The organism is Paenibacillus sp. NPDC056579 (assembly GCF_042793215.1).
Lineage (GTDB): Bacteria > Bacillota > Bacilli > Paenibacillales > NBRC-103111 > Paenibacillus_S.
This window is the reverse complement of the sequence record NZ_JBHTVD010000013.1, coordinates 1-105,947: the sequence shown is the minus strand read 5'-3', so window position 1 is coordinate 105,947 and position 105,947 is coordinate 1. Positions and strand designations below refer to the sequence as shown.

Genomic DNA, 105,947 nt, shown 5'->3' with positions numbered 1-105,947 from the left:
CAGGACATGGCGGAGGCCAATGGCCGGGACACGGTGGAGGCCAATGGCCGGGACATGGAAGCGGACATACTACGGGAGGGCATCATACGTCGGGACACCGCAGCAATAAAAGCACTCGCAAAGTAAAATAACAGCAACAACCGAACTAAACGGTTTTTTAAGATATAAACCTTTTTTAGGAAAAAATGGTAGACGAATCACTCGTCTTATGGTAATCTTATAACAATAATCCGGAAGCACCGGTCGATCAGGTCCGCTAGAGGCATTGCCTCAGGCGGGCCTTTTTCGTTCATGGGAGCGGGTAGCGCGTTTTTTTTGGAAAATGTCGGAGATAGGTGGATTCATTAGTAACAAGAGCGGAAGCCGTTTCATATGTTGTCATGGAGTATGGATACGGTCGGCGAACTAATAACTGTTGTTCCCTATGGTTGGATGGCAGGAAGAGAGTTCGGCGGCTTGACAACATGATAACGGAGGATGATTAGAAATGAGCGATTTCAAAAAAAAATTGAAACAATTGAAGGTTTCCGATCTCAGATCGGGAGAAGTCAACTCCTGGCAAGCATCGGCTCAGGAAGATCCTAGAAGCTTGCAGTCTACTGGCATCAACTGCTTTAACTGCTTTAACTGTGTTTCGTGCTTCACTTGCTTTACCTGCTTTAACTGTGTGAGCTGCTTCCGTTGTTCCAACTGCTTCCGCTGCCATAACTGTTTCAACTGCCATAACTGCGCACGCTGCCAAAACTGTGCCCACTGTCACCGTAACGGTGAGCAATAATCCGTATATTAAACGGCATTCAAAGCACTTAAAACCCTTGTATCTTCAGATACAGGGTTTTTCTCATGAACGTCCTAATGGTCCGGGAGCAAGAACGTGACATGAGGGACAAAGAGCCATACATAAAATGAGGGGAGACGGGTCGAACCGAACGGTTAACGAAGGAGGAATTACGATGACAGCCTTACATCCTTCTGCACGTTTGAAAATGAAGAGAGATACGTTCTACGTTCCGGATGCTCACGGCAGTGTATATTTCCGCAACAATACAAGTTCTTTCCGGATGGAAGGAGAGTCTGTGGATCAATGGATCGAGCAGCTTCTCCCTTTGTTCAACGGAGAGCATACCATGGATTATTTGACGGATGAGCTCCCGGAGTCCCATGCGAACCGTATCTATGAAATTGCCGGGATGCTGCACAAGAACGGCTTCGCAAACGATGTCAGCGTTGATAGGCCTCATCAGCTGCCGGAGCAGGTACAGCGCCGATACGCCTCCCAGATCGAGTTTTTGGAGCAATTCGCGCCATCCGCGGCGTTCCGGTTCCAGACTTATCGCGAGTCACGGGTATTGGCTGTAGGCTGCGGGCCGTTATACGTTTCGCTGATCGCCTCCCTGCTCGAATCGGGGCTGCCCAAGCTCCATATGCTGATTACGGATGGAGAACCGACCGACCGGAGCCGGCTTACAGAGCTGGCGGCTTTTGCAAGGGAGCACGATCCCGAGGTCAGTCTGGAAGAACTAACCACCCGTCCTTCGTCTGAGCAGCCGTCGAGCCGGTTCTGGCAAGAGACCGTAGCACCGTTTGATGCGGTCATCTATGTGTCGAGAGGGGACGACGTGAGGGAGCTGCTGAGTGTTCATGCTGCATGCAAAGAGGAGAACAAGCGGTTTGCACCCGCAGTCTATTTGTCTCGGGCAGGATTAGCCGGACCGTTGATCCATCCCGGACAAGACACGCATTGGGAATCCGCATGGCGCCGTCTTCATAGTGCAGCTTTGAACGGCGGGCAGCCGCCGGAGGAGTATTCTTCTACGGCCGGAGCGATGCTGTCCCATATCGTCGTGTTCGAATTGTTGAAACATATTGCCGGGGTGAACGAGACCGCCGGCAAACGTCAGTTTTATTTGCTTGATCTGGAGACACTGGAAGGAAGCTGGCACCCGTTCGAGCCGCATCCGCTTGCCGAGGGGAGCTCGCTGCCGGCTGTAGTCGAGGAGGCAGAGCGGAGGCTCGAGCCGGCTAGGACGGATAACAGCGAGTGGCTGGCCCGCTTCGGCCGGCTGGTGTCGCCGGTATCGGGAGTTTTTCACGTGTGGGACGAAGGGGAGCTGAACCAGCTGCCGCTCTCCCAATGCCGCATACAGCCATCCGATCCATTGTCGGAGGGGCCGGCAAAACGTCTCGCGGAGATCGCGTGCGCGGACTTAACCCATGAGGGGGCCAGGCGCGAGGCGGCTCTGGCCGGGGTGGAGGCGTACGTGCGGAGATGGACGGACAGCTCGTCTTTCCGGCAGGAGTGGGAAGCGAGCGGCTTCACTCGGCAATGCTTGCTCGGCATCGGAGCGGGAGAAACGGCGGCAGAGGCTATGGCTCGCGCGCTGCAAAGCTGTCTGGGAGAGCGGCTGAGGAGGACGATAGCGGATCGGCCGCAAGTGGTAGCGCAGGCGCGAATCGTCTCCCTGGAGGATGTGCAGAGCCGTTATTACTTTCAGGCGTTATCGCGGATGAGAGGGACACCGGTGATCGCGCTCGGGCAGGCGGTTCACGGACTGCCGGTCGTCTGGGTCGGCACCGAGGGACAGTGGTTCGGCAGTCCCGGCTTGAATGTCACCTTGGCGCTGCGCGAGGCTTTACGGGAAGCGGTGCAGCAGGAACAAAACCGCTCCGCAGGGCGCTCCACAACTGCGAGAGGGCTTGTAACGAAGACGGCGACGTCCGTCTATTTGAACGAAGCGTCGTCTTTCCCTCTTGAAACGCCTTCGTGCGATAACGGGCATATGCCGGAGGCGGTGCGATCCGCTCTGCAAACGCTGAAATCGAGGATCGGACATCGTCTTGTAGTGCTGGATATGGCCTCGGAGCCTTTTTTAAGGGAAGAGATCGCAGCGGTGTTCGGTGTCGTAGTGCGTGAGGGGGTGTCCCGGTGAAGAAGCGCATCGTTATTGCCGGTGATGGCTCGTTAAGCGATTACGTTGGGGAGGAGCTGTCCCGCCAGGAGGTAGAAGGAATTCGGCTGCGTATGGATCAGCTTACGGACGGACTTCCTGATGAAGCCGGACTCGCGCTGCTGCTGCAGGAAGGCTGGCAGCCGCAAGCGGTGCAGCATGCCGAGGAGCGGTTCAGCGCTGCCCGCATCCCTTGGCTTCGGGGGGCGGTTGTGCTCGGCGAAGGTGTAATCGGGCCGTGGGTCATCCCGGGGGAGCCGGGCTGCCCGCAGTGCACGGACAGCCGCAGGCTGATGGCCGGCAGGGAACGCCGGGAAATGCAGTCGCTGCTGCAGGCATTAGCGGCCCAAGGCGGGACGCAGCGGGACGTATGGGCTGCGCCGATCGGACTCCTGCATATGGCGAAGCTGATTGCGGCGGAGGTGCGGGAGGCGCTGAACGGGTTGAGCGGCAAGCGAAAGGGGCGGCTGCTGCGCGTCAACCTGCTGACCTTGGAGACGTCCAGCCATACGGTGCTGCCGGATTCGCTATGCCCGGCATGCAGCAGGCCTGTGGACGATACGCCGGAGCAGGCGCGCATGGAGCTTAGGCCGAGTCCGAAGCTCAAGGCCGACAGCTTTCGTACCCGGTCCATGGATGAGCTGCAAGCCGTATTGGGACGGGATTATGTGGATCATCGGGCTGGTTTGCTGAACGGAAGCATGGTCGACTTGACGTCTCCGTTTGCCGACGCCAGCGTCAATCTGCCGCTGCTGTCGGAGGACGTAGGTGCGGCAGGACGCACGCACTCTTATGCAGTGAGCGGCTCCACGGCGATTCTGGAAGGGCTGGAGCGCTACTCCAGTCTGCAGCCGCGCAGCAAGCGAACGGTCGTATACGGCAGCTATCGCGAGCTGGCGGAGCAAGCGCTGAATCCGTTGACCGTAGGGGTACACTCGAAGGAGCAGTATGCGCTGCCGAACTATCCGTTCCGGCCGTTTGATCCTGAAGAAACGACGCCATGGGTATGGGGCTACTCGTTCCTGCAGGAGCGTCCGATTCTCGTGCCGGAATCGTTGGCGTACTACAGCATGGGCTGCGGCAGCCAATTCGTCTTTGAGTCGTCCAACGGATGCGCCCTGGGAGGAAGCCTGGAGGAGGCCATATTGTACGGAATACTGGAAGTGGCCGAGAGGGATTCGTTCCTTATGGCATGGTATGCGCAGCTGCCTCTGCCGAGGCTGGACCTGGATTCGGCCGCCGACCTCGAGCTGCAGCAGATGATCGACCGGCTGGAGACGGTCGCCGGGTTCGAGGTCATGTTCTTTAATTCGACGATGGAGTACGGCATCCCGAGCGTGTGGGGCATAGCCCGGAATAAGCGGGAGGAAGGGGCGCGTCTTATTTGCGCCGCAGGCGCTCATCCCGATCCGCTGCGTGCGGTGAAGGGCGCGCTTCATGAGCTGGGCGGCATGATGCCGAGCTTGGATATGAAGCTCCAAGCGAACCGTGAGGACGCTGTAAGGATGCTCCGCGACTCCTCGCAGGTGAAGTCGATGGAAGACCATTCTCTGCTGTACGGGCTGCCGGAGGCTGAGCAGCGGCTTGGATTCTTGCTGGATGGGGGGAGCAAGCCCCTGAAGTTCGAAGAAGCGTTTCCGCTAACCGGACGGCGGAATACAACGGATTTGACGGATGAGCTGGTTGGCGTACTGCAGCGGTTCAACAGGCTGAACCTCGATGTCGTAGCGATTGACGTAACGGCACCGGAGCTGGCGCGCAACAAGCTGCATTGTGTCAAAGTGCTGATCCCGGGCACGCTTCCCATGACGTTCGGCCATCATTACACCCGGCTGGCCGGGCTGGATCGGGTGTTCCGGGTGCCTATGGAGCTAGGATTTACGAAACAGCCGCTGACGTCCGGTCAGCTCAATCCGTTCCCGCATCCGTTCCCGTGAGAGGAGGAGGACCCGTGGAGCTGGAAACGTTCTTGCATGATTTGCATTACGATGTCGACAAAACGAAGCCTCCGGGCTGGGAGATCGATTGGAACGACAAGCCGCTGCCTTACAAGCTGTATCGCGGCGTACCTACAGTGACATTGGCTGCGGAAATTCCATTGGTGCTGCCGGCGAACAGGCCGTTAGCGGGCGCAGCCGCGCGTGAATATCCGGGTGCAGGCTCCGGAGCGAATACACTCCGGAAGCCGGGGCCGCCTGATCTGCGAACCATCGGACACTTTCTGTGGTATGCTTACGGCCTTGCTCAAGTGAGCGATTCGATACTAGCCACCATGGGTCCGGGGCAGGATGTGTTCCGGATGCAGCGAAGGTTCGCGCCTTCCGGCGGAGGCTTGTATCCGAATGAACTATATGTCTATTTGAACATCGGAGAGCTGCCTGAGGGTGTATATCATTACGATACGGCGCACCATCGGCTGGCGCTGCTGCGCGAAGGGAGATTTGACGGCTATATCGCCCGTGCGCTGGGCAACAGCTGCGATGTCGGCCGCTGCTTCGGCGTCGCCTTCGTTTCGTCGATGTTTTGGAAAAACTTCTTTAAATACAATCATTTCTCCTACCGTCTGCAAGCGTTGGACGCAGGCGCAATGATGGGGCAGCTGCTGGAATCGGCCAAACGGTTCGGATGGGAAGCGGGGGTCCATTACCGGTTTCTCGACCGCGCCGTTAATCGTCTGCTGGGGCTGTCTGGGCAGGAGGAGAGCGTATACGCCGTCATTCCGTTGTCGGCGGAATCGGCCGACGTCTGGTTTGCCGGCATGGCAAGGCAGCCGCCCGGAGCTATTACCGCTGAACGGCTGTGCAGCGAACTGCCCGCTATCCAGCATGACCAGTATGTACGATCGAAGAGAATCAAGCCCTACCCGCTGCTGAACCGGATGAATGAAGCTTCCATGCTGGAATCGCTAGAATCGTTAGGCCCTGTCGGGCTGCCTTGGATGGAAGCCGGTGGAAGCTCCGGCCGCAGAACGGCGGCGGGTGAGAGATATCGCCTGCCCGTCACAGAGAGGCTGGAGTACGATTTCGCCTCCGCATGCCGTCAACGGTATTCGCCGGATGCGGATTTCGTTTTGGGCTCTCTGGAGCCGGAGCGGCTGGCCGCACTGCTGCGTGAAGCGACAGAGTCCTTCGTGTACCGGAACGATCTGGATGGCTTCATGGAGCCGTCCGCCCCGAGAGCTCCGAGAGTCGGTTTGTACGGGATCCTGCATCAGGTGGAAGGAATCCCTGACGGGTCGTACCGCTACGACAGCGCGGAGTGCGCTTTGCTGCGGCTCCGGCCGGGAGATTTGCGGCTGTGGGTTCAGGAGGGAATGCCAGCGCACAACGTCAATGTGCTGCAGGTTCCCCTTGTTTTGCATGTAGCCGGGGATAGGCGGCATTACTTGCCGGCGCTCGGATACCGCGGGTACCGCATCCAGCAGATGGAAGCGGGTATGCTGACACAGCGCGTCCTGCTGTCCGCTGCGGCGCTGGGGTTAAACGGGCATCCGCTGCTTGGCTATGATGCCCGGCTGTGCGACGAGCTGTACCGGCTTCCGGAGCAGCGGCTGGCGAGCCTGATCCAAATTCCCGTCGGCTGGACCCGGCCCTCCCCCCGGCTGGCGGGGGCGCTGCATGGTTGACGGGTTACCCCGAAGCAAGCGGTATCCCGTGAAGCGGAGAGGTCATAGCATTACGATCATGGCATACCGTAATTGTTAACGGGCTGCATTGGCAGGAGGATAGTTATCCGGCTAATGGCAGCCTTTTTTACCACAAAAGATTTTATAAAGATTCCGATGTCAGCGGATGTAAAAGTTTATTTGGCGATAAAAACAACCTTGCTTACGTAGCGAGTTTTGCAAAAGCAAAACTTTAAGGTCGCTCCTCTGTGAAAGGACGTCGATAGACGTTTTTCTCACATCCTGGATGCACAGGAATAACCGCATATTATGTCGAACTTCTTGGTATGATGCGAATAGTAAACTTAACCATACTTAGAAATATCGCCATATTGATTTTATTTTTCGGCGCTCTTTTTTACCTGCGCTGGACCTGGATGGGGGTTTTTACTACACAGGATCAACCCCAAGCCGTCCAAGGCGTAATCGATTTGCGCGGTGTCGACCTGGAGCAATCTCCGCCGTTCTTTTTGAACGGGCAGTGGGAGCTGTACCCTCACCAATTTGTTTCGTATCAAAACGGACCGCAGGGAGCGAACGGAGGACTCCCTATCCAAGTGCCGGGTGATTGGGGCGGCGCGCTGAATCCAGATTCCGGCGCCTCCTACGGGTACGGGACGTACAGGCTGCGTATTCTTATCGATCCGCTGGTCCAGCCTGTCGCCTTCTGGTTTCAAGGCATTCAGGCGTCGTCGGAAATCGAAATCAACGGGATTACCTCCAGCAAGATCGGCAAAATTGCCGCAAACGCCGACGATTACGTACCCGGAAACGTCTCGTACACTGCCAACTATGCGGAGGAGGGTACCACAGAAATCGATTTGCTAATTCGCGCAGCTAATTTCGACCAGCCGTTGAAAGGCGGCTTGACGCGTTCCATTCGCTTCGGCTCGCTGGCCTCGATTGATTACGTGCGATGGTATTCCATCGGCTTCCAGCTCGTTACGTTTATCATCCTGCTGCTTCACGGCTTGTATGCAGGCATCATCTACTTGTTCAACCGCGGGGAGAAGGCTTTGCTCATTACCGGCTTATTAACCTTATCGGTCGGGATAGCGATCCTTATCGGCCATGATAACGTGCTCCAGCTCTGGCTGCCGATCAATTACGAATGGGCGATAAAGATCAGGCTGCTCAGCCTCCTGTGGCAAAACATTTTTATCCTGCTTCTGTTCCGAAAATTCTCGGCGGCACCTCCGAAGAGCCTATGGTTACGGGGTTACACAACGGCACTTGTTCTGTTCTCGGGATTTTTGGCGGCCGCACCCGCATCATGGGTCAATGCAGCGATCGATTTGCAGCTGTTCCATGCCTTCTATTTCACTTCCTTCGCCTGGTTTATTTATATCGTCTGCACCATGATCTTCATGAAGCAGGCTGACAAAGACGTCGTCTTCCTGCTGCTCACCGCGGCAGCTATCATAACCAACATGTTATGGAGCATCGTCGAGTCGATGAAGGACGTGACGACCGTGTATTATCCGATGGATCTTATTGCGGCGCTCACCGGATTTTCCAGCTATTGGTTTAAAAAATATATCCGCAACGCCAACAATAATGCGAAGCTGACGGAGCAGCTGACAAAAGCGGATAAGCTTAAGGACCAATTTCTGGCCAATACCTCACACGAGCTGAGAACGCCGCTGCACGGCATCATGAATATTGCGGAAACCGTAGTGACCAAGGAAAAAGAGAAGATGGACGAAAAAAGCGTGAAGGATATGGAGCTGCTTGTGACGATTAGCCGCCGGATGTCACATTTGCTCGGCGATCTGCTGGACGTCGCACGGCTCCGCGAGCATGGCATTGTGCTGCAGCGGGAGCCTTTGCAGGTGCAATCGGTCGTTCCGAGCGTCATCGCCATGCTGAAATTTATGGTAGAAGGCAGGCCGATCCGGCTGTCCACGGATATCCCGGAATCGATGCCCCCGGTCATGGCCGATGAGAAAAGGCTCGTGCAAATTTTGTACAACCTGCTGCACAACGCGATCAAATATACCGAGGAGGGAACCATCAGCGTTTCCGCCGGGACCAGGGACAGGCATGCCGTCATCCATGTCACCGATACCGGAGTCGGCATGGACGAAGAGACACAGGCGCGAGTGTTTCTCCCCTATGAGCAAGGATCTTACGGAATCAGCGACGGGAAGGGGATCGGGCTTGGCTTGAGCATATGCAAGCAGCTGGTCGAGCTGCACGGCGGCTCGTTGACGGTTCACTCCGCAGAAGGCAGAGGCTCGGAATTCCGCTTCGAGCTGCCGCTCGCGGATGCGTCGGAGGTACCGCTGCCGCCGCAGCTGTTGTCTATGCCGGCAGGAACGGAGACGGAACCGCCGCCCGGGTTCCTGGCCCGGGACACGGCCGTTGGCGAAGTGGCTGCCGCCGCAGCTATTCCGCCGCTACTGCACGATACGCGGGCGAATATTCTTGCGGTTGACGACGATCCGGTCAACCTGAATGTACTGGCCGGCATCCTGTCGACGGAGCCGTACAGCATTACCACGGTCCAGTCAGCCCGTGAAGTGCTGGAACTGCTCGGCACCCGGCAATGGGACCTGCTGATTGCCGACGTTATGATGCCGCAAATGTCGGGCTACGAGCTGACGCAGCGAGTAAGGGAGCATTACTCGGTATCGGAGCTTCCGGTGCTGCTCTTGACCGCGCGCAGCCAGCCCTCCGATATTTATACCGGCTTCTCGTCGGGAGCCAACGATTATGTTACAAAGCCGGTAGATGCCCTGGAGCTGAAATATCGGATCAGGGCGTTAGTAGCACTGAAGCAATCCATCCATGAGCGCTTACGTATGGAAGCGGCCTATTTGCAGGCGCAGATCCATCCTCATTTTCTGTTTAACACGCTGAATTCCCTGATGGCGCTAAGCGACATCGATACGGAGCGCATGCGGGATTTAGGCGATGCGTTCACGTCGTATTTACGGATCAGCTTCGATTTTCTTAATACGGGAGAGCTGGTCGAGCTTACTCATGAGCTGGAGCTGGCCAAAGCTTATTTGTACATTGAAAAAGAGCGGTTCGGGGACAAATTGGCGATCGTTTGGGAGGTCGAGCCCGATATTAATTTGCTTCTCCCGCCGCTGCTCATTCAGCCGCTGATTGAAAATGCGGTCAAGCACGGTATTTTTAGCCGGACCCAAGGCGGAACGGTACATATTCGGATTACCCGCCGGGAGGGCTTCATCCAAGTTGAAGTAAAGGACAACGGCAAAGGGATGGACCAGGAGAAGGTGATTCAGCTCCTCAGTCCGACGATGAAGGGGAAGTCCGGCATAGGGCTCCCGAATACGAACCGGCGGTTGATTCAAATGTATGGCCGCAGCTTATCCATCATCAGCACACCGAATGAAGGAACCGTCGTGTCGTTCGTTATCCCTTATAATTCTTTTAATGATATGAAATAATCTGACACCAAGATCACCCTCTCCGCGCCTGAGCTTGCGCCTCCCATTACTGTTATGTGTTAACCATTAGGGGGTGCAGGAAGCAGTCGCGCGGAGCCTGGTGATCTTTTGTCCGTTATAGCCGAAGCTAAAAGCTCGCGGCAAGCTTCGCTGTCTTCTGCAATCCTTCCTCCACAATCTGGCTGGCACGGTCTGGATACTGGTTATGCCCTTCGATAACGGCCACTTCCGGATCGTGAATCCCCCACATGCCGAGCATATTTCTCACATAGGCCAACGACATCTCCATTCCAGCCAGGAAGGAATTGGAGTAATCCCCTCCGCGTGCATTTAATAGAGCGACTTTTTTGCCTGCTGCGAGTCCGGTGATTCCTTCTTCGGTAAACTGGAACGTTTTGCCGCTCTGCGTCAAATACGAAATGTAAGTGATCAGCGGTGCCGGAACCGTATGGTTCCACAGTGGAAAGGCAAAGACCGCTTTGTCGGCCGCCAAAAACTGATCCATATACCGGTTGGCGATCCGGGCGGCTTTAAGCTCTTCGGGAAGGGGCTCCAAGCCCAGGCTCAGCTTATAAAGACCGCTGATGGTTTTGTTTCCGTAATACGGAAGCTCGGCATGGTAAAGATCAAGCTCGGTAATGTGATCCTGCGGATTGGCCTCCTTGTACGTTTGCAGGAACGTTTCATACATTTGTACGCTGACGGATTGCTCTGCCGGACGGTCATTGGCAATAATGAATAATACACGGGACATGTTCATCTTCCTCTCCTGAGATGTGATCTTTTACAAGGTCTAGTGTAAGGGAAGAACACTGACAACAGACTGTCAGAGATTGTTGATGGTTTCTATTGTTTTTTCTTTTATTTTTTGCGGTTTGTACGATACAATAGATGTGCATTTGGACCGTTTGAAGGAGCCGCGCGAGATGGAGAACCTACATAAGGAGCATGACCAAATTAGTCAAATCTGTTTGCTGGCCGGCAAAATTATGCTGCAAAGCGGAGGAGAAACCTACCGGGTGGAGGATACGATGATGCGCATCGCCGCCTCGCTAGGGTTCGACAATACCCATAGCTATGTAACCCCTACGGGAATCATCTTTACCATTGACGGGAAGGAGCCGGCAACCCGGCTGATCCGGATTATGGAGCGGTCGACGGATTTGCGCAAGGTGGCGCTGGTCAACGACGTCTCGCGCAAAATTAGCGCAGGTCAGCTATCCGTCCAGGATGCCTACGAGACGCTGAAGCAAATCGATGCGGACCGCCACGCCTATCCGGTAGGCACCCAGGTTATCGCCGCCGCATTGTCCAGCGGATGCTTCCTGATCATGTACCAGGGCGTCTGGCAGGATTTTATTCCGGCTATGCTTGCCGGCGGGTTCGGTTTTTGCATGCTCGTCTTCTTGCATCGGCTTATTTCCATCAAGTTTGTCGCGGAGTTCGCAGCTTCTCTCTTGATCGGCATGATCACGTTCGTCTTTGTCAAAAGCGGCTTCGGCCGGGAGCTCGACACCATTATTATCGGGTCCGTCATGCCGCTTGTACCGGGGCTGCTTATTACGAATGCGGTAAGGGATTTAATGGCGGGGCACCTTGTGTCGGGTATCTCGAAGGGTGCGGAGGCGCTGCTCACCTCGTTTGCCATCGGCTCGGGGATCGCGTTCGTGCTTTCTTTTTATTGAACCGTTTAGGAATCCGAACAGGAGAGTTCATATATATGATCCTAGAACAGCTCGTGACCAGCTTCATCGCCTCCGCCGGCTTCGGCATTTTATTTAACGCCCCCAGGAGAAACCTGCTGCAATGCGGCTTTGTAGGGATGCTTGGGTGGCTCTTGTATATCTCGTGTCTGAAATCGTGGGACGATCCTATCTTGTCGACGCTGACCGCTTCGTTTTTCGTCACCGTAGTAAGCCAGTTTCTCGCAAAAGTATACAAGACGCCGATCATCATTTTCAGCGTCTCCGGCATTATTCCGCTTGTACCGGGGGGATTGGCCTACGATGCCATGCGCAACGTCGTAGAAAATCAGTATGATTTGGCCGTGCAGATGGCAGCCAAGGCGTTCATGCTGTCCGGTGCCATTGCGATTGGCATTGTTTTCTCCGAGGTGATCAATCAGGTTATCCGGAAGTCGCGTTTATAGTAAGCTGTGGAGGGGAGAGCCGGGTATGAAAGTAGAAACGATCTCATTGCAAGGAACGGCGCAGTGGAACGAGGATGCGCTCGTTATTAACGAAAGCCTGCATTTGTACGGCGTTTTGGACGGGGCTACCTCCGTACATCCTTATCGCGGGCCCAACAACGAGACGGGAGGCTATCTGGCTTCGCAAACGATACGGCAATATATGCAGTCGCTGAAGACGGACGTCGGGCTGGAGACGGGGCTGAAGTCACTCGTCCTCGAAGCGAATTCGAGGCTCAGGGAAGCGATGCTCGAGGCCGGGATCGACGTCACCGACAAGCAATCGTTGTGGACGAGTGCGCTGGCGATTGTCCGGATTAGCGATAATTATATCGATTACGCCCAAGTAGGGGATTGCATGATTATCGCCGTTTACAAGGACGGATTGATCCGGCCGATCTCCAGGGATCAGGTGGCGCCCATCGATGCGCGGTTGAAAAGCGTCCTGCGGGAGCATATCCGGCAGGGTGTTGCGTCGAGAGATGAGCTGTGGGCACGCATCAGGCCGATGATTTTGCAAAACAAAACGACAATGAACACGATCGAGGGCTACTCGGTCATGAGCGGCGAGCCGGAGCTTGCCGATTTTATCGAATACGGCAGGTTCAACCGGATCGGGCTGCAGTCGATCTTGATCGTGACGGACGGCTTGTTCCTGCCTGGAGCGGACTCGGAGCGGGAAGCAGACGCTATAACAGCGATGGCCGGGCGCATTGCCGACATGACCTTGCCCGGTTATGCCGAATGGCTGCTCCGGCTGGAGCAGGACGATAGCGAATGCGTGCGGTATCCCCGATTCAAAATATCCGACGATAAAACAGGCGTATGGATCAAATGGTGAGCATGGAGCTGCAGGGAACATACAGGTTGCCTGCGGCTCCTTGGAATTGAGTTTGGCAAGGAGATGATTGGAATTGCAGGGAAACGATTCGGGGGTTTGCAAGTTCGTTCATTATGGATTAAAATGAAACCGGATTCAGATAATATAATAAGAATTGACCATTGGACAATTATGGGATCATAGCGAAGGCTGAGGGAGAGAAGTACAATGAAAGAAACGTTGCGTGTCGAAAAAGATTTCTTAGGTTCCAAGGAAGTGCCGATCGAAGCTTACTACGGTATTCAAACGTTAAGAGCCGTAGAAAACTTCCCGATCACGGGTTACCGGATTCACGAAGAGCTGATCAGAGCGATGGCGATCGTGAAAAAAGCGGCGGCTACAGCCAATATGGAAATTACGAGACTGCAGCCTGCATTGGCAGAAGCCATCGTTCGCGCCGCGGATGAAATCATTGCAGGCCAATGGCACGACCAATTCATTGTCGATCCGATTCAAGGCGGCGCAGGAACATCCATCAATATGAACGCCAACGAGGTTATTGCCAACCGCGCGATTGAGCTGCTGGGCGGAACGAAAGGCGATTACTTCACCGTTAGCCCCAACTCGCACGTCAACATGGCGCAATCGACGAACGATGCGTTCCCGACGGCGATTCACATTTCCGTGCTGTCTTCGATAGATAAGCTGTTGGTGACGATGAAGCAGCTGCATGAAGCTTTTGTCGCCAAGGCGAAAGAGTTCGACGGCGTGATCAAAATGGGCCGCACCCATCTGCAGGATGGAGTGCCGATTCGGCTTGGTCAGGAATTCGCCGCCTATGCCAAAGTGCTGGGACGGGACATGAAACGGATCGAGAACACCCGCGAGCATCTGTACGAGGTTAATATGGGAGCAACGGCGGTCGGAACGGGCTTGAACGCCGATCCGCGCTATATCAAGCGGGTTGTGGAGCTCTTGGCCGAATGGAGCGGCTTCCCGCTCGTTAACGCCGAGGATCTCGTCGACGCTACGCAAAATACAGATGCGTACACCGAGGTGTCCGCAGCATTGAAAGTATGCATGATGAATATGTCCAAGGTGGCGAACGACCTCCGCCTTATGGCGTCGGGGCCTCGCGCCGGATTAGGCGAAATCAGGCTGCCGGCCCGCCAGCCGGGATCTTCCATCATGCCGGGTAAAGTGAATCCGGTCATGTGCGAGGTCGTCAATCAGGTGGCGTTCCAGGTTATCGGCAACGACCATACGATTTGCCTTGCTTCCGAAGCGGGACAGCTTGAGCTGAACGTGATGGAGCCTGTTCTCGTCTTCAACCTGCTTCAGTCTTTGAGCATCATGAACAATGTGTTCCATGTGTTCAAGGTTCACTGCGTTGACGGAATTGAAGCCAACGAGCAGCAGTGCAAAGAATACGTCGACCGGAGCATCGGTATCATTACGGCGCTGAACCCGCATTTGGGCTACGAGGTAGCGGCCCGCATCGCGCGCGAAGCGACGTTAAGCGGCAAATCGGTACGCGAGCTGTGCTTGCTGTATAACGTGCTGACCGAAGAGGAGCTGGATCTCATCTTGGATCCGTACGAGATGACGCATCCCGGCATTGCAGGTGCGGCGCTTCTGGATATAAATTAATCGGCTCTGCCGGGTCTGGCAGACTCCTGACAATTCAACCGGCGGTCCGGAACTTTGGTTCCGGGCTTCCGGTTTTTTTGCCGCTGCGATTCTTAATGCTGCTTCATGCGTTAAATAGTTAACGGCATTGATTGATGTTCCTTGTCTTTGATGGCGGTATGTGCATGAAACTCCGGATATTCCCGTATGCTAAGGAAGTGCGCAAGACTTATGGATTTAAAGGAGGAGGATTTCCATGATTTTAAGTACTACACCGACGATACAGGGGAAAGAGATTGTGCAGTACGTTTCCATTGTCACTGGAGAAGCCATTATGGGGGCCAATATCGTACGCGATCTGTTCGCATCGATCACCGATATTGTAGGCGGCCGCTCCGGGGCCTACGAGAGCAAGCTGAAGGACGCCCGGGACATAGCATTCAACGAGATGGAATCGCAGGCGGCTCGGATGGGGGCCAACGCTGTCGTCGGAATCGATATTGATTATGAAGTGATTCGCGAAGGTATGCTGATGGTGGCGGTGAGCGGCACCGCGGTCAGAGTGGAGTAAAGCAACGCCTGAATCGGGCGAAACGGGCTGGGAAAGTACATACACCAGCGAAAGTAACTAAGAGGCGGCTTACCGGCGAGATGTTAGAGGTAAGCCGTCTATTCGTTTCTCATACTGGAGAGTTGAGGCGATCGACTCAGACGGGAACAACATCGATGTATTGCACTCTGCCGTCATCCCCGTCTATAACCAGCTGGATCTCTACGGCCGGGACGGAAGCAAGCGCCCGCAGCGTGGGCGAATGACGCAGCTCATCCGTTAGATGCCAGCCCGTCGGGCAAAGGATGTAGCGGCGGTCGCCGCGTGCCATGAACGTGTTCGCAATAAAGCTCCACAGCTCGTCCCAATGCTCAAGCTGAATCGTTTCCAAACGCTCCGCATACAAGGAATAGTATTGGAGGCGCTTGGCCGGCTCGTGGATGATGAGATCCGTTCTATACAAATCTGTAATCAATGGATAAACCTCTCCGCTTTGAAGCTTGTCTCGCAGCCATTGCTTGGATGAAGGCCGGATCCCGTTCAAAATGACCTCTTGGTCCTCGTTGGCAATAGACACCATCTTAGGTCTGCTGAAATGAGGGAGCAGCTGCTCGAACAGGACTGCTTGCGTTTCCAGACTGCCGATCGGGATTTGCATATGAACATCACCGGAGTAGAGAGCATGGGGCGCCAGCAGCCATTGGGCGAGCACCGACATTTCCCCGTCTGGAGAGGGTGATTCCAGACCTTGCGTATAAATGAAAAAATCGGCGGCATCGCTATCTCCGGCTGCCAGAATGCCGTTTCCTTGACATACAACGAGCTTCTCTTCCTTCAACCAATCCAAAGCCGGTCCACCTCCCATCGTTTTCACAACTCTAATCAATCCAATCCGCTCATGAAGTCGCAGGGGACATGATTTTATTGTAATCTGAGGGTATGCCGATGACAACTTTTCCATGGATGCCAATTGTTAGGCGGATGTCAGGAATTTTAATCTTTTAGTCTAAAAGTTACCTAAAGCTTGTTTGCCATAATACTATACAAAAGCAGTACAATGGCAGGGGGAATTCAAATGGCAAAAGTGATGGTAGTCGACGATGCGGCTTTTATGAGAATGATGCTGAAGACGATGCTTACGGAAGAAGGGCATGAGATCGTAGCCGAAGCGGCGAACGGTTTGGAAGCGGTGCAGGCATATATGTCGGCCAAGCCCGATCTGGTAACGATGGACATTACGATGCCCGAGCTTGACGGAGTAGGGGCCGTCAGGGAAATTCACAGGCTGGACCCGCGGGCCAAAATCATTATGTGCTCCGCCATGGGGCAAAAGGCAATGGTGATCGAGGCGATAACGGCGGGAGCGAAGGATTTTGTCGTAAAGCCGTTTCAAAAGGAACGCGTGATGGAATCTGTTAACAAAGTGTTAGGATTATAAGCGGACGGCCTCCTTGCCATGATGTGGCGACGGAGGTTTTTTACTTGTAAACAATACATATACTGTATATAGCGAAACTGAAGAGAGGGGAGGGTGATGAACTTTGCGGTGGAAAGCGATAGGCGGGGTCGTGCTGCTCATAGGCGTCGCAGCCGCAGCCGCCATTCAAATATACGGCAAGCCGTATCATCCCGATGCGTCTGCGCTTGAGGCAATGAGAGGGGGACACGGAATTACCGTAACGGACAGCAAACGGTGGATCGCCTTCGAGCCGCTGCAGGTCAAGCAGCCGGACGTTATATTGTATCCTGGCGCATGGATCAGTCCCGAGAGCTATGCCCCGCTCGCCTCCCTGCTGGCCGATCGGGGTTACCGCACCTGGATCGTCAAAATGCCGTTTGAGCTTGCGGTATTCGGCGTAGAACGGGCAGCGGATATTATGGAGATGAATCCGAAGCAGACGTACGTCATCGGAGGCCATTCGCTCGGAGGCGCGATGGCAGCCCGTTACGCGGCCAAACATCCCGACAGCGTGCACGGGATCTTTTTTCTGGCGGCATATGCAGATCAGAAGGGCAGTATCAGGGAGACGAAGCTGGCGGCGTTATCCATTACCGGCAAAGAGGACGGCGTTCTGAACAGGCAAGCCTACGAGGAAGGGAAAGCCTATTTGCCGGAGAGCACCGTCTATGAAGAGATCAAAGGCGGCAATCATGCCGGCTTCGGCAGCTACGGGATGCAGAAGGGAGACAGGCCATCCAGGCTGAAGCCCGATGAGCAGGAGGCCCTTACGGCGGACATGCTGAGCAAATGGATGAATACCATCGTGACGCGCTCCAGCAGCAAATAAGGGGAAGATTTCAGCAAAAAACCACCCGTTGGCTGGACGGATGGCTTCGGTTGTATCGGTCGAGTTCAGTTCAGTTCAGGTAATCCCCTGATATGGCGTTTTGCCGGAAGGGGCGTACGCCTGGCTCGGAGTAGCGAGCGGCTCTCCGTTCTTATAATAGACCTTCGGGTCAAGAATAACGAAGAAAATGTGGATGTTATCGTAGCCCTGCTCCTGGAGCAGCCGGTTCAGCATGGAGGCCGCGGCGTCATGAACCTCCTGCTTGCGGGGAAACATTAGAATTTCTACGCTAAGCGGGACCTGGGTAATAGCTTCCGTGACCAGCGATTCCATCTTTACTTTCTCGTTCGATATGTTGACGATATGGGCGAATTCCTCCACCACCCGGGGGGCTATCGTTCGTAAAACATCCGTGGGAAAACCTTTAAAACGCAAATAAGGCATGGTGTCCGTCTCCCTTATATTCCAATATAAAAAGCAGCAGCATATCGATGCTCCCGCCAGACCTGAAACGATCAGCTTGTCCTAACCAGCGAGCCTGCCACTGGGGCTGTCTATTGATTATATGTACATTTTTACATATAATAGGCTCGTGAACATCGTACTACGGTTCCATATTTCTGTCAACCGAACAACCGTTACACGGGAGGGACCATGAATACTCTTTCATACGGCTTGCTTGCCATGCTTGCTCAGGGGCCGTGCACAGGGTATGAGCTGATGCTGCAAATTCAGCCGGTCTGGCAGGCGAAGCACAGTCAGATTTATCCGCTGCTTGCGAAGCTCGAGCAAAACGGCTTCGTCAGGTTCGTCGAAGTGCCGCAGAAGGAGAAGCCGGATAAAAAAGTGTACTCTATCACGGAACGGGGCGTCGAGGCACTGAAGCTATGGCTTCCAAGCGAGACCTCCGAGCCGGTCAAGAGGGACGAGATGCTGCTCAAAACCTACTGCATTTGGCTTGTTGATCCTTCAAAGACGGAGCGTTTGTTTGAGGAACGGCTCGAGAGCTTTGGGAAAAAAATGAGTAAATATAAGTCGATGCTCTCCGAGCTGCATCGGGAGGACGATAACGCAGAGCGCTTGCCGGGCGCAGGTTCCGCCTCGTTCGGCCAATATATATTGCTAAAGAGGGCTATAGACAGCGCTCAAATGGAGATGGATTGGTGCCGCTGGGTGCTGCAGCTGCTGCAGGAGCAGAGGGAGAAGCGGGCCGCTGCAGAGGCAGCCAAGGATGCCGCGCAGTGACGCCCTAACCCGGGCGAATGCCTCGCCAGGCAGGCAGGTCATCCCTCTATCCAATGGAGCTTCACTTAATTTATAGGTCAGGTCGTCTTGTCGTTCATCGCTGTGAATACGATAGGCGGATTTATTTGTTTTTGCCCCCGTGCAAAATCCAGTGCAACATTCGTTGCTCCCATCGCCGGGCGTGCGTGCCTTTATCCCGTTTTTATGCTATGGTTAGATGTGAGAGAATTGGCAAGAGCTTGATGACTAATCGGGAGCTGAAGTGAGGGTAGATGGATGAACGATCGCAAGATGATTGTCTGTTTGGGCGAGCTTTTAATTGATTTTGTACCGGAAGAGAACGGACAGCCGCTGGATAAGGTGCCTGCGTTCCAGCGAGCGGCGGGGGGAGCTCCCGCCAACGTAGCCGCGGCCGTAGCGAAGCTGGGCGGATCGTCCCGGTTTATCGGGAAGATCGGCAGCGACGCGTTCGGCCGTTATTTGCGCGGCACGCTGATTGACGCGGGAGTGGAGCCGGCGCTCGTCGAGACGGATGCGGCGAGGACGGGCCTGGCCTTTGTATCGCTCCGCCGGGACGGGGAGCGGGATTTCTTGTTTTACCGCGAGCCCGCGGCGGATATGCTGCTTGAGGCATCGGAGCTGGAGGACGACTGGCTGGACGACGCAGCCGTATATCATTTCGGCTCCGTATCCCTGATCAGCGAGCCGAGCCGGACGGCAACACTGGAGGCGGCGCGCAAGGTCCGGGCGGCGGGCGGAGTCGTATCGTACGATCCGAACCTGCGTCCTGCCTTATGGCCGGACGAGCAGACGATGCGGCAGGAGGTGCTCGCGCATATCGCTTTGGCCGATATAGTGAAGGTCAGTGAAGAGGAAGCGTCGCTTCTGCTGGAGACGCACCCGGCGGAGGCGGTGCAGCAGCTGCTGGCTATGGGAGCCAAGGCTGTGGTCGTCACAAGAGGCGAGGAAGGCTGTTTCGTCGTTACGCGCAATGCGATGACGCTGGTACCGGGCGTGCGTGTTAAGGCGGTCGATACGACGGGAGCGGGGGACAGCTTCGTCGGAGCGATGCTGTACAAGCTGGCGGAATGCGGAATGACAGCCGAGCGGCTGGAAGGGCTGTTGTCCGATGAAGCGGCTGTGATGGACATTTTTACATTCGCCAATAAGGTAGGCGCAATCACTACGACGCGGCGAGGCGCGATTCCTGCGCTGCCGACGCTGGCAGAAGTCGAAGCGCTTTAATACAACAACAAAGAAGGGAATCTGCTTTGGAATCAAGCAGGTTCCCTTCTTCGTTTCTATGCCGCTAGAAGCTTAGCGGAACGGTGCGTTGTGCTGCGGGCAGCGGGCGAGAGTGTCGGTCGGCGCTTAATACACCCGCGCCTCGATGAGCTCGGCGCAGCGGCCGCCGTTCGTTGCTTCGACGACGAGCCGGATCCGGGACGTATGCACCGCTTGGCTCAAGCGGTGGGTACGCTTGCGCTTGCGGTTCGCGCGCTCCTCATTCAGGACGGTCCATTCACCGTCCACTAACGCCTCCAGCCGGTAATCGCGCACGAGCTCTGGAATGATCTCGAACGGGGTCCGGTGGTGATGCAGGTTGATCAAATCCTCGTTCACGTCATCGTTAAAGACGAGCTGCACCTCATTCACCTCGACCGGCTGCTCCCAGCTCAGCTCCAACGTCGCGGATTCTCCTTGGCGAAGCGGCTCGGAGCTCCACAGATGAGGCTGCCCGTAAGGACGGAGGTAGCCGTCCTTGACGTTGTCAGCGGTGAAGGCCGCCGTCTCCGGATGAAGCCGGAAGCAGAACGGACGGCGCACGAGCTTCTTCATGCTCCATTGAACTACCGGCTGATCCGGCTGATGATCCTCCAAATCGCGCGAGACGACCGGCTTCCGTCCTTTGTCGAACGCGAGCACGCCGGTGCGCGGCTCATCGGATACGTACAGCGCGACGCCGTCGCAGGCTTTCACGACGATGAACGCGTTCTGAGGCATATCCGGCTTCCAGGCGAGCGGCACCTGAATCCACTGCCGCTCGCCTGGAGCAACCGCTACCGTACCGCTTACTTCGAGCTTGTGCGGCACGTAGTTTTCCCCTCGGCCGGTGCTCCACACCTCGACCTCGAGCGTTGCCGGCGCCGCTGCATCGACCAGCAGGTCGAGCCGCTCCACCTCCGGCGCTACGGGTACGAGCAGGCCTGCGTCCCGGGCCAGCTCATGCCGCTCGGCGGCTTGCTCCACCGCGAGCCGCCTCAGCGTGCTCGACGCCGTGACGGCGGCACGGCGGGCAAGGTCCCGTTCATCGGCATTGTGCAGGCCGATGACGGAGGCATCCTGGCGCAGCAGCGTCTGCTGCAGCTGCGCCAGATGCTCGCGGTACACGCCGCGCGGCGTCGTGCCGAGCTGCACAGCCAGCGCCGCGCCGGTGCCCGCGGCCTCGCCGATGACCGCGCACGTGGCCATGACGCGCGTCGTCCCGAAGGCGACGTGGGAGGCGCTGATGTTGCGTCCCGCAAACATCAGGTTCGACACGTTCGCCGAGTAGAGCGAGCGGAACGGGATGTGGTATATCCCGTCGGCGTGCAAGTGCTTCGAGCCGCTCTCTGTCGAATACATCCCCTGCGGCGGATGAAGATCGATCGACCAGCCTCCGAAGGCGACCCGGTCCTCGAACTCCCGCTGGGCGAGAATGTCGTTCTGGTTCAGCACGTAATCGCCGACGAAGCGGCGGTATTCCCGTTTGCCCGGCAAGGAGCCGACCCATTCGAGCGTCATGTTGGCGGCGTCGAACTGGCCGGAATTTTTAATATAATCCCAAATGCCGTAAATAACCGACCACAGCTCGTCGCGAATGCGTTCATTCTGATGAACCGTGTCCAGCTCGCCGCCCCACTCGATCCACCAGTAATGGCAGCCCGAATCACCGCTGCGGATGACTCTTTTGATTGGGATCGACGTCTGGGTAATGTCTTTGGCAAAGCTTGGAGGGATATAGGCAACAGGGTGCCCGACATCCTTCGTATAAAATAACAGCGTGCTGCCGAGGGTAATCGAGTCCGCTTCCTCCGGCGCCCAATCCTCATTGTATTCGTGCCTCGCCTCACGGCCGATCCGGTATTTGGCTCCGGCCAAAAAGCCGACCAGACCGTCGCCGGTACAATCCAAAAACATAGCGCTTTCAAAACGGATTTTGCGCTCCGAGCCCATCATCCACCCGGTGACGGAGACAATGCGGCGGTCGTCCGCTTCCCCAACCGCTTCCACCTCGTGAACGTCCGTGTTCAGGAACAGCTGAATATTCGGCTCCGCCAGCACCGTTTCCAGCACGACCAAATCCCAGAAATACGGATTCCCGTCCGGGTTCCGGTATTGATTTTCCACGAACATCTCACCCATAATGCCGGTTTCCCGGGCATAACGGTTTGTTCCGTGCGCTGTGGCGCCGCATACCCATACCCGGACCTCGCTGCTGGAATTGCCGCCGAGGACGGGGCGGTTCTGGATCAAGGCTACCGTGCTGCCGAGACGGGCCGCGGCGACAGCGGCGCTGACTCCGGCCAAGCCGCCTCCGATGACGGTAATATCGGTTTGGATCAGTTCGTTTTTCATATCGGATCACCTCTGCTTCAAAATAATTGCTTATCTATAATTTCATTATATGAGGGGCTATTTACTTTTAACATGCACTGATTTAGCATTGAGTATATACAAAATTTCATCGATGTCAGTTCGTGAGCATCGACATGAATCCTTCAGAGAGGGGGCGCCGGGCATGGAGGCTCCGTTTACAGAATGGCTGCCCGTTGTCCTGCAATATACGTTTTGGAAGCGTAAAGCCGACTTTCAGCTTGCGGAGGATACGTATGAGGAATGGGTGCTGTTTGCGGTAGAGGAAGGCTCGTTCCGCTATGAAATTAGTGAGTCGTCGGGAACAGCCGCCTTCGGCGATATCATCGTCTGTCCTCCAAGGACACCGTTTCACCGGGAGGTGGTCGAGCCGGTCTCGTTTCATTTTTACACGTTCGGCTGGTCGCGACGCGATTCCGGAGAGGATTCCGCGCCTATTGGCGGTGATGAGGTCCCCGTTCGGCTGGCGCTGACGGACAGCACCCGGCTGTCCTCGACCTACCTGTACATGCGGCAGCTGGCCAGACTCGGCCCGCCTGCGCAGAGGCTCGGGCAATGGAACCATTTGCTGCAGGATTTATGGCAGCAATACGTGATGGAGCGCGAGCTGGCCGAGTCGGCCTCGTCCGTCGTTCAGCAGGAGCTGGATCCGGTCATGATCGAGGCGGGAAGCTGGCTGCAGCGCCATGCTTTCGGGCCTGTCCTGCTGAAGGAGCTTTGCAGCAAACTCGGCTTAAGCCCCGTCCAGTTCACGCGCAAGTTCCAAGCCGCCTATCGGATGACGCCGATGGATTATTTAACCTCATTAAGAATTCAAAAAGCGCAAACGCTGCTGCTGGAAACGCCGCTCACGCTGGAGCAAGTCGCCGAACGGTGCGGCTACGAGAACGGCTTCTACTTAAGCCGTGTCTTTTCCCGAAGGATGAACGTGAGTCCGTCGCAATTCCGCAGCATGCACCGTGTCTAGCACTGCAGCTCATTAGGCGCTCTTCAAGCGTTGAAGTGCGGGCTTCGTCCGGCCGGTGCGATGTCCTGCTTTCGTGCGATGTCGCAATGTTACATTCCGCTGTCGCCTATTTGGAATGGGATGCTTTTCCGAACCGTGGTACGATGTGGCTACAACCACTTAGGATGTGATTTTGGATTTCGGGAGGGCGAATTACGGATGGCGAGTAAAGTAAGAATCGGCATTATCGGAAGCGGCGGCATTGCGGGAGCGCATGTGAGAGCCTATAAACAAATGGAAGATGTGGACGTGGTTGCCGTAGCGGATATTATTCCGGGCAAAGCGGACGAATTTATCGCGAAGCACGAGCTGACAGGCGCCCGCGGCTTTGACGACCACCACAGACTGCTGGAGCTGGAGCTGGACGGTGTCAGCGTCTGCACGCCGAACGTATCGCACAGCTCTACCAGTGTCGATGCGCTGAGGGCAGGCAAGCACGTGCTGGTCGAGAAGCCGATGTCCGTCACGCTGGAGCAAGCGGTAGAGATGGTGCAGGCGGGGAAAAAGGCGCAGCGCATGCTGTCCATAGCCTTCCAGCCGCGCTATGACCCGAACATGCAGACGGTGCGGGATATTGTCCGCTCCGGTCAGCTCGGTGACGTCTATTATGTGCAAACCGGAGGCGGGCGCCGCCGTGGCATGCCCGGAGGTACGTTCATTTCCAAGGAATTGGCCGGGGCGGGTGCGCTAGCGGACATCGGCTGCTATTCTCTTGATATGGTGCTGAACGCTCTCGGCTATCCGAAGCCGTTGACCGTGTCGGCGATGACCAGCAACCATTTCGGCACCAATCCCAAGTACCATTCGCAGGCGAGCCGTTTCGAAGTGGAGGATTTCGGCATGGCGATGATCCGCTTCGAGGGCGACTTGACCGTCAACTTCAAAATCGGCTGGGCCATGCATATGGATACGCTCGGTCCGACGCTGTTTCTCGGCAAGGATGCGGGCTTGAAGGTCACTCCATCCGGCAGCGGGGCGTGGGACGGCGGTATCACTTCGATCGCCTTGTACCACGATATTCTCGGTCACCCGACCGAGAGCCCGATTCCGGTCAAGCAGCATAACGTCAATATTTTTTACGAAAAGGTGCGCGACTTCGTCACAGCCATTCAGGAAGGAAGGCCGGCTCCGATTCCGGGTGAGGATATTATCCGGAACCAGGCCATTATCGACGGCATACTGAGATCCGGGGAGAGCAAGCGGGAAGTCGATATTGTTATTCCCGAGCTGTAGCTCGAAGCCTTTATAGCTCTATAGCGCATGAAACATAAAAACCGCAGGATTCCAAGCGAGCATAGCCTTGTCCTTGAATGATAAGGCTTGCCCGGCTGGAGTCCGGCGGTTTTTGGTTATGTCCGGCGAGGAGTGCGCCTGTCAAATAACGAAGCCTTTATGGGGCATACTGCTCGGGAAGCGCGCGGATAATTTCCTCGTACTTCAGCGCAATCGCGATTTCCAGAATGTGAACCGGATTGCGGTGCGCATAAGCAAGCAGCAATTCTTTGTTAAATTCGTCTTCGTTCATTTTCAAGCTTTTGCGTACGAGGTCCATCATCGCCCTTTGGTTGCGATAGTTGAGCTGCTCGATTTTTTCAACAGCCAGATCGATTTCATTGTCCATAATTACGCCCCCGTATAAGCTTATTGGTTTACCATATTCATTCGTTGCTTGTTCGATTTTTTTGGCCTGCCAGCATGTTAGACATTTCACTACCGTAGAACGGTTCAGTTCGTCTCTCCGCTGTCTTACTTATCGGCTCTTCATCCGGTAATGGCGCTGGGCTTGTTCTGGACCTTTTTTACATTTCTCTTTCTTTGGATAATGTGTATAATGTACCATATTGTTCCAAATGATCCGATTTCTAATTGAGCAGGCTGGTCGGTAAAGGGACATCATATCCGTAAGGGGGAACGACCGTGACCGTTTCGAATTTTGCCTTTGTCAAAGCTGCTTTGCCGGAGCTTCACGCTTTGGCGTCCAAAGCTGAGCGAACGATGGACAGCGCCCCGCTTGTAACGCTGCAGTACCTTCAACTTATGGGGCAGTGGTTTGTCACAGCCATTTTGATGCATGAGGATCTTGCGCCGGGGTCAGCAGAGCCTATGGCACGACTGGAGACCTTGCTCCGCAACGAAATCGTCCCTGAACGGTGGAGCGCGGTATTGAAGAGGCTGGAATATATGGATACGAGAGAAAGCGAGCTTTTATTGGATCCGGCTATCGGTAAGCGGGAATTATTCGAGATGTACGATTTTACTTGCTGGTATTACAAAACCTATATCGACGACGAATACGAACCGTCCCCCGCCTATGTCTCTTCCCAAAGCTTGTGCATAAGCAGCATGGAATCGACGGAAGTCCGACGTGAGCACGCACAGTCCCAGATCGGAATCAACGGACAACACTTCGAAGCGCAGTGGGAACGCCATATCGGGAACGGACATCGCATCGAGACCGCAGAAGGCGAGAGCTATCAGGGCGATTGGCATAACGGAATGAAGCAGGGCACGGGCGTATACCGCTGGTCCGACGGAACGAAATATACGGGTCAATGGAGCAGGGATGTCGAGCATGGCTTTGGAGAGAAGCAGTACGCCAATGGAGATACGTACCGGGGGGAATGGCGGGAAGGGCTGTTTTACGGCAAAGGCACCTATCAATGGAACGATGGAGCCGAATATGTTGGCCAGTGGGAAGACAATATGGAGCATGGCTACGGGGTGAAAACGTTGCGAGACGGCGCGGTTCACCGCGGATTGTGGGTATACGGCGAACTGGTTGTTCGAGAGGACCAGCTTGCAGGCGGCCGGGATAAGATGACCGGTTCGGCAAACGGTTGAGCTGTCCTGCGTAAAAAAAATGGAATTCATCTCGGTTTAAGATGGAAATCGTGCAAATGAAGTATTATTCGACATCGTTGAATGTTGGTATACTCCAAATATGTGACCATTTCCTAATGAGGAGAGATGCCCCGTGTCTCAATTTGATGCCGTAGCCAACAAGTACATTGAGCATGCAGTGAAAAAAGGGGCGCAGTGGAAGCCCTACGCAGCGATCGTTGACGAGCTTGCCAAGGAGACAGCCATAGCGGGCAAAACGATCTGCGATATAGGATGCGGTCCGGGGATCTTAACCGGCAAGCTGCGTGAGCTGGGCGGTCAACTTACCGGTGTCGATTCCAGCGAAATCTTGCTAAACTACGCAAGCAGCCAGGATCAGAACGTGCATTGGATACACGACGATGCTATGACGCTGAGCCAGCTTCGGGAGGAGAGCTTCGATATCGTTGTATCGAGTTTGATGCTGATGGACGTACCGGATCATAGGGCGGTGTTCCGTCAAAGCCTGCGTATTCTTAAGCCTGGCGGGCTGATGATCTGGTTAATCATGCATCCGTGCTTCCAGTCTCCTTTTAGCGAGCCATTGGAAGGCGGAGGCCATAAAGTGGTTCAATATGCGCCGCAATATTGGAAGTCCGAGGGAGAGGATACATTCCGCTCCATAGCAGGCTCGCACCATCGCCCTATCAGCGATTATGTGAACGACTTTATGAATGCAGGCTTCGAGCTGCAGCGCTTGTTTGAGCCGGGAGCGGAGCAGGGGATTCCGGCGCATTTCGGGGCTGTAGGGAGAAAAAGCGCTTCCGATGGAATCGGAATTATAGGCGATTAAATGCAGGGCAGCTTTCCCGTGCGGAAAGACTGCTCTTTTTTGCATAGTTTGGAGAAGGATTCGGAAATCGATTTCAGACGATAACCCGATAAATAGCTGAATTATCGGAAATCGATTTCATAGGAATGGTGGGCTGTAGAAGGATAGCACTCTTACGGTAAGGCAAAGGGATAGTCGGCTAGCTTCAGTTTTTTACAATTGGTTATTGACTTCATATTGGAAAGATTATTATAATGGCTTATGAAATCGATTTCATTGAATAAACAAAATGTAAGCGTTCTATTCAATGAAGATCTGGGGGTAGATTAGTATGAAAAAACAAATCCATTTGCTGGCCGGCGCACTTCTTCTATCGGGTGCCGTATTGTCCGGATGTTCGGGCGCCAAATCGGAGCCTGCGGCAGGCGGCTCATCGGCTCCGGCTGCGATGAAGCCGGTAGAGCTGTATTTTTACCATAACGGCAACATTACCGAGGAACAGTTTAACACCATGTACGGAGATTACATAAAGCAAAAGCTGCCTAACGTCACCACGAAGTTCGTGCCCAAAGACAAGAACGTTTCGCTTGCCGAAATGATCAGCAGCGGTACGACGAAAATCGATATTTTCATTGATTCCATCGGGCAGATCGGCTTGAAGGGCTCGCTTCTGGACATCGGATTGAATCAGGACATGACCGAGCTTGTGAAAAAGCACAACGTCGATTTGAACCGTTTTGAACCGACGACGCTGGAGGCTGTGAAAGTGATGGGCGGGCTGTACGGGCTGCCGATCGGCAACAGTGCTTTGGTGCTTATGTACAACAAAGATATTTTCGATAAGTTCGGCGTTGCGTATCCGAAGGACGGCATGACCTGGGACGAGCTGGCGGACTTGTCGCGCAAGCTTACTCGTTCGGACGGCGGAGTCAACTATATAGGCTATACGACGTCCGTCAATCATTTTTTGCGGCTCAATCCTCTCTCGCTCGCGAATGTCGATCCGAAGGAAAAGACTGTGACGCTCGAGACGGATGCCTGGAAAAAGCTGCTGCAGGATACGCTGATGAAGCCGATGCAAGCGGAAGGCTACAGCCAGGTGCTGAACGATTTGAAGAAGCAGTGGTACAAAATCCCTTATATCGATGAGTTCTCCAAGACCCGCAACGTTGCGATGTTCAGCTTCATGTACGCCGATTACGCTTGGGCCAAGGAGATGAACTGGGATGTCGTCGCTCTGCCGACGTTTGCAGACAAGCCGAAGGTCGGAAGCCAGGCTTATCCGAGCTATATGTTTATCACCTCGATCAGCGAGCATAAGGATGAGGCGATGGAGGTGGTGAAGCTGTTCACCTCGGATGAGTATCAGACGCAATTTTCCAAAACGGGCGGTATTACGGTGTTGAAAAACGAGGCGATCAAGCAGGTGTTCGGCCAGGATACGCCCCTTAAGGACAAAAACATTAAAAATGCGGTGTTTTACAACAGCTCCGCTCCGGCTGCTCCAAAGACACGCTATGATGTATTTGTGGAGGACGGCATAAGAAACCAAGTCACGAGCTTGTTATTGGGGGAGAAGGATCTTAATACGGTATTGAGAACGGCGCAGGAAGAAGCGAATAAGAAAATACAGTCGGACACCAAGTAGGGGAACGGCATAAAAGCGGTCTATGATCCGGACGGACGGAGGCCGCTTTTTCTTTTTTTATCACCGGTTATCATCTTCGCGCTGTGCGAGCGGCGCCTCTCGTTCAAGACCTGAACCGGCCGTCCGTTCACGCCGTTAACGGATTTGCTCCTCAAAATTTAGATCCTTAATCTTTAATCCCGTATCATATTCGGCGGCCAGCATTCCGGCAAGCTCGGCAGGAGAGACGCTGACGGACACGTAGGCCCATAACCGGTTGTCACGAACTTCATATTTCAGTATGGACCCGTAACCGGGGCGATCCAGCCAAACAGCCGCATAGGATGCATCGTATAGCTTCACAACGTCCCCTTTATTGTCGATATGTAAGGTTAATATCATGGAATCGTCCGATGGTGTCATGCTGGCGCTAACTTGCTCTCGAACTGCCTCAAGCGGGTTCTCTAATGGAATTTCCGTTACGTCTTCGGGATTCAGTACGTGAATTTCCTGTTCCAAAACTCCTGTGCCGTACCCTTTGGTTAAAATGATCGTCAGCTCGTTCTTGTTATCGCCTGTAAGATCGGTCAAAGAAACGGCGGGAGCATACGTTTCATTGGATGAAGTGCTCCATGCAAAGGTTTGGTCACGGCTTGGCGTCCGGACGGTGATACCCTTATAGACCCCGTCTTCCGGAGGTTGAAAAGCGAGGATTTCCACATCGCCTGCTCGGGCAAGAACCGTCGGAGTCCGGGAGGGCAGCTGCTGCTCAGCCGCCGGTATGGAGCTTGCGTCTGGTACAGCATGTGTTTGAGGAGCAAGGCCGCTTGCGTAAACGAGAATTGCAAATGCTATTGCGCCTATGGGTATGTACGGGATTGGCATCATCTATCGCTCCTAGCTTCCAAATGATCGTTTCAAAAAATTAGACGCACGATAAGGGGACAAAAGTTTCAAAGCCGGGACACAAGCCCAGGAATAACCGTTTATTGACAAGCAAATTCCACTTTTGCTGTATTCCATTTGCCAGTGTTTTTGAATATTGTAACTTAGTCTATATGAAGGGAGTAAGAGTCATGACCAAAACTCGTCGGGTTGGTGGAACATCCAAACCTAAAGCTAAACGAAAAGTTCAAGGAACTCGCAAGCCGCAAGCAAGCCGCAAGCCTCGCTATGATAGCTCGGAAGGCTCGGCTGACAGAACGTCGGGGAGCTACGATGACTTTGCGCTAGGCACTTACGGTGATAGAACACAGGGGACCTACGTTGACAGAACGATGGGAGCTTATGGAGACAGACCGACAGGGGCTCAGGGCAACAGAACGACGGGGGTCTATGGAGGCCGCACGACTGGGGCATACGGGGACCGCACGACAGGGGCATACGGGGACCGCACGACAGGGGCTGCCGGAGGCAGAACGATGGGAGCATTCGGTGGCCGCACGACGGGAGCTGCCGGAGGCAGAACGATGGGAGCATACGGAGGTCTAACGACGGGAACTGCCGGAGGCAGAACGGTAGGAGCTCATGGAGGTAGAACGATGGGAGCTGCCGGAGGTCAAACGGTGGGAGCTCATGGAGGCCGCATGATGGGAGCTGCCGGGGGTAAAACGGTGGGAGCTCATGGAGGCCGCACAACGGGAGCTAACGTAGGCCGCCCGACGGGAGCCAACGCAGGCAGAACCGCAGGAGCTTATGGTCTTAGACCCCAAACGATTCAGGATTATGCAAATGCACTTCGTCAACGTCAACCTGAGAACAATGCAAATTTATACAATGGATTGTTGCTTCTCTAAGGTATTCACAAACGTGGGGACTCTACCGTTAAAATGGCCGGGCTCCCTGCGGATACATATTGCGGACAGTAACTCCGCCGGCCAATTACCTGAGAATTGTCCAACTTTGAATGAGTATCGTGTATTTATACAGGGCCTCGCTTGCTCTTATAATCATAATGTGGGGCGAGTTAGCCCTGCTTCGAGGTCTTCATTAGGTCTTCATTACGACTAACAGTCCGCGATACAGCTACATCTCGTTCAAAGAGGAGAGAATGTGAAAATGCAGCAGGAAATCGTTCTAAAATCAATGCAGAGTGCTGACTGGGAAGCGTTCCTGGGCAGGCACGATATGCTGTGGAGCCCGCACCCGTCGAGCTGGGAGAGCGGAGCTTTTATCGGCAACGGGCTATTGGGTGCGATGATTTATAGTCTATCCGATCAAGAGCTGCAGTGGGATATTGGAAGAAGTGACGTTACCGAGCGTCAGCCGACGAATACGCCGATTTACGGCAAGCATAGACTTCCAATCGGGAAGCTGCTGCTTAAGACGGTCGGACGCGTGGTGGATAGCGGGGTGCGCGTCCATCTATGGAATGCGGAGGCAGCAGGATTCACTCAGACTGAAGCCGGAAGGATCGAATGGCGGTCGTTCGCCCATGCGGACCAGCACGCTATTGTCGTGGAATGGAGCGCTACAGGCGGCGAGAGCAGCTGCCAATGGAGCTTTGTGCCGGAGAGACCGATCAATCCGAGACAGGTTCATCGTAAGGAGCCGATTACCGACATCAATCCGCCGCATATCACCGAATGCGTGGACGGCATCGAGATAGTGACGCAAAAGCTGCAAGCGGGCGGAGAATTCGCCACAGCTTGGAAGACAACGGCGACCGGAGCCGGCAGCAACGTGCTCTTGCTAAGCGTCGGGTCGTCTTATCCAGAGAACGGTGGACGCGAAGAAGCGCTGCAGGCGATAATCAAAGCGGACAAGACCGGGATCGCCGAATTGACGGCAAGCCATCGTGCCTGGTGGCATCATTACTATCCGGAGAGCTTTCTTTCTATTCCGGACACGCGCCTCGAGAGCTTATACTGGATTCAAATGTACAAGCTGGCTTCCGGAACGAGAGCCGACCGTCCGCTGCTCGATTTGATGGGGCCCTGGTTTTATATCGACACCCCATGGCCGGCGATTTGGTGGAATTTGAACGTACAGCTGACCTATTGGCCGGTGTACGCCTCCAACAGGCTTCATCTTGGCGAATCGCTGACCTGGTTTCTGGAGCATAACCTGGATAGCTTGATCGGTAACGTGCCGGAGGAATACCGCCACGACTCTGCGGCTATCGGGCGCTCCTCAAGCTATGACGGCGTACGTAACGCCGGGGAGGAGCTCGGCAATCTTCCGTGGATTTGCCATAATTATTGGCTCCACTACCGTCATTGCATGGATGAATCGATGCTGCGGGACCGCATTTATCCTCTATTGAGACGAAGCATCAATTTTTATCTGCATTTGCTGCAGCCCGGAGCTGACGAGAAGCTGCATCTGCCGCTCGCCATTTCCCCGGAATATCCGGATAAGGCGGAGGATACGAACTATGACTTGTCTTTGCTGCGGTGGGGATGTCAAACACTGCTGTACATATGCGACCGGTTGAACCTGGAGGATGCGTTGAAGCCGAGATGGGAAGAGGTGCTCGACCGTCTGGCGGACTATCCGGTAGACGATACGGGCTTTATGATCGGCAAGGACGTGCCGCTCAGCGTGTCGCACCGCCACTATTCCCATTTGTTTATGATTTATCCTCTGTACCTGATCAGCTGGGAGCAGCCTGAGCATAGAGATATCATCTGGAAGTCGCTGCAGCATTGGATTGGCTTTAAAGGAGCGCTGCAAGGCTATTCCTATACCGGCGCATCGTCCATCTACTCCAGCATGGGCAAAGCGGAGGAGGCGGTGCAATGCTTGAACGATTTTATGAAGCAATATTTGAAGCCGAACACGATGTATATGGAGTCCGGCCCCGTCATTGAAACCCCGCTGTCCGCTGCGGCGTCGATCCACGATTTGATGCTGCAGAGCTGGGGGGACAAAATCCGCATTTTCCCTGCCATCCCGGCGCATTGGCACGATGTAACGTTCCATGGTCTGCGGGCGGAGGGAGGCTTCCTCGTCAGCGCGGTCAAGCAAGAGGGAGAGACCCGATTCATCCTGATACACAGCGAAGCCGGCGAGCCCTGCCGCATTCAAACGGATATCGCCGGCCCGATAGCTTGCTCGGGAAGCCGCGCGTTCACTTTGACTAGCAACGAGGATGGAAGCATTCAGATTGACTTGAATAAGGGTGAGTTCGTTATAATATATCCAGAAGGAAGCGAGCCGGATCTCGCGTTCATGCCGGTGCCGGCAAACCCGGATAGGCTTAATTCGTTTGGCTCCCGCCAGTGACGGGCCCGGGGCTGTAAACAGGCTTTTCGCATTATCAAAATCAGTACTATTAGTAGAAGGGAGATTGCTGTGATGAGACGCTAACCTTACAAGTATCATGCTCGTGCACCTCCAGGCTGACCTGAAGTACCCTAAGGCATAGGCCCAAAAATAGAAAACGGAGGTATCCCATAACGATGAGAAGCGAGCAGCAAGTATTGGATCAAATGCTGGAGATGGCGGAGCGGGACGATAACATTCGAGCGGTCGTTCTTAACGGCTCCCGGGTCAACCCTAACGCCCCGAAAGATTTTATGCGGGACTACGACGTCGTGTTTTATATGGCCCGGTTGAAAGAAGCCTCTTATAACACAGACCGGAGCTGGATCGATTCGTTGGGAGAGCGGGTCGTCGTTCAATTCGAATATTTGGAGGACGGCTCCTACATTTACATGATGCAATTTAAGGACAGCGTCCGGATCGACCTTATTTTTCAAGATACCGCAGCTTTGGTTCGGGAAGTGACCAACGATTCCTTAAGCAGAGTGCTGCTGGATAAAGACAACCTGAATCTGGAGCTGCCGGAGCCGAACGACAGCAGCTACGTCGTGAAGAGGCCGACCGAAGACAAATGGAACTTATACGTCGTAGAGCTGTGGTGGCTGCAGGTTTATATCGCCAAGGAGCTGTGGCGGGATGAAATGCCGCGTGTTAGGCAGCTGTACGATTATTATTTCATGGAATCGCTGACCTTCCTGCTGGAGTGGCATGTCGGCGCCGCCAACGACTGGACCGTGAACGTCGGTTCTACAGGAAAATGGTTTAAGCGATTTCTGGAGCCGGAGCATTATGAAGAGCTGCTTTCCTTGTATTGCGGGGCTGATCCTGAGGAGCAATGGGAGAAGCTTTTCCAAGCGGGGCGGTTCATTCGCAAAATCGGCATTCCGCTGGCCGAGAAGCTGGGTTACTCGTATCCGATGGAGGAAGACCGCAACGTCACGGCTTACATTGAAAAAGTAAGGCGTTTGCCGGCCGACGCGCAATCTTGGGAAGGGTAGTCATATTTGAGACCGTCAGGCTGATTCAGCCTGCGGTCTTTTTTTCGCCGTATGAGAGGTCGGAGTTAATCGGGAAGCTTCCAATATTGGAACATAGGCCCGTTATCTCCATAGACGGGATCCTTCACCGGGAACGGCACGTTTCTTATCTCTTCGAGCACCTGAGGGCGCTCATCGCTTTTGCCTGTTTTCAAATTATAGCTCATTCCTTCCGGATAAGCTCCTGCGACGCGAAAGCCTGAGCCGGATGATAGGCGTTTGTGCCCTGTTCCTGCCGGCAGCACGATGACATCGCCTCTTTTTACCTCCAGGAGTTTGCCGTTTTCCCCGCCGATCTGCAGCTCCGCATAACCGCTTAGCACCCCCAGCACTTCATGAACGTTACTGTGGTAGTGATGGAAATCGAATACGCCGTTAATCCAGCTGTTCAACCAACGGTTCCGGTGAAATACGCTCAACACCTGGTCCGAATCCAAATCGGTGAACACACCGGAGTAGATCAGCACAGGGAAGCGGGGATGGTTAGGGATCACTCCGTCGTCTTGGAAATAATAAGGGATGGCTGCAGATAGGTTCATTCGGTTTCACTCCTTTTTCGTATGATTAGCTGTTTGTTAGTTCATCATATTGGATCGAACAGCCGACGAGGAATAGGTTTTCCTTCGGACGATCATAATTATTTTGTAAAATCGGATCATTCAGAGAGGAGTAATGAGGGATTGTGGCGAATCGTAATCAGTATTGGAGCGCTTTCATCCAAATACAATCATTTATGGGAGGTCCCGAAATGCGAAGTGTGAAGAAAATCGCAGTAACCGCCGCATTATCCACCATGGTGTTGTCAGCATCGATCGGAGTTGTATCCGCCGAAACCGTGAAATCGGACATGAAATTGTTGATCAACGACAAGGAAGCTTCCTTTGCAGCCCAAAGCGTACTGGTGGACAGCAGCTTGTATGCGCCTTATGATGCCGTCGCCAAGCAATTGGGTGTGGAAGCAAAATGGAATGAGGCATCTCAAACGCTGCTGCTTGCGAAGGATACCAACACTTTGGAACTTAGCGTCGGGGCTTCCACGTACAAGGTCAATGGACTGGCTTTAGCCACGACGACACCTTTGAAAGTATTGGACGGAAAAGTCTTAGCCCCTGTACGGATCGTATTTGAAGCGTTCTATCATCAGATCGGATATGAAAATAAAACTCGGACGGTCAGCATCCGTTCGCAGGCAGATACGAAACCGGCATTCAAGGTTCACGGGATCGAACCGGGCGGATACGTCACCGGCAGCGAGCTGAAAGTGTCTGTGTTTACATTTAACCATTTATTGAAGGATTTTGCACAAGCCAAGGAGCCGAAAGCGGGAGAAGGCCACATTCACCTATGGCTGGATAACGAAAAGCTGGACGCCGCTTCCGCGATCAAGCTGTTCAAGAATGAGCCGGTCGTCTTCCGCGATTTGAAGCCGGGCCAGCATACGCTGACCGTTCAGCTGGTGGGCAACGATCATAAACCGGTGCAGCCGGAAGTGAAGCAGGTCATTCCTTTTACGTCTACATCCTTGTCGATTTTGAAGGATCTTGACGAGACGAAGGCGACGGGACTGCGCATCGAGGGCGTCATTGCGGATGAGAAGCACAACGTATATACCGTGGAGATGGAATCCAAAAAGCTGTACCGCATTGCTGCAGACGGTAAAATGGACGTATTGACCGAGCTGCCTCGTTCGGCTACGGGCATGGCGTTCGATGCCGCAGGCAACCTGTACATAGCGAGCGGCGGCATGGAAGGCGTCATATTCAAAGTGAATGCGAAGGAGCTTGCGGGCGGACCTTTCGACACTTCATTAGTGGAAACCTACGCAAGCGGCGTCCAAGGGGCGAACGGGATTACGTTCGACGCCAAGGGCAGCCTGTATGTAAGCGGCGGAGCGAACGGCAACATTTATGTCGTCTCTCCCGACGGACAGCTGGCGACATACAAAAGCGGCATTGCTGCGGAGCGGACCAGCCAGCAAATTGTCGTTAACGGCGTAGCCTTCGGCCAGGACGGCAAGCTGTACGTTGCCAATACGAGCTCCGGAGAGGTGAACCGGTTTGCCATTAATGCAGACGGTTCTCTGGGACCGTGGGAGCTCGTGGCGAAGAGTCCGCTGCTGTACGGAGCGGACGGCTTGAACTTCGGGCCAGACGGCGCCGTCTACGTCGCGGCTAATGAACGTAACGCCATCGTACGCGTGAGCGTGGACGGCAAAGTCACCGAGGTTGCCCATAACGGCAACCAAGGGCCGCTTGAGTTCCCGGCGAGCCTTCATTTCGTAGGCAGCACGCTGTATATTAGCAATTTCGACCAGCCGCGCGGCGACAATATGCCGAACGATCCGGGCATCGGCTCCTCGATTGCGAAGATCGAGTTCGGCAGCGGCAAGTAAATTTTGCTGGAACCATGGTCATATAGATTACCATGCTTGAAACGAGCCACGGATACGGAGCGGTTGAAGACGGACTTGCGTGATTGCACATGCGACAAGCCCGCCGGTTCAATTGCCCGGACCGTGGCTTTTTTTGCCATGAAACGGGAAAGCGAGGGAAAAGAATGAATCCGTCCGTCGAAGTCGAAGGAATCGAATTGACTGCAGAGCTGCTGCCGCAAGCGAGCTTGCTGCTGGCGGGCTACATGTACCCGAACAGCGAGTGCGAGTGGTCTGCCGATCAGCTGGAACGATGCAGAGGCAATTTGGAAAGGCTGTTAACCTTTCGTCACGTTAACTTTTTCTTGGCCAAAAGAGGGGAGGAGTACATCGGCTTCATCGCGGTCCATTGGGGATTTTCCACGACAACGGGCAAGCTCATTCTGAGAATTCAGGATCTTTATGTCATGCCCGAGCAGCGCAAGCAAGGCGTTGCTGCACGGTTGATCCATACTGCGGCGGATTTGGCGAAGCGGCATGACGCGAATCGTCTGGAGCTTAACACGGGGACGGCAAATGTCAGTGCGCGTCGTCTTTATGAAGCGCTGGGCTTTCAACGACAGCCCGGCAAAGAGATTTATATGCATTTTATTCGTTAGCTTCCCGGCGACAACGGGTAGCGTTATGGGAATACCGGGATCGTACACGTCCGAGGACGGATTCGGATGCTCCTGCAGCCGTTGGATCGTCAGCCTCGCGCTTGCTATTGTCCGTTATGATTACTCCGAACCGCACTGCCCCTCAATAAGCTCCGCACACCCGCTATCTTTTCCTTTTGCATCCGGCGTCGCTTGTGTGTAAGATAAGACTGTTACTAACTATGAAAAAACAGGAGGGGGATTTGTGGTATTCGGAGCCCGCGTATGGAAGACAGGAATCGCGGTAACATTGGCATTATATATCAGTGCGTGGTTGAATTTTACCCCTCCGGTTATTGCCGCAGTAGCTGCCATCTTTGCGATGCAGCCCTCGATTTACCGATCTTGGCGTTATTTCCTTGAACAGCTGCAGACGAACATTGTGGGGGCGGCGTTAGCGTTGTTTGCCGGGATGTTCTTCTCCAACAACGTTATCGCCATCGGCATCATTTGTATTCTTGTCATCATTATTTGTTTAAGAATGGGTATGGAAGAAACGATAGGCCTCACCCTGGTCACGGTTGTCGCGGTGATGGAAGCTTCGGCCGAATGGCAGTTTGCCGTGAACCGGTTTTTGCTTAGCCTCATCGGGATCGGCTGCGCTTTTTTGATTAACGTCCTCTTTTTTCCCCCGAAGCCGAAGGCGCAGTTTGCCGCACAAATTCATACAGTGTTTAACAAAATGTCGCTGCTTCTGCGCACCGTCATTTCCGATGAAATGAAAGAAAACGTGTTCCGGACGGAGAAGGAAGGCTTGCTCAAAACCATACAGGCATTGGCAGATAAATATAAGCTGATGGAAGAAGAAGTCAAGAAGCTGAAGCGGGGCGGGGGCGTCTTCAGCCAGAAGCGCCAGCTGGTCATTTTCAAGCAAATGCTGCGAACGCTGTATAAAGGAGCCGAAGTGCTGGATGCGGTGGAGGAGCACTATTTTCAAGCGGCGCCGAGCGATAAGACCGATGCTTTTTTCGACGAGCAGCTGGAGAAGCTGATTAAGTTCCACGAGCATACTTTGCTGAAATTCGAGGATAAGCTGAAGGCCGACAGCTCGGAAGGGCTGGAGATGGAAGCGGAGAACGAGAGGTTTATGGTTACGCTGATCGAGAAATACAACGAACGGCCGCAAGGGATGCTGCGTCTTTCGGTGGTGGCCGCCGCCATGTACGATTACGGTCACCAGATCGCACGGCTCGACAAGCTTGTCGATCACTACCATCGCGGCGATGCGGACGATAAAGATAAAGAGCCGATAGAGGCTCTGTTAAAAAGCATCAGGCTGAAATAACCTCAGCCGAGAGCCATTACAAAAGAAAGATCGCCTTCCCAAGATAAGACTTCAAGGGAAGGCGATTTTTCATGTAAGCGAGACTTATGCTTACAGCTGTTTTTTCATCCGGACGTGCGGGATTCCGGCATCCAGGAACGTTTCCGGCGAGACGGTGGTGTAGCCGAGCTTGATGTAGAATGGCTCCGCTTGGCATTGCGCGTCCAGCAGCGTGTACGCATAACCGATGCGGCGCGCTTCCTCCTCCAGGGCGAGGACGATCGCTTTGCCGGCTCCGGTCCCGCGGGCCGGCTTCCGAACGGCGATACGCTGCAGCTTCATCGTATCTTCCTTATAAGGGCGCATGCGTCCGGTGGCAACCGGGAGCCCGTCCTCCTGCAGCAGCACATGGCTGCATGCCTGCGGGGAATCGTCGAATTCGTCGATCTCCAGACTTTCGTCGACCTGCTGTTCGTGGACGAATACTTCCTTACGGATATCGAGGCATTGATTCAATTGCTGTTGTGTCGTTACATGGATGATTTCTTTCATGGCAATGTCTCCTTTGAATTCGAAACTAAGTGAGCTTCGGAAAAATGCTGGTATAACATCCATACCGCAAAAAATGCTTCACGTCAAACGTTCTGCCAAAACTTGCTATATTTTTGCATCCTTGACCGCTGTTCGATTACAATGGAAGGATCAGAGAAAAAAGGAGTGGAGACCGTGACAGCAGGGTTTGTCTTGATGATTTTCATTGTAGTATTTGTTATCATCGTATTTAACCTTATGAACGGATCCGGGAGCCGTCACAGCCGTCGCAACAACCGGCACCGGCGTTCGGACGGAGGCTGGAATGCATCGAACGGCTTCTTCATGAACGATACCGTTGACTCTCATCGCCACCACCATCACCATCACGGCCATCATCACGGGCATCACGGGCATCATCACAGTGATGATCACGGCGGAGGCTCCTCCGACAGCGGCAGCTCGAGCGGGGGGGACAGCGGTGGAGGAGGAGACGGCGGAGGCGGCGGTGGCGGAGATTAACCGGTCCGGCTCTATCGGCTAGCAAGAGTATGACTAACATGGAGAGTGAGATTATGGACGATTTGCGGTTTCCTATCGGACGTTTTGAATGGACTGAAGATATTATAAGAGACCAGCGGCTGCGGTGGATCAAGGATATCGAATCGGCGCCGGCCCAGCTAAGAGCCGCTGTGGAAGGACTAACGGAGCAGCAGCTGAACGAGCCGTATCGGCCGGGCGGGTGGACCGTTCGTCAAGTGGTCCATCATTTGGCGGACAGCCACATGAACAGCCTGATCCGCTTCAAGCTCGCTTTGACGGAGGACCAGCCGACCATCAAGCCGTACGACGAGGCCGCATGGGCGGAGCTGACCGACAGCAAGGATGCGCCGATAGCTTTGTCGCTCACTCTGCTGGATCAGCTTCACACTCGATGGGGAGCGCTGCTTCGCTCCGTAAGCGACGAGCAGTGGCAGCGGAGCTTCGTCCATCCCGATTCTGGCGTCGTTCGGCTCGATGTCAACTTGGGGACGTACTCCTGGCACGGCCGTCATCATATCGCGCATATTACGCGCCTAAGAGACCGGATGGGCTGGTAAGCCGATCGGCCTCACTTCGTCGTTTCAAACCCAAAAACCTGTCTGCAGCATCGTCTGCGGACAGGTTTTATTTGATGCCGTTTAGAAAATACTTCCATCCCAAGGTAACCCTTTGCGGAAGCGGGATTCGTCATGCCAGCGCTGCAGCATCAACGGGGTGAATTGATACATTTCCCAAATTTCGCATGGACTTTCCTTGGAGCCGGAGGCCTCCAGCAAGGCGTTAACCGCCCGGCGGGCCGCTTCGTTGGCGCCTTCCATCGTAGCCAAGTCCGTGTTTGTTCTGACATAATCGGAAGCAAGGAACAGGTTCGGAATGGCGGTGTAAGCATTAGGGCGCATATCCCAAGTGTATACCTTGTTGACCAGCAGAGGCTCCAGATTCACATTAACGCCGTCCGGATTCGGGGTATGAATGTCTTCGTCCAGGAACCACGAATGGAGGTTGCTATCCTCCAGCACGACCCGTCCTCCGACATTCAGGCTCGCTTTCAGCTGCCACCAAACCTCCTGCATAATTTCTTCCCGCGTGCAGTGGCGCGCGCTTTTGCCGAACAGGGCCCCTTTGGCTTCCCAGTCGGAAATATCGACGGACAAAATACCGCGCACTTCACCGTCACCGTACTGGCTCAGATCGGTATGAGGCCAAAACTGCTTCTGGGACACCGAGGTCAGCGCCCACTGGGAATCCATATAAATCATATGCCCGTGAATAATCGGCACGTCTTCCTTGAAGTAAAACTGGATGCCGTTCATCCAGTCCACGTCCTCGGCAAGCTCCTTGATTTTCGCCAAAGTCGGATCGGCATGCACAATCTCGTCGGTTACGAATTGCGCCATCACCTCGACAGGAAAAGCAGCTATGTAATAGTCGGCCTGCACCTCGTAGGTTTTGCCTAATTCGGTCACAACCGCTCCCGTAATGACGCCGTCCTTGCAGTTGATTCGTTCCACCTTCGCATTCAAATGGTAGTCGACGCCGGATTGCTGCAAATAATTAAGCCAAGGGGTAATCCATACTTCGTTCGTCGGCCCGTCCAAGAGACGGTCTGCGCTGCCGCCGGGCAGCACCATGTCGAGCATAATTTGCGCTCCTACGGTACCTACGGTCGCCGTGTTGGCTTCGCGCGCTTTGGCGGCTACGAGAATCCGGGTCATCCCGGTGAAAACGCGCTGGAAATTGGCCGACTGCTCGTCCGCTTGAATGAAGTTCCACCAAGGAATATCTTGATATTCCTCCGTTCGCCGTTCATTGCAGCTGGTCATGACCTGCCAAACCCGCTCCAGGTAGTGGTCGACCTCTTTCTCCGTCAGCCCCAAATGATTGTCAAATATCGACTTGAACAGCGATTTAATATCCGCAATAGACGTTGGGAACTCGGTTACGAACTCTACCGGCACATCGTCGGTACGGGCCAGTCCGAGACGGGTACCTTCGATCAGATTGTCCGCAACCCCGCGTTTATTGTTTCCGTACGGAATCCGTTCCATGGTGTCGATAATATGCTTGTAAAATCGCGGAAAGAAACGAAATCCATGCTCTCCGGGCAAATCCTTGCGTCCGTCCGTACCGCTGTCCGGCACAGGCATGGACCGCGCTTTCCCTCCCGGGATGCGCTTCATCTCGTACACAGCAACCTCAAAACCGCGCTCGATCAGCTCGTGAGCAGCACTCATTCCCGCCACTCCGCCTCCAAGAACGGCGACCTTCTTCTTCATTGCCATTTCCACCCCTGTCATATATTGCTAACTTATCTAATCTAGTTATACCATGACTTTTATCCTACGAAAACCGTTATTTTTCGACAAAATGTTTCCTAGTACCTAATAAATGATAGATTTGATTCGAATGTGTATGGAAAACCGGATCGATGGGATACTATCGGTCCCGGACTCAATTTCCAGTTCGGTAGGCAGCGCGTCAGCAAGTGCGAAGGTTGTCGATAACCGCCGGACGCAGAAAAAGAGATTTAGCCACAATGATGGAATAAGACAGCCAAATGGAATAAAGACATCGCTGGCCGAATCCGGTATGATGACATTAATGACAGCTTAGTGTACATGCTTACGGACTTACTAAATAAGACGGCAGAAGGGAGCATAATGATGCAACCATTTCGTATTGCGGTGATCGGCTGCGGCAGCATGTCCAAAGCCTGGATCGAATACGCGCAGCAGCGCGAGGACGCACAGATTGTAGCGATGGTGGATATTCGAAAAGAAAGCGCTTCCGCCTTGGCTGAGCGCTACGGGATTCAATGCGGCATTTTCGACGATGTGAGAGAGGCCATTGAGCAGACGGGGGCGAACCTGGTGTTCGATGTGACGATACCGGAGAGTCACGCTGCGGTTACGACGACGGCGCTGGAATTGGGCTGCGACGTATTGGGAGAAAAGCCGATGACGACGTCCATGGAGCAAGCGCGCCGTCTGGTTCAATCGGCGGAGCGGCATGGACGCACGTATGCGGTTATGCAAAACCGCCGGTACTTGTCGCAAATTCGCGCGTTCCGCCATTTGGTGGAGCATGCGGGCATTGGGGACATCGGCTTCGTCAATGCGGATTTTTTCCTCGGACCGCATTTCGGCGGCTTCCGCGATGCTATGGAGAGCCCGCTGCTGCTCGATATGGCGATCCATACGTTCGATCAGGCCCGGCTCATTACGGGCAAAGATCCGGTCTCGGTCTACTGCCATGAGTTTAATCCGGCAGGCTCCTGGTATGCCGGCAATGCGGCGGCCATCTGCATTTTCGAGTACGCCGACGGCGGCGTGTTCTGCTACCGGGGCTCCTGGTGCGCGGAAGGGGCGCCGACCTCCTGGGAGGCGGAGTGGCGGGTCAACGGAAGCGGCGGCACGGCCATATGGGACGGGACGCACGCGCCGTTTGCCGAGGTTCTGCTGCCCGCCGCCGAGCAAATCGACGGACGCCGCTTCCGGAGGGTGGAAGCGGAGCTCGTCTGGGACGGCCGCAGCGGCCATGCCGGCTGCCTGGATGAGATGTTCGTCGCTCTATCGGAAGGGCGCAAGCCGGAGACGGTGTGCACGGACAACATCAAGAGCATGGCGATGGTATACGGTGCGCTGCAAAGCGCCAAAGAAGGACGCAAAATACTGCTGTCCGACGTGGTTTAAGCTCGATGAGCTAAAATAAACGGCGTTCGGCCCCCGGTTAACACCGCCTTACGGCTGCGGTGACTCCGGGGGCCTGACGCCGTTACAGGCTATTGGCGTATCCGATCGCGTGTGCTTACGGGCAGGCGCAAAATCGTCTTCAGCTTCCCCGGATCCGTCCTACGCGGATCGGATATATAAATCTCGTGATGGAGCCCGTTCTGCTCCAGTTCATGGACCTCCATATATCCATGGAGCTGCGTCAACGTTTCCGGCTCCGCCGCATAGGGGCCTTGATGCATCATTTGCACGCACGACATCAATATGTCAGGGTTTTATTAATAGGAGGAACTAGCCTACAGACAGTTTGTTGAGACGCAATCCGATTTCATCCGCTGTCATCGGTTTGCCGTAATAGTAGCCCTGCATGACATGGCATCCGCGTGATTGCAGAAATTGGATTTGCTCTTCCGTCTCGACGCCTTCGGCTATGACTTCCAAATTCAAATTTTTTGCGATCGCAATAATGTTGCTGATGATCGCTTGCTTGGATAGCAGCTGGCTTTTGCGGACAAAAATCTGGTCGATTTTGAGCGTATCCACGGGCATTTCGTCCAGCGTGCCGAGAGAGGAATAGCCGGTCCCGAAATCGTCCAGCGATACGCGGACACCCAGCTCGCGCAGCTTGTAGAGCTGCTGCACCGTATCCTCCGAATCGTGCATCGCAATCGACTCCGTTATTTCGAGCTCCAGATATTTTCCCTGCAAGCCCGACTCGGTTAACGCTTCTTGTACCATATCATACAATGCCTGACTCTCGAACATGCGGACGGACATATTGACGGAAACGCATAATTGGGCCCATTGCTGCTCCTGCCAGTGGCTGTTTTGCTTGCATACCTCTTTTAACAGCCAATGCGTAATCGGAATGATCAGCCCCGTATCCTCCGCAATCGGAATAAATTCTACCGGAGAAATAATGCCGAGCGTCGGATGCCGCCAGCGCAGAAGTGCTTCCATCCCGACCATTTGATTGGTGGAGGCGTCGCATTTCGGCTGATACACTGCAAAAAACTCCTGATGCGCCAACGCTTTGCGAAGGTCCTTTTCGAGCTCCATCTTGCGGATCATTTCACGGTCCATCTGTTCGTCAAAGATACGGAAGCGGTTTTTCCCTGCAGCCTTGGCGTTGTACATGGCGGTATCTGCCGCCTTCAGCAGCGAGGAGCGGTCGGTTCCATGCTGCGGGGATAAGCTGATGCCGATACTGGCCGTAACGTAAAGCTCATTTTCTTCGATAAAATAAGGCTTCTTGATCTCGTTCAACAAGGCTTCGGCGAGTGTTCGAACCGTATCCTCCGATCCGTCCCTCGAAGCGATCAGAAACTCGTCGCCCCCTAGACGAAATACCGTCTGCTTGTCGCTTACCGTCTGCTGCAGTCTCTGCGACACCTCGCGAATGAGCAGATCGCCTATGTCGTGGCCCAGTGTGTCATTAATCGATTTGAACCGGTCGAGGTCGATAAAAAATACGGCTCCTCCCGCCTGCGGGGTGAATTGCTCCTCGAAAAAGCGGGTGAGATCATGGCGGTTAGCAAGCCCGGTCAGCGGATCGCTGTAGGCCATCCGTTCCAGCACGTGACGGTCAAAAAATATCGCTCCCCAAGAGATTGCCAATATAACCAGTGCGGCCAACGATACGCCGATTAACAGAAACAACCGGGGCTCCGCATCCGAAGCGAGACCGGCAGGCTGCATGTCCGAATAAGGAATGAACCGGACAGCCGCCATCCCGATATAATGCATGCCGCATACGGCAATGGCCATAACGACCGAGCTCAAAAGCTTCCATCGGCTGTAATCGGGAGAAAGGCGGAATTTCCGGAACAAATACAGGGCGGCATAGCAAGCTACCAGCGCGACAATGACGGAGAGCGTCCACAGCCCCGGTTCGTAGGTCAGGGAGGCTGCCGTACGCATGGCGGACATGCCGGAGTAATGCATCACGACAATTCCGCTGCCCATAAATAAGCCGCCTATGCCAAGCCTCCATTTATTGACCTTTGTGTCCATAGTGGCACGGAAAGCGATGAACGACGCCAGGATGCCGGCCAATGCCGACAAGAGGGTGGTCCAGGCATCGTAGTGAACAGGTAGTTCTATGTGAAAAGCAAGCATGCCGACAAAGTGCATCGACCAAATGCCGCAGCCCATTACGCAAGAGCCCGCCAACAGCCAGACAAGCCGGGATTTGCCGCGCGAACGGGAAATTTTGCCTGCCAAATTCAGCGCGGAGTAAGAGGCCATAATGGCGATAATGAAAGACAGAAGAATAATCCAGCCGTTATAATGAGCATGAAGATGGTCCATGGTCCCAACCTACTTTTCTAGTATCTTCAAATTGATAGATTCAGTATAGTGTATCCCTTGTGCATATACAAAGATAAAGTTTTCACATTTCAACGCATAATGGATCGCTTATAATCCTGAGCTGGGATAGGTATGAAACCTCGGTACCGTATTGTATAATAAGTAATAAAAATGCGGGAACGGCCGGTTCCGCCGCCCAGAAAGTGATGTGAATGCGATGAGCGCCAATAGGGCTGTAGATCCAGCGGCAGATCAGCCGGAAGCAGCGGACGATGCTTGCTGTGCAGTGGACGGAGAACGAAAAAGCCATCATTCGACTAAAGTGAAAGATAATCTAATCTCCCGATTAAACCGGATCGAAGGACAAATCCGTGGCGTCAAAGGCATGATCGAGAAGGATACGTATTGCGACGATGTGCTGAACCAGATTGCCGCCATCCAGTCCGCCCTGAACAGTGTCGGGAAAATACTGCTCGAGGGCCATATGAAAAGCTGTGTCGTCGAAAGGCTGGAGCAAGGGGACAAGGAAGTCATCGACGAGCTGCTCAAGACGGTGGGCAAGCTGATCAAATAAGCTTGCTCTAACTCCGCCCGTGCGAAGGGCCCGTTTAGGCCCGCTTTCGCCCGCAGCCCGTCCCCGTCCCCGTCCCCTTCCGCTTCGTCGGAAGGGGACGGGGAACATAACAAGAAACCCGCGCTTAGGCAAGTCGCGGGTTTCTTGTTATGGCAAGGCTGCGGCAGCATCCCGTTTATATATGCTGCGCAGGGCTTTTTCTCCAGCCGGTAAGTGCGCCCGGCAAATATTTGCGGCTCATCCACCGGGGAAGGAGGATGGCGCCGCGGATAAATTCATCGGCGATCATCGCGATATAGACGCCGGCGAGCCCCCACTGCAGCTGGATGCCCAGGAAATAGGAGCATCCGACCGAGATCGCCCACAGCGACAGCATGCCGACAACGGTCATAAAACGGATGTCTCCCACGGCCGTCAAGGCGTTGGTCGTCACCATATTGACCATTTTGAGCGGCTGCAGCAGCAGGTTGAGCGCGAGCAGCGACGCGCCGAGCGTAACGATTTGCGTGTCGCTCGTAAACAGGTAGAGCACGCGCGAGCCGAAGAAGTACAGCAGCAGCACATTCAGGATGACCAAGGCGAGGCCGATCCATATCGCCTGAAATGCGCTTCGGTAGGCTTCCTGATGTCTGCCCGCCCCGTACAAATGGGCGATCTGGATTTGCACGGCCATCGCTACGGAGCTTCCCAGAATGAAGCAGAACGATTCGAGCGTATTCATGTACGTTCTTGCAGCCAGCTCCAAGGCGCCCAGCATGGCGACAAAGGAGAAGATGACCAGCTGAGAGAGTACCCATGATGACATATTGACGCCCATCGGCCAGCCGATGCGGATGATTTCGCCGAACAGAGGCTTGTCGAACAGGCGGATATCCCGCCATTCGATCCGCTGCTCAAAAGCGCGGATGAACAAGAGCAGCAGCATAGCGGTAGCGGCAAGCCGGCTTACCAGAGTGGACAGAGCGACGCCGGTCAAGCCCCACTGCGGGAAGCCGAAGGCGCCGTATATAAACGCATAGTTCAATACGACGTGAACTACGTTCATTCCAAGTGCTATAAACATCGGACTGCGCGTATTGCCCGTGCTGCGGATGGCCGTGCTGAGCGCCGCCATCGCTGCCGTAAACACCATGCCTCCGCCTACAATCGAAATGTAGGTGGCTGCCAGCTCGTGCAGCTGCTCGGGCAACTGAAGCAGCACGGCGATCGGAGCGGCGCCGAAATAGAGTACGGCGCTTAGGGCGGCTCCGATCCAGACGGACACTTTGACGGCCATTATGGCAATCGTTCGCGCATCCTCGGGTTTTCTCGCTCCGATCTTCTGGGCTATGAGGACGCCGGCGCCGCTTGCGACCGTCATGAACAAAATCGTCACGGCGGAGAACAGCTGGTTGGAAATGCCGACGACCGCAACGGCGTCGTCCGAAATCCGGCTGACCATCAGCGTATCGGCCGTCCCGAGTAAAAATTGCAAAAACATTTCAATAAAAATAGGCCATGCCAGTGCCCATAAGGTAAACTTTTGTTCGGATGCCATGGATGTGCTGCCTCCTGCTTCTTTCTGCCTTATCGAATGAGATGAGATGCAGTTAAAATTATAGAGGATACGGCGAGAGCCATGTATAAGGTTGTGAACCAAAACTTTCAGTTTTCCAACCTGCAATTCTCATTCGGAAGGGGGAGCATGATGTCCGTACTGCAGTTCGTTTCTCCGCCGCTCCCGCATTATATCGCCAGCGGCTACACGATCTTTCATCCCGGCGATAAGCATATGAACCGGCGCAATATCGGCGTGTTCGACCTGCTGGTCGTAACGCGCGGGTGCTTGTTTATCGGCGAGGAAGACCGCCATTACGAGGTTTCCGGCGGCCACGCGCTCATTCTTCGGCCGGATCGTCACCATTATCCGACGAAGGGCTGCGAGGAGAGGACAGAATATTATTGGCTTCATTTCGATACGACCGGCAAATGGGGTCAGGTGGAAGAGGCCGAGAATGAACGGCCGCGGGAACCGTCCGGGGAGAAGACGGCTTTTACGATGGAAACGTTCACGATGCTGCTGCCCCAATTCGTGTCGCTTCCTTTGCCCAAAGCAACCTACGAGCCGCTAAGGCAGTTAAGCGAATTGGAGCAGGAATCCCATATGAGCTGGGCCCGGTGGAAGCTGCAACTGATTTTCCAAGGCTTGCTCGAGCAATTGAGCTCCTCGCTGGATCGGCGAACGGCATCGCCGGGGGCGCATGTGGCCGAGCAGGCGGCCTCATACTTAAGAATGCATTACAAAGAAGAAGTAACGGCCAGGCAGCTTGGCGAGGCGTTAAATTTTCATCCTGTGTACATTGCGCGGTGTATGCAGAAGGAATACGGCGTGTCGCCGTTCGACTATTTGCTCCGGTACCGGATCGAGCAGGCTAAGCTGCTGCTGCTGCAGACGAATCATTCGATTGCTCTCATAGCCGAAATGGTCGGCTTCAATCAGGCCGCCTATTTCGCTTCCTGCTTCGCCAAAGTGGAGGGAATCCCGCCGCGAACATACCGTCAACGCTTTTATCATATTTGATCCGGTTCGCCGACCCCCATAAATGGTTAGAGGCTGACGAACATGCATAGAGAAGATGTCGAAAGCTGGAAATACAAGGCGGGGATCAACATGAATTTGTCCAACTGCAGCGGCTGCGGCAAGCTGCATCTGCAGCGTGAGCATGTGCTGTGTACGGATTGCTTCAAGCTTCATATGGAGGAAAGGAGCAAGGTGAAGGCTTTTCTCTCGGCTCATCCGGGAGCGTCGGTGATGGACCTTGCTCGGCATATGGGACTTTCCATTCAAAAAGTAAACGAACTGGTGAAAAGGTAGCTTTATCGGGGATACGCCTCGATAGCTGGCTGCTTGAAGCCGGTTCTTTTTTTGTTAACTGCACTCGATGCGCCTGGTTCAATGACTCTATAAAAAAGGGAATAAAGATTATTTAATGATAGTGAAACCATAATATTCGGTCTCACGTACCACTAGTGTACGGAGCGACGGAAGGACTTTTCCCGCGGTTGCTCTGGAAAAGTCCATTTCATTTTTGCTATGAATTGGTCATACATTGGGAACCCTATACAACGATCTGAACGAAGGAGAGATGCACATGGAATTGTTTTCCCCCGAATTTTGGTCGGCCTTATTGGCCATCGTGGTGATTGACCTCGTCCTAGCCGGAGATAACGCTATCGTTATCGGGCTGTCTGCGAGAAATTTGCCCAAAGCGCAGCAGAAAAAAGTAATCTTATGGGGTACCGTCGGCGCCATAGCCATTCGTTCTTTGCTGACTTTGGTTGTCGTATGGCTGCTGAAGATTCCGGGATTGCTGCTGATCGGCGGATTGCTGCTGGTCTGGATCGCATACAAGCTGTTGGTGGAAGAGAAAAAGCACGACGTCGAATCGGCGGTCAGCATGATGGCGGCGATCAAGACGATCGTCATTGCCGATACCGTAATGGGATTGGACAACGTCCTGGCTGTAGCGGGCGCGGCGCACGGCGACTTTCTGCTAGTCGTACTCGGCTTGCTGGTCAGCGTTCCTATCGTTGTATGGGGCAGCACGATTATTCTAAAATGGGTCGAACGATTCCCGATTATTATTTATATCGGTTCGGCGGTTCTCGCCTGGACGGCGTCGAAAATGATCGTCGACGAGCCGATCGTCAAAGGATTTTTCGAAGCGAATCCGATATGGAAATATGTATTGATGGTTGTCGTTGTTATAGGGGTACTGGCACTCGGCAGGCTGAAGAAAAAGAGCCACGTGATGGAGAAAGCTTAAGAGAAACAGCTTTTAAGCAGGAACCTGCTGTATGGCGGAGACAGACAGTTATCGATAATCAATAAGGTTAAATAAAATAGGCCGAAGAAAGCGCAGCAGCTTTCTTCGGCTTTGTTGTGTTGATGGACCGTCAGTTATGGAGAACGGGATAGTATCCATATGCGGTCGGAAATCCTCTTCATGCACTGCTCACCCAGAATGGACTGCCGGTCGCTTAGGCTGCTGCAATTGTCCGGCGGCCCTGCGTGCTTGACGCTATCCCTTCAGCCGTTTGCCTTCCTGCAGCAGCTCCACGGCCTTTTTAATGCGTCGGGAGCGGGTATCGGCCTTTTTGGTCGACTCGATCCAATCGATGTATTCTTTTTGGTGAGAATAGGACAGCCGCAGGAACGGCTCCAGCAGGGAAGGGGCGGCCATTTGCAGCGCAGCACGCAGATCGTCCGGCACGTCCACGGTGCGCGTCTCCTTATCCTGCTCCATCTCGACCTCAGCCGTATCTCCGGCTTCGACACCTGCGCTGTCCCGCAAGGACTGGTTGACAACCATATAATGGGTGCCGTTGCCATGGGGCATTAGCGTACCTCGGTACGGAACCCCGTTGACGGTGCCTTTCACTTTCACCTGCGACCGGCTTCCGAAGGCTTGCTCCACGTCGAAGGGGACATCGAGATAAGTCCATGTTCCCGTCCCCTCCGGGCGAATGAGCCGGGAAGTAAAGATATGCATGCTGCTTCCGCTCCTTTTTTGCCATGGGCGAGCGGCGGGAACGAAACTAGCCTTTGCGAGTTACCATGCCGCCAGGAGAGTAAGAACCAAGGCGGAACATACTGCCGGATGAAAAAAAGCCCCCATTGAGGGAGCTCTTTACGCTTCTTGCCTGCTTGTCGTGCTACGTCTGAACTGTAGACAGCTTGCATTTTATGGCGCGCCGAATGATCGTTTTGTGCAGCTTTTTCGGTGTGATGCTTGGATTCCCGGCATTGATGCGCGGCAGCTGCAGCGGGTCGTCCTTGCGCGTCGCCATCCGGCTCGTGACGGTAAAGGCATAGCCGATTCCGCCCTGCTGAACGAGCTCGGAAGCTTCTTTATGGTACATCCCGAACGGATACGCATAAGTATCCACCTTCTTGTTGTGCAGCTCGTACAAACCGTTGATGCACTTCTGGGTATCGTTAACGATACGAGCGCGGTACTCATCTTGCGTCTCCGGCTTGCCGTCCGCGAGCAGATAGCTGGTCAGCAGCGGCTTTCCGTTCGCTTTGGCATGCAGTCCGTGAGAATGGCATTGGAAGTCAACGAGATCGCTCTGCCGCTTCATCTCCCTTATTTCCTCTCTGGATAACGAAGGGAGGTGCGTTGCTTTCGGATGATCGAGATCCTTGGTAATGACGAAGTTCACGGCCGGGATGCGCAGCTCTTGAAGAACCGGATAACCATATGTATAAAAGCTCTCGTAGCCGTCGTCGAATGTGACGAGCACTGCCTTCTTTGGAACCGGAGCCCCTTCTATGTATTGCTTGAACTGATCCAAAGTAATGAAATGATAGCCTTTGCGCTTCAAATAGGATAATTGCTCCCGGAACAGCTGCGGCGTGATGGTCACGCTGCTTTGTTCCTTTTCGCTCAAATGATGATAGGCCAGCACGGCGACCTGATCGCTGTAGGAGTAAGAACCCCACTGGTAAACGCTGAACAGCAGAAAGAAGGAAGCCAGAAGCAGGATGCCGACTGACTTCCACACAACATGTTTCGAACGCATGATTTCGGTTTGAACCTCCGTTTAGCTTTTATGTTTCGGCGCTTCGTCCTCATTCCATACGTCATCGGACGGCTCCTGGTTTCCGGAAGAGGAAGAATGGCTGCCGCTCTTGCCGTTGAACAGCGTTTCGGCCAACGCCTTCAGCTTATCCATGACTTTGCCGTAGCCGAACCCGACGAGGAAGGCGATGGCGATTTTGGCTATTACCGAGTCGCCTGTCTGCAGGAGGAGAATGCCGCTTTGGAACAAAATGATCGTCATGACCGCTGCAGCGGCGCATTTGATGGGGCGGAGCATATACCATAACACCCATCGCTCGGACATCCTGTCGTAATATTCATGAAAAAGGCGAAGCGCATATAAACAGCCGCCTATGCTGCCGGCCAAGGCGTAGTAGACGTAGTCCCGCAGCAGCTGCCAATCGACGCCCAGCATCGTGCCGAACAAGCCGCTTCGCATCGCGGCCATAAGCCAGAAGCTGCCCAGCAGCCAAAACGTCAAATAGATGACTATGCCGAGCTTGTACGCCTTTTTCTTGTCGAGCATTCGCTTCACCGCCTTTTCCTTGCGCTACTGCATCATATGTGCAAGGCGCACGGGAGGTGCAGACGCAAAAAAAGAGGATAGAAGCGGCGTCCGTTCGCCGTACTATCCTCTTAGAGCTGTTTGACGGTAAACCGAAGATTAATTTCCTTTTCGTTTGGACGAGTAGCATTTGCGGCAGACCGGCAAATAGCTTTCGTTGCCGCCGATCTGGATTTGTTCTCCTTCGAATACAGGCTGCCCGTCCTTGCAGCGCATGTTCATGATGGCTTTTTTATCGCAAAACCAGCAAACGGTTTTAATTTCCTCGATCTTATCCGCCAAAGCGAGCAGATGATAGCTGCCTTCGAACAGCTGTCCCAGGAAATCTGCGCGCAGTCCGTAAGCAATGACCGGAATGTCCAGTGTATCGACGATTTCCGTCAGCTGGAGCACCTGCTCTTTATTCAAAAATTGCGCTTCGTCAATAATGATGCAATTGGGCTTTTCCGTCTCCGCCATCTTAACCATATCAATCCGGTCGTCGATGACAATCGCCTGCTTCTGCATCCCGATCCGGGAAGCTACCGTGCCTACACCGTTCCGGTCGTCGACGGAGGGGGTGAACAAAAGCACCTTTTTGCCCTGCTCCTCGTAATTGTGAGCGGTACGGAGCACTTCGATCGATTTGCCGCTGTTCATAGTGCCGTACCGGAAATATAATTTGGCCACGTTGGAAGACAGTCCTCTCGGGTGAAAGATATCCACCTATCATAGCACAGGTTGTTCAGGAAGAGTATAGGTCTCCCGCGGAATGGGCCGGACTCCCTTCTCGGCCGGGGTATGACCGGCAGGAAGGAATACCGTGACTTTCGTGCCTGCTCCCGGCTCGCTGGCGATTTGGATGGCACCGCCGTGATCGTTCAGCATTTTTTGGCAGAGCACAAGTCCGAGGCCGGAGCTTTTATCTTTGGTAGTGAAGAAGGGTTCGCCGATGCGTGCCATCAATTCCGGAGGAATGCCGTTCCCTTCGTCTGCAAAGGTCACGGCCAGCATGTCATTCGATAAATAGCAATCGATCGTAATGGTTCCGCCGTCGGGCATAGCTTCCATACCGTTGCGAATGAGGCTGGCAAATACCTGCTTCAGCTGCTCCTCGTCGCAATAAACCTCGACCAGGTGCGTCGGGAAGAGCGGTTTCAGCTTAGCTCTGTTCAAAGCGGCTTCCTCTTCCATAAGAGCGATAACCTCACGGAGGATCGGTCCTATTCTGCGCCGTTTGAATTGGCTCGAAAGAGGACTTGAGAGCATGAGCAGCTTGCTGATCGTTTGCTCGATACGCGTCATCTCGGAGAGCATGACGGAGAAGTATTGCTCCTTGTACTGCGCATTTTGCTTCATGAATTGAGTGAAGCCCTTGAGCGCGGTCAGAGGATTGCGAATTTCGTAGGCCAATCCGGCGGCGAGCTGTCCTGCAACCGACAGCCTATCCGTAAAGCGCAGCACTTCCTCGGCCTGCTTGCGCTCGGTCATGTCGCGCAGGATGAGACAAAGGGCAATGACGCTTTGATCCTCCGCAAGAACAGGAGAAACCGTCATACAGACGTCGATCCTGCTGCCATCCTTATGCTGCCGCACCGTTTCGAGGCTGCCAAGAGACTGTCCTTGCGCTGCTTGCCTGAACCATTTCAGGGTATCTTCCAGAAGAGCGCCCGGAATTGTCGGCGGCAGCTTGCCGAGCAGCTCGTCATCTTCATAGCCGAACGTGCTCTTGTACGCGGGATTGATGTAAATGACGCGGAAGTCCAGATCAAGGATGGCGAAAGCGTCGGGAATATGCTCGATCATGGAGTCCAGCAGCCGTTTCAATTCCCTGTAGGCGTTCTCCCGGTTGTTGACCGCGGTCGTTTCCTGGATAAACAGGCACAGGCCGTCTTTGGTCGGATGACAGTTCATTTCATAGGCTCGGCCGGAGGGCATCGTTTCGTGGACGAAGACCGATGTTTTATCTTCCATCGCCCGATGGCACGCTTGGTAAAACCAGGTATTGACGGCATAAGGGAATTTGTCCCATATCCGCTCGCCGATCAGCTGTTCGCGCCGGATTTGGATCAGGTCCTCGGCCGCTTTGTTAACATAAGTATATTTCCAATCGGTGCTTAATTTGACGAAGGAATAAGGAATCGATTCCAATAACGAACAGAAGGAAGAAGAGGAGAAGCGCAGCTGCTGCTCCAGCATTTTGTTATTCGTAATATTGTGCAGCTGCCATAAGATCCATAGCGGCTGTCCGTTCGCATCCTTCAGCAGCATGGCGTTCGCAAGGCACCAGACCGTATCCTTCGACGAATGGATAAACCGGACTTCCTCCTGGAAGGAGGGGATCGCTTGCTCGGCCAGCCGGCTGGATAAGTGCATGCAGCGGAGCAGCTCGTCGGGATGGAGCAGTGCCGGCAAATTCATCTGCTTCAATCGGTGCTCCGTATAACCCAACAATTGACAGAAGGCAGGATTGACCCGCATCAAGCTGCAGTCCATGTTCATCAGCGCAGCTCCGAAGGGGGACTCGGCAAACCATTGCTCTGCAAGCTCTGGGGGAAGAGCCTTATTGTTATTTGGATTCATCTTCGCACGGGCCTCCGAAATGGGCAGAAGTAAGAACTCATTGCTAGCTAAGTTCTACAACAACCCGCCCGTTCCCTTCGTAAGAAAATGACATTGGTGAAATTTTTCTTCACAATTTCTTGGAATTTCCCGGCAGGCAGACAGGGAGCGCGGACTTTTTGGCGAATTGATTGTACTATCGATACGCAACAGGAATACAAATGTAAAGGGATCAGGAGGCGATAGGATGTCCACGATTCGTTGGGCGGTTATCGGAGCAGGTGACGTAGTGGAGCGCAGGGTGGCCAAAGCCTTGCAGACTGCGGAAGGAAGTACGCTCCTGGCCGCGGTGAGACGCGATGAGGCAAAGCTGCAGGCATTTGCCGAGAAGTTCGGCGTGCCAAGGGCATACAAGGATGCTGCGGACGTATGGAACGACCCGGACATCGATGCGGTGTACGTGGCGACACCTGTCATGATGCACGCGGAGCATACGATGGAAGCGGCCCGTCACGGCAAGCACGTGCTGTGTGAAAAGCCGATGGCGCTAAACGCTGCGGAAGCAGAAGGCATGATCGCCGTCTGCAGGGAGCATGGCGTGAAGCTCGGCATTGCGTACTACCGCAGATTTTATCCGAAAATTCAAAAGATGAAGCAACTGATCGACTCGGGCGCCATCGGCAAACCGGTCTATGCCCGTGCGCAATTCAGCGGCAAAACGAATCATGCAGGAACGGACCGGGCATGGCTGCTGAGTCCGGAGGTGTCCGGTGGCGGGCCGCTGATGGATGTCGGCACGCATGTCATCGATTTGCTGTGCTACGCTCTCGGTGAGCCGCGGCAAGTGTCGGCCATGACGGGGAATGTGCTGCAGGAGCTCGATGTCGAGGATACGGCCTCGGTCCTGATCCAATTCGCATCCGGCTGTCACGCTTCGGTTCATGCGAGCTTCAGCACGGCCGCCGGCAACCAGCTGGAATTGTTCGGCACGGAGGGCAAGCTGACGATGAGAACGGTAGAGGACGCCGAGCTGGTATGGACGAACGGAGCCGGGGAGGTTCAGCTATTCGATTTGCCCAAGCATGAAAATATGAACGTTCCTATGATAGAGCGTTTCATAGAATATATACGGGGCGGGCAAAGCTTCCCGAGCGAAGGCAAGCAGGGAATATTCGCTTCGCGGATTGCGGATGCCGCTTATCGTTCGGCGGCGGAGGGGCGCCATATTTCGGTTTAAGACAAGTAGGCTTGGTCAAAGCCGGACATTCATGGATCAAGCTTGGAGAAAAGCTTGGTTTTTGTAGAAAAATGGATTCATTTTAAATTGATAAGTAAGTTCTTAGATGTTAATATATATCATATCTTAAAAAGAGGTTCATAGAATTGTCACAATTTCTTCTATGGCAGGGCGTAAATTCTCCATGTTCATCAGGTGTAACGGCTTCGGCAAACGGGACGCAAATGAGGGCAGCAGGACGGTTTGATCGCCCTTTTTTCCTTTTTAGTGCTTTACATCTGTGAAGCTGTGATTTACAACCGTGCCCGTGAATGGTGAAACCAATACTAAGGTATAGAAAGGTTGTACAACATGAACAGAAAAGGACTGCCAGCGAAGCAAGGTCTGTACGATCCGCAGTTTGAGCACGATGCTTGCGGAATCGGCTTTGTAGCTAACATCAAAGGGGTGCCCTCTCACGAAATTGTCGGTCAGGCGCTGAATGTGCTCTGTAATCTCGACCATCGCGGCGGTCAGGGCTCCGAAACGAATACCGGAGACGGAGCGGGGATTTTGCTGCAAATTCCCCATGCTTTTTTGCAAGCGGAGTGTGCGAAGGAGGGCATAGAGCTTCCGGAGGCCGGCCAGTATGGCGTCGGAATGGTATTCCTGCCGCAGGATGCGGCGCTGCGCGCTGCCTGTGAGAGCATTCTGGAGGAGAATGTCAAGGCATCGGGACAGCGGCTGCTCGGCTGGAGAACCGTGCCGACGGACAATTCCTCTCTCGGGGAATCGGCCAAATCGGTGGAGCCGTTTGTCCGGCAAATTTTTATCGGGGCGGAGGAAGCCGCAGAGCTCGCATTCGAACGCAAGCTGTACGTCATCCGCAAGCGCACCGAGAACGCCGTCCGTGCATTGAGCCAGGAGCGGCCGCTATATTTTGCAAGCTTATCGAGCCGTACGATCGTATACAAAGGCATGCTTACTCCCGTGCAAGTCGACAACTACTACTTGGAATTGAAAGACCCCTCGTTCGAAACCGCATTAGCTCTTGTTCATTCCCGTTTCAGCACGAACACGTTTCCCAGCTGGGAGCGTGCACATCCCTACCGCTATGTCATTCACAATGGAGAAATCAATACGCTGCGGGGCAACGTCAATTGGATGCATGCCCGTCAGCAAATATGCGAAACCGACCTGTTCGGCGACGATTTCAAGAGCATTCTGCCCGTTATCGATACGGACGGCTCGGACTCGCAAATGTTCGACAATACGCTGGAATTTTTGATGCTGTCCGGCCGTTCGCTTCCTCATGCAGCCATGATGATGATACCTGAGCCGTGGTCCAAGCATGAATCGATGAGCGACGACAAGAAAGCGTTCTATGAATACCACAGCTGTCTGATGGAGCCATGGGACGGCCCTGCGGCGATTGCCTTTACCGACGGCACGGTGATCGGAGCGGTGCTGGACCGTAACGGGCTTCGGCCGGGCCGCTATTATGTAACCAAAGACGACCTGATTGTCCTCGCCTCTGAAGCGGGCGTGCTGAATATTGCGCCTGAACGTATCGCGCGCAAGGAGCGGCTGCAGCCGGGACGCATGCTGCTGGTGGATACGGCCCAAGGCCGGATCGTATCGGATGAGGAGGCGAAGCGCCCGATTATCGCCGAGCATCCTTACCGCGAGTGGCTGAGCGAGCATTTGATCTCGCTCGAGGAGCTGCCGGAATCGGCGGACGTTCCGCGAACAGACCACGAATCCGTGCTGCAGCGCCAGCAGGCGTTCGGCTATACGTTTGAGAACCTGCGTAAAATTATCGAGCCTATGGCCAAAACAGGCGTAGATCCTGTCGGCTCGATGGGCTTCGATGCGCCGCTCGCCGTCCTGTCGGACCGCCCGCAGCTCTTGTACAGCTATTTCAAGCAGCTGTTCGCGCAGGTTACGAATCCTCCTATCGATGCGAACTTCGAGGAGATCATTACTGCGCAGGGAACGACGGTGGGCCCTGAGCGCAGTCTGATTCGTCCGGAGCCCGAGAGCTGCCGGCAAATTCGTCTCGCGACGCCGATTCTGACGAACAGCGAGCTGGCCAAGCTGCGCGACATTCAGCGCGAAGGCTTCCGCACGGAGACGCTGCCGATCCTGTTCAAGGCGGCTGACGGTGCAGCTGCGCTGGAGCAGGCGATGGAGGAGCTGTATGCGGCTGCCGACAAGGCGATTGCCGGCGGTGCAACGCTGATCATTTTGTCCGACCGGGGCGTGGATGCCGCCCATGCGGCGATTCCTGCGCTGCTGGCCGTCTCCGGCCTGCATCATCACCTGATCCGTGAGGGGACGCGGACGAAGGTGGGCCTGCTGCTCGAATCCGGCGAACCGCGGGAAGTGCATCATTTTGCCCTGCTGCTTGGATACGGCGTCAGCGCCATCAATCCTTACCTTGCGATGGAGACGGTGGAAGATTTAGTCCGTTCAAATAAATTGAAGGACGTTACGCCGGAAAAGGCGCTTTACAACTATGTCAAGGCTGCCACCAAAGGCGTCGTCAAAGTATTGGCGAAAATGGGCATTTCGACGATCCAAAGCTACCGGGGAGCGCAAATTTTCGAGGCCATCGGCTTGGATTCATCCGTTATCGACAACTATTTTACATGGACTTATACGCCGGTCGGCGGAATTACCATCGATGTCATCGCGCAGGAAGCGATATTGCGGCATCAGCGCGCGTTCTCGGAGCAGGAAGGCCGCGACCGGGTGCTGGACACCGGCGGTGAGCTGCAGTGGCGCAAAAGCGGCGAGGAGCACCTGTACAATCCGGAGACGATCCACGCGCTGCAAACGGCGGTCCGGACGAACAACTACGGCATGTACAAACAATTTGTAAAGCTGATTCATAAAGAAAACGAAAAGTACGCTGCGCTTCGTGCACTGTTCTCATTCAAAGCCGGCCGGAAGCCGGTCCCGATCGAAGAGGTCGAGCCGGTCGAATCGATGTTCAAACGGTTCAAAACCGGGGCAATGTCGTACGGCTCGATTTCGAAGGAAGCACACGAGAGCATGGCAATCGCCATGAACCGCATCGGCGGCAAATCGAATACGGGCGAGGGCGGCGAGCATCCGGAGCGCTTCACCCGGGATGCGAACGGCGACTTGCGCCGCAGCGCCATCAAGCAGGTAGCGTCCGGACGCTTCGGCGTGACGAGCAACTACCTGGTCAACGCCGACGAGATTCAGATCAAGATGGCGCAGGGCGCGAAGCCGGGCGAGGGCGGACAGCTGCCCGGTACGAAGGTGTACCCTTGGGTAGCCGAGGTGCGCGGCGTAACGCCGGGCGTAGGCTTGATCTCGCCGCCGCCGCATCACGATATTTATTCGATCGAGGATTTGGCGGAGCTGATTCATGATTTGAAGAACGCGAATCCGCGTGCCCGAATCAGCGTCAAGCTCGTATCCGAGGTGGGTGTCGGCACGATTGCGGCCGGCGTCGCCAAAGGGAAAGCCGATGTCGTGCTCATCAGCGGCTACGACGGCGGAACGGGCGCATCCCCGCTGACGAGCATCCGTCATGCGGGCTTGCCTTGGGAGCTTGGGCTTGCGGAAACGCACCAGACGCTGGTGCTGAACGACTTGAGAAGCCGCATAACCGTCGAGACCGACGGCAAGCTGATGACAGGCCGCGATGTCGTAATCGCAGCGCTGCTAGGCGCCGAGGAATTCGGCTTTGCGACAACGCCGCTTATCGCTCTCGGCTGTATCATGATGAGAGTGTGCCATCTGGATACGTGCCCGGTAGGGGTGGCGACGCAAAATCCGGATTTGCGCAAAAAATTCGCCGGCGACCCGCAGCATGTCGTTAACTTCATGCATTTCGTGGCGCAGGATGCGCGTGAGCTGATGGCGGAACTCGGCTTCCGCACGATCGAGGAAATGATCGGACATACCGAAATTCTCGAAACGAAGCAGGCGGTGGAGCATTGGAAAGCGAAGGGCATCGATTTGACGCCGCTGCTGCATCAGCCCGATGTGGGCGAAGAGGTCGGCCGTTTCTGTTCGCAAGCCCAGGATCACGGTCTGGACCGCTCGATCGATAGGAGAGAGCTGCTCGAGATTGCCAAGCCGGCATTGGATAACAAGGAGCACGTCCATGCGATCCTGCCGGTCCACAACGTGAACCGCGTCGTCGGCACGATACTCGGCAGCGAGGTGACGCGCCGGTACGGGCTCGAGGGCCTGCCGAGCGATACGATCCGTCTGCACTTCAACGGCTCGGCAGGACAAAGCTTCGGCGCTTTCGTGCCGAAGGGGATTACGCTATCGCTCGAAGGCGATGCGAACGATTACGTCGGCAAAGGGCTGTCCGGCGGCAAAATCGCGATCTTCCCATCCGAGCAATCGACCTTTGCGGCGGAGGAGAACATCATCATCGGCAACGTGGCTTTCTACGGCGCCACCGACGGCGAAGCCTACATTCGCGGCATCGCGGGCGAGCGCTTCTGCGTACGGAACTCCGGCGTCCGCGCGGTGATAGAGGGCGTAGGCGACCACGGCTGCGAGTATATGACCGGAGGGCGCGTAGTCGTTCTCGGCAAGACGGGGCGCAACTTTGCCGCCGGGATGTCCGGGGGGATCGCCTACGTGCTGGATGAAGACGGTACGTTCGCGAGCCGCTGCAACAAGGAGATGGTGCTCCTGGAGCAGGTCGAGGAAACGTACGAAGCCGAGGAGCTCCGCAACATGATCCAGCACCACGAGACGTTCACCGGCAGCACGGTAGCCGACCGCGTTCTGAAAAGCTGGGGAGAGTACGTGTGGAAATTCGTCAAGATCATTCCGAAGGATTACAAGCGGATGTTCGAGGCGATCGAGCGCGTGAAGCGTTCCGGCTTGAGCCAGCAGGAAGCGATGCTCGTCGCCTTCGAGGAAAATATGAAGGACGTCTCCCGCATCGGCGGTAACTAATCTAAGCGAGTGTGTCGAATGACAGCTTGTTACGGTCACCTTTAGCTTTAGCCATTTCGGCACATGTAGGAGGTAAAAGACAAACGATGGGTAAACCAACCGGCTTTATGGAATATGACCGGGAAACCCCGGTCGAGACGGCCCCTCTGCTGCGAATCAGCCATTGGAATGAATTTTCCACTCCGATGTCTGAGGAGAAGCTGCAGACGCAGGGCGCCCGCTGTATGGACTGCGGCATTCCCTTTTGCCATACGGGCAAGCTGATCAGCGGCATGGCGGCAGGCTGCCCGGTCAACAACCTCATTCCCGAATGGAACGACCTAGTCTACCGCGGTCTTTGGCGCGAAGCGCTCGACCGGCTGCACAAGACGAACAACTTCCCGGAATTCACCGGGCGCGTATGCCCGGCTCCGTGCGAAGGCTCCTGTACCGTGGGGTTGAAAGATACCCCGGTTACGATCAAGAACATCGAGAAATCGATCATCGATAAAGGCTTCGCCGAAGGCTGGGTCGTTCCTGAGCCTCCGAAGAGTCGGACCGGCAAGAAGGTGGCCGTTGTCGGATCGGGACCGTCCGGCCTGGCTTGTGCAGCCCAGTTGAACAAAGCCGGCCATACGGTAACCGTCTACGAGCGTGCGGATCGCGCCGGCGGCTTGCTGATGTACGGCATTCCGAACATGAAGCTGGATAAAAAATACGTGCAGCGCCGTATCGACCTGCTCGCAGCGGAGGGCGTAACGTTCGTCACCGGCACCGAGATCGGCAAAGATATTCCGGCCTCCAAGCTGAAGGAAGACTTCGACGCCGTTGTGCTGTGTGGCGGAGCGACCAAAGGCCGCGACCTGAACATCGAAGGGCGAGAGCTGAAGGGGATCCACCTGGCGATGGAGTTTTTGTCCAAAAACACGAAGAGCCTGCTCGATTCCAAGCACGAGGACGGACAGTTCATTTCCGCCGAAGGAAAGGACGTCATCGTGATCGGCGGAGGCGACACCGGCACCGACTGCGTAGGCACGTCGATTCGCCACAAGTGCAAAAGCGTGCTGCAGTTCGAGCTGATGCCGAAGGCGCCGGAGACGCGGCAGCCGAACAACCCGTGGCCGGAATGGCCCAAAGTGCTGAAGGTCGATTACGGCCAGCAGGAGGCGGCCGCGCTGCAAGGCGACGACCCGCGCCAATACCAGATCAGCACGAAGAAGTTCGTTGGCGATGAGACCGGCCATGTCAAAGAGCTCCACACCGTCTTGATCGAGTGGAAGAAGGACGATCAGGGCCGGTTCGTTCCGGTAGAGGTTCCCGGCAGCGAGAAGGTGTATCCTGCGCAGCTCGTCATGCTCGCGATGGGCTTCCTTGGTCCGGAGAGCACGGTGCTCGACCAGCTTGGCGTGGAGAAGGACGAACGCTCCAATGCCAAAGCCGAGTACGGCAAGTTCGCGACCAACGTGGACGGCGTATTCGCAGCGGGCGATATGCGTCGCGGGCAAAGCCTTGTCGTCTGGGCGATCAACGAAGGGCGGGAGGCGGCCCGTGAATGCGACCGCTATTTGATGGGAGCGACGAATTTGCCGTAATGAATCATTGCTATGATGAATAATTAATAGGATAAAAAGACGCCGGGAGCGGGTTTTTGAATGCACCCGGGTCTTTTTTTTTGACTGCATAGGAATGTTGGCGATTCTACCCTATCTTGCTTACGATGAGATTTGCCGTGCAAAGCTTGAAGCCGCTCAATTTTGAAAGGTATCGATAAAGGCTTTCCTCCTATGCCGTATCAGGGGCGAGATGGAGTAGAGGCTGGAGACGCTCTTGCAGCAAAAGCTGCATCGTATTTGTGCCAACGTTGGTCATCACAGCTAATCGGGCATGCATGCAGCTTATAAGCAAAGCGGACCATTCCTTCGGCTTAGGTTTGGCGTCAGATCATACTGCGGAAGCTGCGCTCGCGCCTGATGCGGACATAGAATCCGCTATTGTGCCAAAAATGCTCGCTTTGGACATGCTTGCGGACATAGAATCCGTTATTTGCCAAAAAAAGGTTCAAAATTGCTGCTCTTGACGGTAATAACGGAACCAGTGTCCGAGAGTCGACCATTTTGAGCAACTTTGGGGGAAATAAAGGATCTACGGTCCGAAGCAGTGCGAGGGGCAGGCATAAGAAGCGGCAGGTGCGAATGAAGTGACGGTGCGGCAGAGATGAGGCGGTTCGACAGAGGTGATGGGGGCGACAAATAGTGGCGGTACGATATAGGTGAAGAGTACCGCAGAGATGATGGGTACGACAGAGATGAGGTGGTGCGACAAAAGTGACGGGTGCGATAGAGGTGAAGGGTAGGACAGAGAGGGGGGATAGAGAGGAGGAGTGCGACAGAGGTAACGGTACAACAGCGGTGAGGGGGGATGAAGTAGTGTGGGGTACGATAGAATTGACGGGTGCGATAGTGGGGACAGAGGCAATAAAGTCATTAAAACAGGGGCGTGAGATGCACCAGACTCGTCACAGGTATTCAAGTTAGCCGCGAAGCCCAAGACGTTCTGGGCATCCGAGAGTACCATTCCAAACAGAGTCACCATCGCAAACAGAGTCACCATCGCAAACAGAGGCACCATGGCAGACAGAAGCTCATCGCAAACAGAGGCACCATGGCAGACAGAAGCTCATCGCAAACAGAGGCACCATGGCAGACAAAAGCTCATCGCAAACAAAGATACCATGGCAGACAGAAGCTCATCGCAAACAGAGTCACCATGGCAGACAGAAGCTCATCGCAAACAGAGTCACCGTCGCAAACATATGCGCCATCGCAAACAGAGGCATCATGCCAGACAGAAGCTCATCGCAAACAGAGTCACCATCGCAAACAGAGGCACCATGGCAGACAGAAGCTCATCGCAAACAGAGGCACCATGGTAGACGGAAGCTCATCGCAGACAAAGACACCACGGCAGACAGAAGCTCATCGCAAACAGAGGCACCATGGCAGACAGAAGCTCATCGCAAACAGGGGCACCATGGTAGACGGAAGCTCATCGCAAACAGAGTCACCATCGCAAACAGATGTGCCATCGCAGACAAAGACACCATGGCAGACAGAAGCTCATCGCAAACAAAGACACCATCACAAGGCAGCAGCACTTCACACTTGGAAGCGCCGGTTGCGTCACAAACGCACAATAAACACGATAGGTAATGCCGGCCCCGGCCTCCAGTAGTCTATATTTTGCCTATGGCTGCAATTTCTTGGTCTCCTGAGCATAAACATTCCAGTAGCATCATTATTTTTGGAATCCTTCAGGAGGTGCTGTGCTGTATGGCTTCGAGTGAGGAAAGAAACCTGGCGCTGCTCGCACATATTTTATGCCTTATTGTCGGTGTGATAGCTCCCCTAATTATTTATCTCATGAAAAAGGACGAATCCGCTTATGTCACCGAGCATGCGAAAGAATCGCTGAACTTCCAAATTTCCATGATCATTTATTCCATTATCGCCGGCATTCTTTGCTTCGCCATCATCGGGTTCGTTCTTTTGCCGATCCTCGGGGTTTTTGCGCTGATCGTCATTATCATTGCTACGATACGCGCTTCCAAGGGACAGCACTATGAGTACCCGCTGACCATCCGCTTGGTGAAGTAGCGCCGGGCTGATCCAGACATCCCCCCGAGCATCGGACTGCTAAGAAGAAAAATGCTCTATCGTTAACAAGCGGTTCATAGCCCGGTCTTACTTTGTTAACACTTTGTTCCTATTTACGTAATTTAATGTAATATACCGCAGGAACCCTCTCTTAACGGTGCCGCGCCCCGAACGCTATGGGGTAAACCAAGTTATCCGAGAATATGGAGGGAGCAGAGCATGTCCTTTTATCGCACGCTTATACCCAACAAAAATCTTGATGAGAACTGGCTCAACTTGATGATTGCAGCTCGCGACATGGGTATATCCAAAAAAGAAGTGCTGCAGTTTATACGACAAACGAAGCAGGAAGAACGTTTCATACCGTATGAAGATCCGTGTAGCCAATAAGTGTAGCCAATAAGAGAGAGAGAAAAAGAAAACATATTTTTTTTCACTGTAAATGGCAACGCTTACAAAACACTTTTTTTACAAATGACCCTACACAGACTTGTATTTTTTGATACAATATACTGGATAACGGACTAGATAGAAACTAGGGGTGGCTACCATGATTGGCAGACGAGTGAAACAGTTACGAATGGAAAAAGGCCTCACCCTCACGGAGCTTGCAGAAAAGGCCGGGGTAGCGAAGTCTTACTTAAGCTCAATCGAAAGGGATATCCAGTCGAACCCGTCGATCCACTTTCTTGAGAAAATATGTGCTGTCCTTGAAGTACCCATAGAATCGTTTCTGCAAAATAAAGCCACTCTGAGCAAAGAGCTGGACGAAGAGTGGTTAGGGCTAGTTCGTGAGGCAATGGATTCGGGCATCAGCAAAGAGCAGTTTCTCGAATTTCTGCAATACAACAAATGGCGCAAAGACAACAACAAGTAAAGCATGTCCTGGTCTTAAGGACGTGTTTATTCGCCGTGGATGCCAGGCCGGGCTGCTCGCTTCACTAACGGCAGCCGATCCGGTGCGCCGGCTCAAATGAAAAAGGATGACTCCTTCGTAACGAAGGGTCATCCTTTTTTGTACCTGCCGGAGCTCCGGAAGGCACATGCGCCTCATCCGCGCTATCACTTCGAAGCAGGAGGCTTCTGGCTGCCGCCGCCCATCTGCTGGTAAGCCTGCTTCATGGCGTCGTAGCTTTGCTTGAGCCGCTCGACGTAGCCGACCTTCTCCCACTGCTTCCAGTGGTAGACAGGCAGCTTGGAGACGGCATACGGAGCGCCGCTTCCGTTATCCAGTCCGACGACGCTGTTGTCCGAGCGCTGCACGATCCAAGGGACGAACCGGATTCCTTCGGTTGTCTGTGCAAACAGCTTGCCTTCCTGCTCACCGTAGGCTATGACCTGAAGCGAGCTCGGGTCGCTGAAGCCTAGCAGCATCCACGGGATTCTCATTTCGACGGTGTCGCCTTTCGCCTGCCACATCGTCAAGGAGTTGAACTCGGGGGAGTCGAACTTTGTCGTCCCGCGCAGCATTTTGCCCGCATCGACTTCCTCGAACGGATAATACTTTTTCGCGTCCGGCGGCGTCAGCTCGAGCCCGATAGCGAGCTTCCACGGATTGAACACGCCCGAGTCGTCCTTGAACTCCTCCGGCTTAACCTCCATCATGCCGTATCGCTTGCCGTACAGGCGGCGGTGGAAATCGTAGTTCGACGCGATACGAACCTCGCTTTCCCCGTCTTTACCGAGTCTGACAACAGTCTCGAGCCCTTCATCCAGCGTCCTGCCGCCCATTTCCTTCGCGTGACGGTTGCCGCCGGGCAGGGTGTCGACGCCGAGGTACAGCTGCTCATGTTCCGCATCGAACGGCTTCTCCAGCTTGCCGGTTACGTAGACGTACGCTTCGTCGTGAGTGACCCACAGCTCTTTCCAGCCGGGGTACGAGCCTTCGAGCTTCTGCTTGTCCTTGATCGCATCCCAGTCCTTCGCATCGCCGTCGATGACGAGAGGCCCGTCCTTGGACGACAGCATGGCCACGAGGCCGAAATGCTGCTCGTTGGTCAGCACGTTATGCCACATTTTGCGGCGATCCTGAGGAATTTCGAACAGCATCGTGTTCCAGGTTTTCTTGAACCACTCGTCCTGCCAGGAGAAGACGATGGCGCCTGCCATCCCTTCGTCATAAATATCCTTCAGCAGCGATACGTTGATTTGCCCCTGGCTTTGCTCGTCATGACCGCCCTGATTGCGGTCCATCGTTCCCAGATGGGCTACGCCGAGCGATGACGGAACACCGAACTCGGTGATCATGACGGGCAAGTTCTTGTGGTATGCTTTCAGCTTGCGCAAATAGCTTTTATATATGTTAGGCGATCCGTCCGGTTCCCGAATATCCATTAATGTCTCATCCATATGGAAGAAATCCGGGTAATAAGGGTAAGCATGAAATGCGGCAAAATAGCCGGCAGACCAATTGTGCGCATCGATATGCGTCGCATCCACGCTGACCATATCTTCAGCTACCAGCACCTCGCCCGGATGGGTGAGAGGGTCGGTCGTTACCCAGTTTGTAAAAGAAAGCGGATGCATCCAGCCGTATTGGGATTCCAGCTTCGCCAGATGATCCAGCATTTCCGCCAGCCAGTTCTCGAAGGGGCTGGCCTCCGGCTTGGAGGAGAAATGAGTGCCTTCATAATGGGTCTTGTCTTTGTGCAGCTCGTTGGTATTTTTCACCATCGTCGGGTCCCACTCGGTGCCGATTTGCCAGCCGAGCAGGTAAGGTCCCGCATTAAACCGGTACGTACCGCTTGCTTTGCCGAAATGCTCAGGTATATCTGCGTTGCCGTAGACGGCTCCTACCGCATAGGCGATATCACTTTGGAAGTGCTGGTAAATCTCTTCGATGTAGGCGTCTTTTTTCTCAATCAGCTCTTCCTCGGGCGCCCATACGCCTTGGATGAAAAACAGCGGCTGATCCGCATGGCGCTGGTTGTATTCGACCAGTGCTTCGTAGAATACCGGCTGCAGGATCGTGTAGACGCGAACCGTGTTCGCGCCCATATCCTGAATTTGCTGAAACCATTGCATATAATGCTCTTTCGTAATAGGAAGCTCCCCGGGGTCGGTACCCGGGAGAGCGGCTCCCATATTGACTCCTTTCGAGAAGAAAGGGGTCCACGATTGATTGGCATACATTTCGATCCGGTCTTCCTGCGTGCGGAATTTGATTTGCGAGCCGTCGGCCGCTTTGACGCTTTCCACTTTTTTGTCCGGCCAGTAGTGCCAGGCCAACAAACCTACGAGTAAAACCAAAGTGATACGGAGCAGCCATTTGCCGGCTGTGGTTGTCCCATTCATAATGATGAACTCCTTTTAGGTATTGTGCGTCAGGCCAGCAATCTCCGGATACGGGCTTCAAGCTCTACGGGCGAGAACGGTTTTTTGATAACGTCCGAAACCCCAAGATCGAAGCACTTGCTGACTTCCTGCTCTAATCCAAGATCCGTCAGCACCATAATCTTGCAATGGCTGTGAAGCTCCTGGGACTGCCGAATGCGGTGGATCAGCTGATAGCCGTCAAGCGCCGGCAGCGTCAGCTCCGTAATTACGAGATCCGGCGTCGTCTCGTTAATCAGGTGCAGTCCTTCCAGGCCGTCCTGGGCGGGAAGCACATCATACCCTTGAAGCCCGAGCCGGGCCTGCATGAAATCGAGCAGGTCCGCATTCTGGTCAATCATGACGATGGATGGCGATTCCGCTGCGTCCGACTGCCGATAGTAGACGTGGATGTCATGCCCCGCGCTTTCCTGTCCGTTGGTCAAGGAGATCATCTCGGTTATCGCTTCCGGTGCAGGCTCTGCGCATTCCGGGAAGGCGGCGACGGTCAGTGCGCCTTTCAGGAAGCCGGCGTTTTGCAGAAAGTCCTTCGTCGAGAGGGACAAGAAGTGGGTGTATGCCAGCGTTTGGCCTGGAAGCAGGATCATCAGCAGCTTTTCGATCGGATCGTAGCTCGTCATAGCGGCGAGCGACGCATTTTCCAGACCGAGGTGTGTTTCCAAATCTTGAAGCTCCATGGAACCCAGTTCACTTACTTGCGCCATGATCAACCCGCAGCTATCCCATGTTGCAGCTTGCAGAATGCCGTTCAGCTGTGTATTCAGGTGGTGCGACAAATCGTTATGGTTCATTGTAGGCATCTTCATTCTTCAGGACACTCCTTTATGCTTCGTATTGGTACTGCTTTGTAAAGCAAGAGAGCTATTCCGTGTTTCGACATCTCCAAAGGGTTCGAAACTTTTGTCGATTTAGGGGGGATATTAGATCGCTTGGGCATTGGAAGCTTTGGATGCTTTGGACGCAGCTCCCTTTTTCGACTTCTGGCTCAGAGCATCCTGATCGTCCGGCGAGTCCTCGTTCCAGCTCCGGCGTACCATATGGCCCCAGCTATGATTGCCGCGCAAATAGTCGGCATGCCCCTGCAGCTTCCACAGCGCATTCAGCTGGTCGTAGCCTAGCGCCATCAGCATGGAGAGGCCGATGATCCGCAGCACGTCCCGCGTCTCGATGCTTCGCTGGAAAGCCAGCTCTTCGATAATGAGCGAGCCTGAAGTGAAGACAAGCCCGATCAGCAGGTTGATGAACAAAAAGGTGAGCAGAATCGGCAGCTGCGTCATATCCATCAGGACATAGGCGACCAGTGCCGCCAAGCCCGACAGCTTGATATAAGGGCTGAGCGTTTCATACAAAATGGTATAAGGCAAGGCGAGCCAGCCGATGATTTTGTACTTCGGAATGAACAGCATGGAGCGGAATCGGATGACGTTCCACAGATTGCCCTTAATCCAGCGGCGCCGCTGGGAGCCAAGGATGCGCAGCGTATCGGGTGCCTGCGTCCAGCAAACCGCGTCAGGGCAAAACAAAATGCGGTAGGGCAGACCATGGTGCAGCATGTAACGGTGCAGCTTCATGACGATGTTCATATCTTCGCCGGGACACTCCTTCTCGTAACCTCCGACGTTGATCAAATAGTCTTTACGGAACAAGCCGAAGGCCCCGGAGACGATCAGCAGGCCGTTCATGGAGCTCCAGCCGATGCGTCCTCCGAGAAAGGCGCGCATATATTCGACATACTGCATGGCGGGCAGCATCCGGTTCGACAGTCGGGCCGAGGTGACGCGGCCGTCTTGAATTTTGCTTCCGTTGGCAATGCGGACGTTGCCGCCGATGGCGATGTGCTGCTCCGGATTTTCCATATACACCTGAACCATTCGGATCAGGGCGTCCTTTTCAAGCATGGAGTCGGCATCGATCGTCGCTACCAGAGGATACTTGGAAACGTTGATACCGGCGTTCAAGGCATCCGCTTTCCCGCCGTTCTCTTTATCGATCACGACGAGCTTCGGATACTGCGGATTGTAATATACCTCCTTTACCGGGTTGGATTGGACCAAATGGCGTGCGGCCGTCATGCGGCCCGGCTTCAGATCGAATTGCTCCACAAGTACCTGGAGCGTATTGTCCTTGGAGCCGTCATTGATGACGATGACCTCGTATACAGGAAATTCCAGCGCCATCAAGGAACGCACATTATCGATAATGGTCAGCTCCTCGTTATACGAAGGAACCAGAATGGACACCGGCGGAACGAATTGCGATCCGGATAGCTCCCTGAATCGGGAGTACATCGTGCTTTTGATCTGGGACAGCATGCTTTGCGACGACATCGCTAAAATAATGAAGTAGACCAGGCTGGACCCGACGATCAGACAGGTGGCTAAGAACCCGTAGTTCAGCAAAAACTCTCTCATCGTGTTCCCCTTTCTACGAGCTGATACGGGGGTGTTGGACAGATGGGCTCGTGTACAATTCATTGAACGTTTTTTGGTACGTAAAGGTTAGTTCGTTATAGTAAAGCACTTGTTTGATATCCTGGGAAGCCGTTAGTGCGGCATTCTCCATCTCATCCCGAATGGCGTCCATGGCGGTTTCGCGGCACAGCTTGTCCTCTGAGGAGCTGGCGGTTTCGCAAAGCGCCTGAAAGCCTTGGAGTCCGAACAGTGCGAAGCTCTTCGCGCCGTAATGGCGCACCCACCAATTGTCGTCCGACAAGGCCGGCGTTAAGGCATCCATGTAAAAAGCCAGCCGGTGCTCGCCGACCGTTCTGGCGGCTGCGGCGCGAATTTCCCAGTCCGGGTGGGCCAGCAGCAGGCTGAACCGTTCTGCGGAAAGCAGATGGGAATACTGAAGCAGCAGCTTCGATGCTTTGATTCGCACTTCTTTCTGCTTGGAGTTGGCGAGCTGTTCCAGAACGGGAAGCGGACCGGGAGCATTGCAGGCGGACAAGCCGATCAAGGCTACAATCACATGCTGTACGTTGTCCGACTGCAGCAGCTCCGAATACATGGAGTGGGGATCCAGGGATGAGGAAGCTACAATATCCGCGATGAGCTGGTGGCTCTGCGGATGATGCTCGACAAGCTTCAGGACGAGCTTTTTCAAATCTTGTTGGTTTGCAGCGCATTTGGCTGCCGCTCTTCCGACGACAAAGGCCGTGGAAGCCTCTTTTTCTTGATCAAGCAGGGCTATCAGGTCGTCCGAGCAGCCTTTGGCTCTCATAACGCCGAGATGGTAGGCCGCATCGATGCGGTCGCCATGCTTCGAGCTTTGCAGCCGCTTGCGTTCAAGCTCGACAAGTCCGAGCTCCTCACATAGCTCAATCAGCTTGCTGCGGTGGGAGCCGTCGATCGTCTCTATCCACTCCAGCAGCTTCTTTTGAATGGCTTTGAGCTCCAGGGGCTCCAGACGGCCAGGCGGAGGGAGCAGCCGTTCTTCCCCGTCGATATGAATGCTAAGATACGTGAAATAAGGCTGATGCTTTTCCAAATAGGACGTTATCTGGTTTTGCTGCGTCCGGTTGGCGGCACGCAGCGAGAACAAAACGGCGAATCCTCCGGCGATTATAACGCCAAGCGTTGTCACAACGGGAACAGCCGGTTCCAAGGTGTCCATCCACATACGCTATTATCCTCCTGCGCTTTTAACTTTCCCGGCGAATGCGCGGGCATCGAGCCGAATCAATCGTCCGGTCTATCCGATTCGAACAGACGGCTTTTGGTCGATTCGGCCGTGAAGCCCGCTTGTAAACGCCGGGAGTGTTAAGTAAAAGCGGATTTTGCTGAAAATGAAACGTTATTCGACCGTAACGCTTTTGGCCAAATTTCTCGGCTTGTCCACATCGTTGCCCCGTGCCAGAGCGGCGTAATAAGCAAGCAGCTGGAGCGGGATGACCGATACGGCAGGAGTAAGCAGCGCATGGGTGCGAGGGACATAGATGACCTCGTCCGCCGTCTTGGCGATGTCGATATTGCCGGCCAGAGCGACCGCTGTGACATAAGCTCCGCGTGCTTTGACCTCTTTGATGTTGCTGATCGTTTTTTCCAGCAGCGCTTCCTGTGTCGCAAGGGCGATCACCGGCGTGCCTTCTTCGATCAGGGCGAGCGATCCGTGCTTCAGCTCTCCGGCAGGATAAGCCTCCGAATGGATGTAGGAAATTTCCTTCAGCTTGAGCGACGCTTCAAGCGCCACCATCGCATCGATCCCGCGGCCGATGAAGTACAAATCGTCAACCTTTGCCACTTCCTTGGCAATTTGCTCGATGAAATGCGTATGAACCAGCATCGAATCGACGTGCTCGGGAAGCTCTCCGAGCTGATCCAGCAGCTCCTTGCGCTCCAGCGGATCCAGCGTATTGAGGCTTTGGCATAGATACAAGGCCAGCAAGTAAATGGCGATCAGCTGCGAGGTATAGGCTTTGGTCGAAGCGACGGCGATTTCCGGCCCGGCCCAAGTATGAATGACGTGATCGGCTTCCCTGGCGACGGAGCTTCCGACGACATTGGTTATAGCCAATACTTGAGCGCCGTTCAGCTTGGCTTCCCGCATTGCTGCAAGCGTATCGGCGGTTTCGCCCGATTGGCTGACGACAATGACCAGCGTGTTGTCCCGGATAACGGGCTGACGATAACGGTATTCGGAAGCTACGTCGACCTCAACCGGAATTCGGGTCAGCTTCTCAATGACCGCTTTGCCGACCAGCGCGGCATGATAGGCGGTTCCGCATGCGACCATATGGATGTGGCCGATCCGGCGAATCTGCTCTGGCGTCATCTGTACCTCCGGCAAGATGACTTCCTGGGTCGTGCTGTCGATGCGGGTGCGCATCGTATCGCGATAAGCGCGAGGCTGCTCGTAAATTTCCTTGAGCATGAAATGATCGTAGCCGCCTTTTTCCGCGACCATAATATCCCAGTCAATGTGCAGCAGCTGCTTGGCGATAAAATTGCCTTCGAGCGTCATCAGCTCGACGCTGTCCCGGGAGATGACGGCCATCTCGCCGTCGCTCAAAATGTACACGTTTCTCGTATACTCGAGAATGGCCGGAATGTCGGAGCCGATGAAGTTCTCGCCTTCTCCGACACCGATGATCAGCGGGCTTGCCCAGCGCACGGCCACCAGCTTGTCCGGCTCGTGCTCGGACAGAACGACGATAGCGTAAGCTCCGCGAATGCGGCTGGACGCTTGCTGAACGGCGCGGACCAGATCACCTTCATAATAATGAGCGATCAGATGGCTGATGACCTCGGTATCGGTTTCCGACAGAAAACGGTGGCCTTCCAGCTCCAGCTCTTCTTTTAATTGCTGATGATTTTCAATAATGCCGTTATGAACGACGGATATTTTCATGGTGTTGTCTGCATGGGGATGGGAATTCACATCGGACGGCTTCCCGTGGGTAGCCCAGCGAGTATGGCCGATTCCGGCAAACCCGCTGAGAGGCTCGTCCTCCAGTCGTGCTTCCAGCTCGCGGATTCTTCCCTTGGCTTTACGAATGTGGAGGCCATCTGAAGTATGTACTGCCACTCCGGCGGAATCATAACCGCGGTACTCCAATTTTTTTAATCCTTCTAACAAAATCGGCTGTGAATCTCGGCTGCCGATATACCCGACAATGCCACACATCGGTTTACTCCTCCTCTTTTCCGTGTCGGCTCGTGAGCCTTCTGTAAATGATTTTGGTTCTCTATAGCGAATGACATTTTGAAGTATAACGCATTTCTCAACAAAATAAAAATCGAGCAAATGGATTTATTTCGTTTTAGCGAACAAATTCCTTTAAAATTCTCCATTATCCTCCACGAAACGCCCTTTAATCGTTCTTTATAGAGAAAACATCATTCGTTATAATGAATGGCGGAACAGGTGGGAAACATCTGCATACCTCTAAATAAAGGAGAGTCGGTTATGGTACCAACCAAAACGGATGTCAAGCTTAAAGGAGGGGAAAGCAGATCTACTCCCGGCATGTATCTCGCTCTGATGCGCCCGAGGCAGTGGACGAAGAACCTGCTTGTGTTCGCCGCATTGATATTTTCCATACGTATCGCGGATATGAACATGCTGAGCCATGCTGTCGCAGGCTTCGTTCTGTTCTGCCTCGTATCGAGCTGCGTCTACGTTCTGAACGACTACGTGGACCGGGAAAGAGACCGGATGCACCCCGAAAAAAAGCACCGCCCGATCGCTTCAGGAGCGATCCAGCCGAATAGCGCCCTTGCGTTCGGTGTAGGACTTTTGGCCGTGTGTCTGCTGCTGGCCTTTCGGTTTCAACCTGTTTTTGGCTTTGTGCTGACGGCCTACTTCGTATTGAATGTGCTGTACTCGTTCCGATTGAAGCACGTCGTCATTATGGACTTGCTCGTCATCGCTGCAGGCTTTGTGCTGAGAGCTATCGGAGGAGGCCTTGTTATCGGCGTCCCGTTGACACCATGGTTTCTCATTTGTACGCTGCTGCTGGCCTTGTTCCTGGCCATCGGCAAGCGCAGACACGAGCTGTACCTGCTGCAATCGGATAAGGGCGCACACCGTCAAGTGCTTGAGCACTATTCCATGGAATTGCTGAATCAAATGAATGCGATTGTTACCACGGCCACGATCATGAGCTACTCGCTGTTCACCTTCACCTCCGGACATACTCCTCATCTGATGTGGACCATCGTTCTTGTGCTCTACGGCATATTCCGCTACTTGTATTTGATTCATATCGAAGGCAAAGGAGGCAGGCCGGAGAAGCTGCTGCTTGAGGACAAGCACATTTTGCTGACGGTAGTGCTGTACGCATTTTCCGTTGCGTTTATTTTGCTGTATTTGGATAAATAAGAAGTAAAAACGACTTTGATTTGCGGGAGTGGTAGGCATAATGAAGTACATTTGGCTGATTGCCTCGATACTCCTTGGGGCGTCCGGGCAGGTGCTGATGAAATGGGGCATTGAAACGGGAAAACAGACCGGAAACGCTGTGATAGCAGGCTTGAACATGACGGCCTTGTTGCAAATCGGCTCCGGACTGGCGAGCTATGCACTCAGCTCCGTATTCTGGCTGCTTGCCTTGAAGCGGTTTCCGCTCAGCACGGCGTATCCGATGGTCAGCATGAGCTACATACTCGTTATGGCCTTAGGCTATTTTCTGTTCAATGAAACGATTTCCATGCAAAAATGGTTCGGCGTGGCATTCATCTCCGTTGGAGTCCTGTTTATCGCCCGCGCCTAAGAAAAGGGGGGAACTTGATGATGGAAGGCGCACAGTGGCTGTACCCGGTGATCCCCTTTGCTGCGTGGCTGTGTTCGGGCACGCTCAAATATTTGATCAATCGGGTGCGCTTCGGCGCTCAAGCCAAAGAGCATATCGGCAACGGAGGATTTCCGAGCACGCATACCTCGGTCATCTCGTCCATTACGATGCTGATCGGATTCGAGCAAGGCTTTGCAACGCCGCTATTCGGCCTGGCTGCCGCCATGACCTATATCGTCATGATCGATGCGGTAGGCATTCGCCGCGCCGTGGGAGATAGCGCCCGGTGGATCAACACCTTGTCCCGGGAGCACGGTGAAGAACGGCGCAGCCGGCTTAGAGAGAAGCAGGGACACACGCGTCCCGAGGTGCTCGGCGGCCTCATCGTAGGCACGCTGCTGGCTTGGGCGGCTTCAAGCATGCTGTAACCAATAAAAGAAATAAAGATTTGGGGAGAGGCGTATGAGAAACCGACTTGCTGCATTCAGCCTGGTAACCGGCTTAACCTTATTGATGTTTGTCACCGGAGCGATGATGATTCCTTCGCTGTTGTTTTTAGTGAACATTTCGGTCACGATGCTGCATGTATGGCTCGCTGCCGGTCTAGCTGCGGGCGTTGCCTGGATAGCGGCCAAAATGGTCCAGGCGGAGCGGCCGGGGCGTTTGTTCGCCGAAGCGATCATCGCTTCTTGCATATTGTTTGTCGCTTGCTTCTTCATCAGCGGCTATTTCTATGACCTATCCTATGACGGACAGGCTTATCATCAGGAATCCATCATTCATTTGGATAACGGTTGGAATCCGGTTTACGACGAGCCGCTGAACGTGCCGACAGGGCACTCGCTATGGATGAACCATTATGCCCGGGCGTCGGAGCTGGCGGCAGCCGTCCTGTTCAAGGCAACCGGCTTGCTGGAGCATAGCAAAGCGATCAACGGGCTGACGATTTTTGCGTCCTTTTTCCTTAGCCTGTCCGCATTGCTGACATTAAGGCCGTCCAGCAATAGCAAGGCGGTATTGGTCGCACTGCTGCTTGCTTTCAATCCAGTCAGCGTATATCAGGCTTTAAGCTATTATGTGGACGGGCTTCTGTCCTCGATGCTGTTATGTATGGTCGCGCTGGGCTGCCTCATCTTCGCCCGTCCCGGCTGGCTGCTGCTTACAGCCTATACGTCGGCCATGATCTTCGCGATCAACATCAAATTTACGGCGCTCGCTTACGCAGGACTTCTGACGATCGGACTGCTGATCGCGCTCTATATGAGCGAGCAGTTCGGGCGGCTGAAGCAGCTGTTCAAAATAGCCGCCGTCGGCGGTCTGGTCGGTGTGCTGCTTATCGGGTACAACCCGTACGTTACGAACACGCTGACGAAAGGGCATCCGTTCTATCCGCTGGCGGGAGAAGAGGCGATCGATGTCGTCAAAAACTTCACTCCGCGGAATCTGGAGAGAATGAACCGTCTGGAGCAGCTGGGCGCCTCCTATTTTGCCGTCACGACAGGCAACAGCACGGAGAAGCTTCCGACCAAGATCAAGCTGCCGTTCACCGTATCGGAGAAGGAACTGGTAGCGTTGGGTGATCCGGACGTAGCGGTATCCGGCTTCGGTCCGCTGTTCAGCGGAGTACTGCTGCTCTCGCTCGCCGTGCTGGTGCTGGCCTTCCGGTACCGCAAAGGCGCCACGATGGCCGCGATAGGCGTGATTGTTCTCCTAGCCGGGTCGGTAATCGTCAATCCGGCCGCTTGGTGGGCCCGGTACGTGCCGCAGCTGTGGATCGTGCCGATAATTTGTCTCTGGCTTGGCTTCAGCATGCAAGGGCGACGCCTGCTGACCGGCGCAAGCTGGACGCTGGCGGCGGTCATTGCCGTTAACGCCCTGCTGGTCACCGGGACATATACGTACCATCAGTGGGAATGGAACCAATCGCTGCGGGAAGAGCTCGCCGCCGTTCAAACCGCCGCCGCCAAAGGGCCGGTGCGCACGGAATTTACTTACAGCTGGGCGAACCGCGAACGGTTCGAGGAGCTGGGTATTGCATTTAAAGAGGAGATAGACCTTGCTTGCGACGATAAGATGACTTTGACCAAGTCCGGCACATCGGTTTGTATGCCGCCGCAGTAAGGATGGTAATAGAGGAGGAGACCATACCCGCATGAAAAAGAAAAATACCGTGCGACTTGCATTAGGAATCGCTGCACTTATCGTAATTTGCGCCGTGGGCTGGGTGTACGGAGCTCCTTATATTCAAATGGGCTCGACGGCATCTCTGAATACGATGCAGCCGATTCAAGAAGAGCAGGGAATCAAACGAATGGCTTCCGTCAAGGACGGACATTTGGCGGTTTACGACGGCACGGAATGGAAGCCGGAATTTTGGAACGGCATCAACATGGGGGCGACCACGCCGGGGCACGCTCCCGGGGAGCTTTCCCCGAGCAAGGAAGATTATTTGCGCTGGTTCGGGCAAATGAAGGATATGAATGTGAACGTGCTGCGGATTTATACGATTTTGCCGCCGTATTTTTACGAAGCGCTGGCGGAATTCAATTCCGGACGTAAGGATCCGCTCTATATGCTGCACGGCATTTGGTCGCCGGAAGAGGCGCTGATGGGGGAGAACGGACAGCCCCGGGACGCGCTGCAGGAAGATACTATCGAGCAGTTTCGCCAAGAAATCAAGGACGCCGTACAGGTCGTTCACGGCAAAATCAATCTGAAAAGCAATCCGGGTCACGCTTCGGGCAAATTCACCGCAGACGTGTCGCCGTATTTGCTCGGCTGGATCGTCGGTACGGAATGGGACCCTTACGTGGTGAAAAAGACCGACGATGCGCATCCCGGAATGAAGCCATTTGCGGGGACGTATTTTCAAGCTTCGGCGGACGCGTCTCCGTTCGAAAGCTGGCTTGCGCAAATGCTCGATACGGTGGCGCAGGAGGAAATGAAGTTCGGCTGGCAGCGCCCGGTGTCGTTCACCAACTGGGTGACGACCGACCCGCTGACGCATCCGAACGAGCCGGCCGACAACGAGGATTTGGTCTCTGTCGATCCGATGCATGTGTCTCCGACAGAGCAATGGACGGCCGGATATTTCGCATCGTATCACGTCTACCCGTATTATCCCGATCTTCTGCGCTATGAGGAGAAGTATCAGACGTACAAGGACAGCACGGGTGAAATCAATCCGTACGCCGGCTACCTGCACGATTTGCGGGCGCACCATCAGGGCATTCCGCTGATTGTTGCCGAATACGGGGTGCCGAGCTCGCGCGGGATGGCGCATTTCGGCCCGGTGGGACGCAATCAGGGGATGCATACGGAGAAGGAGCAGGGAGAGATCAATGCCGATTTGTACCGAAGCATCTATGACGAGAAGCTCGATGGCGCGGTCATGTTCTCCTGGCAGGACGAATGGTTCAAAATTACGTGGAATACGATGGATCTGGATGCGCCTATCCAGCGCAGGCCGTTCTGGCGGAATATGTTAACGAACGAGGAGCATTTCGGAGTCATTGCCGTAGAGCCGGGACGCTCTAAGGAAGATCTCATCATGCTGGACGGGAAAACCGCCGATTGGGAGCGCAAAAAAAACGCCGTCGTCAAAGACTATCCGCAATTCAGTCTGACGACCGTACACGACGAGGCCTACGTCTACATGATGCTGAAGAAAAAGGAAGGCTCCTGGCAGACCGGCCAGCAGCCGCTTGATATCGGCTTCGATACGCTGGACGGCGGCAGCACGACGTCGGACAAGGCGCCGGGAGTCGCGTTCGGCAAAGGGCAGGAATTTATGCTGCGCATCAAGGGGGCGGATGATTCGGCGATCTACGTCAACAGCGCCTACGACCAGCACACTTGGCTGTACGGGTCCGTACAAAAGCTGATCCCGTGGAAGCAGGAGTTCGCGCGCGACGGCAGCGGCATCTTCCTTCCGTGGAAGCTGCCTACGAGCAAGGAGCTGTACTTGCCGCAGAGCAAGAAGAAGGTGCCGTTCGAGGATGTTGAGATCGGGATCATGAAGCCGGGGATTACCGACCCGGACAGCCCGGAATTCAACAATCTGGCCGATTGGTATGCTTCTGGCGACGTGATGGAGATTCGCATTCCGTGGATGCTGCTCGGCTTTACCGATCCGAGCACAGCCAAAGTATGGCGCTATCCGTATGAGGCGGGCGGCCTGAAATTTGTGGAAACCAAAGGTATCCGCATCGAGCCGCATTTACAGCCGGCATCCGGAGCTCAGGAGGCGGCGGTGGAGCCGGTTCAGTATAAGTGGAATAAATGGGAGAAGCCGGAATACCACGAGCGCTTCAAGCAGAGCTACGATATTTTGAAGCAGGCCTTCGGGGAGAAGCGTCCTCCCAAGTCTTAAGTTGTAAGTCGTAAGCTGCAGTGCTTGGCTGTAAAAAGAAAATGACAAAGCGGGGGGAGGGCTAATCCTTCAGCCGCTTCCACCCGCTGTAATCGTGAATGGCAATGCCCGAATAGGAGGGATGAGCGCTCAGCTTCTGGTCGATGACGGCCATCTGGCGGCCCATTTCTCCTTTTCCTTTGCTATGAAAGGTGACGAAGGCGGCCTCGTTGACCGGATTCGTCTCCACGCCGACGAAAACTTTGATCCCGAGCTTGTCGCCAAGCGCCATTTCCGCAGCCGTAATTTCGATGAGGGCTTCGGCGGAATCGCGATAGGACATCAGCGTGACCTCGTCGAGCTGCTTCATCATGCCCTCGATGGCCGTTTGGCCGGTTTCGGGCACGGTGACGGTATCGAGCCAAAAGGGCAAAGCGGCGCTGACCGTCAAGGAAGCATCCTGCTTCCTCGCTTCGCTGGCGAAGGCGGCAGTCGCATCCAGCCATTGGGCCGTCACAGCATCCTGCTTCGTGCTCCATTCGGGAAGCTGGTACGGCTCGATGTCGATCTGGATGCCGCCGAACCGCTCGTCCGGCTGCACCGACCGGTTATATTCGGTAACCCAGCTTACCATATCGGTAAGCTGCTTCCGGTGGGAGGGCAGCGCCCATTTCGGCGCGCCGTCCAGTGCATGAACCTGAATGCCCGACTCGGAGGCAGTGCCGATGAAGTCGCTGTAGGCGCTGCGGGACACGTCGCCGTTAACCTGAACATAGATGCGCCCGAGCGCATGCTCCTGGGCGAATTGGAGAATCGATGCGCGCCCTTCCGGCGTGCCGATCATTTCGGTATCCCATAGCCAGGTGGCTTTCATTTTCTCTGACGGTAGCGGGGCGTTAGGTAAGAAGTTCCACGGTGTCAAGAAAGCAAACAGTAAAGTCAATGCAACAATGGGTTGTATCATGCCTAAACCGCACCTTTATCTTAGAAGTTGTTATGTCTTTCTTCCTATATTATATGCTTCGTATGATACCGGCTCCTATAGTACTTAGGTCATAAATACGTCAAGGAATGTACACATAAAGAAGCTGCCCTCCTGCAGGCAGCTTCTTTGCATACGATGGGACACGGTTTCAAACACAACACAAGCAGCTTGAACAAGCCGCTGCGGCTTGCCGTTACTTGTAACGCCATACTCTGCGCGAACGGACCGGATTGGAGCGGAACGTTTTGACCTGCTTCGGAAAACGGATGCTCCTCAATATTCGCGGGTCGTCGTCATTCACCATGCGATTCAAAAGCCGGATGGGAATGCCGTATTTTTTATAGTCAACCTGCTTCGTCTGCGGATCCAGGAAAGCGTCCGGAAGCGCTTCGGGAGTGAGAGAAGCGAACACCCTGCCTTCATATTCGCCCAAAAACGTAAGCGGGGATTCGCTATAGCCCTCGTCCATCCATTGATGGAACGTGATGGGAAGCACCAGAATGGTCAAGACGTCGTCGTACAGCTTTCCCTTGTACTTGAACTTGAAATGCAGCACATATTCCGCGGTTGGATCTCCCTTGTCTCTACGGATCACGACATAGTTTTTCCACCAGCGCGGAAATACAAGCTGGAACCCGTACTTTTTGTCGTGATAAACGATCGGACTGTGGTTATTCACTTGAACATGGTCTCCTTCCTGCTTTAGGGGTGTCTCCTTACACCTTATTCACAGGATCAAGGCTTATACCAAATGTTTTTGAATTGAACCCAATCGAGCGAGTCCAGCGAAATGCCTTTGACCGAAGAGTGGTAAATCGTTTTTAACCGTTTGAAATACAGCCATTGCAGCACATGCTCGCTTCGCAGCCGGCGCTCGATGCTCTGCAAGAGGCCTGCTCGTCCTTCTCGGTGCGGCTCCCGCAAGGCGGCGCCGATGAACTGCTCGACGGCGGATTTGCACGCAGGCTCGAGATGGTGCTGCATGCTTTTGTACAGATCGATGAGCCGCAGCTCCGTATCGTTGTCGAGCATGATCGAGAACAGCAGCATGTCCGCCTGAAGCCGTCGCTCGCCCTTGAATTCCTCCACGGGCAGCAGCGACAGCTCGACGGCGAGGCCGGCCTCTCTCAGCAGCGTTTGCACGAGCATCGCGTCCCGCTCGTAATGCGGAATCGTGCACAGCAGCATTCGTTCGCCGGCGTAGCCCGACTGCTTGACGGCCTCGCGCACGCGGGCAAGATCGGTGGCCGGCGGGTCGATCGCCGCCGGGCGGATGAAGCTGTCCGACGCATAGATGGCGTCTCCGTCGAGCAGCTCCAGCAGCTTGCGCTGGTCGAGCGCCTCGTACACGGCCTTGCGGATCGCAGGATCCTTCAGTGGCCCCTGCTTCAGCAGGTTGAACGTGACGAAACGGCACGTCGTCCCTTGCTGCTGCACCTGCTGCCACGGGCTTTCCGCTTCGTCCGGCATCCGGTAATTGTGGATGATCTGGAAGCTCTCCAGCGTCCGGTACCGGTCCTGCTGCTGCAATTCGGGAACGTGCCACAGCTCGACACGGTCGAGGTGGGCGCGCCCCTGGAAATAAGCGGGGAACGCGTCGAGCACGCACATGGAGTCGTCAAGATAAGTCAGCTTGAACGGCCCGGTTCCGATAGGGGAGCGGGCGAAAGCCGCTTTGCCTTCCTCCTCGGTTTCGTAGCCGTCATAGGCGTTGTTCGGGATGATGGACGCCCGGTTCGTGCTCATAAACTGCAGGAACAGCTCGTTCGGCTCCGTCAAATAGACCGTTACCGTCAGAGGGTCGATAATATCGATCCGCTCGATTTGCCGGTACACCCACCGGTACAGGGATCGTGCGGCGGAATGCTTCAACCGCTCCAGCGTATACCGGATATCCTCCGAGCTGAGCTCTTTTCCGTGATGGAAGAGGACGCCCTTACGCAAATAAAAAGTCCACGAAGAACGGTCCGGACTGGATTCCCATGCGTGGGCCACGTGCGGCTCGATCGTCTGAGTCAGCCGGTTGTAGCGGACCAGACTGTCGAACAGCTGGTTCACCAGGTGCCCTTCGGTGGAAAAGTTCGTAAAGGCAGGGTCGAGCGATTGGACCGGCTGCGTCAGCGGGAAGCGGAGCGTATCGAACCGCTTGCTGTCCCGGACTTCGCTGCTGTAGCCGAAATGGCCGTTCAGCCAGCTGTGGAAATGGTCCTTCAGCGAGTCGGGAATCGACGACACATTCATTTGCTCCAGCGCTCCGCGCAAATCTTTTCGTTCCACCAGCTCCTTGGCGAGCAGCAGGATCACATCCTCCGACGGCGTGAGGAACAGCAGGGTGGAGCGGTTGCCCCGTCCGCGCTTGGGCAGCCATTGCAGCCAGCCCTGATCGTTCATTTTCTTCAAGATCATCGCCGCATTGCGGTGCGTGCAGTCCAGAATGGCGGCTATGTCGTCCAGCAAAATGTCCTGCTCCTGATGCTCGCCCACATGCGGCAGCTTGTCCCGCAGGCGTATATAATGACTGGCCAGTTTCATAGAATCACCTCAGCTTATACATTCATCATATCCGATATTTGGGATTGAAAATAGGAAATTTCCATTTGCAAACTTGCGCTTTTTATTCCTATTTTATCGCCTACAATAAAAAAAGAAAACGAAAGCCTTTAGATGGCGGGTTCAAAATACTGGGATTTCCGGCAGTTCTAGGGCTGCGGGAGCATCCTTAAGTTCTAAAGGAGGATAATTTCATGAACAGACTGCTCTTATCGGCGGAGTGTCGTCCGCTGCAGATGCAATGGGCCGAGCAATTCATTAAAGAATCGGAGCTTACAATAGTGAACGAATGCATTACCGAGGCGGCGCAGACCGTTCTCTTTTATGCCGGATTGCTGCTGGAGCTGGAGGAACAGAACGATTCTGAGAGGGCTTATGCGGAGCAAACCTCATGGCTTGCCGCAGAAGAGGAAGTGGTGGAGCAAGTGCTTCCGTACGTCCCGAAAATGTATCATGGGCTGCTAAAGCTGTGCCTCATGGTCTCATCGCTGAATGCCGAGCTGGAGCTGGAGCCGGGCGAGCTGGCGGCGATTCGGGGGAATGCGTATTCCTTTATCGCCTATGTAAGGGGACGGACACATCAATTGGCGGATTGGTTTCATTAAAAGAACGCCTCAAGGAGGTTGTTTAAGGCATTATGCAAACGAACCGTTCTTATAAACAGGAAGTGACGGTGCTGGGAGCGGCGCTGCTGTGCGCCGTCATCCACCATGCGCTTTTTTACGGCAAAACCGCGGGAATCTCGTATCCGCTGTTTACGTTTAGCTTCTACCTGCTGTTTTATTGGGCGGTGAAGGACCGCTGTAAGCCGCAATGGGACAGCGGGCTGCTGCTGCTCATTCCGGTAGGATTGCTTGCGCTAACGTTTACCTTATACACCAACGTATTGTTTATGGTACTTAATGCAATGGCCGTTCCCTTGCTTGTTATCGTACATACGACGTGGACGATGCGCAGGGACAGCCTGCGCTGGTTCGAGCCGCGCATCGTTCAGGCCGTCCTGGATCAAATCTTTCTTCATAGTCTTCGCCTGCTGCCTATGCCGGTCGTCATCCTGGCCCGAGTCGTATCGGGCAAAATGAACACGAGCCGCTCCCGCCAGCTGGCGAAGGTGCTCGCAGGAGTGCTGCTTTCCTTGCCGCTGCTGCTGCTTGTAGGAGCTTTGCTCGCTTCCGCCGATGCGATGTTCGATCGCACGATGTCCCGGCTGCCGCAGCTGCTCGGCGAGCTGGAGCTCGGAACGCTGCTGTTCCGAGCGTTGTGGATAGCGGCCGTAGGCACGGCGCTGTTCGTTTATCTATGGGGCTTGCTGTACCCTAAGCCCCCGTATGTCCCCGCGTCTCCCGCGGGGGCAACGATGCCGGGCGCGGGCAGCACGGCAGAACGGGCGGAAGCGGGCTGGGAACCCGGCTCGCCGGTTCCGGCCGTGAGTACTGCCGTGAAACCTGTCCGCCCGCTGCGGATCGATGCGACCATTGCCGCGACGCTGCTTTTCATGCTGAACGCAGTGTACGCTCTGTTTGCGGTCGTGCAGTTCTCTTACTTTTTCGCAGGGGGATCGGCACTGCTACCGGATGGAGTGACTTACGCCGAATATGCACGGCGAGGGTTCGCGGAGCTGGTGACCGTTACCGTCATTAACTTCTCTCTGCTGATGATCACTTTGTATGGCGCAGACCGGACGAACCGCTTCATGGACCGGCTGTTGAGAGGGTTGCTTGCGCTGCTCGTCGTCTTCACGGGAGTGATGCTTTGTTCTGCTTTTATGCGGCTCTCGTTGTACGAGCTGGCTTACGGCTACACGATAACCCGGGTGCTGGTCCGCGCGTTTATGATCTTTTTGGCGGTGCTGTTCGCGATTGCGCTGTATAAGCTGTGGAACGACAGGCTCCAGCTGCTTCAGCCGTATGCCGTCGTTGCTATTGGGGCATATGTGCTGATCAATTACATCCAGGTGGATGCGGTAGTGGCTTCGGGCAACCTGAAACGGTACGAGGCCACCGGCCGTATCGATGCCGCTTATTTGGGCGAGTTGAGCTATGAAGCCGCGCCATATTTAATCGAGCTGCATACGAAGTACCCGCAAGCGGAGGGGGCGAAGGAAGCGCTTCTTCGAATGAAAGAACGTGCCGACGAAGTACGGGAGCTTTCCTGGACGGAGTTCAATGTATCGAAGAAGAAGGCGGCATCGCTGCTTCAGGCAGCCGATTCTTAATGTGCGTTTACGCATGGAGGATAATGATGTAATGAGGTAACGGGAACCGGTTTGACTTTGCCCATGGTCCATATTATCATTTTATATAATGATAATGATGGAGGCGGCACCATGAATTCATCCGACGATAAAGCCAAAAGGAAATCGAAGGCGGAGCTCCTTCTTCATCCGGTTCGACTGAAAATTATTCAATCCTTAATCGGGCGGCAATTGACGATCCAGCAGTTAAACGAGCGGATGCCCGAGACCCCTCAGGCTACGCTGTACAGGCAGGTCAAATTACTGCAGGATTCGGGATTGCTGAGAGTGGTCGAGCATCATCAGGTACGGGGAACGGTTGAACGGGTGTTCGCCCTGGCCGAGTTTGGTGCTGATCTGACGCCGGAAGATATGCGTCATGCGAGCCGGGAGCAGCATATGCAGCTGTTTATGCAGTTCATCGCGCTCCTGCTCGGCGATTACGGCGCCTATCTGGAGCGGGATACGATAGATATGGAGAAGGATATGGTCAGCTACAGGCAGGCGGGATTTTTTGCTTCCGACGATGAGGTAAGGGAGCTGCTCCGCAAGCTCAGCTCGGCGATAGCCGAGGTGATGGCGAATGAGCCGGCACCGCACCGGAGGAAAAGGACGCTGACGTCCATTTTGCTGCCGGATTCGTAATAAAAGCGCTGTCGGCGGGATATTATCCTGCGGCAGCGCTTTTATATTGCCGGATGGCTAATGGAATATCCGACAGCGAGGACAAGGTAAGGAAGGCGCCTTGCGGCTCGGCGTCGATCTCGACGTTATTGTACGACCATTCCTGCTGAGCAGGCATGAAGATAGCGTGAATGCCCGTTCTCAAAGCGGGCAGCACATCGGTGCGGAGCGAATTGCCGATCATCCAGGTGTTGCTTCGGTCGAGCTTATGGTTGCTGATGATGGACTCCAGAAACTCCGTTGTTTTGTGCCGCGTGATGTGAATGCGGTCATCGAAGAAGCGCTCCAGACCGGCCTCCGTTACTTTGCGCATTTGCACGAACGGCTCGCCGCCGGTATACAGGTGCAGCTCATGCCCTTCGGCGGCCAGCTCGCTGAGCGTCTCGTACATAAACGGATAAGGCTCGATGCTGTGCCCGTACACGGAACGGCCGAGCTCGAGCAGCCGCACCGCCTCATCTTCGTTTTTCTCCCGGCCCGTCAGGTCGGAATAATATTCATAGGTTTCGATGAACGATTCCGGGAAATGGTCCGGGGCGAATCCGGACAGCTCTACCCGCTGCAGGTCGATTTCGGCCTGCTTTTTCTTAACTTCATCGATGGGGATACGGTATGTGTGAAACCACATTTCCATTAAATCGGCAAACTGGTCGATCACCAGGTCGAAAAACTTGTTACAGTACAAGAGCGTATCGTCCATATCGAATAGAATCGTCTGTTTCTGCATAGGCGGTCTCCGTTTACTGGTTGTTTACCTTAGAATTCCCCCGAAGCGGCATAAGCACGCATGGGGCTGGTGTGACCCATTATACCACGGCAATAGGGAAAAGCCTATCGGTAGGCACCTCGTCCATCTGGCTCGTGCCTTGGAACACCGCTCCTTTTTCGATAATGAGCGAAGCCGCCTGAATCGTCCCGATCAGCTTCCCGGTAGACGTAATGCGTACTACGCCTTCCGCCTTGACCGTCCCTTCCATGCGGCCAGCAATGGTTACGTCCTTGGCGGTAACCTCGGAGCGGACGATGCCTTTTTCGCCGATGACGACGACACCGGTAGTGCGAACATCGCCGGCCACCTCACCTTCGACGCGAATGTCCGCCTCGGCCGTGCACTTGCCCTCCCACAGCGTTCCTTCACCGATTAACGTATCCGCTCCCGCAGTCCGTCGCTGCGACTTCTTGTTTAACATGGACATGTTCTTTTACGCCACCTTTTCGTTCGGTTTCATGACTCCGGCAAGTAAGGCTTCGGGTTCGTGCTTTTGCCGTCATGCAAAATTTCGTAGTGCAAGTGAGGCCCCGTACTGCGGCCGGTAGAGCCCAGCTTGCCGATCTGCTGGCCTCGCTCTACAGGGTCTCCGATATGCACGAGAGCTTCGTTCAGATGCATATACCAGGTCCGCAGCCCGTTGCCGTGCTCCAGCACGACATGGTGGCCATGGAACTTGTCGTAGCCGACGGTTACGGCGGTTCCTTTCGCGGAAGCGATGACCGGATCGTTCATTTTGCCGGCGATGTCGATGCCGCGGTGAAAGCTCAGCTTGTTGGTAAACGGGTCTTTACGGTATCCGAACGGCGAAGTGACCGTACGTGACCGGGTCGGCCAAAGACCGGGCTTACGCTCCGCCCGTTCTTGTTTTTCCAGCATCGTTTGGCGGGATTGCATCCATTTGCCCTTCAGCTCCCCGATCTCTTGCTGTAGGGTGGAGAAGCTGGCGTGGGTTTCTTTGGCGAGAGCCTTGACCTGCTGGGAGGTCACCGGATGCGCCGGTCCTCCCATACCGCCTTGTACCGCAAGCGCTCCGGCTGCCGGAGAGGCGGCAAGGTCAAGCGCGGAGCCCCCTCCAGTGCCTGCAGCGGAGGACAGCTCCTTGAGCTCCTGCTCAAGCTGCTTCATTTCCTCCATTTTGCTGCGCACCTCGGAAGCTTGGCGCGACAGCTGGTATATTTCATTTTGCAGCTGCTCTATCGTCTTGTTCTTGCTTGTTAAATCTTGCTCCAGTCGGCTCGTCTGATCCTCAAGACGGGATTGGGTCGACCGGGAGGAGACGAAATTGTGAAAATGGGCGGCGTGCATGAACACCGCGGCTCCCAGTACAAATAGGAGGGATAACGTAGCGGCACATAGCGCCGCTCTGGACATTTTGACACGCATGACTCTTTCATTCGCCTCGGGAATGATGACGAGAGTCAGCTTGTTTTGAAACCATTTGAACCTCATGATAACTCCTTTCGGTATGTTGCGGACACCCTGGGCATACATTTGTAAAAAAACGTAAAGGGGAAATCCGCGTTGTTAAAAACCCAGCAAAATGAATCTCATGGGCCGGCTGGCGCTCCATCTCAAAAACGACGTTGCGCTTCAGGGTGAAGATTTCACCACCTACATGGGCAGCTTTATCGCCGCATTCATCCGGAGCGGCATGGATTTTGTCGAAGTGGCCGCCTCCAGAGACGGAGAGGAGGAAGTGCTGACCATCCTCATTCCGATGAACAAGCTGATAGGAATAGAGGCGGTCTGATTGCCGGGCTCCGGATCGTTACACCTGCTGCTGCCGTGCCTGCACCAGCTCCATGTACGAGCTGATCGTGGCCAGTATCATGCAGGTGCCGTATATAATGCTGCAGATGACTCCGATCATCGCATAATACTCGCTTCCCAACAGGCCTACAACTAGGGATACGATGCAGACGAGAAGCAGCGCATTGCTTACCTTGGACCACCCGTGGTACGAATGCTGCATGATGGAGCGGCTCGAGGAGCGTCTGGATGTACGGCCCTGGCTGCCTGATTTGCCGGGCGGACTGTTGCCTCCATTCGCATCTCCGGACTTGCCGGGGGATTCGTCCGGTACTTTCTTCGGATGCCTAAGCGAGAGTCCCACCAACAGTACAAGCAGAAGCGGCTGGTAGCTTAGTATTATCACGGTGGAGCTGAAATTGCCGAAGCTGAACAACTCCGACGTATTTTTGAATGCCAATAGAGACGTAATTAATACGAAGAAGCCTGTAGGAGTATTAATGGTGCTGTAATCCCTCTGCTTCACCAAACTCGCGATTCCGGTTAAAAGCGCCATGTAAATTAAAATATCCTTGCAAAATAAAATCGGAGCCCAGATGCTCAAGATGAGCAGATCCATCCGGTCCAGGAAGTCGGTGATATGGATTTGCTGCACCAGATTATAGTTTGGGTAAATAAGATTGCCCGTTATAACGGGGCCGAACACCAGTACTTCAAGCAGCAGAAACACGGCAAGAAAAAACGAAGACAGAATGACTCCGTGGCGGATGGCGGACCGCACCTGACGGATTTGGCCGATCGTGTGCAGGAACGCCCCGAGAATTATAACGTCCCCATACCATCCGAGAGACAAGAAATTTCCGTTCCATACCGAAATCAGGTCGCCGGCCAGGATGGGTTCTATCAACGACTTGTCCAATTCATTGGTCAGCATCAGAGGAAGCAGAATAATGGTCATGGCGAAATACGGGAACATAATATCGTTGACTCTCGCCATTACCTCAATGCTGGAACGTCCGAAATACATGATAAGCAGCACAAGAAGGAACAGAACTATCTCTTCAGGCGTGTTCGGCAGCAGGATCGTTCCCATGAATTTGCCGAAGGATCGGACATCCCGGATCAGCAGCAGCCAGAAATGGAATATCAGAATCAGGTTGCACACCGTGCCGAAGCCCTGCCCCATAATCATCTTATTGATCTCAAATAAGTTTTTGCCCGGAAACCGCTGTGCAATCAGGCAAAAAACGAACGCCACCAAGATCCCGTACAAGGTAGGCACGATGTAGGTGAACCATGCGTCCATACGAGCAACCCGGACAAGATCGTGCTGGATGCTGACAAGCCCCCCTCCCGTCAACAAGGAGGCCGTTAACCAGGAGAACTGCCTGTAGTTGATGATTTGCTTGGAATCCATACCTTCACCTGCTTCATTATCATTGTCGGTTCAGTGCTGCATCTTGGAGAAGACCCACGGCGATACCTTATGGATGAAAAAGCTGGTCGGCATGGGGATTTGGTACCCTAGCAGAAAGCAGAAGTACACGCCGAAGGCAAGTGCAAATATCAAATAATACAATCGCTTCAGAGGCGGTTTTTGACTGCGAAGCTTTCTAATATCGAATAGCAAAGTGACTACCATGGCTATGAGGTAGAACGTTAAAAAAATGACATTCATTTGAACGAACTCCCCTTCGTCACATTTTCATAGATCAAGCCCGTTTCAATCAGCGTGCTCTTTACATAAATGTCGTATTCGGCCTGCTTCATGGCCTGCGGCCAGTTTTTGGCGTAGGTTGCCTTCCATTGATCGGGAAAGCTTCTCCATATATAGGTGCCGAACTGTATGGAATCGACGTTATTTTTCTTGCATTTCTCGATAACGCGGGTCATCGCTTTTTTCATATAATCGTTGAGCAGCAATTCGATTTTGTCTACATTTTTGATCTGGCTCAAATCGAGATGCTTCTCGTCCTCGAGCAAAACCGCCTTGGCTTGAACGTTAATGGTAAAGCGAAGCTTATCATCGCGGATCGCCGGCTTTATTCTTGTATGGACCTCATGCATACGCAGCCCGATCCTGTTTTTTTTCTCCTTGTCATACTCCAAATCGACCGTTGTTTTTATCGACTCGTTACGCAGCCAGGAGAAGCCTTGCGCCTCCTCGTTCTCAAGCGTGCCGATCATTTTATCTCCCCGAAACTGGGCATAGCCTTTGACTTCGATTTCCTTCGATTGTTTATCGCTTTTGACCGAATTTTTAACATCCATGAGAACCATAACCGGATCGCTTCCCGGAGCGTTAAGGGCTACTCCGACGTCCTTCATGTTGATATCCATCAGGCTGCCCGATTTGGCCAGCTCGCGAATAACCTCCGATGGAAAGCGCTCGAATTTGGGCGCAGCCTGCAGCAGCTCGTAAGCTTTTCCTTTCGTTGTAACGAGATAGGTGGACATCCGGTTTTCTGAATTACGGGGAGAAGAGTCGAACAAATCGCCGATGCCGGCCTTGGCGACATCTTCGCCGACGATAAGCGTTCTCCGGTGACCGAAGAACATGCGCCGGGACATCCGCTGCTGCAGCTTCGCTTGCGCAGCCCGGAAGGTCGAGCCGGCCTCCGAGTCCAAATAGTAGCTCTTTCCTCCTCCCCCCCCAGTACCACCGCCGCCTCCGGTTGCCCCGCCCATTTGCCCCGGCAGAGGAACCATGACGGTAATGCGTACTTTGCCGTCCTCGTCCAGATCAACCGCTGAAGATACGACGAAAGCGACGTCGTTGATTTCCGTACGGTCCCAGCATCCGGAAAGCAGGAGCAGCGAACAAGCGAGAAAGGCGCACAAGGCGCTTCGTCTTCTCATTCGACATTCCCCCGATCCTCATTGTCATGTTGGATGGACATCCCTCTTTGTCCGCCTTGTTCTTTAATTTCCTTGGACAGCTCGTCGCCTTGGCGCGTCGAATCCTTCAAGGTCATAAAGGAAGGCCGTTCTTTAAGCGACCACCATGGAGCCCGGAACATGGCATCCTTCATATCGTTGGATGAGATCGGTCCGAAAGGCGACAAGTAAGGCACGCCGAAGGAGCGAAGGTTAGCCAGATGACCGAGCAATAGCATTATGCAGATCAATATGCCGTACAGGCCGAAGATCGCCGCCGCAATCATGATCGGAAAGCGTAGTATACGGATGGCGATAGCGGCGTTAAAGCGCGGGATCGTAAACGATGCGATACCGGTCAGCGAAACGACGATAACCATCGGCGCCGACACGATGCCGGCTTGAACCGCAGCTTGCCCGATAACCAGGGCTCCCAGAATACTGACCGCAGCCCCGATGGTCTTGGGGAGCCGGATTCCTGCTTCCCGCAGCGCTTCGAAGGTCGTCTCCATGATGAAGGCTTCGACTACCGCCGGAAAAGGAATCGCTTCCCGCGATGCCGCTACCGACAGCAATAGCGACGTGGGAAGCAAATCCTGATGGAATGTAGTAAACGCCACGTACAAGCCTGGCGTGAGCAGAGACAATACAAGCAGCACATAGCGAAGCCAGCGGATCAGCGTCATCATCTGAAACCGCTCGTAATAGTCCTCCGTTGCATGCAGCGCTTCGGCGAATACGAACGGCACCAGCAGCACGAAAGGAGTTCCGTCGACGATAATGCCTACGCGTCCTTGAAGCAGGGCGGCGGCTACCATGTCGGGTCTTTCCGTATATTGGATTTGCGGGAACGGAGAGAAGGCAGAATCCTGGATAAGCTCTTCCAAATAGCCGGTTTCCAAAATCGCATCGATATCGATTTTTTCCAATCGGCACAGCACTTCATCGACAAGAGCCGGGTCGGCGATATCCTCCATATAGGTGATGACAATGCTCGTGTTGCTTTCCCGCCCGATAGTCATGGGCTTCATTTTGAGCCGCGGCGTCTTCAGCTTGCGGCGGACCATCGAGGTGTTCGTGCGCAAATTTTCGACAAAGCCCTCGCGGGGGCCGCGAATGACGGCTTCGGTCTCCGGCTCCTGAATGGAGCGCTTCTCCATTCCCCGTATCCCCATCAATATGCATTGAGTGTTGCCTTCGACAATCAAGCCGACGTCGCCGCCAAGTACGGATTTGAGCATATCGGCATAGTTGTCCGCCTGCTGTGTTTGCGTGACCGGCAAGGACGTCTCCAGAATCCGCTCGATCAGATACTCCTTGCCTTCAATGACCATCAGCGTTTTCATCGCTTCATTGGCGGACTGCGTATTCACCAGTCCGTCCACAAAGAAGAAGATCGCTTTGGCGCTTCGCTCTATATAAAATTCGCGAATGACGAAGTCCGAGCAATCCGCGAACATCTCGTTCAAAAAATCTTTGTTCTCTTCCAAAGAAGCGGAAATCTTCACGGACTTCAAGTCATCGATGAATTGATAATCGAACTCTTGAAGCGACTGCTTTTGCGTTTTTTCGCTTTTTTGTTTCCGATTTCTCCACCGCAGCATGACGGCCTCCCCGGATGTACTAGCACCTCGGCAGCATGCGCCGGAGTGTGTCCCGTATATTTTTCTCAAAAAAGGAATTTTTATTACAACGGATGCAAATCGGCATTTCGGTCGGCGCGGCGAAAGGTTCGTTGTAGATCATGGATGGTACGGTATAGCTAATGAAGGAATAGATTACAATAAGACGGCCAAAGTTGTACTCATTGACTCAAATCGGAGGGGGAACGGATTGTGATATGGCTTGTAGCCGCTTTGCTGCTCTTTATATTTCAAATCATAACGATCCTGTTTCATGAATTTCGCCATCCCGCCAAGACGGTCGCTTGGCTCGTTATTTTGTTTATTTTTCCAATAATTGGGTTTATTATGTATTACTTTTTGGCGAAGGAATATACGCACCGAAAAAAAGTGCGCCGCAAAGGGCTCCGATACATTCCGGATCCGATGCATGAAGGGAGAAGGTACTCGGCATCGCAGCCGAATGACGAACTGCAGCAACCGGACGGAGTAACGAAGGATTCGCGCCTCTATGCGCTGCTGAACAATATCCCGAGCTCGTCGGTGACACAGCAAAATGAAGTGAGGGTGCTGACCAACGCGGACATGGCCTACGATGCCATAATGGAGGGGATGGAGAAAGCGGCAAGCTACATCCACTTCGAATTTTACACGATACGTCATGACAAGACCGGTCGCCGGTTTCAGGAGCTGCTGATCCGCAAGGCTCGGCAGGGTGTGAAGGTTCGGTGCATTTTCGACGGCATCGGCAGCTATCAGCTGGATAACAGCTTCTTGATCGAGCTGCGGGAAGCGGGAGTGGAGGCGTACATATTTTTACCGCCGTTAATCGCCTTTTTCGACAAAAGGATGAATTACCGGAATCACCGGAAAATCGTCGTCGTGGACGGGATGATAGGATACCTTGGCGGGATTAATGTCGGGAACGAATATTTGGGGGGCAATCCGAAGCTGGGCTTTTGGAGAGATACGCATTTGGAGCTGGTCGGGGATGCCGTATATTCTCTGCAATATACGTTTCTTTCGGATTGGTATTTTGTCAGCGGACAGAGGTTGACCGATTCCAGCCTGTTTCCCGAGCACGATAATTCGGGCGGGAAAAGAGTGCAAATCATCAGCAGCGGCCCGGACGCTCACTGGGATGCCATCCTCGAAATGTACTTCGGGGCGATTACGGCGGCCAAGAAGCGTATTTTTATTACTACGCCGTACTTTGTGCCTGATCCGAGCATCAGCATGGGGCTGAAGACGGCAGCGGTCAGCGGCGTGGACGTCCGGGTGATCTTTCCGTCTCGTTCCGACTCCAAAATTGTCAATTACGCTTCGAAATCTTACTTCGAGGAGCTGATGCAGGCGGGGGTCCGGTTTTATTCGTATGAAAAAGGATTCATGCATGCGAAGGTCATTCTCATTGACGATATGCTGGCGTCCGTCGGAACCGCGAATATGGATATGCGCAGCTTCTTCAGCAATTTTGAGCTGAACGCCGTGCTGTTCGACAAAGAGACGATCCAGCGGCTGGAAGCCGATTTCTTGCAGGATTTAAAGGACAGCAAAGAAATCAAGCTGGAGCAGTTCGAGAAGCGTCCGCGCATGGAAAAGGCGAAGGAAGTGATGGCACGCCTGCTGTCGCCGCTGTTCTAGACTTCGGGCCGCCTTCAGGACTTGGCCGATTCGATAAAAGCCAGCACCTGATCCAGCTTTTGCGGCGGCACCTGCTTGATCAGGTCGCCCTGCTCGGCAAGCCGGCTTTCCATCGTCAGCAGCGTAAATTCGCGGGGATCGCACCGGCGGGCAACCTCCTCCCAGTGCAGGGGCGCGGATACCGTGGCGTCCTTGCGCGCTCGCGGCGTGTAAGGCGCGGACAGCGTTTTTCCGTACCAATGCTGCAAGTAGTCGATATAAATTAGCGTGCCGCGGTCTTTTTTCAACCGCTCTATCGTGAACAGCTTGGGATGCTTCTGCACGCAATAATTGGCTACGAAGAAGCCGATTTTGCGCAGCTGCTCGAACGTATAGCCCCGTTCTATCGGAACGTAGATCTGCACGCCCGTAGCTCCCGAGGTCTTGGGGACGGAGCGGATTTGCATTCTATCCAGCGCTTCGCCGATAATTTCCGCGGCTTCCATAATGCGCGGCTCAGGATCTAGCGTTGGATCGATATCGATCAGCCATTCCTCGGGGAGCTGCTCGCCGATCCGGTGAAAGGACGGGTGAAACTCCAGGCAGGCCAAATTGCCGAGCCACAGCAAGGTCGGAACGGAATCGAGATGCACGTATTGAATGCCTTCGAGCACCGCCGTTTTGACAAAATGCGGAGTCGGCTCCGGGGCGTTTTTTTGATAAAACGATTTATCCGCGTAGCCGTTCGGAAACCGGATCGTCGTCAAATACCGGTCGCGGCAATATTCCAGCAAATAAGGCGCCAGCTTCAGCAGCTTCTCCAAATAAATGATTTTGGTGATGCCGAGCTCCGGCCACAGCAGCTTCTGGGGATTCGAAATCGTGATTTCTTCCCCTTCAATGATGACGGTGCCTTTGTTGTTATTGGATGCGGCGGCCATATAGGTGCACTCCTTTGTTTGGACGGTTGATAAGCGAATACTTAAACCATAAGGGAATGGTGTGGACTGTCGCAGGCCGGTCGGCTGCAGTACTGCCGAATTCGGTCCTACCCTCATTATGGTCGCGCTCCTGTGAATCCAAACGTGAAAAAACCTCTATCGAGGCCTTTCAAGATGAGTGACCTTAAAGTTTTGCTTTAACAATACTCGCTTCGTAAGCATGGCAGGATTTATCGCCAAATAGAATTTTCACATTCGATGACCTTGGAATATTATTAATTCTATTGTGGTGAAAAAGACCGGGCGATGCCCGGTCTGACTGTTTTGAAACCTTTACCGTTTTACCACCCGATGCTTAAGCCGTCGCTGCGCGGATCGAAGCCGCCGTAGAGGAAGCCGCTGTCGTCGATTCGAATGGCATGGGCGTGCCCCATAATCCCGTCGAAATCGTTCACGATATTCACGTCATGTCCGGCTGCCGCTAATCGTTTGGCAACCCTCTGATCCACTCTCCCTTCGAGCTTGAGCTCTTGCGAATCGTTCCCCCAGGTTCGTCCCCATACGAATCTTGGCTCGTTGACCGCTTCCTGCGGGTGCATACCGTAATCGATCATTCGCGTTATGATCGCGGTCTGCGTCTGAGGCTGTCCTTCGCCGCCTTGGGTGCCGTACAATATGGCCGGCTTGCCATCCTTACAGGCGAGAGCCGGCATGAGCGTATGGAAAGAGCGCTTGTTCGGCTGCAAGCAGTTGACATGCTCAGGATCGAGGGAGAAGAAGGAGCCGCGGTTTTGCAGCAGAATGCCGGTATTTCCCGCCACCACTCCGGAACCGTACTCGAAATACAAGCTCTGGATGAAGGAGACGGCATTTCCTTCCTCGTCTACTACGGCCGCATACGCAGTATCGCTTCCCATCGGCTTGCTGACGGCCGGAGCCAGAGCGCTTTCCATCGAAATTTCGCCGAACATTTCGCGGGCGTAGTCTTTGTCCAGCAGCTTGTCGAGCGGAATGCGGCAAAAATCCGGATCGCTCAGCACCTCGTTGCGGTCCTGGAAGCTTCGTTTCAATGCCTCTACCAGCAGGTGGTAATATTCATACGAGCCGTTCTCGAACGACTTCAGATCGACCTGCTCCAAAATGTTCAAGGCCATCAAACCTACGAAGCCTTGGGAGTTCGGCGGCATCTGGTAGACGGTATAGCCGCGATAGGTCGTAGATACAGGCGTCACCCAATTGCCTCGATGGGCGGCGAAGTCGTCCGCTGTGAGAAGGCCTCCGGACTGCTCAAGAAAACCGGTGATGGCTTGCGCCAGCTTGCCGGTATAAAACGACTCTCTCCCATGAGCCGCTATGTCGCGCAGACTCGATGCCAAATCGCTTTGAACGAACCGCTCGCCCGGCTCGGGTACCCGCTGGCCGGGAGTATATATGCCGGAAGTATAAGGCGTTCCGGACAGCAGGGCGAAATTGTTCAAGGTATGCGTATGCTGGTCCTTGGTCATTGGAAATCCGTCAGCCGCGTAGCTGATGGCGGGCTCCAGCACCTCGGCCAACGTAAGACGGCCGTATTCGCGAAGGACCGCGTCCCAGCCGTCCACCATGCCGGGAACGGTGATGGCGCTCCGTACGCCGCGAAACGGGATCACGGCTTCCCCGGCATAGGTATCGATCGTCACCTTGGAGCCGGCCCTTCCGCTTGCATTGTAGGCACGCACATTGCGGTCTTTGCTGCTGTAGCACAACCAGAACGAATCGCCGCCAATCCCGGTCATGTGGGGGTAAACAACGGCCAGGCATGCGCTGATCGCAACAGCCGCGTCAAAAGCGTTGCCGCCTTGCTGCAAAATCCGGCCTCCCGCCATGGATGCCAAATAGTGCGGGCTTACAACCATTGTTTTGGTGCCGATAACCGATTGTTTCATGAGTGCGTGCTCCTTTTTCGTTGAAATGGGGGATGAATTGCCTTTTCGTCATGTGTAAACCCTACATAAGTACAAGCTGCATAAATTCATGTTACTTTATATGACATATCTCTAGGCGTGAAACCATATTTTCTTTCCGAAAAAGACCAAGATTAACAATAAACATAACACAGAACAAGTTTGCTAGACAATAACTTTTAATTCGGAATGCAGGATAAAATGGTTTACTTGATGACGAAACGAATGTATAATTTTATAAAAGGTTACGTTTTGTTTATGTTGATTTTATCCTTTAATTCATCATGAAGGAGGTCTATCACTTGGAGCAACAGCCTGTTACGCAGCAGCCTGCGGTGCAATTGGACGAATACGATCTGAAAATATTAGATGCGCTTCACGATAACGGGAGAATATCTTACACGGATCTGGGGAGAGATATCGGTCTTTCCCGAGTCGCCGTCCAGTCCCGAATTAGCGCCTTAATGGAGCATGGCGTCATTGAAAAATTCACCGCCGTAATCAATCCCGGCAAGATCGGCATGAGTGTATCCACCTTTTTTAACGTGGACATCGAGCCGCAATATTTGCAGCAGGTTGCAGAAAGCTTGGCGCAGGAGACGGAAGTGACCAGCTTGTACCATATGACTGGGCCGAGCAAGCTTCATATGCACGGCATTTTCAAGGATTTTCAAGAGATGGAGGCGTTTCTGGTGGAGAAGCTGTATACAATGCCCGGCATTGTCAGCGTCGATTGCCAGATGCTTATTAAACGCTACAAGAGCCGGATGGGCATGAAGCTGTAGCAGTTTTCAACGAGGAGGAACGTGAACTACGATGTGGACTACATTATGGAATTTATTCATCGCCTTCGGGAAAGCGACGATGCTCGGCTACGGCGGGGGGCCGTCGATTATTCCCCTCTATCAGAACGAAGTGGTGCGGATGGGTTGGATGACACCGGAGGAGTTCGGTAATGCTCTGGCGTTCGGCAATGCCCTGCCGGGACCTATCGCGACGAAGCTGGCTGCTTATATCGGTTTTAAAATCGCCGGCTGGGCCGGAGCCTGCGTTGCGCTTGCGGCGGTGGTCATGCCGACGGCTCTGCTGATGGTCGCGCTGGTAGGAGTGATGCTCAAGCTGCAAAACAATCCGGTCATTCGCGGCATGATCAAAGGCGTTCAGCCGGTGATTTTCGTCATGATGGCAATGCTTGCTTACGATTTTGCCAAGTATGCGTTCAAGCCGAGCGACGGCTTTATCAGCTTTTTGCCCTTCGTGCTCGGGGCGGGCTATTTCATTATGGTCCAGTACTTGAACATTAACGCGGCCTGGGGGATCGTGGCCTCACTGGTCATTGGCGCTATTTTCTTCAGGGGCTAACCCTTAAGGGCGAATAAACGGGTCCTTCGTTTGCCTATACTTGGAATGACAAGATCATTCGGAGGATACTTATGAAACTGAAACCGGTTGTCCCTTTTGAGCCGATTTCGACCGACAGGCTGCCCGAAGGGAAAGAGTGGATCGCGCAATTGAAATGGGACGGCGTTCGGATGCTCGTGTATTACGACGGGCAAGAGACGCGGCTCGTCAATCGCAAGCTGAATGAACGAACGATGCAGTATCCCGAGCTGACTGATGTGCCTTCTTATTGCCGGGCGGAATCGGTCATTTTGGACGGCGAAATCATCGCGTTAGAAGAAGGCAAGCCGTCTTTTCACCAAGTGATGAGGCGCGATGGCCTGCGCACATCCGGGCGCATTCCATTGGTCCGCCAGCAGGTGCCGATCGTCTACATGATATTTGACATTCTATTTTATAACGGGGAATGGGTTACTCCCCGGCCGCTCGCCGAGAGGCAGCAGCTATTGGAGAAGATTGTTCAGCCAACCCCTTACGCGCAATTGGTTCCAAGCTATTCGGAAATCAGCGGTTTGTTTGACGTAGTGAAGCAGCATCAGCTTGAGGGCATTGTGTGCAAGGACATTGGAAGTGTGTACGCGATGAACGGTAAAGATAAACGATGGCTCAAAAAGAAGCTGTTTCAGGATCTGGTAGCCGTAGTAGGAGGAGTCACCCACAGGGCGGGGACGGTGAATGCGCTGCTGCTGGGATTGTACGATGAAGAAGGGCGGCTGTGGTACATAGGTCATGCTGGAACCGGCAAGCTGACGCAGCAGGATTGGAGGTCCATGACCGAGCGGGCGAGAGATCTGGCCGTCACGGAGAGGCCTTTCGCCAATCAGCCGGAGCGGAGCAAGGATGCCGTATGGATTAAGCCTGTGCTGACGGTGAAAATTCATTTTATGGAATGGACGCACAACCGGACGCTGCGCCAGCCCAGCATTCAATCGTTCGTGGACATCGCGCCGCAGGATTGCACTTTTGCTTCTGTTTAACCAAGGAACATTGGGATAAAAAATAAGCCGATAAGCGGTCCGAAGACCGGCTTGCCGGCTTGTTTGCTGTTTCAGGCGCTAGGAGACCGTTTCTTCCTTGGCTTTTCCTTTGGCCCTCGTTTTTTTCGTTTTGGCGGCCGGCGCGGCGTCGGTTTCCGGGACCGGCTTCATCGCGTCGAGGCTTGCCTGCAGGGCGGACATCAGATCGATGACGTTCGTCTTGTTCGGCTCAGGCGCTATGCTTACCTGCTTGCCGCTTACTTTTTGCTCGATAGCTTTCAGGACCGCTTCGCGGTAATCGTCTTTATACTTCTCCGGCTCGAACGGGGTGCTGAGCTGCTCAATCAGCATTTTGGCCATTGTCAGCTCTTTGTCGTTCACATTGCTTTGCTCCGGCAGGTTAGGCACTTGCTCAACAGAGCGGATTTCGTCGGGATAAAAAATCGTCTCCATAACGATACAATTTTCGATGACGCGAATGGCCGCCAAGCTGCTTTTGGAACGGATCGACACTTTGGCGATGCCGATTTTGCCCGTTTGCTTCATCGCTTCCAGCAGCAGGTTGTAGGCGTTGGCTCCCGTTTCGTTAGGCGCCAGATAATATGTTTTTTGAAAATAGATCGGATCGATATCGGTAAGCTGTACAAAATCAAGAATTTTGATTTCCTTGGTGACTTCTCCGTTCAAGCTGTCGAGCTCATCCTTCTCGAATAAAACGAAGGCTCCCGGCTCGTATTCGTACCCTCTGGCCATTTCCTCCCATTCGACTTCCCGTTCGCACGTCTGGCATTTACGGACAAAGTTAAGCGGTGTCGTGCATTCCTTGTGGATATAGCGCATGGAAATGTCCTTATCCTCGGTAGCGGAAAACATTTTGACGGGAACGTGCACCAAGCCGAAGCTAATAGCCCCTTTCCAAACCGTGTGCATCGCGATTCCTCCTCACCTGGACTTGCGTCCTCTATACGAACCAGTATTCCCTTATTTCATCCATTGCACACGTGGATGAATGAATCCGTGACGGGACATGCTACATATAAACCGGGACGCGGTGAGCTGAATGGGTCTTGACCGGCAGCAGCAATCGTCCAATAAAAAAGGAGGAGTCCAAGTAATGGAGAACGAACGTTCGCAATCAAACGAAACAGGCGAACAAGTGCAAAACGAAGGAGCCGTCAGTGCGTCTGCGGCAGCGGCTCAGGAGGCAGGCGATGCTCTCCATCAAGGACGTCAGGACTATTTTATGGACATTGACCGGATGGTCAACGAAGGCTTGGGAGGCGGCATAGTCAGTCTGAATAACGGCTTGATTGAGGAGTCGACTACGGATACGATGGATCATCCGGAATCGGTTTTGGAACCGTAGCAGCGAAAAAGCAGACATGGGCATCGATGAGATCCGACGATTTCGTAACCGGGAGGTGATGGGGAAATGAAATTGTACCGCGCTCAGGAAATTTTGCAGTCGGAAGCGAAGATTGATGTGGAGCTGAAGGGTGTACCCGTCTGGATTGACAGTGTGGATGCCGACAAGGAGACGGCCAAGGTGCACGTCGAGCATCAGCCTGCAGATTCGCGGGTCGTGCCTGTTAGGGAGCTGCAAGAAATACAATAAGCAATTTACGCCCTATGTTTAAGCTGATGCAGCTTGAAGATAGGGCTTTTTTCTGCGAAAACTCGTTCCGATCCGAATGTCAGGGGCAAGGCCTGCCTGCCTGAAACGCTTATTGCTACGCATGGAGCAGAGGGCTATAATAGGGACAATACAGTACGGAGGCGGTATCGGATTGAGTTCTTTGGATGAATTTGCGTTAATTCGAAGATTGACGGAAGGAAAGCAGTCCGCCGCTTTTCAGCAGGCGAGCGGGGTCGTTACCGGGATCGGCGACGATGCGGCGGTAGCGGAGCTTGCCCCGGATAGTCAATTGGTGATGACTTGCGATACGATGACCGAGGAGATCCACTTCAAGGCGGTCACGATGCGCGATCAGGATATCGGATATAAAGCAATGGCGGCGTCCGTGAGCGATATTGCCGCCATGGGGGCCGTGCCGCGGTATGCGCTTGTCTCGATCAGCATTCCGAAAGGGACGCCGCAGGACAAGCTGGATGCCGTATATCACGGCTTGTTCGAGTGCGCGAACCGTTGGGGCGTCGTCATCGTCGGCGGTGATACAACATCGGCCATCGGCGGGTTGACGGTGTCGGTTACCGTCATCGGAGAAGTGGAAGCGGGCAAAGCGCTGCTTCGCTCGGCGGCAAGGACAGGCGATGTGCTGTTCGCCACCGGGATGCTGGGGCGCTCGGCAGCCGGACTTGAGCTGCTGCTGGATAAACATATCCCGTCCGATCAATGGGAGGAGCATTCCTTTGACGATGCGCAGCGGACGTTGATGCGAGCTCACTGCCGGCCGGAGCCGCAGGTAGAGGCGGGGCAGCTGCTTCAGCGCTCCGGGATGTGCCATGCCCTGAATGATGTAAGTGACGGCTTAGCGAGCGAGGCTTGGGAAATTGCCGAAGCTTCCGGCGTAGGCATTGATTTGATAGAGGACCGCATTCCGATTGCGGAAGAGCTGCTGGCGCATGCATTGAAGGCGGAGAAAGATCCTCTGCATTACATTTTGTACGGCGGAGAGGACTACCAGCTGGTGGGTACCGTTCAAGCGGAGCATGCCATTACCCTGCAGATGATGTTTAAGGAAGCGGGGCTCGAGCTGTACCTCATCGGCTATGTCAATTCGGAGACGAAGGGCGTCCGCCTCGTCCAAAGCAGCGGCAATGCGGTGCCGATAGAGAAAAAAGGCTACAATCATTTTTGAAAGGAGGGGTCCTGCAATGAGTGAGCCTGCTTCTTATGTATACAAGGCAGACAACCTCGACCAGACAGCGATGCTGGCCGCACGTCTTGCATCCTGTTTTCAGGCCGGAACGGTCATAACGCTGGACGGCGATTTGGGAGCGGGAAAGACATCGTTCTCCCAGGCGGTCGCCAAAGCCATCGGGGTGAAGGAAATCGTGAACAGCCCGACATTTACTATTATTAAAGAGTATGAAGGGGAGGTATTCCCTTTCTATCATATGGATGTATACCGGCTGTCGCAGGAGGAAGCGGACGACCTTGGTCTCGACGACTACTTCTATGGGGAAGGCGTTACGTTAATCGAGTGGGCCTCTTTGATCGAGGAATTGCTGCCTCCCGACAGGCTGTCGATCACCATCGAGCACACAGGGGATACCGGCAGGAGGTTTAAGCTGACTCCGCTGGGCAATCCTTATGAACAATGGTGCAAAGAATTAAAGGAGAACGGAATCGTATTATGAACAGTGACAACAACAAATTTACAGGAAGCCTGCTGGCCGTCGATACGTCCACCAGCTCCATGTCCATAGCTTTAGCCAATGGGAAGGTGCTTGTTGACGAGCTTACCTCCAAAGCGGAACGAAATCATTCCATCCATTTGATACCTCATATTCAGCAGCTGCTAGCGTCAGCAGGCCTTCGTCCCAAGGAGCTTGACGCCTTCGCTGTCGGAGTTGGCCCGGGTTCTTATACCGGAGTCCGAATTGGAGTGACGGTCGGCAAAACGTTTGCATGGACGCACGGCATGTCGCTTATCGGAGTATCCAGCCTGGAAGCGATGGCTTTGGGCGGTATGGAGGCTTTTTATGTTTCAAAAAAGGGGCAGGCGGATCATGAAGATAACGGCTTGCCGTTCAAGGAGTTGTCTGCTCTTGACCGGGTGTACCAAACAGACGGAACGAGCTGGGTTGTGCCTATGATTGAAGCGCGGAGAGGACAAGCTTTCACCGCCTTATATCAAGTAGCCGATCATCGCTGGAGCTGTCTGGAGAAGGACGGCATTCGGCTCATGTCCTCTTGGGCGGAGGCGCTGCTGGAGCGGGGCCGAACCGCTTCACAGCTTCCGGACCGTATTGTTTTCACGGGAGAAACGGAGCTGCACGCCGAAGTGCTCCAGCGCTTTTTCGAGGAGTGGGGCGGTGAAGCGGCAGAGTGGCCGCACGAGATAAAGGCGCGCCATATCGCCGAGCTCGGCCGGTTGCAGTGGGAGGCGGGGCGTACCGACACTGCCCATGGCTTGGTTCCAAACTATACGCAGCTGCCGGAAGCGGAAGCGAAATTGCTGGGCAAAAAATCATAAGGAGGCTTCCTGATGGAAAGCAGTGAACATACGGAGGCTCCCGGTTCTTTGGAATTTCGATCCATGACCATGGAAGATATTCCGGCTATTTGTGAGATTGAGCAGGAAGCCTTCACAACTCCATGGACCGCAGGGGCGTTTCAAAATGAATTGACGAGCAATCAATTTGCCCGTTATATGGTGATGGAGATTGACGGAGAAGTAGCCGGCTACGGCGGCATGTGGCTTATTATGGAAGAGGCGCATGTGACCAATGTAGCAGTGCTGAAAAAATATCGCGGCAAAAAGCTCGGGGAAAGATTGATGCGCGAGCTGCAAAAAACGGCAAGCTTCTTCGGCGCCGTACGGATGACGCTGGAAGTGCGGCCGTCCAACTACGTCGCGAGGGGACTGTATGAGAAGCTCGGGTTTTATTCCGTCGGCGTTCGCCGGGGGTATTACACGGATAATCGCGAGGACGCCGTCATCATGTGGGCCGACCTGCCGAAATATCCGCACAATTTGAATGAACTCACAGGGGATTTGCCATGAAAACAACCGAATCGATAGAACGCGAAACGGTTTCCCGGGAAGGGAAGCCGACTTATATATTGGCAATAGAAACTAGCTGCGACGAGACATCGGTCGCTGTAGTGGCCGACGGCACGGACATTTTGTCCAATGTCGTCTCGAGCCAGATCGAGACCCATCAGCGCTTCGGCGGGGTTGTTCCCGAGGTGGCGTCCCGCCAGCATGTAGAGACGATTACATTTATCATTGAGGAAGCGCTGGAAAAAGCGAAGCTGCGCCCGGCGGACTTGTCGGCCATCGCCGTAACGCAAGGGCCGGGCTTGGTCGGCTCCTTGCTGGTCGGCTTGGTCGCGGCCAAAGCGTTGGCCTGTGCTCTGGAGCTGCCGTTGATCGGCGTTCATCATATCGCGGGACATATTTATGCGAACCAGCTCGTTCATAAGCTGGAATATCCGTTCGTTTCCCTTGTCGTTTCGGGCGGACATACGGAGCTTGTCTATGTCGAATCCGAGGGCCGATTCCGGATTATCGGCCAAACCCGGGACGACGCTGCGGGCGAAGCGTACGATAAGGTGGCTCGCGCTCTGAAGCTGCCGTATCCCGGCGGGCCGCATATCGACCGGCTCGCGCACGAAGCGGAAGAGGGAGTCACTCTTCCGCGCGCCTGGCTGGAGCCGGATTCCTACGATTTCAGCTTCAGCGGGCTGAAATCGGCCGTGTTGGCCGTGTTGAACCAGGCCAACATGAAGGGCCAGCCGCTTGATCCGCAAGCGGTAGCCAAGGGCTTCCAGGACTCGGTCATCGACGTCCTGGTGGAGAAATCCGCGCGCGCCGTTCAGGCTTTCGGCGCGAAGCAGCTGCTGTTGGCGGGCGGCGTGGCCGCCAACAAGGGGCTGCGGCAGCGCTTGGAGGCGCGCTGCGCGGAGATCGGCGTGCCGCTGCTTGCGCCTCCGCTGAGCCTCTGCACCGACAACGCCGCGATGATTGCGGCCGCCGCCTTCTTGAAGTGGCGGCGCGGGCAGTTCTCGGCCTTGGATCTTAAGGCCGAGCCGCTCTTGAAGCTGGAAGGCTGGTCTGTGTAATCCATTTTGGTTTTGCGGTGAGATCTTTGTTTGGTCTTGCAGCTTCGGCCGTCAAGCTGTCCGTCCTGACTGGTGTCTGCGACACTTGGCGGCTTATAATTAACTGTCCTAAAGTTTAATGTGGCATAATATTCCTCTTGCATTTGTATCTCGAATTTGGTACATTACTACTTGTCGCTTTTGAGACAAGAGCTTCTGAGAAAGACGAGAAAACTTTTTCAAAAAAAGACTTGCAAAGAAGTAGACGAATGTGATATATTAATCAGGTCGCTTTTGACGGATGTCGAAAACGATCGAAAAAAAGAAATGATTGTCCTTTGAAAACTGAACAATGAGTGAGTGTTAAATAGAGAATGCAAATTCTCGCTAGCATTGAATTTTGAGCTTAAGACAAGCTCTGTTATACGGTCGCTTCGGCGACACTTTAA

General features: G+C 54.3%; 93 protein-coding genes. 58 read left to right on the top strand and 35 right to left on the bottom strand.

Annotation, left to right across the window (positions count from 1 at the left end):
- Window positions 1-487 precede the first annotated feature (487 nt).
- The 5 genes from ACFQ88_RS33675 (at window position 488) to ACFQ88_RS33655 (ending at window position 10,031) form a co-directional block, all read left to right on the top strand.
- The gene (locus ACFQ88_RS33675; RefSeq protein WP_379461512.1) at window positions 488-778 is read left to right on the top strand and encodes a heterocycloanthracin/sonorensin family bacteriocin; all 291 of its coding nucleotides are present in this window, start codon (window positions 488-490) and stop codon (window positions 776-778) included.
- A 175-nt stretch (window positions 779-953) separates the two neighbouring features.
- Entirely contained in the window at window positions 954-2,930 is a 1,977-nt protein-coding gene (locus ACFQ88_RS33670) for a putative thiazole-containing bacteriocin maturation protein (RefSeq protein ID WP_379461510.1), read from the top strand.
- Window positions 2,927-4,885 carry a TOMM precursor leader peptide-binding protein gene (locus ACFQ88_RS33665; RefSeq protein ID WP_379461508.1) on the top strand — a complete coding sequence of 653 codons (1,959 nt, stop codon included), beginning with the start codon at window positions 2,927-2,929 and terminating at the stop codon, window positions 4,883-4,885. Before ACFQ88_RS33670 ends, ACFQ88_RS33665 begins: the two co-directional genes overlap by 4 nt.
- 14 nt (window positions 4,886-4,899) lie before the next feature.
- Window positions 4,900-6,573 carry a SagB family peptide dehydrogenase gene (locus ACFQ88_RS33660; RefSeq protein WP_379461506.1) on the top strand — a complete coding sequence of 558 codons (1,674 nt, stop codon included), beginning with the start codon at window positions 4,900-4,902 and terminating at the stop codon, window positions 6,571-6,573.
- A gap of 416 nt (window positions 6,574-6,989) precedes the next feature.
- Window positions 6,990-10,031 carry a hybrid sensor histidine kinase/response regulator gene (locus ACFQ88_RS33655; RefSeq protein WP_379461504.1) on the top strand — a complete coding sequence of 1,014 codons (3,042 nt, stop codon included), beginning with the start codon at window positions 6,990-6,992 and terminating at the stop codon, window positions 10,029-10,031.
- A gap of 127 nt (window positions 10,032-10,158) precedes the next feature.
- Here ACFQ88_RS33655 and ACFQ88_RS33650 read toward each other — a convergent pair whose 3' ends face one another.
- Window positions 10,159-10,791: an FMN-dependent NADH-azoreductase gene (locus ACFQ88_RS33650; RefSeq protein WP_379461502.1), complete on the bottom strand. Its 633-nt coding sequence runs from the start codon at window positions 10,789-10,791 to the stop codon at window positions 10,159-10,161.
- Window positions 10,792-10,957: 166 nt separating this feature from the next.
- Here ACFQ88_RS33650 and ACFQ88_RS33645 point away from each other — a divergent pair, with 166 nt between their 5' ends.
- The 5 genes from ACFQ88_RS33645 to ACFQ88_RS33625 all read left to right on the top strand — a co-directional run bounded on the left by ACFQ88_RS33645 (window position 10,958) and on the right by ACFQ88_RS33625 (window position 15,239).
- Window positions 10,958-11,716 (top strand): threonine/serine exporter family protein, encoded by a 759-nt coding sequence (locus ACFQ88_RS33645; RefSeq protein ID WP_239631137.1) that lies wholly within the window; start codon window positions 10,958-10,960, stop codon window positions 11,714-11,716.
- 35 nt (window positions 11,717-11,751) lie between these two features.
- Window positions 11,752-12,180 carry a threonine/serine exporter family protein gene (locus ACFQ88_RS33640; RefSeq protein WP_379461500.1) on the top strand — a complete coding sequence of 143 codons (429 nt, stop codon included), beginning with the start codon at window positions 11,752-11,754 and terminating at the stop codon, window positions 12,178-12,180.
- A gap of 25 nt (window positions 12,181-12,205) precedes the next feature.
- Window positions 12,206-13,060: a protein phosphatase 2C domain-containing protein gene (locus ACFQ88_RS33635; RefSeq protein WP_379461498.1), complete on the top strand. Its 855-nt coding sequence runs from the start codon at window positions 12,206-12,208 to the stop codon at window positions 13,058-13,060.
- A 207-nt stretch (window positions 13,061-13,267) separates the two neighbouring features.
- A complete protein-coding gene (aspA, locus tag ACFQ88_RS33630; protein ID WP_379461496.1) occupies window positions 13,268-14,689 on the top strand; it encodes an aspartate ammonia-lyase in 1,422 nt (473 codons plus the stop codon).
- A 235-nt stretch (window positions 14,690-14,924) separates the two neighbouring features.
- Window positions 14,925-15,239, top strand: coding sequence for a heavy metal-binding domain-containing protein (locus tag ACFQ88_RS33625; RefSeq protein WP_239631140.1), 315 nt, complete (start codon window positions 14,925-14,927; stop codon window positions 15,237-15,239).
- A gap of 136 nt (window positions 15,240-15,375) precedes the next feature.
- Here ACFQ88_RS33625 and ACFQ88_RS33620 read toward each other — a convergent pair whose 3' ends face one another.
- A complete protein-coding gene (locus ACFQ88_RS33620; protein WP_379461494.1) occupies window positions 15,376-16,065 on the bottom strand; it encodes a hypothetical protein in 690 nt (229 codons plus the stop codon).
- A 228-nt stretch (window positions 16,066-16,293) separates the two neighbouring features.
- Here ACFQ88_RS33620 and ACFQ88_RS33615 point away from each other — a divergent pair, with 228 nt between their 5' ends.
- Together ACFQ88_RS33615 and ACFQ88_RS33610 are read left to right on the top strand one after the other, a co-directional pair.
- Window positions 16,294-16,656 (top strand): response regulator, encoded by a 363-nt coding sequence (locus tag ACFQ88_RS33615; protein WP_239631142.1) that lies wholly within the window; start codon window positions 16,294-16,296, stop codon window positions 16,654-16,656.
- 103 nt (window positions 16,657-16,759) lie between these two features.
- Entirely contained in the window at window positions 16,760-17,506 is a 747-nt protein-coding gene (locus ACFQ88_RS33610) for an alpha/beta fold hydrolase (RefSeq protein WP_379461492.1), read from the top strand.
- A 75-nt stretch (window positions 17,507-17,581) separates the two neighbouring features.
- Here the strand turns inward: ACFQ88_RS33610 and ACFQ88_RS33605 are convergent, their stop codons facing one another.
- Window positions 17,582-17,950 (bottom strand): DUF1904 family protein, encoded by a 369-nt coding sequence (locus tag ACFQ88_RS33605; protein WP_239631144.1) that lies wholly within the window; start codon window positions 17,948-17,950, stop codon window positions 17,582-17,584.
- Window positions 17,951-18,160: 210 nt separating this feature from the next.
- Here ACFQ88_RS33605 and ACFQ88_RS33600 point away from each other — a divergent pair, with 210 nt between their 5' ends.
- Together ACFQ88_RS33600 and ACFQ88_RS33595 are read left to right on the top strand one after the other, a co-directional pair.
- Window positions 18,161-18,751 (top strand): PadR family transcriptional regulator, encoded by a 591-nt coding sequence (locus ACFQ88_RS33600; RefSeq protein ID WP_379461490.1) that lies wholly within the window; start codon window positions 18,161-18,163, stop codon window positions 18,749-18,751.
- Window positions 18,752-19,027: 276 nt separating this feature from the next.
- Window positions 19,028-19,996, top strand: a complete 969-nt coding sequence (locus tag ACFQ88_RS33595; protein ID WP_379461488.1) for a PfkB family carbohydrate kinase — start codon at window positions 19,028-19,030, stop codon at window positions 19,994-19,996.
- 126 nt (window positions 19,997-20,122) lie between these two features.
- Here ACFQ88_RS33595 and ACFQ88_RS33590 read toward each other — a convergent pair whose 3' ends face one another.
- Window positions 20,123-22,369 (bottom strand): FAD-dependent oxidoreductase, encoded by a 2,247-nt coding sequence (locus ACFQ88_RS33590; RefSeq protein WP_379461486.1) that lies wholly within the window; start codon window positions 22,367-22,369, stop codon window positions 20,123-20,125.
- 163 nt (window positions 22,370-22,532) lie between these two features.
- Here ACFQ88_RS33590 and ACFQ88_RS33585 point away from each other — a divergent pair, with 163 nt between their 5' ends.
- Complete coding sequence (locus ACFQ88_RS33585) at window positions 22,533-23,354, top strand: AraC family transcriptional regulator (RefSeq protein ID WP_379461484.1); 822 nt, start codon at window positions 22,533-22,535, stop codon at window positions 23,352-23,354.
- A 198-nt stretch (window positions 23,355-23,552) separates the two neighbouring features.
- A complete protein-coding gene (locus ACFQ88_RS33580) occupies window positions 23,553-24,626 on the top strand; it encodes a Gfo/Idh/MocA family protein (protein ID WP_239631149.1) in 1,074 nt (357 codons plus the stop codon).
- Between the two features lie 157 nt (window positions 24,627-24,783).
- Here the strand turns inward: ACFQ88_RS33580 and ACFQ88_RS33575 are convergent, their stop codons facing one another.
- Window positions 24,784-25,014 carry a hypothetical protein gene (locus ACFQ88_RS33575; protein ID WP_239631150.1) on the bottom strand — a complete coding sequence of 77 codons (231 nt, stop codon included), beginning with the start codon at window positions 25,012-25,014 and terminating at the stop codon, window positions 24,784-24,786.
- A gap of 296 nt (window positions 25,015-25,310) precedes the next feature.
- Between ACFQ88_RS33575 and ACFQ88_RS33570 the strand changes: the two genes are divergently transcribed.
- From ACFQ88_RS33570 to ACFQ88_RS33560, 3 genes are all read left to right on the top strand, one after another.
- Entirely contained in the window at window positions 25,311-26,234 is a 924-nt protein-coding gene (locus tag ACFQ88_RS33570; RefSeq protein ID WP_379461482.1) for an MORN repeat-containing protein, read from the top strand.
- Window positions 26,235-26,367: 133 nt separating this feature from the next.
- On the top strand, window positions 26,368-27,066 hold the full coding sequence (locus ACFQ88_RS33565; protein WP_379461480.1) for a class I SAM-dependent methyltransferase: 699 nt from the start codon (window positions 26,368-26,370) through the stop codon (window positions 27,064-27,066).
- A gap of 310 nt (window positions 27,067-27,376) precedes the next feature.
- Window positions 27,377-28,693, top strand: coding sequence for an ABC transporter substrate-binding protein (locus ACFQ88_RS33560; RefSeq protein ID WP_379461478.1), 1,317 nt, complete (start codon window positions 27,377-27,379; stop codon window positions 28,691-28,693).
- Between the two features lie 135 nt (window positions 28,694-28,828).
- On the opposite strand, the gene ACFQ88_RS33555 is transcribed toward ACFQ88_RS33560, so the two are convergent.
- Window positions 28,829-29,560, bottom strand: coding sequence for a hypothetical protein (locus ACFQ88_RS33555; protein WP_379461476.1), 732 nt, complete (start codon window positions 29,558-29,560; stop codon window positions 28,829-28,831).
- Window positions 29,561-29,748: 188 nt separating this feature from the next.
- On the opposite strand from ACFQ88_RS33555, the gene ACFQ88_RS33550 reads away from it, so the two are divergent.
- The 3 genes from ACFQ88_RS33550 (at window position 29,749) to ACFQ88_RS33540 (ending at window position 33,936) form a co-directional block, all read left to right on the top strand.
- Window positions 29,749-30,468, top strand: coding sequence for a hypothetical protein (locus ACFQ88_RS33550; protein WP_379461474.1), 720 nt, complete (start codon window positions 29,749-29,751; stop codon window positions 30,466-30,468).
- 262 nt (window positions 30,469-30,730) lie between these two features.
- Window positions 30,731-32,899: a glycosyl hydrolase family 95 catalytic domain-containing protein gene (locus ACFQ88_RS33545; protein ID WP_379461659.1), complete on the top strand. Its 2,169-nt coding sequence runs from the start codon at window positions 30,731-30,733 to the stop codon at window positions 32,897-32,899.
- A gap of 176 nt (window positions 32,900-33,075) precedes the next feature.
- The gene (locus tag ACFQ88_RS33540; protein WP_239631157.1) at window positions 33,076-33,936 is read left to right on the top strand and encodes an aminoglycoside 6-adenylyltransferase; all 861 of its coding nucleotides are present in this window, start codon (window positions 33,076-33,078) and stop codon (window positions 33,934-33,936) included.
- A 65-nt stretch (window positions 33,937-34,001) separates the two neighbouring features.
- Here the strand turns inward: ACFQ88_RS33540 and ACFQ88_RS33535 are convergent, their stop codons facing one another.
- A complete protein-coding gene (locus tag ACFQ88_RS33535) occupies window positions 34,002-34,514 on the bottom strand; it encodes a cupin domain-containing protein (RefSeq protein ID WP_379461472.1) in 513 nt (170 codons plus the stop codon).
- Between the two features lie 209 nt (window positions 34,515-34,723).
- Between ACFQ88_RS33535 and ACFQ88_RS33530 the strand changes: the two genes are divergently transcribed.
- The 3 genes from ACFQ88_RS33530 (at window position 34,724) to ACFQ88_RS33520 (ending at window position 38,329) form a co-directional block, all read left to right on the top strand.
- Complete coding sequence (locus tag ACFQ88_RS33530) at window positions 34,724-36,367, top strand: stalk domain-containing protein (RefSeq protein WP_239631159.1); 1,644 nt, start codon at window positions 34,724-34,726, stop codon at window positions 36,365-36,367.
- 164 nt (window positions 36,368-36,531) lie between these two features.
- A complete protein-coding gene (locus ACFQ88_RS33525; protein WP_379461470.1) occupies window positions 36,532-37,005 on the top strand; it encodes a GNAT family N-acetyltransferase in 474 nt (157 codons plus the stop codon).
- Between the two features lie 244 nt (window positions 37,006-37,249).
- Window positions 37,250-38,329 (top strand): FUSC family protein, encoded by a 1,080-nt coding sequence (locus tag ACFQ88_RS33520; protein WP_239631161.1) that lies wholly within the window; start codon window positions 37,250-37,252, stop codon window positions 38,327-38,329.
- 90 nt (window positions 38,330-38,419) lie between these two features.
- Here the strand turns inward: ACFQ88_RS33520 and ACFQ88_RS33515 are convergent, their stop codons facing one another.
- On the bottom strand, window positions 38,420-38,860 hold the full coding sequence (locus ACFQ88_RS33515; RefSeq protein ID WP_239631162.1) for a GNAT family N-acetyltransferase: 441 nt from the start codon (window positions 38,858-38,860) through the stop codon (window positions 38,420-38,422).
- A gap of 174 nt (window positions 38,861-39,034) precedes the next feature.
- Here ACFQ88_RS33515 and ACFQ88_RS33510 point away from each other — a divergent pair, with 174 nt between their 5' ends.
- Window positions 39,035-39,361 (top strand): hypothetical protein, encoded by a 327-nt coding sequence (locus ACFQ88_RS33510; protein ID WP_379461467.1) that lies wholly within the window; start codon window positions 39,035-39,037, stop codon window positions 39,359-39,361.
- 38 nt (window positions 39,362-39,399) lie between these two features.
- Window positions 39,400-39,939, top strand: coding sequence for a YfiT family bacillithiol transferase (locus ACFQ88_RS33505; protein ID WP_379461465.1), 540 nt, complete (start codon window positions 39,400-39,402; stop codon window positions 39,937-39,939).
- 81 nt (window positions 39,940-40,020) lie between these two features.
- Here the strand turns inward: ACFQ88_RS33505 and ACFQ88_RS33500 are convergent, their stop codons facing one another.
- Window positions 40,021-41,658, bottom strand: a complete 1,638-nt coding sequence (locus ACFQ88_RS33500) for a hydroxysqualene dehydroxylase (RefSeq protein ID WP_239631164.1) — start codon at window positions 41,656-41,658, stop codon at window positions 40,021-40,023.
- Between the two features lie 387 nt (window positions 41,659-42,045).
- Between ACFQ88_RS33500 and ACFQ88_RS33495 the strand changes: the two genes are divergently transcribed.
- Window positions 42,046-43,074: a Gfo/Idh/MocA family protein gene (locus tag ACFQ88_RS33495; RefSeq protein ID WP_379461657.1), complete on the top strand. Its 1,029-nt coding sequence runs from the start codon at window positions 42,046-42,048 to the stop codon at window positions 43,072-43,074.
- Window positions 43,075-43,163: 89 nt separating this feature from the next.
- On the opposite strand, the gene ACFQ88_RS33490 is transcribed toward ACFQ88_RS33495, so the two are convergent.
- Both ACFQ88_RS33490 and ACFQ88_RS33485 read right to left on the bottom strand, forming a co-directional pair.
- The gene (locus tag ACFQ88_RS33490; protein ID WP_379461463.1) at window positions 43,164-43,358 is read right to left on the bottom strand and encodes a GyrI-like domain-containing protein; all 195 of its coding nucleotides are present in this window, start codon (window positions 43,356-43,358) and stop codon (window positions 43,164-43,166) included.
- A 46-nt stretch (window positions 43,359-43,404) separates the two neighbouring features.
- Window positions 43,405-45,423 (bottom strand): bifunctional diguanylate cyclase/phosphodiesterase, encoded by a 2,019-nt coding sequence (locus tag ACFQ88_RS33485; RefSeq protein WP_239631166.1) that lies wholly within the window; start codon window positions 45,421-45,423, stop codon window positions 43,405-43,407.
- A 217-nt stretch (window positions 45,424-45,640) separates the two neighbouring features.
- On the opposite strand from ACFQ88_RS33485, the gene ACFQ88_RS33480 reads away from it, so the two are divergent.
- Complete coding sequence (locus tag ACFQ88_RS33480; RefSeq protein WP_239631167.1) at window positions 45,641-45,997, top strand: metal-sensitive transcriptional regulator; 357 nt, start codon at window positions 45,641-45,643, stop codon at window positions 45,995-45,997.
- A gap of 175 nt (window positions 45,998-46,172) precedes the next feature.
- Here the strand turns inward: ACFQ88_RS33480 and ACFQ88_RS33475 are convergent, their stop codons facing one another.
- On the bottom strand, window positions 46,173-47,534 hold the full coding sequence (locus ACFQ88_RS33475) for an MATE family efflux transporter (RefSeq protein ID WP_379461460.1): 1,362 nt from the start codon (window positions 47,532-47,534) through the stop codon (window positions 46,173-46,175).
- Window positions 47,535-47,684: 150 nt separating this feature from the next.
- Here ACFQ88_RS33475 and ACFQ88_RS33470 point away from each other — a divergent pair, with 150 nt between their 5' ends.
- From ACFQ88_RS33470 to ACFQ88_RS33460, 3 genes are all read left to right on the top strand, one after another.
- On the top strand, window positions 47,685-48,557 hold the full coding sequence (locus ACFQ88_RS33470; protein WP_379461458.1) for a helix-turn-helix transcriptional regulator: 873 nt from the start codon (window positions 47,685-47,687) through the stop codon (window positions 48,555-48,557).
- Between the two features lie 42 nt (window positions 48,558-48,599).
- Window positions 48,600-48,851, top strand: coding sequence for a hypothetical protein (locus ACFQ88_RS33465; protein WP_239631169.1), 252 nt, complete (start codon window positions 48,600-48,602; stop codon window positions 48,849-48,851).
- Between the two features lie 277 nt (window positions 48,852-49,128).
- Window positions 49,129-49,803 carry a TerC family protein gene (locus tag ACFQ88_RS33460; protein ID WP_379461455.1) on the top strand — a complete coding sequence of 225 codons (675 nt, stop codon included), beginning with the start codon at window positions 49,129-49,131 and terminating at the stop codon, window positions 49,801-49,803.
- Window positions 49,804-50,058: 255 nt separating this feature from the next.
- On the opposite strand, the gene ACFQ88_RS33455 is transcribed toward ACFQ88_RS33460, so the two are convergent.
- The 5 genes from ACFQ88_RS33455 to ACFQ88_RS33435 all read right to left on the bottom strand — a co-directional run bounded on the left by ACFQ88_RS33455 (window position 50,059) and on the right by ACFQ88_RS33435 (window position 54,709).
- Window positions 50,059-50,529, bottom strand: coding sequence for a YdeI/OmpD-associated family protein (locus ACFQ88_RS33455; protein WP_379461453.1), 471 nt, complete (start codon window positions 50,527-50,529; stop codon window positions 50,059-50,061).
- A 163-nt stretch (window positions 50,530-50,692) separates the two neighbouring features.
- Window positions 50,693-51,562 carry a polysaccharide deacetylase family protein gene (locus ACFQ88_RS33450; protein ID WP_379461451.1) on the bottom strand — a complete coding sequence of 290 codons (870 nt, stop codon included), beginning with the start codon at window positions 51,560-51,562 and terminating at the stop codon, window positions 50,693-50,695.
- 21 nt (window positions 51,563-51,583) lie between these two features.
- The gene (locus ACFQ88_RS33445) at window positions 51,584-52,108 is read right to left on the bottom strand and encodes a hypothetical protein (RefSeq protein ID WP_379461449.1); all 525 of its coding nucleotides are present in this window, start codon (window positions 52,106-52,108) and stop codon (window positions 51,584-51,586) included.
- A 138-nt stretch (window positions 52,109-52,246) separates the two neighbouring features.
- Window positions 52,247-52,816, bottom strand: coding sequence for a thymidine kinase (locus ACFQ88_RS33440; protein ID WP_379461447.1), 570 nt, complete (start codon window positions 52,814-52,816; stop codon window positions 52,247-52,249).
- A 39-nt stretch (window positions 52,817-52,855) separates the two neighbouring features.
- Window positions 52,856-54,709, bottom strand: coding sequence for a PAS domain S-box protein (locus ACFQ88_RS33435; RefSeq protein WP_379461445.1), 1,854 nt, complete (start codon window positions 54,707-54,709; stop codon window positions 52,856-52,858).
- A gap of 226 nt (window positions 54,710-54,935) precedes the next feature.
- Between ACFQ88_RS33435 and ACFQ88_RS33430 the strand changes: the two genes are divergently transcribed.
- The 6 genes from ACFQ88_RS33430 (at window position 54,936) to ACFQ88_RS33405 (ending at window position 65,372) form a co-directional block, all read left to right on the top strand.
- On the top strand, window positions 54,936-55,925 hold the full coding sequence (locus tag ACFQ88_RS33430; RefSeq protein ID WP_379461443.1) for a Gfo/Idh/MocA family protein: 990 nt from the start codon (window positions 54,936-54,938) through the stop codon (window positions 55,923-55,925).
- A 351-nt stretch (window positions 55,926-56,276) separates the two neighbouring features.
- Window positions 56,277-60,863, top strand: a complete 4,587-nt coding sequence (gltB, locus tag ACFQ88_RS33425) for a glutamate synthase large subunit (RefSeq protein WP_379461441.1) — start codon at window positions 56,277-56,279, stop codon at window positions 60,861-60,863.
- A gap of 86 nt (window positions 60,864-60,949) precedes the next feature.
- Window positions 60,950-62,434, top strand: coding sequence for a glutamate synthase subunit beta (locus ACFQ88_RS33420; RefSeq protein WP_379461439.1), 1,485 nt, complete (start codon window positions 60,950-60,952; stop codon window positions 62,432-62,434).
- A gap of 1,737 nt (window positions 62,435-64,171) precedes the next feature.
- Window positions 64,172-64,495 (top strand): DUF4870 domain-containing protein, encoded by a 324-nt coding sequence (locus ACFQ88_RS33415; RefSeq protein ID WP_239631179.1) that lies wholly within the window; start codon window positions 64,172-64,174, stop codon window positions 64,493-64,495.
- Window positions 64,496-64,714: 219 nt separating this feature from the next.
- Window positions 64,715-64,885 carry an anti-repressor SinI family protein gene (locus ACFQ88_RS33410; RefSeq protein WP_379461437.1) on the top strand — a complete coding sequence of 57 codons (171 nt, stop codon included), beginning with the start codon at window positions 64,715-64,717 and terminating at the stop codon, window positions 64,883-64,885.
- Between the two features lie 160 nt (window positions 64,886-65,045).
- Complete coding sequence (locus ACFQ88_RS33405) at window positions 65,046-65,372, top strand: helix-turn-helix domain-containing protein (protein WP_239631180.1); 327 nt, start codon at window positions 65,046-65,048, stop codon at window positions 65,370-65,372.
- 185 nt (window positions 65,373-65,557) lie between these two features.
- Here the strand turns inward: ACFQ88_RS33405 and ACFQ88_RS33400 are convergent, their stop codons facing one another.
- The 5 genes from ACFQ88_RS33400 to glmS all read right to left on the bottom strand — a co-directional run bounded on the left by ACFQ88_RS33400 (window position 65,558) and on the right by glmS (window position 73,450).
- Entirely contained in the window at window positions 65,558-67,789 is a 2,232-nt protein-coding gene (locus tag ACFQ88_RS33400; RefSeq protein WP_379461434.1) for a hypothetical protein, read from the bottom strand.
- 29 nt (window positions 67,790-67,818) lie between these two features.
- Entirely contained in the window at window positions 67,819-68,634 is an 816-nt protein-coding gene (locus ACFQ88_RS33395) for a response regulator transcription factor (RefSeq protein WP_239631182.1), read from the bottom strand.
- A 114-nt stretch (window positions 68,635-68,748) separates the two neighbouring features.
- Entirely contained in the window at window positions 68,749-70,239 is a 1,491-nt protein-coding gene (locus ACFQ88_RS33390) for a glycosyltransferase family 2 protein (protein WP_239631183.1), read from the bottom strand.
- A 13-nt stretch (window positions 70,240-70,252) separates the two neighbouring features.
- Complete coding sequence (locus ACFQ88_RS33385; RefSeq protein WP_379461431.1) at window positions 70,253-71,446, bottom strand: HEAT repeat domain-containing protein; 1,194 nt, start codon at window positions 71,444-71,446, stop codon at window positions 70,253-70,255.
- Window positions 71,447-71,620: 174 nt separating this feature from the next.
- Complete coding sequence (gene glmS / locus ACFQ88_RS33380; protein WP_239631185.1) at window positions 71,621-73,450, bottom strand: glutamine--fructose-6-phosphate transaminase (isomerizing); 1,830 nt, start codon at window positions 73,448-73,450, stop codon at window positions 71,621-71,623.
- A 282-nt stretch (window positions 73,451-73,732) separates the two neighbouring features.
- Here glmS and ACFQ88_RS33375 point away from each other — a divergent pair, with 282 nt between their 5' ends.
- From ACFQ88_RS33375 to ACFQ88_RS33355, 5 genes are read left to right on the top strand one after another with little or no spacing between them, the layout of a single operon-like run.
- Window positions 73,733-74,647: a decaprenyl-phosphate phosphoribosyltransferase gene (locus ACFQ88_RS33375; protein WP_379461429.1), complete on the top strand. Its 915-nt coding sequence runs from the start codon at window positions 73,733-73,735 to the stop codon at window positions 74,645-74,647.
- A gap of 40 nt (window positions 74,648-74,687) precedes the next feature.
- Complete coding sequence (locus ACFQ88_RS33370) at window positions 74,688-75,038, top strand: EamA family transporter (protein WP_239631186.1); 351 nt, start codon at window positions 74,688-74,690, stop codon at window positions 75,036-75,038.
- Window positions 75,039-75,055: 17 nt separating this feature from the next.
- The gene (locus ACFQ88_RS33365; protein ID WP_379461427.1) at window positions 75,056-75,487 is read left to right on the top strand and encodes a divergent PAP2 family protein; all 432 of its coding nucleotides are present in this window, start codon (window positions 75,056-75,058) and stop codon (window positions 75,485-75,487) included.
- A 34-nt stretch (window positions 75,488-75,521) separates the two neighbouring features.
- A complete protein-coding gene (locus ACFQ88_RS33360; RefSeq protein WP_239631188.1) occupies window positions 75,522-77,180 on the top strand; it encodes a hypothetical protein in 1,659 nt (552 codons plus the stop codon).
- A gap of 31 nt (window positions 77,181-77,211) precedes the next feature.
- The gene (locus ACFQ88_RS33355) at window positions 77,212-79,431 is read left to right on the top strand and encodes a hypothetical protein (RefSeq protein ID WP_379461426.1); all 2,220 of its coding nucleotides are present in this window, start codon (window positions 77,212-77,214) and stop codon (window positions 79,429-79,431) included.
- 61 nt (window positions 79,432-79,492) lie between these two features.
- On the opposite strand, the gene ACFQ88_RS33350 is transcribed toward ACFQ88_RS33355, so the two are convergent.
- The 3 genes from ACFQ88_RS33350 to ACFQ88_RS33340 form a co-directional block, all read right to left on the bottom strand.
- Window positions 79,493-80,374, bottom strand: a complete 882-nt coding sequence (locus ACFQ88_RS33350; RefSeq protein WP_239631190.1) for a hypothetical protein — start codon at window positions 80,372-80,374, stop codon at window positions 79,493-79,495.
- Between the two features lie 214 nt (window positions 80,375-80,588).
- A complete protein-coding gene (locus tag ACFQ88_RS33345) occupies window positions 80,589-81,074 on the bottom strand; it encodes a hypothetical protein (RefSeq protein ID WP_239631191.1) in 486 nt (161 codons plus the stop codon).
- Window positions 81,075-81,130: 56 nt separating this feature from the next.
- Window positions 81,131-82,927 (bottom strand): ABC transporter substrate-binding protein, encoded by a 1,797-nt coding sequence (locus ACFQ88_RS33340; protein ID WP_379461423.1) that lies wholly within the window; start codon window positions 82,925-82,927, stop codon window positions 81,131-81,133.
- 212 nt (window positions 82,928-83,139) lie between these two features.
- Between ACFQ88_RS33340 and ACFQ88_RS33335 the strand changes: the two genes are divergently transcribed.
- From ACFQ88_RS33335 to ACFQ88_RS33325, 3 genes are all read left to right on the top strand, one after another.
- Window positions 83,140-83,550, top strand: a complete 411-nt coding sequence (locus ACFQ88_RS33335; RefSeq protein WP_379461421.1) for a hypothetical protein — start codon at window positions 83,140-83,142, stop codon at window positions 83,548-83,550.
- Window positions 83,551-83,582: 32 nt separating this feature from the next.
- A complete protein-coding gene (locus tag ACFQ88_RS33330; protein WP_379461419.1) occupies window positions 83,583-85,160 on the top strand; it encodes a DUF4153 domain-containing protein in 1,578 nt (525 codons plus the stop codon).
- 111 nt (window positions 85,161-85,271) lie between these two features.
- Window positions 85,272-85,823 (top strand): helix-turn-helix domain-containing protein, encoded by a 552-nt coding sequence (locus ACFQ88_RS33325; protein ID WP_379461417.1) that lies wholly within the window; start codon window positions 85,272-85,274, stop codon window positions 85,821-85,823.
- 22 nt (window positions 85,824-85,845) lie between these two features.
- Here the strand turns inward: ACFQ88_RS33325 and ACFQ88_RS33320 are convergent, their stop codons facing one another.
- The 3 genes from ACFQ88_RS33320 to ACFQ88_RS33310 form a co-directional block, all read right to left on the bottom strand.
- On the bottom strand, window positions 85,846-86,589 hold the full coding sequence (locus ACFQ88_RS33320; protein WP_239631197.1) for an HAD family hydrolase: 744 nt from the start codon (window positions 86,587-86,589) through the stop codon (window positions 85,846-85,848).
- 79 nt (window positions 86,590-86,668) lie between these two features.
- Window positions 86,669-87,058 carry a bactofilin family protein gene (locus ACFQ88_RS33315; protein WP_379461414.1) on the bottom strand — a complete coding sequence of 130 codons (390 nt, stop codon included), beginning with the start codon at window positions 87,056-87,058 and terminating at the stop codon, window positions 86,669-86,671.
- Window positions 87,059-87,087: 29 nt separating this feature from the next.
- Entirely contained in the window at window positions 87,088-88,083 is a 996-nt protein-coding gene (locus ACFQ88_RS33310) for a peptidoglycan DD-metalloendopeptidase family protein (RefSeq protein WP_379461412.1), read from the bottom strand.
- A 100-nt stretch (window positions 88,084-88,183) separates the two neighbouring features.
- Here ACFQ88_RS33310 and ACFQ88_RS33305 point away from each other — a divergent pair, with 100 nt between their 5' ends.
- Entirely contained in the window at window positions 88,184-88,384 is a 201-nt protein-coding gene (locus ACFQ88_RS33305; RefSeq protein ID WP_379461410.1) for a hypothetical protein, read from the top strand.
- A gap of 18 nt (window positions 88,385-88,402) precedes the next feature.
- Here ACFQ88_RS33305 and ACFQ88_RS33300 read toward each other — a convergent pair whose 3' ends face one another.
- From ACFQ88_RS33300 to ACFQ88_RS33285, 4 genes are read right to left on the bottom strand one after another with little or no spacing between them, the layout of a single operon-like run.
- Window positions 88,403-89,800: a GerAB/ArcD/ProY family transporter gene (locus tag ACFQ88_RS33300; RefSeq protein WP_379461408.1), complete on the bottom strand. Its 1,398-nt coding sequence runs from the start codon at window positions 89,798-89,800 to the stop codon at window positions 88,403-88,405.
- 30 nt (window positions 89,801-89,830) lie between these two features.
- On the bottom strand, window positions 89,831-90,061 hold the full coding sequence (locus ACFQ88_RS33295; RefSeq protein WP_239631227.1) for a hypothetical protein: 231 nt from the start codon (window positions 90,059-90,061) through the stop codon (window positions 89,831-89,833).
- On the bottom strand, window positions 90,058-91,242 hold the full coding sequence (locus ACFQ88_RS33290) for a Ger(x)C family spore germination protein (protein WP_379461405.1): 1,185 nt from the start codon (window positions 91,240-91,242) through the stop codon (window positions 90,058-90,060). Before ACFQ88_RS33290 ends, ACFQ88_RS33295 begins: the two co-directional genes overlap by 4 nt.
- Window positions 91,239-92,864 carry a spore germination protein gene (locus ACFQ88_RS33285; RefSeq protein ID WP_379461403.1) on the bottom strand — a complete coding sequence of 542 codons (1,626 nt, stop codon included), beginning with the start codon at window positions 92,862-92,864 and terminating at the stop codon, window positions 91,239-91,241. Before ACFQ88_RS33285 ends, ACFQ88_RS33290 begins: the two co-directional genes overlap by 4 nt.
- Before the next feature lie 231 nt (window positions 92,865-93,095).
- Here ACFQ88_RS33285 and cls point away from each other — a divergent pair, with 231 nt between their 5' ends.
- On the top strand, window positions 93,096-94,526 hold the full coding sequence (gene cls, locus ACFQ88_RS33280; RefSeq protein WP_379461401.1) for a cardiolipin synthase: 1,431 nt from the start codon (window positions 93,096-93,098) through the stop codon (window positions 94,524-94,526).
- A gap of 14 nt (window positions 94,527-94,540) precedes the next feature.
- Here cls and ligD read toward each other — a convergent pair whose 3' ends face one another.
- Both ligD and ggt read right to left on the bottom strand, forming a co-directional pair.
- Window positions 94,541-95,446, bottom strand: coding sequence for a non-homologous end-joining DNA ligase (ligD, locus tag ACFQ88_RS33275; protein ID WP_379461655.1), 906 nt, complete (start codon window positions 95,444-95,446; stop codon window positions 94,541-94,543).
- Window positions 95,447-95,787: 341 nt separating this feature from the next.
- Entirely contained in the window at window positions 95,788-97,371 is a 1,584-nt protein-coding gene (ggt, locus tag ACFQ88_RS33270; RefSeq protein ID WP_379461399.1) for a gamma-glutamyltransferase, read from the bottom strand.
- A 320-nt stretch (window positions 97,372-97,691) separates the two neighbouring features.
- Between ggt and chrS the strand changes: the two genes are divergently transcribed.
- The 3 genes from chrS (at window position 97,692) to ACFQ88_RS33255 (ending at window position 99,767) form a co-directional block, all read left to right on the top strand.
- On the top strand, window positions 97,692-98,174 hold the full coding sequence (gene chrS / locus ACFQ88_RS33265; RefSeq protein WP_239631240.1) for a chromate efflux transcriptional regulator ChrS: 483 nt from the start codon (window positions 97,692-97,694) through the stop codon (window positions 98,172-98,174).
- Between the two features lie 31 nt (window positions 98,175-98,205).
- The gene (locus ACFQ88_RS33260) at window positions 98,206-98,751 is read left to right on the top strand and encodes a chromate transporter (protein WP_239631242.1); all 546 of its coding nucleotides are present in this window, start codon (window positions 98,206-98,208) and stop codon (window positions 98,749-98,751) included.
- 71 nt (window positions 98,752-98,822) lie between these two features.
- Window positions 98,823-99,767, top strand: a complete 945-nt coding sequence (locus ACFQ88_RS33255; protein WP_379461396.1) for an ATP-dependent DNA ligase — start codon at window positions 98,823-98,825, stop codon at window positions 99,765-99,767.
- 78 nt (window positions 99,768-99,845) lie between these two features.
- Here ACFQ88_RS33255 and ku read toward each other — a convergent pair whose 3' ends face one another.
- Complete coding sequence (gene ku / locus ACFQ88_RS33250) at window positions 99,846-100,697, bottom strand: non-homologous end joining protein Ku (protein WP_379461394.1); 852 nt, start codon at window positions 100,695-100,697, stop codon at window positions 99,846-99,848.
- A gap of 184 nt (window positions 100,698-100,881) precedes the next feature.
- Between ku and ACFQ88_RS33245 the strand changes: the two genes are divergently transcribed.
- The 7 genes from ACFQ88_RS33245 (at window position 100,882) to tsaD (ending at window position 105,519) form a co-directional block, all read left to right on the top strand.
- Window positions 100,882-101,133, top strand: a complete 252-nt coding sequence (locus ACFQ88_RS33245; RefSeq protein WP_239635623.1) for a hypothetical protein — start codon at window positions 100,882-100,884, stop codon at window positions 101,131-101,133.
- A 66-nt stretch (window positions 101,134-101,199) separates the two neighbouring features.
- Window positions 101,200-101,382: an H-type small acid-soluble spore protein gene (locus ACFQ88_RS33240; protein ID WP_379461392.1), complete on the top strand. Its 183-nt coding sequence runs from the start codon at window positions 101,200-101,202 to the stop codon at window positions 101,380-101,382.
- Between the two features lie 172 nt (window positions 101,383-101,554).
- A complete protein-coding gene (gene thiL / locus ACFQ88_RS33235; RefSeq protein ID WP_379461390.1) occupies window positions 101,555-102,586 on the top strand; it encodes a thiamine-phosphate kinase in 1,032 nt (343 codons plus the stop codon).
- Between the two features lie 16 nt (window positions 102,587-102,602).
- Entirely contained in the window at window positions 102,603-103,088 is a 486-nt protein-coding gene (gene tsaE, locus ACFQ88_RS33230; protein WP_379461388.1) for a tRNA (adenosine(37)-N6)-threonylcarbamoyltransferase complex ATPase subunit type 1 TsaE, read from the top strand.
- Complete coding sequence (gene tsaB, locus ACFQ88_RS33225; protein WP_379461386.1) at window positions 103,085-103,927, top strand: tRNA (adenosine(37)-N6)-threonylcarbamoyltransferase complex dimerization subunit type 1 TsaB; 843 nt, start codon at window positions 103,085-103,087, stop codon at window positions 103,925-103,927. Before tsaE ends, tsaB begins: the two co-directional genes overlap by 4 nt.
- A 12-nt stretch (window positions 103,928-103,939) precedes the next feature.
- Entirely contained in the window at window positions 103,940-104,458 is a 519-nt protein-coding gene (gene rimI / locus ACFQ88_RS33220) for a ribosomal protein S18-alanine N-acetyltransferase (protein WP_239631257.1), read from the top strand.
- A complete protein-coding gene (tsaD, locus tag ACFQ88_RS33215) occupies window positions 104,455-105,519 on the top strand; it encodes a tRNA (adenosine(37)-N6)-threonylcarbamoyltransferase complex transferase subunit TsaD (RefSeq protein WP_379461383.1) in 1,065 nt (354 codons plus the stop codon). The genes rimI and tsaD overlap by 4 nt, the downstream gene beginning before the upstream one ends.
- Window positions 105,520-105,947 lie beyond the last annotated feature (428 nt).

Coding starts and splice junctions, on each gene's coding strand:
- ACFQ88_RS33545 (WP_379461659.1), top strand. CDS start 30,731: ATGCAGCAGGAAATCGTTCTAAAATCAATGCAGAGTGCTGACTGGGAA.
- ACFQ88_RS33315 (WP_379461414.1), bottom strand. CDS start 87,058: ATGTCCATGTTAAACAAGAAGTCGCAGCGACGGACTGCGGGAGCGGAT.
- rimI (WP_239631257.1), top strand. CDS start 103,940: ATGGAAAGCAGTGAACATACGGAGGCTCCCGGTTCTTTGGAATTTCGA.
- ACFQ88_RS33335 (WP_379461421.1), top strand. CDS start 83,140: ATGAACAGACTGCTCTTATCGGCGGAGTGTCGTCCGCTGCAGATGCAA.
- ACFQ88_RS33330 (WP_379461419.1), top strand. CDS start 83,583: ATGCAAACGAACCGTTCTTATAAACAGGAAGTGACGGTGCTGGGAGCG.
- ACFQ88_RS33240 (WP_379461392.1), top strand. CDS start 101,200: ATGAAATTGTACCGCGCTCAGGAAATTTTGCAGTCGGAAGCGAAGATT.
- ACFQ88_RS33365 (WP_379461427.1), top strand. CDS start 75,056: ATGATGGAAGGCGCACAGTGGCTGTACCCGGTGATCCCCTTTGCTGCG.
- ACFQ88_RS33590 (WP_379461486.1), bottom strand. CDS start 22,369: ATGAAAAACGAACTGATCCAAACCGATATTACCGTCATCGGAGGCGGC.
- ACFQ88_RS33285 (WP_379461403.1), bottom strand. CDS start 92,864: ATGCTGCGGTGGAGAAATCGGAAACAAAAAAGCGAAAAAACGCAAAAG.
- ACFQ88_RS33430 (WP_379461443.1), top strand. CDS start 54,936: ATGTCCACGATTCGTTGGGCGGTTATCGGAGCAGGTGACGTAGTGGAG.
- ACFQ88_RS33645 (WP_239631137.1), top strand. CDS start 10,958: ATGGAGAACCTACATAAGGAGCATGACCAAATTAGTCAAATCTGTTTG.
- ACFQ88_RS33585 (WP_379461484.1), top strand. CDS start 22,533: ATGGAGGCTCCGTTTACAGAATGGCTGCCCGTTGTCCTGCAATATACG.
- ACFQ88_RS33650 (WP_379461502.1), bottom strand. CDS start 10,791: ATGAACATGTCCCGTGTATTATTCATTATTGCCAATGACCGTCCGGCA.
- ACFQ88_RS33595 (WP_379461488.1), top strand. CDS start 19,028: ATGAACGATCGCAAGATGATTGTCTGTTTGGGCGAGCTTTTAATTGAT.
- ACFQ88_RS33445 (WP_379461449.1), bottom strand. CDS start 52,108: ATGCTCGACAAGAAAAAGGCGTACAAGCTCGGCATAGTCATCTATTTG.
- ACFQ88_RS33300 (WP_379461408.1), bottom strand. CDS start 89,800: ATGGATTCCAAGCAAATCATCAACTACAGGCAGTTCTCCTGGTTAACG.
- ACFQ88_RS33245 (WP_239635623.1), top strand. CDS start 100,882: ATGGAGAACGAACGTTCGCAATCAAACGAAACAGGCGAACAAGTGCAA.
- ACFQ88_RS33455 (WP_379461453.1), bottom strand. CDS start 50,529: ATGCATATCTTTACTTCCCGGCTCATTCGCCCGGAGGGGACGGGAACA.
- ACFQ88_RS33490 (WP_379461463.1), bottom strand. CDS start 43,358: ATGATGCATCAAGGCCCCTATGCGGCGGAGCCGGAAACGTTGACGCAG.
- tsaD (WP_379461383.1), top strand. CDS start 104,455: ATGAAAACAACCGAATCGATAGAACGCGAAACGGTTTCCCGGGAAGGG.
- ligD (WP_379461655.1), bottom strand. CDS start 95,446: ATGGCCGCCGCATCCAATAACAACAAAGGCACCGTCATCATTGAAGGG.
- ACFQ88_RS33615 (WP_239631142.1), top strand. CDS start 16,294: ATGGCAAAAGTGATGGTAGTCGACGATGCGGCTTTTATGAGAATGATG.
- ACFQ88_RS33260 (WP_239631242.1), top strand. CDS start 98,206: ATGTGGACTACATTATGGAATTTATTCATCGCCTTCGGGAAAGCGACG.
- ACFQ88_RS33485 (WP_239631166.1), bottom strand. CDS start 45,423: ATGGACCATCTTCATGCTCATTATAACGGCTGGATTATTCTTCTGTCT.
- ACFQ88_RS33515 (WP_239631162.1), bottom strand. CDS start 38,860: ATGAAAGAAATCATCCATGTAACGACACAACAGCAATTGAATCAATGC.
- ACFQ88_RS33415 (WP_239631179.1), top strand. CDS start 64,172: ATGGCTTCGAGTGAGGAAAGAAACCTGGCGCTGCTCGCACATATTTTA.
- ACFQ88_RS33385 (WP_379461431.1), bottom strand. CDS start 71,446: ATGTGGATGGACACCTTGGAACCGGCTGTTCCCGTTGTGACAACGCTT.
- ACFQ88_RS33420 (WP_379461439.1), top strand. CDS start 60,950: ATGGGTAAACCAACCGGCTTTATGGAATATGACCGGGAAACCCCGGTC.
- ACFQ88_RS33295 (WP_239631227.1), bottom strand. CDS start 90,061: ATGAATGTCATTTTTTTAACGTTCTACCTCATAGCCATGGTAGTCACT.
- ACFQ88_RS33505 (WP_379461465.1), top strand. CDS start 39,400: ATGGAGAGTGAGATTATGGACGATTTGCGGTTTCCTATCGGACGTTTT.
- ACFQ88_RS33370 (WP_239631186.1), top strand. CDS start 74,688: ATGAAGTACATTTGGCTGATTGCCTCGATACTCCTTGGGGCGTCCGGG.
- tsaE (WP_379461388.1), top strand. CDS start 102,603: ATGAGTGAGCCTGCTTCTTATGTATACAAGGCAGACAACCTCGACCAG.
- ACFQ88_RS33600 (WP_379461490.1), top strand. CDS start 18,161: ATGAATACTCTTTCATACGGCTTGCTTGCCATGCTTGCTCAGGGGCCG.
- ACFQ88_RS33540 (WP_239631157.1), top strand. CDS start 33,076: ATGAGAAGCGAGCAGCAAGTATTGGATCAAATGCTGGAGATGGCGGAG.
- ACFQ88_RS33350 (WP_239631190.1), bottom strand. CDS start 80,374: ATGATACAACCCATTGTTGCATTGACTTTACTGTTTGCTTTCTTGACA.
- ACFQ88_RS33475 (WP_379461460.1), bottom strand. CDS start 47,534: ATGGCATCCGAACAAAAGTTTACCTTATGGGCACTGGCATGGCCTATT.
- ACFQ88_RS33495 (WP_379461657.1), top strand. CDS start 42,046: ATGCAACCATTTCGTATTGCGGTGATCGGCTGCGGCAGCATGTCCAAA.
- ACFQ88_RS33355 (WP_379461426.1), top strand. CDS start 77,212: ATGAAAAAGAAAAATACCGTGCGACTTGCATTAGGAATCGCTGCACTT.
- ku (WP_379461394.1), bottom strand. CDS start 100,697: ATGCACACGGTTTGGAAAGGGGCTATTAGCTTCGGCTTGGTGCACGTT.
- ACFQ88_RS33395 (WP_239631182.1), bottom strand. CDS start 68,634: ATGAAGATGCCTACAATGAACCATAACGATTTGTCGCACCACCTGAAT.
- ACFQ88_RS33340 (WP_379461423.1), bottom strand. CDS start 82,927: ATGAAACTGGCCAGTCATTATATACGCCTGCGGGACAAGCTGCCGCAT.
- ACFQ88_RS33480 (WP_239631167.1), top strand. CDS start 45,641: ATGAGCGCCAATAGGGCTGTAGATCCAGCGGCAGATCAGCCGGAAGCA.
- ACFQ88_RS33465 (WP_239631169.1), top strand. CDS start 48,600: ATGCATAGAGAAGATGTCGAAAGCTGGAAATACAAGGCGGGGATCAAC.
- ACFQ88_RS33255 (WP_379461396.1), top strand. CDS start 98,823: ATGAAACTGAAACCGGTTGTCCCTTTTGAGCCGATTTCGACCGACAGG.
- ACFQ88_RS33655 (WP_379461504.1), top strand. CDS start 6,990: ATGGGGGTTTTTACTACACAGGATCAACCCCAAGCCGTCCAAGGCGTA.
- ACFQ88_RS33325 (WP_379461417.1), top strand. CDS start 85,272: ATGAATTCATCCGACGATAAAGCCAAAAGGAAATCGAAGGCGGAGCTC.
- ACFQ88_RS33400 (WP_379461434.1), bottom strand. CDS start 67,789: ATGAATGGGACAACCACAGCCGGCAAATGGCTGCTCCGTATCACTTTG.
- ACFQ88_RS33405 (WP_239631180.1), top strand. CDS start 65,046: ATGATTGGCAGACGAGTGAAACAGTTACGAATGGAAAAAGGCCTCACC.
- ACFQ88_RS33550 (WP_379461474.1), top strand. CDS start 29,749: ATGACCAAAACTCGTCGGGTTGGTGGAACATCCAAACCTAAAGCTAAA.
- aspA (WP_379461496.1), top strand. CDS start 13,268: ATGAAAGAAACGTTGCGTGTCGAAAAAGATTTCTTAGGTTCCAAGGAA.
- ACFQ88_RS33525 (WP_379461470.1), top strand. CDS start 36,532: ATGAATCCGTCCGTCGAAGTCGAAGGAATCGAATTGACTGCAGAGCTG.
- ACFQ88_RS33530 (WP_239631159.1), top strand. CDS start 34,724: ATGCGAAGTGTGAAGAAAATCGCAGTAACCGCCGCATTATCCACCATG.
- ACFQ88_RS33390 (WP_239631183.1), bottom strand. CDS start 70,239: ATGAGAGAGTTTTTGCTGAACTACGGGTTCTTAGCCACCTGTCTGATC.
- ACFQ88_RS33320 (WP_239631197.1), bottom strand. CDS start 86,589: ATGCAGAAACAGACGATTCTATTCGATATGGACGATACGCTCTTGTAC.
- ACFQ88_RS33635 (WP_379461498.1), top strand. CDS start 12,206: ATGAAAGTAGAAACGATCTCATTGCAAGGAACGGCGCAGTGGAACGAG.
- ACFQ88_RS33670 (WP_379461510.1), top strand. CDS start 954: ATGACAGCCTTACATCCTTCTGCACGTTTGAAAATGAAGAGAGATACG.
- ACFQ88_RS33360 (WP_239631188.1), top strand. CDS start 75,522: ATGAGAAACCGACTTGCTGCATTCAGCCTGGTAACCGGCTTAACCTTA.
- ACFQ88_RS33460 (WP_379461455.1), top strand. CDS start 49,129: ATGGAATTGTTTTCCCCCGAATTTTGGTCGGCCTTATTGGCCATCGTG.
- ggt (WP_379461399.1), bottom strand. CDS start 97,371: ATGAAACAATCGGTTATCGGCACCAAAACAATGGTTGTAAGCCCGCAC.
- ACFQ88_RS33535 (WP_379461472.1), bottom strand. CDS start 34,514: ATGAACCTATCTGCAGCCATCCCTTATTATTTCCAAGACGACGGAGTG.
- ACFQ88_RS33575 (WP_239631150.1), bottom strand. CDS start 25,014: ATGGACAATGAAATCGATCTGGCTGTTGAAAAAATCGAGCAGCTCAAC.
- ACFQ88_RS33410 (WP_379461437.1), top strand. CDS start 64,715: ATGTCCTTTTATCGCACGCTTATACCCAACAAAAATCTTGATGAGAAC.
- ACFQ88_RS33500 (WP_239631164.1), bottom strand. CDS start 41,658: ATGAAGAAGAAGGTCGCCGTTCTTGGAGGCGGAGTGGCGGGAATGAGT.
- ACFQ88_RS33290 (WP_379461405.1), bottom strand. CDS start 91,242: ATGAGAAGACGAAGCGCCTTGTGCGCCTTTCTCGCTTGTTCGCTGCTC.
- ACFQ88_RS33640 (WP_379461500.1), top strand. CDS start 11,752: ATGATCCTAGAACAGCTCGTGACCAGCTTCATCGCCTCCGCCGGCTTC.
- ACFQ88_RS33560 (WP_379461478.1), top strand. CDS start 27,377: ATGAAAAAACAAATCCATTTGCTGGCCGGCGCACTTCTTCTATCGGGT.
- gltB (WP_379461441.1), top strand. CDS start 56,277: ATGAACAGAAAAGGACTGCCAGCGAAGCAAGGTCTGTACGATCCGCAG.
- ACFQ88_RS33675 (WP_379461512.1), top strand. CDS start 488: ATGAGCGATTTCAAAAAAAAATTGAAACAATTGAAGGTTTCCGATCTC.
- glmS (WP_239631185.1), bottom strand. CDS start 73,450: ATGTGTGGCATTGTCGGGTATATCGGCAGCCGAGATTCACAGCCGATT.
- ACFQ88_RS33310 (WP_379461412.1), bottom strand. CDS start 88,083: ATGAGGTTCAAATGGTTTCAAAACAAGCTGACTCTCGTCATCATTCCC.
- ACFQ88_RS33470 (WP_379461458.1), top strand. CDS start 47,685: ATGTCCGTACTGCAGTTCGTTTCTCCGCCGCTCCCGCATTATATCGCC.
- ACFQ88_RS33450 (WP_379461451.1), bottom strand. CDS start 51,562: ATGCGTTCGAAACATGTTGTGTGGAAGTCAGTCGGCATCCTGCTTCTG.
- ACFQ88_RS33375 (WP_379461429.1), top strand. CDS start 73,733: ATGGTACCAACCAAAACGGATGTCAAGCTTAAAGGAGGGGAAAGCAGA.
- ACFQ88_RS33435 (WP_379461445.1), bottom strand. CDS start 54,709: ATGAATCCAAATAACAATAAGGCTCTTCCCCCAGAGCTTGCAGAGCAA.
- ACFQ88_RS33580 (WP_239631149.1), top strand. CDS start 23,553: ATGGCGAGTAAAGTAAGAATCGGCATTATCGGAAGCGGCGGCATTGCG.
- ACFQ88_RS33555 (WP_379461476.1), bottom strand. CDS start 29,560: ATGATGCCAATCCCGTACATACCCATAGGCGCAATAGCATTTGCAATT.
- ACFQ88_RS33605 (WP_239631144.1), bottom strand. CDS start 17,950: ATGCCTTATTTGCGTTTTAAAGGTTTTCCCACGGATGTTTTACGAACG.
- tsaB (WP_379461386.1), top strand. CDS start 103,085: ATGAACAGTGACAACAACAAATTTACAGGAAGCCTGCTGGCCGTCGAT.
- ACFQ88_RS33305 (WP_379461410.1), top strand. CDS start 88,184: ATGGGCCGGCTGGCGCTCCATCTCAAAAACGACGTTGCGCTTCAGGGT.
- ACFQ88_RS33625 (WP_239631140.1), top strand. CDS start 14,925: ATGATTTTAAGTACTACACCGACGATACAGGGGAAAGAGATTGTGCAG.